Here is a 115343-nt window from a genome sequence, read left to right as displayed (position 1 = left end):
TTGTGGCAGCTGTCGCAGTGGCGAGTAAACTCGATGCCTTTCGTACGAATCAGGATGTTGACACTGTTGCGATAAAACGGAGTGCGAAATGAATTGGAATGCAGCGCCTGGCGCCATTGATGCCAGGCCTCCTGATGACAGTGCGCGCAATAGCTCGCGTTGGGGAACGCGCCCGGCTGGATAAATTCATCGCCCACAACTTTGGCACTTCCGGGGATAAACGGCTTGTCTTTGCCAAAACGGAAATTATAGGCATCGCTGATTTTTTCGGAGTAGTCTTTGCGATCCCCCTCCGGCTGAGCGCTGCTGGACGGGGCTTTGCCGTATGCATCCGGCTGCGCATTGCCGGATGAGGCTTTGCCATATGCATCCTGCTGAGGGCTACCGGATGAGGCGGAATATGCGGGTCCGCATACACACAGCGCACCGCCAATCATGAGAACCGCTGCAATCTTTTTCATGCACCTACCCTGGTGTCGTCGTTCATACCGGGAAAACAGCACTCCCTCACTGCGGCTATTTCTGCGAGCTGAGCTTTGCGGAGGTTTGGGCACGGCCAGCGGCTATCGCATCGTAGACGCTGGGCACCAGACCCTTTCCCTCCTCGATCATGAAATAGCGATCCACGCCGGAGAGCGAAACATGCTCCACTTTGCCATCCGGCCAGTTAATCTCAGCGTCGTTTACCGACGTGGCCTCACCCAGTCCGAAGTGAAGGCGCTGGTCGTTTGACGATTCATAGCTTCCGCCGCTCATCACGTCTGCGCGCTGACGAATTCCGCCTGCCGTGACGAATACTTTTGCACCGATGGCATCCCGTGGCCCTTTTGCTCCGCCCACAAGCGCGATCCCGATCCAGTGGTTTGTATCCGCGTCCACATTGCGCAGCAGGACCGGCGTGTGGTCGATGCAGTTAATGACCACATCGATCTTTCCATCGTTAAACAAATCGCCAAAGGCCGCGCCGCGCGCAGGAATGACATCGGCAAGCCCGGTTCCTTCTACCGCGGGAACAACCTCAAACTTTTTCCCGTGGTTGATGTTATGAAACAGCATAGGACGCTCGGCAAACGTGGTGCCCCAGTCATGCTGGTCCACCTGCGGGTATACGTGGCCGCTCACCGACATGATGTCCTTCCATCCATCATTGTCGTAATCGATAAACTCCGTGGCCCAGCTCAGGAACGGATACGTGACCTCGGCTATCCCCATCTGGGGCGAGATCTCTGAAAAATTGCCGTCCCCGTCGTTATGGAAGAGGGTCTTGTAGTCGTCGGAAAATGTCGTGGTGTAGATATCGACTCGCCCGTTGTTGAGATAGTCTCCCACGCCTACGCCCATGTTGGCCGTCTCACGCGCATCCTGATTCAGCGCAAAGCCCGAGGCATAACTATCGTCTTCAAATGTTCCATCGCCTTTATTGATGTAGAGATAATTCGGCGATGAGTCATCGGCGACAATAAGGTCCAGTTTCCCATCGCCATTGACATCCACAAACGTCGAGGAGAATCCGTAGCGGCCTTCCTTATCGCTGACTCCGGCCTTTTCGCTTACATCCGTGAACGTCCCATCGCCATTGTTATGAAAAAGGTGGTCGGGCTCGCCCTCCAGTCCGCGCGGGCCGCACATCACCTGCACGCCGCGGAACGCACAGAAGGTTCCGCCGACGGCGGGCGAACCGGACACCGGCGGATGCTGCATGTCGTAATGAACATATCCGGGAACAAACAGATCGAGCCGCCCGTCCCCGTCATAGTCGCCGAAGCTCGCTCCCGTGGACCAGTTTCCGAGCGTGACTCCTGCCTTTTCGGCAACATCGGTGAAGGTGCCGTTGCCGTTATTGTGGAAGAGGCGGTTTTTCCCGTAATTCGTCACATAAAGATCAGGCCAGCCGTCGTTGTCGTAATCGCCTACGGCGCATCCATATCCCCATCGGCCATTGGTTACACCGGCGCTTTCCGAAACATCGGTGAAGGTGCCGTCGTGATTGTTATGAAAAAGAGCCGCGTGCGGCGGTTCCGCTTTTCCTTCCTGCGCTTCGTACGTCGACCCGTTCACCAGATAGATGTCCAGCCAGCCATCATGGTCGTAATCGAGCAGGCAAACGCCCGATCCGGTCGTTTCAATGATGAAGGGCTTTTGCGGAGTGCCCATTTTGTGATGCCAGCCTGTCAGGCCTGCTTTCGCCGACACGTCCTCGAAAACGACCGGGCCAGTCTTGACGAATCCACCGGCGGTGATCGGGCGCTTCTCTGAATCGAGAATGGGGGCAAAGACACCTGCCGTCGCCGAGCCTCCCTGCTGACTTGTCTCTGCTCCGCCACCATAGAGCGGGGGCGTGGTCGGTTGTTGCCCGTACGCCTCGAAGGCCGCGCAGGAGGAGAACATCACGAGCAACGCAGCGACATAGTATTCAGGGAACTTCCGAAGCGAACGTAAAGGCATGAAGACACAATCCACAAAACTAAAATTGGTTACGGGCGCCAATTATCTCTGGCTCACGGCTCATTGTCTTCAGCCCTAAGGTGGATAAAAATATCAGTCCTACCGAAGCCGATGGCTTCGCTTCTCGAATCCTGCATGCGGGAATCCAATGATGACTGCGCCGGAGAAGTCGCTACTTATCCACGCGCTGGTAGCCCAGAGATTCAAGATCGGGCAGTGACGCCTTCGCTCCTGCGAGAGTCGCGTAGCGATCTCGCTCAAAGATCTCTTTCATCGCAGCCAGCTCATCTCCGGAAATGCCGGAACGAAAAAGACGCCGTATGCAGAGGACGCACTTCGACCAGGAACCGTGTCCCTCATAAACAGCGGGAACACCCTCCGTAGCCACGACCAGCATCCGCACGTTCTGCCGGCGCTGCAAACCAGACATCCCAATGAGATGGATACGAAATGTGAATTCGGAGGAATTACATCGATGATTCATCGTCAATAGAGTGAAGTCAGCGTGAACGCTCTACTGCGAAAACAATACCCGGCAAACTGCCCGCAGACGACCCACACAGTAATGTCATGATGCGCGTTGCGGGATGCTCTGAAAGCAGAAAGCTGCACGAGATCAGGCGAAGCATTCAGTACCGCCTCAGGGCGTGCGTGCAGAAAGTATACTTTTTAAGCCGTCGACAGCGGATCAATCAAAAGATTGAAAATTATACCCATCCTGCCGGCTATGGATCGTATGCGTGTCGAATATCGTTGCTGATTCAATCTTCAACCAGCAGTTTCGATGCAGAATTAGCTCGGCAAGCAGACTTATGCTGACATCGAGGCATCGCAGGAAGGCATCTTTTAATGAGTAAGAGGAGGCCCATCCGATGCCGGAACAGAAAACCATCAGACACGTCGAGCAGGGTCTCGGAGAGAGCAAGTCCCCGTCAACAGCCGCACAGGGCTGGCATGAGGCATCAGCGAGGGCTGCGGGAACCCGAGCCAGACACAAAGCCGCATGAACAGAAAGAGGCCTGCCTTGCCAGCGACGATCCTCACTCTCAATCCGGGCGGTAATTCTCTCAAGGCGGAGTTTGTGGAATGCCGCGCGAGCCAGCAGTACGCCTTCGAGGGCCGGACACTTCTCAGCGTAAGCATTGAGGGTATCGGTAAGGCGTCCGAAATTTCGATCTTAAAGGGAAAAGAGAAAACATCCACAGAGGCCATTTCGGCGGGGAGCTACGAACAGGCAGCGTCGAGCTTTCTGAAATGGTGCGACAATCGATCCCATTCCGGTGAGCATGCAGAACTCTCCGATGTCGGAGCCGTGGCCATTCGCGTGGTGCATGGCGGGCGCGACTTTGTGGAGCCCGCCCTCATGGATCAGCACGTCATCGACAGGATCACTCAATTCGAGAAGCTCTCACCTTTGCACAACCAGAGCTCGATTGAAGTGCTGGCGCCGGTGTGCTGCCAGTTTCCCGGCGTGCCGGTGTATGCGGTCTTCGACACCGCCTTTCACCACACGATGCCGGATCACGCCTCGTTATACGCAATTCCACCTGACCTTGCAGAGCGGCACCAGATTCGACGCTATGGGTTTCACGGCATATCTCACCGTTATCTTCTGGAACGGTATGCGCATCTCGCGGGTAAGGTTCCGGAGGAGTGCAGCATTGTTTCGACTCACCTTGAGAGCGGCTGTTCGCTGACAGCGATTGAGAAGGGTCGATCAGTCGACAATACGATGGGCCTTACACCGCTCGAAGGGATGATGATGGGCACTCGTTCCGGAGACATTGACCCGTCGATCGTAGCTCTGCTGATGCGCGAAGAACATATGGCAGTGGATGACGTCATGACGCTCCTTAACAGGAAGTCAGGCCTTCTTGGAGTTTCAGGTGACTCACTGGACACAAGAATCCTTATGAAGGAGTACGAATCGAATCCGAGGGCAAAGCTGGCGATGGATATGTTCGCCTATCGCGTGCGTAAGGCGGCAGGCTCTTTCGTCGCCGCGCTGGGCTCCGTCGATGCGATCGTCTTCGGAGGAGGCATTGCGGAGAACGGCCCATTCCTGCGAAGGGTAGTGTGCGAAGGCCTGTCAGGCTTCGGTCTCAAGCTGGACCATAAAGCGAATGAAGAGTTGATCGATCAGGAAGGTCTTCTGTCGACTTCCGGCTCACCGCTTAAGGCGTGGGTGATTCCGACGCAGGAAGGACTGCAGATGGCGCATGAGTGCGTCCGGAAGATGAGCATGAAGGATCAGTGAGATATGTGAATGTGAGCCTTCCCGATCCTGCATCGTCTTCGATCGCAAGAGACAGCGCGCTATCGGTGCTCATTCGGGAAGCTTCCGAAAGCGTTGATGCTGTTTCGCTCCCCTCTATTCGCATCCAAGAGATTGTATGGATTAGACATGGAGGGAAACAAAATGCGGCCGATCCTGAATGTGGTGATTACAGGGGCTTCAGCCGGGCTTGGACGGGCCATCGCTCACGAATTTGGAAAGACCGGCGCCCGGGTAGGCCTGATCTCGCGCGATCTGCCGGCGCTCGATGCGACAGCAGCAGAAGTGGAGCGTTTGGGAGGAACAGCAGCGACCTATGCGGCCGATGTCAGCGATGACCAAGCAGTAGAAGCGGCTGCAGCTTCCTTTGAAGAACGACTCGGCCCAATCGACATCTGGGTCAACAATGCTATGGTCTCCGTGTTCTCGCCGATCAAAGAGATGGAGGCTGCAGAGTTCAGACGCGTCACAGAAGTGAATTACCTTGGCTACGTGCATGGCACGCTCGCCGCGCTGCGCCGGATGCTGCCACGGAATCGCGGTCGAATCATCCAGATTGGTTCGGCTCTGGCTGTCAGAAGCATTCCTCTGCAATCCGCTTACTGCGCAACGAAGCATGCGATCGTCGGCTTCACGGATTCGCTGCGGTGTGAGCTTTATCATGACAGCAGCGACGTAAAGGCGATCGTTGTTCATATGCCGGCGATGAATACCCCACAGTTCACCTGGGTGAAGAGCCGGCTTCCGAATCTGCCTCAGCCTGTGCCTCCGATCTATAAGCCGGAAGTGGGCGCCCGGGTTGTCGTTCATGCTGCATTCGCGTCCATGCCGAGAAGAGAGTATTGGGTCGGAGGGTCGACGGTGAAAGCCATCGTGGGCCAGAAATTCATTCCTGGCCTGCTGGACTTTTATCTGGGCAAGACCGGCTACAAAGCGCAGCAGAGTCCGGAGCCCGATTCTCCGGATCGGCCGAACAACGTCTGGCACTCGGTTTCGACGGACCTCGGCGCGGATGGACCGTTTGACAGAAAGTCCAGGTCATTCAGTCTTGAAGCCGAAGTGTCGAAGCATCGCGGGTGGTTTGTCTTCGGATGCGGGCTGATAGGAGCTGCCTTTTGCGCAAGGAAGATTCTTGCCCGCTAGGCGATGCGCGGATTTCCCTTGAAGTGTGTGTAAGGCGGGCTCAGGTCATATCGGATTCCCGGTTCTTCCTGATCGCGTCGACTGGAGTAGAAGATCGTATCGCCCTGCCGGATCAGATAATCCGCGGTACGCGCGGCCAGGGCCTGGATGGTAAGGCCCGGATTCGCAGACCCCTGGGTCGGGAGGATACTGCCATCACAGATGAATAAGTTTGGAACATCATGGGTGCGGCCGAACTTGTCGACGACAGAAGTCGAAGGGTCGCTCCCCATACGAGCAGCGCCCACCAGATGAGCGTAGCGCGACTCCTGCACCACCTGTTTCGCTCCGGCGGCCCACATAATCTCCATCACCTTGTTCCTGCCAAATTCGATGAGCTTTTTGTCGTTGTCGTGAAGGTTGAAGGTGACCTTCGCAACCGGCAGGCCGTGCTGATCTTTCTCTTCGGCCAGCTCGACCCGGTTATCCTCCCACGGCAGAATCTCGCCGAGGACGCCAAGCGTCGCCCAGTGGTTGTAGTCCATCATCACGCGGCGCATTCCCCATCCCCATGCGCCCATGGCCACAGCCATCTGCTTCGCAAACGCGACAGGAAGCGGCCCTACTGTCTGCACGGCGAAGCCACGCGCGAAGCCGCGGCGTGGATCGGTCTCGTAAAACTCTTCCGTCAAAGCATGCGCCGGCGGCGCTTTGTAGAGACGAATAAGCTCATCAAATCGTCCTGCTACAACATTGCCGGCCTGGGCCATTAAGTACTTGCCAAGCGTTCCGCTGGAATTCGCCAGGCCATGCCGATGACCCGGGCATGCGGAATTGAGCAGCAGGCGCGGCGTCTCAATGGCGTAACCGGAGACGATGACGGCGCGGGCGCGCTGGAAGTGCTCCTTTCCTTCGCGGTCTATATAGATGACGCCATCCACCCGGCCGTCTCCGCGCAGACTGATGCGAGCCGCCATGGAATGCGCGCGGATATCGGCTCCGTGCGTAATGGCATCCGGTACATGGGTGATGAGAGTGCTTGCCTTTGCTCCAACCTTGCACCCCTGCAGGCAGAACCCGCGATAGATGCAGTGCGGCCTGTCTCCATGGGAGGCTGAGAGGATGGCGACAGGCCCGCCGGCAACAGAACGAAGGCCCAGCTTTGTGCAGCCGCGAACCAGCACATCGCCGACACCGCCGAGCGGATGCGGCCCATAAGGATGACCATGCGGATCGCCCCAGGGAAACCACACCGGACCGGCAACGGGAATCTCCCGTTCCAGCAATTCGTAGTAAGGCTTCAGATCCCAATAAGACATCGGCCAGTCGGCGCCCACGCCATCTTCGGAGTAAATGCGGAAATCAGAGGGATGAAAGCGCGGCGCGAAGGCTGCCCAGTGAACAGAGCCTCCACCCACTCCCTTGCCGCTGTTGTTTGCGCCCAGGGCCAGCGGATGCGTTCCTCCGGTGATGCGCAGATCATTCCAGTAAAGCTCGTGCGAGCCTTTTTCATCGCTGACCCAGTCTTTTTCCGTGTCCCAGAACGGCCCGGCTTCGAGTCCGACTACGCGGAATCCTGCCCGCGCCAGGCGCTGCACCAGCACTCCGCCTGCACTTCCTACGCCGACGACGCAGTAGTCGACAGTCTCATGGTCGGCAAACCGTCGCACAGGCGAAGGAAGGACCTGCATCGGACCAAGGCGATGCGGCATCAGTGACTGTCCTCTAACTGTGAAAGTGAATCGATGGGCTCATTCCACTCATAGCGCTGTTCGTCTTTCTCCCAGGGCTCAGGCAGGCCGTTCTCAAGCCGCATGTATCCACGAGGATATGCAGGGCCGCCAAAGCCGATCTCGTCCCATGCCCAGGGGTGCGAATAATACGCCGTCGCGCAGTCTTCCATGAGGAGCGCCCAGAATCGATGCAGCGGCATCCTGTGCCAGACGGCGTTGTCGGGCTCAGGCTTTCCGTCGTGCAGCGATTTCAGAATCAGCTCCTGCCGGTGAACGGTGAGGTCAGTGAAAGATTCTTTGAAACGTGACTGAGCCATCTCATCGATGGCCCGGATGGCAAGCCTATAGGCCTCCTGATCCGGCGGCATATCCTCATAGCGAAACCCGTTCAGGGAATTTTTGTAGAGCCGCTCGTCGATGACAGAAAGAACAGGTATGGTGCGGTCTTCGGCACGGTCATCCTGCGGCATGACTCTGTCGACGACCGCGCCAAGCAGTGCGGCCTCTTCCTGTGAGAAGAAGCGAATCGGCGCAGTCTTCTCAACACGCTCGGTGACAGTCTTTCTCGTGGCTTCTTCCCAGCTCTTCTTCTGGGCAAGCGTGCTGTAGCCGGGGTAATAGCCCGGCTGTTCGAGATCCCGCAGCTCGCCGCCGGTTGCGCGGCAGGGAAACGACCTTCGACTCATTTTTTCTCTCTCCGAAGAAGGCTGGCTACAAGCCCGAGAAATCCACATGCGGCGAAAAGGAGCGGGGCAAAGACAGGCGGTCCATAGAGGATGTTGTACAGAGGCTTCTTTATGCCTCCCGGCCTGCGCACGATACCGCGTGCGTGGTAGCAGAAACCGGCAGCCCCGTCAGCGAGCGCCAGCGCGGCGACAGCCGGAAGCGCGGTGTTGGCGATCCGGCGGCTCTTCATTGCGCCAACGCCTGCCGCCATCAAAAGCGGTGTCAGCAGGACCGGCGTCCACTGCGCCTTGTAGCGAAAGTTTGTTTTGTAATGCGAGTAGAGCGCTTCGACACCGCTGAAAAATGCCCACAGGACAGTCACTGCGGAGAGATGTTTCTGGAACCTTCCATGCCGGAGGTTCATTCGCCAGTCGGAGCTTTGCGGCTCGAACCATTCTGTGAGGTGCTGCGCCGGCCGATCCAGATCCTCTTCGCGGCGCAGATACGAGGCCATCAACCCCAGATATGCGCTCGTGCCGAAGAGCAGCGGCGCGAAGATCGGCGGACCCATAACAATGTTCGTGACGGGAAGACCCCATCCGCCGGGCTTTCGAGCGATTCCGCGCACGTGGAAGAAAAAGCCGATGACTCCGTCCACGAGAGTGATCACACTCACCCAGCGGAGAAGCGTGCGAGCCGCGAGACGGCTCAACATTCCCGACAGTCCCGCGGCGGCGAGAGCTCCGCTCAGAACGACCGGCGTATACATGACCGGATTGCTGTAGCTCCCTTTGTAGTGCTCATATCCAACTTCGAGGCCGCTGGCGATGCTGGTGGCGGCGACAATAAGACAGAGGCTCCGCTGAAAACAGCCTTCGCGCAGATGCTCGAGCGCCGTGACCACGGCTGAGGACAACGGCGCAGGCAGATTACGATCCGCGCTCCGTTCCAGCGCCGTCGTAAGAGTGAACGTCATTTGTTTCTCCACACGAGGAACCGTTCCGCATCGCGGTGCCGGAAGATGAGGCCCATACCGGGCCGCGACCGGTCCGGTCTTAGCTGCCCATCTGTGGGTGGGATGAACCCATCGAAGAGCATCTCTTCGATGCGCGCGTGATCGTGGAAGTATTCGACGTGGCGAAACTGTGGAACCGCACATCCGACGTGCATGTGCAGTGACGGAGCACAGTGCGCAGAGACGGGGCACCCGAAGCTGGCCGCGATGGCTGCTGCTTCCAGAAAGCCGGTGAATCCTTTACAGCGCGTCGCATCCAGCTGCAGAACATCGACCGATTCCGCTTCAAGCATCCGTCGAAAATACAGGGAGTCGTATCCATACTCGCCTGCTGCGATCTCCATAGCGTCGGGAGCCCGGTCACGCACCCGCCGCAGACCGTCGAGATCGTCGGAGCTGACGGGCTCTTCAAACCATGTAACGCTGAACTGCTCAAAGCTGTTTGCGAAAGCGATGGCCCGCCGCGCGTCGTAAGCGCCATTCGCGTCCACAAACAGGTTTACGGAGGGCCCGATCGCCTCCCGCGCCGTGCGAACCCTCTCCAGATCCGCAGCCGGTTCCGCGCCGATCTTCATCTTGACGCTTTTCAGACCGTCCGCTGCCCAGCCGGAGAGCTGTGCAGCCAGTTGCGTGTTGCTGTAGGTGGTGAACCCTCCGCTCCCGTAAGCCATCACGCCGGCATGCGCGGCGCCGAGCAGATCGGCAAGGGAGCAACCGAGCAGCTTCGCTTTGAGGTCCCAGAGAGCTACGTCCAGCGCTGAGATTCCCATCGATGCAATGCCGCGGCTTCCATCATTGCGGACCTGGGCCACCATCGATGCATGAAGGCCGGGAATATCGAGCGCCGGCTTGTGCAGCAGGCATTTCCCGGCCAGGTGATCCGCTATCCATGCCGTTGCTTTGCTGCCGTAGGTGTACCCGAGCCCGATGTGGTTCGCTGCATGAATCTCGGAGACGATAAGGGTCGTCGAATCCCATTGCAGCGTGCCATCGCCTTCCGGTGCGTCGGTCGGTATCGTATAGGCGGAAACCTCCACCTTCTCTACCGAGTTGGCCGGCAGCTTCATGCTCAGGGTGCTCCTCATCGAATGGGTTATATGAGCTCGCGGACAGTATCATGCGCATTGGTCAGCGCGATCTTCATACGGTTCGGCTCGCCGCGCACAAGAGCCTCAGCCAGTTTGAGAGCCTGCGAGGCCTTGATCTTCGCCGGCATCGGAGGCGTGAACTGATCGACGACTGCCTCGATGAGTACGGGACCGGGACGTCCAACGATGCTCTCCAGCTGCGCTCCGCAGGCCGCCGGGTCTTCGATCCGAATACTCTCGATGCCCGCGCCTCTGGCGATCGTCACAAAGTCAGCGGGGTAGAGGTCACATGCGTATTCCGGATTTCCCAGGAAGACCATCTGCTCCCATTTGATCTGCCCAAGCGTATTGTTCTTGATCACGACGATTTTGATATTGAGCTTGTATGCGGCAACCGTGATCAATTCGCCCAGAAGCATGCTCAGGCCGCCGTCTCCGATAATGCAGCAGACGGGCCGGTCAGGATAGGCGACGGCTGCTGCAATCGCATAAGGCAGGCCGCATGCCATCGTGGCGAGATTTCCTGAGCAGCTATGTTTCTGTCCGCGCAGCGCGGGCACATAACGCGCCCACCAGGTGGTGATCGTTCCTGAATCGGAAGTGACGATTGCGTTCGACGGTATGCGCTTACCGAGCTCCCAGCCCACGACCTGGGGCTTCATCGGCTTATCCGCGCGCGTGCCACGCTCCTCCATCAGCTTCTGCCATTCTGCTTTGGCCTTTTGCGCCTTATCGAGAAAGCCTTTCCCATGTTTTTCGAGCAGAGGAAGCAGGGCGCGGATCGTGTTCTTCGTGTCTCCGACCAGGCCGACATCGGCCGGATGACGAAGGCTGATCCGCTGCGGATCGATATCGATCTGCACACACTTGACCGAGCCGGGCTCGGGAAGGAATTCGATGTATGGAAACGATGTTCCCGCCATCAGAAGCGTGTCGCAGCCTTCCAGCGCGTCCTGCGAAGGCTCGGTCCCCAGCAGGCCGATCCCGCCTGTCGTATAAGGGCTGTCATCCGGCACGGCGGCTTTGCCCAGCAAAGCCTTGACGATCGGCGCGCCCAGCGTCTCCGCCAGCTCTTCGAGCTCCTGAGTCGCATGCAGCGCTCCCTGACCGGCCAGGATCGCGATCTTCTTTCCGCGATTGAGAATATCCGCCGCATGCTCCAGCTCGATTTGCGCGGGAACCTGATCGAAGTACGCCGGAATGGCCGAAGTGTGATGAATGGGATTTCGCTCGGAGCGCCCCTTTTTGATCTCCTGCACCTGCACATCGACCGGAATCGTAATATGAGCGACACCACGGGAAGAGAGAGCGCTGCGGATCGCCAGATCGGCCACGCTTTCCATGTGGGCGCCGCTCATGATCCGCTCGTTGTATACGGCAACGTCGATAAAGAGCTTGTCGAGCGCCACATCCTGCTGTGTGAAGGTGCCAACCAGATCGCTGTGCTGCATGCCTGTTATCGCAAGAACAGGCGCGTGATCCATCTTCGCGTCATAGAGGCCGTTCAGAAGATGAATGCCTCCCGGTCCGGAGGTTGCAATGCATACCCCCAGCCTGCCGGTGAACTTCGCGTAGGCGCACGCCATGAAGGCCGCGGCCTCTTCATGCCGTACGTGGATGAAGCGTATCCGCTCCTGCTGCTTGCGAAGCGCCTCGAAGACGCCGTTGATGCCGTCTCCCGGCAGACCGAATATCGTGTCGACGCCCCATGCGAGGAGCCGCTCAACGAGTACATCTGACGCGTTGCTCATGACTGTCTCCGGAAAACGGTGGGATGGTCTTTCCTGACTGGATACTGGTTAGGACGCGCATTTGTTCGCACGGGTTTGATCGCGGAGTGCAGGCTGCAAAACATCTCCGGAGAGTATGTCCGGAAGCGCAGCGAATCACGGAGCCGTCTCTTCGCAGCCGGCCTTATGGCGCCACAGGAATCTGCGCAGCGCCGGTCATAATGCGCTGCGAAGAATGCGCCGGGCAAATTCGGTGGTCAGTCCATAGACGAGATGCGCCGAGAGGTGCGTTGCAAGCTCCGCTTTCGGCTGCTCTGCGGGAGGCGGTCCAAGCTGCAGCACAGGCACGCCGATCAGATCGGCTCCGGTAAACAGCGCGCTTCCGAAGGTTGTGCCGAAACCGGATCGCACTCCCGGCCAGTATTCGGCCAGCGCTCCATAAAAGGCGCCCATCAGGGAGCCGAAGGCATAGTGCACGACGGGGCCTGCTTTCTCCCTGGCCTCCCAGGAGAGATGCAGTCCGCCGGTTGCTGTGCTGACCACCGTGTCAGCCACTTTCATGGTGGCATCCTGCTTCGGCATCTCGTCCGCTTTTTGATCCTGCTGGTTCTGCCCGGCATACTGGACAGCCTGCTCCAGCTTCTTTCCGGGCCCGGCAATAAAGCTGTTCATGATCCAGGAGGCCAGCATGCCGCCTGCGGCGCCGGCGATGGCTCCCCGCAGAAGATGTCTCCGTTTGTCCATATTCCATCACCTCCAGGATTGTGGTACTGTTCCTGAGTTCTGAGATGCAATGCGGGCAGAGGAGTGGAAGGGTTCTTATGTGTCGTTATCGTCCTGTCCAGAGACGCGTAGAGAGTTTTTCCTCCGGAAGCGCGTTTCCGACCCGGATGAATTCGCCTTCGACGGTCATGTGGAAGTCAGGAGGAGCAATATAGACTGTGCCCTTCTTCACCGGGGTATGATCGGCCGGATGCTGGTGAAGAACTGTGGCGAGCTCTCGCATCTGCGGCGGCCACCTGTCCCGGAGGCATCTCTGCCTTCTGCGGAATGGCCGGAGGATCGCTGACGGATTTTGCCTGGGCGCGAATCTCCTTCAACATCACAGAGCCGGAAAAGAGCGGATCTCCCGCCAGGCGAAGCATGTCTTTGAGCTGGGCTGCCTTGCTGCACAGCCTGTTGTCCTCGGTTCCGGACAGGGAAGCATGTCCTTTTTTGCTGAGGATCGTTTCATACGCATGGCGCGCCAGCCCGCGATAATGCAGGCACTCTCTGGTATCCAGGGCATTGCGCGCCGCCAGCGCAAAGGTCATGCCGATATCCGCTTCAATAAACAGGTGACCGGAGAAGGCGGCCTTCACCTCCGACCAGACTACCAGGCAGTCCCTCATCGAAGTTCCGGGAACGCCGGGCCGAAGGAAAGGCCAGCATGCTGCCGGTCAGCGTTCACGCAGGTGAAAAGGGCAGTCATGCAGTTGAATCTGTGGCGTTAGATGCAGAGAGCAGGGAATCGGTGGCTCCGGTACGCAGACACTCTCGCATTTCCATCGGCCCCGGCATAAAAGCGGGAGCGGGATATTTCTGTCGTGGGCCAGTTTGAATGGTTTTGGGAAGGGTACGGCTTCACAGTTTGCGGAAAAATTCATGATTTCCGGGATGCGGGTGCGGTCCGTAGTTTGGGTAAGCGGTCTTTGTGGGCTTTTGAGTGCCGGACACATTACGGCTGCGTCATGGCCCCTGCGAACCCCTGGAAACCACAAAATTCATGCAGAGGGAATACAGGCTCAGGAATGCCCGCCGCCCCCAAACCCTCCCCGGAACCCAAATCTGCGAATTTCTTGCTGTTCCGTATATGAACTTTGTATATCGCTAATGATAAAGTGTTTGCCGGGTCGATTCTCCGTATTCCGCCGCACGCAATCTGCGCGGTGTCGGAAAATGGCTAACACACCGTGAGAAGGGAAAAGAGTTCATGAAGGTATCGAGGCGGGCATTTTCAAAGGGCATCGTCTTTGCGGCATCCGGTCTTGCCATCGGAGAAACGACCACGCGGGTGTGGGCGCAGGTTCAGGGCGAGCACATCCAGACATCGAGCGGGCATCCGGTCCCTGCCATTCAGGACACCGAGACGCCGGAGCAGAAAAATGCGCGCCTGCACTGGTTCCGCGAGGCGCGCTTCGGCATGTTCATTCACTGGGGTCTGTATTCCATCCCCGCCGGCCGCTGGGACGGCAAAGAAGTTCCCGGCATCGGCGAGTGGATCATGAATCACGCCTCCATCCCCGTCGCCGACTACAAGGCGCTCGCGCCGAAGTTCAATCCCACGAAGTTCAGCGCGGCAGAGATCGTGGGCCTCGCCAAATCCGCCGGCATGAAGTACATCGTCATCACCTCCAAGCATCACGACGGCTTCGCCATGTTCGACTCGAAGGCCGACCCCTTCAACATCGTCCAGGCCACGCCCTTCAAACGCGACCCGCTGAAGGAGCTCGCCGCCGAATGCCGCAGGCAGCACATCAGGCTCGGCTTCTACTACTCGCAGGACCAGGACTGGACCGCGCCCGGCGGCGCTGCCTACAAAACCGGCGACCATCAGCCCCCCACCTTCCACTGGGACCCCGCGCAGAACGGCAGCTTCTCTGAATATCTGCACAAAAAAGCCATCCCGCAGATTCGCGAGCTTCTCTCCAACTATGGCGAATATCCCGCCATCGTCTGGTTCGACACGCCGACCAAAGACATGACGCCCGAGCTCGCCGGCGAGATCGTCAAAGTGCTCAACACCGATCCCCGCCTTATCTGGAACAACCGCCTCGGCGGCGGCTACAGCGGCGATACCGAGACGCCCGAGCAGTACATCCCCGCCCAGGGCTACCCCGGCCGCGACTGGGAATCCTGCATGACCATGAACGACACCTGGGGATACAAGCAGGACGACCTCAACTTCAAGAGCACCGAAACCCTCGTGCGCAACCTCATCGACATCGCCAGCAAGGGCGGCAACTATCTGCTCAACATCGGCCCCATGGCCACCGGCGAAGTCCCCGCTCCCGAGGTCGAGCGCCTGCAGCAGGTAGGCAAGTGGCTCGCCGTCAATGGCGAAGCCATCTATGCCACGCAGCCCACGCTCTTCGGCCCCGAAGCCGGGTCCTTTTCACCGACAGAGACCGGCAAAGACGGCAAGCCAAAGTTCATCCCCAGCTGGAAGTGGCGGTCGACCACCACGGCCGACCGGATCTACCTCCACATCTTCGAGTGGCCCGGCAGCACCTTCCACCTCGACAACGTGCCGCGCAACGTGACCGGAGCATATCTGCTCGCCGGTAAAAAGCGTCTGAAGGTCACAAAGACCGGCAGCGGCATCGACATCGCTCTGCCCGAACAGGCGATCGATCCCATCGCCACCGTGGTGGTGCTGAAGACGGCATAATGGTTCCAGCCTCCGTCGGCCAGGCTGTTGCATCGCAGTGACAGTCTGGCTCGAGAGAAAGCCGTCCTGGCGCGGACCGCCGCAGTGTCTCTCGCTGCCGCTTCTGCGCCGGGCATTCGCCGTGCGGCATAATGGCTGCGCGAAGGAGCACAGACATCTTCATGGCATCCGATCATCCCCGGTCTCCCTCTCTTCCCGACACACAGTCCATCGCGATGCCGCGTCCGAAGCAGCTTCGGCCCATCATCGTCATCGGCGCCGGCGGCATCGTGCGCGCCGCTCATCTGCCCGCCTACGCAAAGGGAGGCTACTCCGTCATCGGCATCATGGACGAGGTGCCGGAGCGCGCCGAGTCTCTGGCCGCCGAGCGCGGCATTCCCCGCGCCTTCCGCACCCTCGACGAGGCCATCCGCTTCGCTCCGCCCGATACCGTCTTCGACGTCGCCGTTCCCGCCTCGCAGCTCGTCCACATCCTTCCGCACTTCCGCGACGGATCGGCCATCCTCATGCAGAAGCCCATGGGCGACAACCTCGCGCAGGCCGAGACCATCCGCGATCTCTGCCGCAGCAAACACCTCACCGCGTCCGTCAATTTTTCGCTGCGCTACTCGCCCAACAATCTCGCCGTCCGCGCCCTCGCCGCCGCCGGCCTGCTCGGCGAGATCCACGACATCGAGGTGCAGACCAGCACCTACACGCCCTGGCAGCTCTGGACCTTTCTCGCCGTCGCGCCGCGTCTCGAAATCCTTTACCACAGCATCCATTACTTCGATCTCATCCGCTCCTGGCTCGGCAATCCCCGCGCCGTCTCCGCAAAGACCGTCAAAAGCCCGCAGACCCCGAACCTCGCGCCCACCAAAACCGTCGCCATCCTCGACTATGGCGACTCCACGCGCGTCTTCGTCGCCACCAACCACAGCCACAACTTCGGAACCGCGCACCAGCACAGCTTCGTGCAGTGGGAGGGCCTGAACGGCGCGGCCCGCATGACCATGGGCCTCAACCTCGACTACCAGTCCGCAAAGCCTGACTCCGCCGAATACGCGCCCCGCGGCTACAGCGATCCCGCCTGGATTCCGGTCCCCATCAGCGGCAACAATTTCCCCGACGGCTTCATCGGCACCATGGGTGAGCTGCAGGCTTACGTCGAAGGCTCCGTCTCCACGCTGCCCACGCACTTTGACGACGCATACCAGACTATGGCCCTGATCGAAGCGCTCTATCAGTCCAGCGAAAACGGCGCGGCATGGGTTTCGCTCAAAGGCTGATCGCACCGGCCCTTACAACATCGACCCGGATCGCGGCTCATATCAGGACCATCCGGTCCGGCACTTTCCCGGAGGAAGCACAATGAAGCGATATGGAATGGTCATCCGCCTGCGGCCCGAGCACGAAGAGGCTTACCGGGTCTCGCACGCCGCCGTCCCGGAGGGTGTTCTTCGCACCATCCACGCATGCAACATCCGCAACTACTCCATCTTTCTCCGCAATTCGGTGCTCTACGGCTACTTCGAATACATTGGTTCCGACTACGCCGCCGACATGGCCAAAATGGCCGCCGACCCCGCAACTCAGGACTGGTGGGCCATCATGGAGCCTATGCAGGAGCCTTATCCCGACCGCGACCACGGCACCTGGTGGGCTTTAATGGACGAGGTCTTCCACACCGACTGAGCAGTGTCTGACGAATCGGTTTCCGGTAAAGTTTTGTATCAGGGCACGACTTCAGTCGTGCCGTAATGAATTCTGGAAAAGACAGGGGCTTCAGCCCCTGCATCTCGCGCCAGCGAGACCGGTAGAAGCCCCCGGCTTTAGCCGGGGGAATAGGAGGCACAAAAAAGAAATGGGGCTTCAGCCCCGGCGAATGCTCCATATCCGCTTTGTCCGGGTGCCGGGTGCCGGGTGCCCCATCCTTTGCGCCAATTCTGGCGCAAAGGGTGGGAATGCAGAACTTCCGATAAGAAGTTTTTGCTTTGTATCAGGGCACGGCTTCAGCCGTGCCGTAACCGTCCCCAAAAGACCGGGCTTCAGCCCTGTGCTTTCCTCAGCCGGAAGCAATGGCTCAGGCGCTGCGCCAGGGGTGCCCCACCTTCGCCGCTTATTGTTGGCGGCTAAGGTGGGAGAGAAACAAACCTGAACCCTGCAGCCCGCCGGACCGTTGACATGATCCTCTGGAAAGCTACTCCCCGCCGATCTCCTTCGAAATCTCGAGGCACGCCCGCTGCAGATGGAAGCGCACATCCTTCGCCGTCGTCGGATCTTTGATCCGCTTCAGAAAGGGAACGGAGAGCGCGGCGATCGCAAATCCCTGATCGTCAAAGATTGGATAGCTGATATTGATTACGCCGTTTACCTGATAGCTGGCGCGCTCCTCGAAGCCTCTCTGCCGAATCCGGATCAGATGCTTGTGCAGATCCGGCGGCACCTCTTCGTTCGTGTCGCGCTGCCATTCGAGAATCGCCCGGTTGCAGATCTCCGGCCGCTGGTGCGCCAGAATCACATGCCCCGTCGCCGCTTCCATCAGGTCCACGCTCGATCCCGCCTTGACGTAAAAGCCCGTGCTCGTCGGCGCGTCCACCTGCGCCAGAATGATCACCTGCCCGCCGTCCAGCACGCCAAGATGGCACGACTGGTTGATCTTGTGCGTCACGTCATGCATCACCGGCAGCGCCTTCGCCGTAAGCCGCTTCACCGGCGGATGCTCCTGCGCCAGCTTGAACAGTTTCAGTGTCAGCCGCAGCCGGTCCTCTTCCGGCGACTGCGCGATATAGCCGCGCTGTTCGAGGCAGACCAGCATGCGGAAGATCTCCGAAACCGTCCGTCCCAGCCGTCGCGCGACCTCGCGTTTTGTCAGCTCATCTGACGTGGAAGCAAACAATTCAAGAATATCCAGCCCTTTTTCAAGGGCCGGAGTAGTGTATCGAGCAGCCGTTTCAGCTTTGCCTCTTCTGGCCACCAGGCGAACTCTCCTCATTGCACGGTTGTGGGGCAGATGTGATGAGCATTTTACGGCATTTCCCGAAGACCGCGGCATTTTCAGCCGCGCAGCCCTCTGCAGATCGCCCAATATGCCTGGCAAAATCTTCCTCATCTCTGCCACACCTTCCGGTGAGAGCCCTCCGCTTACACCGGCAACTCCATCTTTCGCGCAGCGAAGGGTGGGAAGGCAAGCTTTGTATCAGGGCACGGCTTCAGCCGTGCCGAAACTGGACTAAAAAGAAAGGGGCTTCAGCCCCTGTTCTGTATAAATCCCAAAATTTCTCCGCTTCGGCCCTTTTTCAAAGCACAAGCCCACTCACCGCGCGATGGCATTCTGAAACGCGGCCGGATCGTTATACTTCGCTGTCTGCAGGTGCTCGCAGTAAAGCACCAGCTCGCCTGGATGTTTGAATACCTCGTACGACACGCGCACCAGCCCCATATCCGGATACTTCGGCGCCTTTTCCAGGTTGGTGCGAATCGTATAGATCGTGTCTCCGATAAATACCGGTTTGATAAACCGCAGCCGGTCGTACCCGTAGCTGAAGGTGTGCACGCAGTTGTGCGCCATCAGCCCCAGCCCCAGGCTGAAGACAAACGCTCCCGCCACGATCCGCCGCCCGAAGATGCCCTCCTCCGTCGCAAACACCTCATCGGCGACATACGGATGCATGTCCATCACCAGCGCGTTGAACGCCATGCTCTCGCCCTCTGAGATCGTGCGCCGGATCGACCGCATCCGCTCGCCGATGACGAAATCCTCAAAGTGCCAGTCCTCCGTGTGAAAGAGCGGAATCTCCTTATGCTTTGCCGGGTCGGGATTCGGATTCTTCATCGCTGTCTGTCCTTCGCTGTTGCTCGTTTCCTGTCGCCGTGTTGTGCCTCTGCGCCGCCGCCCGCTACTCGCCAAAGGGCGGATGCCCGATCAGGCTCGCATCGTACGTATCCAGCGCCGGATGCTTCTGCTCCGGCACAAATGCATCCCACTTTGTCACCGGCTCGGGCTCGGCCACGCTCGTGCTCGTCTCAAAGTGCAGCGTCACAATCTGCTGCGGACGCACCGGAAAGCTGTACCGTGAGGATTTGCCTCCGCTCGATATCTTCCGTCCCGCCAGGTCCGTGAATGTGACGCCGTTGTGCGGCAGCAGCAGCCTTACCTCCGCCTCGCCCGCCACGCCAAAGCACTCTGCCAGCCGAACCTCGATGTGATCGCCCTCGCGGCGCATCGCCTCCACCACCACATTGCCCGACGTGGTCAGATACGACTTCGGCTCCATCTTCGCCCGTCCCGCAATCACCACCGGCTCGCGGTTATACTCCCACGCCGCCTGCGGAATCGCCGCCTGCTCCCATCCCTCCTGGTGGGGAAGCAGCGCATACGGCATAAGATGTCGTCCCCTGCCGCTCAGCCACGCATTCTCATAGCCCCAGTACTTGTCTTCCGCATTGATCAGGTAAATCGCCGCGGTCCGCTCATCCAGCTCGCGTCCGCTCAGCCCGCGGTCGAAGAGCGCAATCCCGCCTCCACCCGTCAGCGAATAATCGGTCCACCGTACCGCCGGCACAATCCCCTTCGTCCATCCATGCCGCTCCGGGTTCGGAGCCGACCACGCCCCGTGCGAAAACCCATACGGAATCCCGCGCCTCACCTCCGGAATATCCTCCGCGAGAGGGAACTGCGCGAACACCACCGTGTAATTCGGAATATCGTTCAGCTCCGTCTCGAAATCGATCCGCGGATGATCGTGGTAAAGCCGTATCGAGCGCCGCAGCGTGCCGCCGCCATAAAACTTTCCCGACACCACAATCGTCGTCGCCACTGCGCCCTTCATCACCTGAATACTCGACGGACCCTCCGCCGAAGTCGCCAGCCGCTCCTGCTCCGGAATCGGCGGCATGTGATCGCCCGCATCGTCCGGCTTCTTTCTCGGCCGCTCGGCGAGAATGCGATTCGCCGCGCCCGCCAGCAGCTCGCGCCCCGTCGCCTTCAGCTTCAGGCTCGCCACATCGCCCGTCGCCGCATCCATCTTCACTACGTAGTATTTCGTCTCGATCGTCTCCGCCACCTCAGCCGGTACTGCTGCTGCAGGAGCCTTGTCCGAGAGCCGCCATCCTCCCACGCTCACCGATGGCATATCGACCTGGCACAGCACCGACCCATCTTCGAGCGCCTCACATGCCACCCCTTCCAGGCTCTTACCCTGCGGCAGCCGCAGCGCCACCGGATCGTTCCGCCTCCAGTTCAGCGGATTGAACAGACCCACATTGCTGCCCTCTTTCACCAGGCTCGCGCCCGCCGACTCGAAGGCATCACCGGTGGTCTTCTTCACCCACATCATGCGGTCCTGCACATCCCACGACTGCTCGCTCACAAAGACCATCCCGCCTGCCGAGCCCCAGATCGTGTTCCGGTCCATGTTCAGACACATCAGCACCCACGCATCGTTGAGCGCCTGCGCGGGATACACATGCTTCGCCGTCAGGCTGGCAATCGTCGCCAGCGCCTCCGCCGCCTGCAGCGCCTGCTCGTCGCGGCGATACCAGCTCTTCACCGTCTGATTCTCGATCCAGAACGCGTCGAAGTCGTACGCCGTGCCGCCATGAAATACCGGAATCGAAATCCGTCCCGCATCGATCTCCGGCCGGATCACATCGACATATTTGCTCAGCGTCGTAAAGCGAACCTTTCGTCCCGGCTCTGCCTCCCGCCACTGCTGCAGAAATTTGCTCGGATACTCCTTCACCGTCGGCGCCAGCGAATAATCCTGGCTGCCGCCCAGCACCATCACCGGAGCACCCGCGGGCGTAATGCCGTCCTTCTTCTCGAAGAACGTCTCCAGCTCATGCAACTGCGCGCCCGTCAGCGGCGTCTTCGTCGAGAAGATACTTCCCGCATCCGTATAACTCCCCGGACACAGCGTCAGAATCTTCGAGCCATCCGGCGCCACGCTCCAGTAAAGGCTCCTCCCCGTCGGATTCCTGCGCGTATAAATCATCGCCTCCAGACCCAGCCCCGAGGCGATCTGCGGCATCTGGTCGTGGATGCCGCACGTATCGATATTCCACGCGAATCGCGGCGTCAGCCCGAACATCTTCCGGTACCAGCGCTGCCCCATCACGCCCAGCCGCACCAGCGCCTCGCCGCCCGACAGATTCACTCCCGATTCGAGAAAGAAGGCGTTCACCAGCTCCACGCGCTTCTCCGCGACCCTCTGCTTCAGCTCCGGAATCCTCTGCGGCTGAAAGTTCATGATCGCGATGATGTTGTTGATCTCCGAGAGCACAAACTCGTAATTCGGATCGTCCCGCACCCGATCCAGATGGCTCAGGTAGCTGTTCGCGCAGTAAATCCGCTCCTTCGAGAAGGTCGTCAGCCAGCCGCAGCTCGCCGGATGAAAGTTCGGAACGATATACACATCGCGCTGCGTCCCCGAAGGCAGCGCCAGCGACTCGCCCCGCGCCATCGTCGCGGCTGCAATCGTCGCCATCGCAGTTACAAATTCGCGGCGGTTCCATATCAGGGAGTTTTCCCGGTTCAACATTTCCCCGTTCGGCATTTCGCTCTCCTTCATCCGTGCGTCCGTGATCCGGCAATAAATTTACATGTAAACAAATATTTTGTGTATAAAAAATACAGAACTACGGCTTCTTCCTCCCGCCTCACCGGGTGCGATCATCGAAAAAGGAGAACTCCATGCCCCGTCACTTCCTCCGCGTCCTCTTGTCCGCCTTCGTCCTCCTGCCCCTCTTTACCGTTCCCGCCATCGGCCGAAGCGAAAGAATGGTCGCCGAAAAGATCGAATGGACCTGGGAGGTCACGCCCGATCATCCCCAGGCCGATCTGCCCAGCGTCCTGCTCGTCGGCGACTCCATCACCCGCAATTACTATCCCGCTGTCGCCGAGGACCTCGCCGGCAAAGCGAACGTCTATCTCTTCTCCTCCTCCATCTCCATCGGAGATCCCCGCCTCGTCGCCGAGCTGAAGCAGTTCTTCGTCATGGAGCACACCCGCTTCCGCGTCATCCACTTCAACAACGGAATGCACGGCTGGGGCTTCTCCGAGGCCGAGTACAAAGCCGGCTTCCCGGCGCTCGTTCGGGAGCTGCGCCGCGCGCAGCCCGCGGCAAAGCTCATCTGGGCCAACACCACCCCCGTCCGAAAAGACAATCCCGACGGCGCCACCAACGCCCGCGTCACCGCGCGCAATGAAATCGCTGATGCAATCGTGAAGCAGGACCGCATCCCCCTCGACGATCAGTACGCCGTCATCCATCAGCATCCGGATATGTACAACGACGACGTGCATCCGAATGAAAAGGCCAGCGCCATCCAGGCCCGCCAGGCAGCCGACATGATCGCGAAGCTGCTGTAACCTCGTCCGCGGCACAGCCCGTGTGGTCCTGGCGGAAAGGCACGATTTCAGCCTGTGCCGTCACAAGCCGCCATAAAATTACTGGGTGCCGGATGCCTGGGTGCCCCATCTTCGCCGCCCGTAGTTGGCGGCTAAGGTGGGAGCCCGATCTTTTGTTCGGCCGGCACAGTCGTCTCTTCGTGCGAAACATCGCCCGGATCGCCGATCTTTCCCGGCACCTGTTTAGAATCGGAAACCATGCGGCAGCGAATCCTGCATTTGTGCGTGAAGCAGCTGAGACGGTGGAGCCTTCCCCTCATCCTGATTCTGTGGATCGCCTCCACCTCCCGCCCTCTGCCTCCTGTTCGAGCCGCGCAGACAGCGCCGCGAGCCGCACAGGCGCAGCCGCCCTCTGCGCAGAGCAGTCAGCTCGCGATGCCCTCGCAATCCGCCGCCACCTGGCTCGGCTCTGACGCATGTGCCGTCTGCCACCGCCAGATCTACGACGAATTCAAGCAGACCAGCATGGGCCGCTCCATCGTTCCGGTCACACCCGCTCTGCTGCAGACCATGCATCTGCCGGTCAGCTACGACGATCAGAAGCTGAACCGGCATTTTTCCGTCTACGCGCAGAACGGCACGCTCTATCAGAGCGAGTCGCAAATCGACGCCTCCGGGCACGAGGTCTTCCGCGACATACATCCGCTGCAGTGGAAGATCGGCGCCGGAGAAAATGGTTTCGGGCTTCTCACCACGCGCGATCACTATCTCTTCCAGGCGCCGCTCTCTTTTTATGCGAAGCCGATGAGCTGGGGGCCCTCTCCCGGATACGAATTCGCCGACTACGGCTTCAACCGCCCTATCCTCGCCGGATGCATCATCTGTCACAGCAGCAGACCGAACCCCGTGCCCGCCGCCAACGGCCGCTATGAAGATCCTCCATTTACCGAGGCGGCCATCGGCTGCGAGCGTTGCCACGGCCCCGGCTCCACGCACGTCCAGGCTATGGAGGGCCGCATCAGCCGTCCCGCGGGCGAGGACTTCATCGTGAACCCCGCGCATCTCACTCCCTACCTCGCCAATAACATCTGCATGTACTGCCATCAGACCGGAGACGTCAGAATCCTCCAGCCCGGCAAACACTTCAGCGACTTCCACCCCGGCATGCCGCTCGACGATGTCCTCGCGATTCTCAAAGTGCCGCCCACCCGCGAATCGCCGCCCGACGACGATCACGTCGAGCACTACTACTCCATGACGCTCAGCAAGTGCTACCGCGCCAGCGGTGAACGCCTTCGCTGCATCACCTGTCACGATCCGCACATCGAGCCCACCGCGCAGGAAGCCCCCGCGTTCTACAACAAGAAGTGCCTCACCTGTCACACCACGCACAGCTGCACTCTGCCCGCCGCGGCGCGCCGGCGCAGCACGCCTGCCGACAACTGCATCGGCTGCCACATGCCGAAGCGCGACATCCAGGCCATCTCGCACTCCAGCGCCACCAATCACCGCATCGTGCGCCGTCCCGGCGAGCCTTTCCCTGACGTCACCTTTCAGCAGACCAGCGCCGGGCTGCCCGACCTCATCCATCTCGACCCCGCTCCCGGAAAGCCCGCCTCCGCGCTTCCACCGCTCACGCTTCTGCAGGCCTACGGCGAGCTCGCGGAGAACAAGCCGCAATATCTCGCGCCCTATCTCAAGGTCCTCGATCAGCTCAGCCAAAGCCAGCCTGACAGTGCACTCGTGCAGGCCGCGCTCGGCCGCAAAGCGCTGAAGGATGGAGACACTCTTCAGGCCGCCGATCATCTTCGCCGCTCTCTCCAGCTCGATCCCGCGCAGCCCGCCGTTGCCGGAGACATGGCCGATGCGCTGCAGAAGCTCGGCCATACGGACGAAGCCGCCGCGCTCCTTCGTAAAGCCGTAGATCAGGACCCCTTCAATCCCGTTCTGCATAAGAAGCTCATCGTGAGTTACATCGCACTGCATCGGTACCCGGAGGCGAAGGCTGCGATCGAAACCTATCTCAATATCTTTCCGCAGGATTCCTTCATGCGGCAGATGCTCGCCCGCGTGCAGGGCGCGTCCACAGCCCGGTGACCCATTGCCGGGTCGTGCCTGGGCTTGCATTTGCTTTGTATCAGGGCACGACTTCAGTCGTGCCGGAACTGGCGAAAGGTAAGCCGGGCTTCAGCCCCTGAAGCACTCCATTATCAAACTGAGACATCACCCATCGCCGGTCTGCTTTGCCGCCGGCGCGCCGGAGCCGTATGATACGGGCTCAGCATGAGTCTGTCTGAAACGGGTCAGGAGAAGCATCGCCGCATCGCCGCAGGCCGTTGTGTGAATGCGGCGCTCTTCGCACTGCTGGCATTGTGCCTTGCGTCATCCGCCGCCTTCGCGCAAAACCCCTCCGGCTGCAGCGGCTCGGCCGATCTCGAACACGCTGTCGCCGCGCATCCATCGGCCTCTGCGTGGAACGCCCTCGGCGCATGGTTCGGCAGCCGGAATCAGCTCACCTGCGCCATCGGCTCCTTCGAATCCGCGCTGCGTCTCGCGCCCGATTCCTGGGAGAGCCATTACGATCTCGCCCTTGCGCTTCTGAATCAGGGCAACGCCGCGCGTGCCGTGCAGCAGCTGCGCCGGGCATCGCAGCTCAGGCCTGCATCGCTGCAGATCCACGCCGCCCTTGGCGTCGCGCTCAGCCGCACCGGCCAGAACGACGCCGCCATCCCTGAGTTCCGAATCGTTCTCCGCTCCGATCCATCCTCTCTCGCCGCTCTCGACGGCATCGCCAAAGCCCTCACCGCTCAGAAAAAATACGCCGAGGCCATCGCCGCACTGCGCAGCGCGCCGCACGATGAGTCGCATCATGATGAGCCGCTGCAGCTCGATCTCGCCGCCGCGTATTCCGGAGAAGGCGACACCGCCTCCGCCATTCGCATTCTCTCCGCCCTGCTCGCAGGCAATCCCTCGAACCTTCAGGCGCAGGTCAATCTGGGACTCGTCTTCGCCTCTGCATCGCGTTATGGCGAAGCCGAGGATGCACTCCGCAAAGCCGACGCGCTCAGCCCCGATAATCCAGCCGTGCTCACGCCGCTGGCCATGGTCCTCTCCCGCCTCGATCAGAAAGATCAGGCCATCGACGTTCTCCGCAAAGTCTGTGTCATCGAGCCTTCGTCTCCCGAGGCGCATCTGAATCTCGGCATCGCCCTCGCCGACGAAGTGCAGCTCAGCAATGCGCTCGCCGAGTTCACCCAGGCCGTCCGCCTCGCGCCCGGCAGCGCCGCGGCCCATTACAACCTCGGCCGTCTCCTGCTCGACATGCAGCGCAACAGTGAAGCGAAGCCCGAGCTCGAGGCCAGCGTGCATCTCGATCCGGCACTCTCCGGGTCGTGGTATCTGCTCGGTCTCATCGCCATGCACTCTTCAAACGACAGCGAAGCCATCGCCGACTTTCAGAAAGTCGCCGCTCTCGATCCGCATAACCCCGAGGCCCACTACATGCTGGGCCGCGAAATGCTCAACAAAGACGACCGCGCGGGAGCCATCGCCGAATGGCGCAAAACCATCGCTATCCAGCCGAACTACGGTGAGGCGCTCTACAACCTCGCGCGCCTGCTGGCCAAATCCGATCCGCAGGAATCGAAGCTGCTCGAATCCCGTTTCCAGAACATGCAGCAGCAGCAGCACATCACCGACCGCGCCCACCTGCTCGGCAACTTCGCGCTCGCCTCCGCCGGCGCGCATGACTGGCCGCAGGCCATTTCACAGATGAAGCAGGCTCTCGCCATCTGCGGCGCCTGCTCCGACCTGCCGCAGCTCCACAAAGACCTCGGCCTCATCTATTGCCACTCCGGCGATTTTGAGCACGGCCGTGAAGAGCTTCTCGCCGCGCAGAAGCTCTCGCCCAGCGACGAAGACATCCGGAAATCCCTGCAAATACTGGCAAAGCAATAACGTAGCGGCCTTTCGCTGTGCTCTCTCCTGTGCCTTCTGCCCATCGGCAGGGAATCCCCGCGATACATCCCAAAAAAATTGCCATTGACAATCCTTTTTGCGCTCAGCTATTTTTTCGGCGTTTGACAAGCAAACTAATTGTTTGACATGTAAAACAAACTGCCACACCCGTATGGCGCCGAATTTCGATGTAACCGTGTACTTTCGTCAGCCGTCGGACCACCGGAGCGAACCAGCTCGCGAACAGAAAGAACGCATTTGAGGCTTGTTTACAGGGAGAGAGGGACGCACATGAGATCACATTCACGCGCATGGGGAAAGCTGCGACGGAGCGTATGGCTGTTCGGCCTGCTCGCCGGCTTCTTCCTGATGACGACGAACGGCTTTTCCCAGATATCCACTGCATCGCTGAACGGTGTCGTAAAAGACCCCACCGGCGCGGCGATCCCCAACGCCACGGTGACCCTGCGCAACCTGGACACGAACGTCGCGCGCACCGCCGTTTCGAACGGCGACGGTCTCTACGCCATCGTCAGCATCCTGCCCGGCAGGTACACGCTGGAGGCTTCGGCAAACGGCTTCGGCGCGCAGAAGATCGCTTCCTTCACCCTCGCCGTCGGCCAGACCGCGACCTATGACTTTGCTCTCAGCGTCGGCGTTCAGAACACCGTAGTGACCGTGCAGGGAGCCGCGCCGCAGCTCGACGTGACCAGCTCCAACCTTGGCACCGTCATGGCCACGAAGCAGGTCAACGATCTGCCGCTCAACGGACGCAACTTCACCCAGCTCCTGCAGCTCACGCCCGGCGTCGTGCCCATCAACACCGGCCAGAGCAATGGCAATGGCGGCGGATTCGCCGGCCCGGCCACCGTGCAGGGCTCCTCGTTCACCTTTCCTGCCATCAACGGACAGACCAACCGCAGCAACTTCTACTTCACTGACGGTCTGATGAACTACGGCAGCCTGCTCAGCACCTATGCTGTGCCGCCCATCATCGATGCCATCCAGGAATTCAAGATCGTCTCGCACACCGATGACGCATCGACCGGCTCCGTGCTCGGCGGTGTCGTCAACGTCGTTTCCAAGTCCGGAACCAACTCGCTGCATGGCGCCCTGTGGGAGTACATCCGCAACAACGCCTTTGATGCGCAGGAAGACTTCACGTCCGTTCCGGCCTTCCGTCAGAATCAGTTCGGTGTCGCCGGCGGCGGCCCGGTCTTCTTCCCGAAGCTCTACAACGGCAAAAACAAAACGTTCTTCTACGGCGCGTATCAGGGTCTGCGCTATACCCGCCAGAACGACACAGGCATTTTGGTTCCCACGGCTGCTCAGCTTGCCGGCGACGAAAGCAGTTTTGGCTCGCAAATCTATAACCCCTTTTCCACGACGCCCGATCCGGCCCACCCCGGCGAATATCTGCGCCAGCCGTTTCAGGGAAATCAGATTCCTTCGAACCTGATCGATCAGCGAATGGTGGCCTGGGCGCAGTTCGTCTTCCCGCAGGCCGGAGCCAAAAATCCGGTGAACGGAGACAACGCGATTGATCCCACTCCCGTCGCGCAGACGCAGAATGAGTGGACCGCCCGCATCGATCAGACCATCGGCTCCAACAGCTCGGCGTGGTTCCGTTACAGCGAGATTCATTCGACGACCACGCAGTCCGGTGGCGTCCCGGGGCTTGTGACCTCAACCACCACGCCCGGCACCAACTGGGGCGGCAGCTTTGTCTATACCTTCAATCCCAGCCTCATCGTCCAGGTTGAGGCGGGCCACACCAACGTGCAGCACAACGGAGAAACCCGCTGGGGCAAATCCATCGCCGGAATCTTCAGCCAGGTGGGCTTCTCGAGCGACTTCGCCGGCAATTTCAATGCGAATAACGGCGGCAATCTTTTGCCCTCTCCGGGAATTTCGGGATACGCGAATGGCGGAGAGAGCGTCCAGAATCAGCCCAAGGTGACCGACAGCACCCAGGTCAGTGGAACCGTCACCAAAATCATCGGCGATCATGAGCTCCATATCGGCGGAGGCTATATCTCCAACTCCTTCGCCACGCCGATCGGATATGCCAGCCTCGGATTTTTCGCTGAACAAACAGGCGATCCCGAAGACTTCACCACATCGCCCGGCGATCCGCTTTCTTCTTTCATCCTCAACGTCCCGAACCAGGCCAATCGCCGCAATGTCAACGAGACCACGCGGCCCGGCGGTGTGCTCAGCGGATATGTTCAGGACACCTGGAAGGCGCTGCCGAAACTTACCCTGAACATCGGTCTTCGATACGATGTCACCTTGATTCCCGCCTACGGCACAAATGCCACCATCGGTGAAAATGGCGGCATCGAGACCGGAGACATGGATCTCGACAACGGCACATACATCCTGCAGAAAGTACCGCCGCCGTGCAGTGTCCGCGGTCATGCGCCCTGCATCCCGGGAGACGGCACGCTTCCTGCTCACGTTGTTGTCGACCCGCGCGGCAAGATCGCGCACAACGATTACGACAACTTCGGACCCCGTCTTGGCTTTGCCTATCGTTACGACGACAAGACAGTGGTACGCGGCGGCTTCGGCATCGTCTATGACAACTGGGCAGCCGTCAGCCAGATGGCGCAGAACATCGAAGGCTCCTGGCCGGACATCGGTCAGCTCATCAACAACAGTCTGAATATTCCCAGCACCACTTCGGCCACTCCGAACGCGACGGCGCAGGACCCGTTTGCCGGCAGCACCGCCGGACTCTTTCCCGCGGCAACGCCCTTCCAGCAGGTGCAGTGGTTCTACGATCCCCATATCAAGAACGCTTACTCTGAGCAATGGACGCTCGGCGTCGAGCGCCAGCTCAGCACTTCGACCACCGTTGGCCTCAACTACGTCGGCTCAGTCGGACGCAGAAACGATGTCGGCGGCTATTACAACACGGCGCTCACTCCCGGACCGGGCGACGCTCAGTCGCGCGCTCTGTACCCCTACATCGCGCCGACGTTCTATGACCGCAGCATCGGATCGTCGTCCTATCATGCGGCACAGTTCATGCTCAACCGGCGCATGAGCAATGGCCTCTCGTATCAGGTGGCGTATACCTGGTCGAAATCGATGAACGTCGGCGGCGACGGCTGGTTCGGCGTCGAAGGCACAGTTCCGCAGGACCCCTACAACGTCGCTGGTTTTGGAAGCTACGCCGTATCGGGAACCGATCTCAGAAACGTGCTCTCTGTGAATACGCTCTATGAGATTCCTGTGGGCAAGGGCAGACAGTTCTCAACCGGAAACCATCTCTTCGATTACGCCCTCGGCAACTGGCAGTTCAACAATATCTTTACCGCCCGCTCCGGCCAGGTCTATACGCCTGATACCAGCACCGATGTGGCCAACACCGGAAACGGATTCACTTACGAAACCCTCGATGTCGTCGGCAATCCGAACAAGAGTAAGCGAACGCCCGCGGAGTGGTTCAATACCGCGGCCTACGCCACTCCTCAGAACTATACGTACGGCTCCGCCGGACGAAATTCATTGCGGTCGAACGGCTTCTGGAATCTGGATACATCGGTCTTCCGGCAGTTCCCGATCCACGACAACCTTACCTTTGAGTTCCGCGCAGAGGCATTCAACATCTTCAACCATCCTGTCTTCGCGCCGCCGGATGCAAATATCAACGATGCAACCTACGGCAGCGTGGTCTGGTCTAACTACCCGACCGGCACCGTCAGCACCTCGCGTGAGCTGCAGTTCGCTGGAAGAATCACCTTCTGAGGTGGCTCATCCCTCAACCCCACGGCCTCTCCTGCAACCGGACCGGCCGTGGGCTTTATGCAGAGAAACAAAAGCCGCAGGATTGTAATCCTGCGGCTTCGCTTTGCGATACGAATCGGCCTTACGCCGGCTTCTACAGCGTTCTCAGTTCGAGCACGCTCACGTTGGCATCCGGAGCCTGTGCCGGCAGATCGATCTGCACTCCGGTCTCCGACTGCCGGAACGTCAGCGTCTGTCCGGTCGCGAGCAGATGGGCCGAGATCACCTTCCTGTCCAGCCCCGGGACAGTGAGCGTTGCCGATGGCCAGTCGAAGATATGAACAAAGATGCTCTCTCGCTTTGCTGTCGTCCGAATCCCGTTCACTCCCTGAACCGGTCCGTACGTCGTGCCGTAAATCGAGTCGCTGTTGACCGTCATCCAGTTGCCGATCGCGCGCAGCCGCTCCTGAAACTCCGGCTGAATCACCCCATCCGGCTGCGGCCCCACGTTCAGCAGAAAATTCCCGCCGCGGCTCGCCACTTCCACCAGCGCCCGAATCAGAAACTGCGCCGATTTGTAATCGTGATCGTGCATGTTACAGGCCCACGTGTTGTTAATCGTCATGCACGTCTCCCACAGCTGAAAATCCTCCGGACGCGGCACGCCCGGCTTCAGCTCTTTCTGAATGCTCGCATCCGCGCCGCGGAAGTGGACCTGCTTCGTCGGAATCTCCTTCGGAATAAACTGCTCCGGCGTAACATAATCGCCCGGCACGCCGATGCGGTCATTCACCAGTGTCCCAGGCTGCAGCGAGTGGATCAGCTTCAGAAAGCGCTCGCCGTCATACTTCTCCTGGTGAAACAATCCGTCGAACCAGATCAGCGCCACCGGACCATACTTCGTCAGCAGCTCGGAAAGCTGCAGCTGCATGTACTGCAGATACATCGGCCATTCCGGCCGCTCCGGCTGTCCATTCCAGTTCTCGCTCGCCGGCTTCGACGTGTCGCGAAAGTCGGGATGGTGCATATCCGGCGGCGAGTAATAAAAGCCCAGCCGCATATCTCTCGCATCACAGGCATCGGAGAGCTGCTTCACGATGTCCTTTCCGTACGGCGTGTTCGTGATCTTGTAATCCGTGAACGACGAATCGAACATGCAGAAGCCGTCATGGTGCTTCGTCGTAAAGACCATGTACTCCTGCCCCGCTGTGCGCGCCAGATCGATCCACGCATTCGGATCGAACTTCGTCGGATTGAACCGCTGCGGCAGCGCCCGGTACTCCGCCTCTGTGATCCCGCCCGGCTTCGGCCGCATGATCGGCCACGAAGCCTCCACGCTGGCCAGCGAATACGGACCCCAGTGAATAAACATCCCGAACTTTGCCCGGCGATACCACGCCGTCCGTTCGTCTTCCCGGTCGTTCTGAAGAGTCGATCCGAACCCGGGCACTGGAAAAAGCGAAAGCGAGGACGCGGCAAGCGCGAGCTGCAGGAAGGTACGGCGGCTGGTAGTTTGAGCGCTCATATCATCAAAAACGTTAGTGCCCGTAAAAGATGGATGTCAAGCAGTATTCGATGAAATAACCGCACTCTTTCGAGTGATTACCGCGTCACTTCTTGAATGGTCGAGCGATTTTGCTTCTGCCATTCAAGCGCTTATTTGTATAATCGTCAGAACTGCGATCGGCGCATTTTTTGAGACAGGGAAGAGCATGTTCATCAGGGAAGTCACCACACGCGATACGCGGTTTCAGTTAGAGCCCGGCGAAGGCTCCGATGCCGTCCACTCCACGCCGCAGTACTCCTTTGCCGTAACGCAGATCGCCCTCGACACCGGACTCCAGGGCACCGGCCTCGTGCTCACCATGGGCACCGGCAACGACCTCGTCTGCAGCGCCATTGAAATGCTCGCGCCCTCCCTTATCGGTGCCGACCTCGAAGAGCTCATGGCCGGCTTCGGCGCAAAGTTCCGCGAGATGGCCGACGATCCCCATCTGCGCTGGCTAGGCCCGCATAAGGGAGTCGTTCATCTCGCCCTCGCTTCCATCACTAACGCCTGTTTCGATCTGTGGGCCAGAGCCCGCCGCGAGCCGCTCTGGAAGCTGCTTCTCGGCCTCTCCCCCGAGGCCTTCGTCGCTCTGCTCGATCTCAGCTATCTCGAAGATGTGCTCGACCGCGAAACAGCCCTGCGCATGCTGCGCGAAGAAGAGCCCGGCCGCGTCGGCCGCTCCTCTGTGCTCGATCGCGGCTATCCCGGTTACGACACCAGCGTCGGCTGGTACCACTACGACGATGCGCAGATTCGCGAAAACGTGCAGCGCAGCCTCGACCAGGGCTTCGGAGCGTTCAAGCTCAAAGTCGGTGGCTCACTCGACCGCGATCTGCAGCGTGCCCAGGGACTGCGCCGCCTCGTCGGCCCTTCCGCGAACATCATGCTCGACGCCAATCAGCAATGGTCTCTTCCCGCCGCCATCGTTGCCTGCCGCGACCTCGGCAGCATCAATCCTTACTGGATCGAAGAGCCCACGCACCCCGACGACATCCACGCGCACCGCCAGCTCGCTCAGGCCATCGCTCCGCTTTCGCTCGCCCTCGGTGAGCACGTCCCCAACCGCGTCGTCTTCAAAAATTATCTTGAGGCCGGATGCGTCGCCTTTCTGCAGCCCGACTGCACGCGCCTCGGCGGCGTCAGCGAGTTCCTCACCGTCAGCCTGCTCGCCCGCAAATACAACGTGCCCGTCGTGCCGCATGTCGGCGATATGGGCCAGATCCATCAGCATCTCGTCCTCGTCAATCACATCGCCATGGGCCATCCCGAGACCTTTCTCGAGCACATCCCTCACCTCAGCCGCTACTTCGTCCATCCCGTGCAGCTCGCCGCGGGCCACTACCGCACACCGCAGGAGCCGGGTAGCAGCTCGGAGCTTTTATGAGCAGCAGCCTCACCGGTATCCTGCTCGCTCTGCTCGGCGGCGTCTGCGTCGGCAACTGCATGCTGCCGCTCCGGCGCATCCGCAAGTGGCCGTGGGAGTGCACCTGGCTCGTCTTCAGCCTCGTCTCGCTCGTCGTCGTGCCGTGGCTCATTGCCGTGCTCGTCATTCCCGGCTGGCCGGGACTTTATCTGTCGCTCGCTCCTGCCGTATGGCTGCCCTCGTTTCTGCTGGGTTTTGGATGGGGCATCGCGCAGGTCCTCTTCGGTATTTCCGTCGTGCGCCTCGGCATGTCGCTGGCCTTCACGATCATCATCGGTCTGGGCACAATCTTCGGAACCCTCGTTCCACTTGTGGCGCTGCATCGAAGCCAGTTGTTCAGCGGCAGCTCCGGAATCCTCATCGCAGGCTGCGCCCTTATGGTCTTCGGCGTCATGCTCTCCGGCATCGCCGGCAGGCTGCGCGAACAGCGTGCCGCTTCGCCCGCATCCGCATCGCAGGCAGACACCGCATACCTCACCGGACTCGGCATTGCCATCCTCTCCGGCGTGCTGTCGTCCATGCTCAACCTCTCGCTCGCCTTTGGAGAGCCGATCGCACAGGCCTCCGTGCATGGCGGCGCCGCTGCTTCCAACGCCGCATTTGCCGTCTGGCCCGTAGCTCTCCTCGGCGGCCTCATTCCCAATCTCGCCTACACCCTCTGGCTGCTCTCGAGAAACCGCACCTGGAAATTCCTCTCTCACACCTGGCAGGACGCATCACTCAGCCTGCTCATGGGCCTGCTCTGGATCGGCGCCGTCGCCATCTATGGCGTCTCCACGCGCTACCTCGGCACACTCGGCGACTCCGCCGGATGGGCCATCTTTCAGATCGTCATGGTGGTCACGGCAAACGTTGCCGGTCTGGTCTCCGGTGAATGGAAACAGGCTCCGCGCCGGTCTCTGGTTGTGCTCGCATGCGGCGTGCTGGTGCTCGTCTTTGCCACCGTCACCACGGCATTTTCCACACGGTAAGCTCTGGCTCTCCCACACGCTGAGCGGTCGCGGGTCTGTTTGAATTGTTTTGTATCAGGGCACGGCTTCAGCCGTGCCGTAACCCGTCAGAATGAATGAACGGGGGCTTCAGCCCCTGCGGAGAAAACGGACCCAGGACCACTCAGCCCCGCACATTTCACAAAAGCACGCAGCTCGCTATATACCTGAACACAATCCGATTTATCTATCTGCCCCATGCCGCATACCAAAAACTCGCTTCACGAAGAAGCATCGCCGCTCGTCAAGCAGAGCCTTGCCGCAAAGCTGCGCGAAGAGATCATTCAGGGCCATCTCGCGCCCGGCCAGCGCATCATCGAAGGCTACTGGGCGCGAAGATTCGGTGTCGCACAAACCTCTGTGCGCGAAGCCATCAACCTCCTCATCGGGGAAGGCTTCGTCACCAAGGCCTCCGGACGCAGCGCGCGCGTCACCTCATACACCGAGTCCGACCTCGCCGAGATCTATGAGCTGCGCGGAGCGCTCGAAGGGTTCGCCGCGCATCTCGCCGCGCAGCGCCGTGCCGACCTCACTCCTCTTGAAGAAGTTCTGAAAGAGATGCGCCGCGCCACAAAACAGGGCGATGTCCGCAGCCTCATCGAGGCCGACCTCGCCTTTCACCTCACGCTCTGCGAGCTCAGCGGCAATCACTTTCTCAGCGCGCAGATCCGCACGCTGCTCGTGCCGCTCTTCGCCTTCGTCTCCATGCGTGTCGCGCAGGTCCATCAGACGGCAAAGGCGTGGGAGTCCGATCTCGACCGCCACAAGCGCATGATCGAGCTCATCCGTGAGGGCGACCCCGCCGCCGCCGAGTTCACCGTCCGCGCCACGCTCCGGCACTTCGCCGCACGAGCGCACGGCATCTGGCAGGAAGCTCGCTGATCGCATTTTCCTGGTAAAAAAACCGCCCGCGCAGCGCGTCGTCACTGAAAGCGAATCTTCTTCGCCAGCGACTGCTGCTGCGCCCGCTGCAGAATCGACGCCGAGGGCTCATCGCTCTCGAGCGCAGCTTCGACAACGCCGTTCACAACCTCTGCAAACTCCGGCAGACCGGACGTGCGTGGCAATCTCCGCGCTCCCATCGAGATCGCTTCAATCTCCCGAAAGGCCGGAACCATTCGCTGCACCTCCGCATCGCGCCATGTTGAAAGCCGCACGCCCACCGCGCCATGCCGCACCACTTCGCGATCCATCTCCGGCCGCGCCAGGAAGCGCAGAAAGTCGTACGCCGCTTCTTTGTTCCGCGAGCCGCTGCCGATGCCCATCGTCCAGAAGACAGAGAGCGACGCCGGTGTCAGCCCCGGACTGCAGGGAATCGCCGCCAGCGCGACCTTTCCCTCCAGCGCGCCGCCCGCGCATCCGCTCTGCGATGCGAACCCAAACCAGTTCACCATCATCGCGACCGAGCCCGACAGAAACGCATCGCCCGACTGCACTGAATCGAAGCCCGTCGATCCAGGATGACAGAGCGTCGCATCGCGCACCACACGCCGGTAGAAATCGAGCGCCGCCTCTGCCTCCGCGCTCATCAGCAGCGGCAGCCCTGCGCCATCCTGCAGCTCGCCGCCGCGGCTCCATACCTGCAGCGCAAAGTCGTACAGCGTATTGTGCCCATCCGGAAAGCACGCGAAGACCGTACCGAAGAGTCCTTCCTCCGGCCGCGTAAAAAAGCGTGCCGCATCTTCAAACTGCTGCCACGTTTGCGGAGGTGCGAGGTCATATCCATACGCCGCGCGAAAGTTTTGCTGTTCCTGCGCAGACGAAAAAAGGTCGCTGCGATAGATCAGACACTCCGGCCCGTCATGATACGGAATGCAGTAAACATCGCCGTTGAAATCGAGCGGCTCCACCAGCGAACGCGCCCATCCCTGCGGCCACTCCGGCAGCGGCGCCGCCTTCATATAGGGAGTCAGATTTTCGAGCCGTCCCTCCTCCACCGCGCCGGCCAGCCAGTCCGTCACCACCATTCCCAGATCCCACTTGCCCAGGCGCAGACCCTCCTCGGCAAACAGCTCTCTGTAAAGCTGTTCGAGATGCAGCGAGACCGTTTCGATCTCCACGCCCGGCCGCTCCGCGCAGTACAGCTTCGTCTGCGCAGCCAAAGCCTTTTCAAAGCCGGAGAACTCACGATAAGCGATCCGCAGTCTGGTCATGAATGACAGTCCTTTACTTCTGCGCTCTGGGCAGCGGCGCCGTAAGCCCCAGCGCCGTCGTAATCCGCTCCGCGCACTGCTGAATCACCGGGATCAGCTTGCGCTCCCTGCCGTCGTTGGCCGAACCCGGCAGAAACGGCACGCCCAGCGCCGCCATCACGTTCACACGCGGATTGCCGACCAGGCACGAAGCATCGAGACCCGTGCGCCGCGTGCTCGTTGCCATCAGGTAGCCGTCTCTGCGAATCTGTTTCAGCTCCGCCGCCGCCTCCGCGCACTCCTTCTTCGTCATCGCCATGTAGGTTGCATCGTTCAGAAGAAAGCGCTCCTGCTCCGCATCCTCCAGAAACGCCGTCAGCACGCGCCCTGAGACCGTGCGCAGCGGCAGCACGCGATCGCCCACCTCCACCGACAGCCGCACCGGCTCCGGACTCTCCGCCTGCGCCACCACCACCAGCATCGCTCCACTCAGCACGCACAAATGGCACGACTCGCGAATCGTCTCCGCCAGCTCGCGCATGGGAATCGTCGCCGCCTTCAATAGCTGATCGACCGGCGAGTGTGTGTGCGCCAGCTCATACAGCCGCAGCGTCAGGTGATATCCATCCGACACCGGATCGCGCGCAATATATGCGCGCCGCTCCAGCGCATCCAGCATCCGGAACAGCTCGCTCGGCGTGCGCTCCAGCCGCCGCGCCATCTCCGTCAGCGACTGCGGAGACTGCGCCGACGCCAGGCTCTCCAGAATATCCAGCCCCTTCTCCAGCGCCGGTACTGAATATCTGCTCTTCTTTTCCACCTTCATCGCTTTCATGCCCGCACAGAATACAGCACCTGCGTCCTCCCGCCCGCCATCGTCTGCTATGGAAGCCCGAACTCTCTGCGCAGCGCCTCCGTGTCCTCGCCCAGCCGCGGAGCGCCGCGCTCGCTCTTCAGCAGCTCTTCGTCAATCCGAATCGGACAGCGCGTCGTCGTCATCTTCACGCGCTCATCGCGTCCCACCGTCTGCAGCATATCCAGCGCATCGAAGGCCGCATGCTCCATCAGCCGCGGCCATGTGAAAACATCGGCGCACCAGTAGCCCGCCGGCTCCAGCCGCTCCAGCCAGTATGCGGTCGTCTGCCTCCGCAGATGCTCCGCCAGCATCGCCTTGATCTCGTCGCGCTGATCGAACGCATCCGGAGCGCTGTACAGCTTCAGCGCCGGGCAGTCCAGAATCGCCGCAAGCTGCAGCAGCGAGCCCATCGCCAGCGCAAGATAACCATCCTGCGTTGCATATATCCCATACGGAGCGCCCAAGTACGCATGCGCATTGTTGTGACGGCTGCGCTGCGGCACTTTGCCTCCGTCATTCAGATAGGTCGTGAGCACTTCGAACTGCAGATCCAGCACCGACTCCAGCAGGCTCACCTCCACGCGTCCACCGCGTCCCGTAATGCCGCGCCGCACCAGACACGCCAGCACACCCTGGCACAGATGCGCGCCCGCATACAGATCCGCGACCGCCAGACCAAACGGCACCGGAGGCTGCTCCGCATCGCCGTTCAGCCACGCCAGCCCGGACAGCGACTGCACCAGCAGATCCTGTCCCGGCTTCTTCGCCCACGGCCCGCTGCGTCCGTATCCGCTGATCTCTCCGTACACCACCCGCGGCCGCCGCGCGCTCACCGTTTCATAATCCAGCCCCAGCTTCTCGATCACTCCAGGCCGAAAGTTATGCAGCACCACATCTGCCCGGTCGATCAGCGCCAGCACCGCCGCGCGACCCGCATCGTCCTTCAGGTCCGCCGCAAAGCTCTCCTTGTTCCGGTTGATCGAGTGGAACAGCGTGCTGTCTCCATCCAGCTCGAGGTTCGAGATATACAGATCGCGGCACAGATCGCCCGTCTCCGGCTTCTCGATCTTGATCACCCGCGCGCCCATGTCCGCCATGCGCAGCGATGCCGACGGCCCGGAAAGAAACTGGCTCAGGTCGATCACCAGCAACCCCTCCAGCGGCCTCAACGCGCACCTCCTCTGTGCGCTTCCTGCAGCATCTCGTTCATCGCTTCCATCACCGGACCCTCCGCGCCGCCCTCGCGCAGATACGCATGCAGGCGCTCTCCCGCGCGGCTCTGAAACGTCAGATATCCATCGAACCGCGGTCTCACCCACGCTCTGTCCAGCACCGGCAGCGTCTTCTCGAAAAACCCATTCGATCTCCGGTTTACCTCCGCGTCCAGCCACGCCGCGCGATGCCCCGGCTGCCCGCCCGCATCGAAGTACAGCGTCTTCTGGCACCGCTCCGACGCCACATATTGCGCGTATGCGGCAGCCGTCGCCACATCGCTGCAGCGTGCGGAGATCGCGAGCCCCGCTCCGCCCAGCGTCGATCGAAGTACTGTGCCGTCCAGCGTCACCAGTTCGCCCGCCTCCACAACATGCTCCGCATAGGCGCGCCTGCTGTAATTCGAATACCCATACGCGAAAGGGCAATACGCCGCGCTGTCGCTCGTCGAGAGCACATTCCATATCGCAATCGGGTTGGCGTGCAGGCATCCCTTTGGACACAGCAGCAGCAATTCGCGCAGCCGCCGCATCGCCTCTCTTCCCACCGCATCGCTCGCAACGCGCCCGTCTGTTGTGAACGGCTCCTCGCCCAGCGCCTGGCACAGCATAAAAAAGTGCATCAGGCTGTCGATCGCCAGCCCCGCCGCCGCCACCAGACCCTTCCGCGCCAGTCCCATCAGCTCCTCCCACGTGTGCGGAGCAGCCTCGCCCGCCCGCTCCAGCAGATCCGTGCGGCGCAGGCTCACCGGTGTCGCCGCGTCAATCGGCAGCGCCCACACATGTCCCTCGTACACATAGCTGGCATAGCTCTCGCCCACCGAGTGCTTCGCCTGGTCCTCCAGCACGGCAGCCGCCATTACCTCATCGAGCGGTCGCAGAAAGCCTCCGCTCGCCGCTCGCCCGCATGAAGGATGATCGATCACCATCAGGTCATAGCGTTCAGCCAGCACCTCCAGCGGCTCATCCGCAAATGACTGCAGCGACCGCGTCTCCCACGTAATGCTCAGGCCCGCATGCATCTCTTCAAAACGCTGCGCCGTCGCCAGCATCGGCATCAGGCCGCGTGTATGCTTCCAGGTAATTCCGCGCAGGCAGTGCGCTGCGGAAGTGGTCATTGTCTCCGTCTTTCCTGAGTGATATATTGACCCGCGCGGCGATTTTATCAGCAAAAAAAGATTTCACATAAGGATTTTGATCGATCCCTCCCGCACCACGCAAAGGCAAACCATGAACTTCCAGGACGTGTTTTTCGAGGAGTACGAAATCGGCCAGCGCCGCACCACCACCGGCCGCACCATCACCGAGGCCGACATCGTGCTGCACGCCGGGCAGACCGGCGACTTCTACCCTCATCACATGGACGAAGCCTGGTGCCGCACCCAGCCCTTCGGCCGCCGCATCGCCCACGGCACGCTCATCCTCAGCATCGCCATCGGTATGACCGCAGGCGACATCAATCCCCGCGCCATGTCCTATGGATACGACCGCGTCCGCTTCATCCGCCCCGTCTTTCTCGGCGACACCATCCATGTCACCGCCGCCATCCGCGAAAAACGCGAAGACCCCAAACGCCCCGCCCACGGCATCGTGGTCGAAGCGGTCGAGGTCCGCAACCAGGATCAGCACACCGTGCTGGCCTGCGAGCACCTCTATCTGGTCGAAAAGCGAAAGCTCTAGCGCCGCTCAGTACCAGAACCGGATGCCGAAGACGAAGCGCGGGTCGCTGCTCGTCTCACCGCGCTGCCGCGCATAGCTCACCGTGCCGCCGAATTTCCCGTCCCACGCGAAGCCGAGATACGGAGCGAACTTCCGGCTCACCTCATACCGCACCCGAATTCCCGTGTCCATCTCCGACAGTCCCGACCCGATCCCGCGCGGCGCATCGTCTTTGCTGTAGAAGTTCAGCTCCGCCTCCGGCTCCGCAATCCACCGCTGCGTCAGCAGCAGATCGTACGATCCCTCCAGCCGTCCCGCCACGCGCCCATCGTTGCGGATATACAGCGTCGGTGCAAATGCAAAAAAGTACGGAGCCAGCCCCTCCACGCCGATCGCCGCCCATGCCCGCGCCGGGCCTGAATCAAGGTCCGCGCGTATGCCGGCCTGCGCATCGAAATAGCGCAGCCGTGGAATCGGCCGCCCATACAGTGCCTCGTGGTCGCCATCGCTCACGCCGCCGCCGTCGCCGTATGCCTCCGACTTCACCCGCAGCCGGTTCATATCCGTGCCCAGCCATCCTTCGCCATCCCAGCGCAGCTCGTTGTCCGCGCCGTTCGTGCGGCCCTCAAACTGGCTGAACATTGCATGGCCTATCAGCCCATGCCCCATCGCCTCGCCGTCTGAGCCCTGCATGCCGCTCATGGTGTTTCCGGACACAGTGCTCATCGGTCTCGGACTCTGCGCCGTTTGCTGCGCCCGCATGCTCGTTCCGCAGAGCAGCACAGCCACAAGCCCTGTCAGCGCCGCATGCGCGGCAACACATCTGTGGCTTCTCGTGGGAAGGCGCTTCATATCACCTCCATCACGCGGAACATCCCCGCTTCCATGTGATAGAGCAGGTGGCAGTGGTACGCCCATCGCCCCGGTGTGTCCGCGCTCACCAGATAGCTCAGACGCTCCGCCGGCTTCACCGTCACCGTGTGTTTATAAGGATTGAACGCGCCATTCCCGTTCTCCAGCTCGCTCCACAATCCATGCAGGTGAATCGGATGCTCCATCATCGTGTCGTTCACCAGCACAATGCGCAGCCGTTCGCCCAGCTTCATCCGTATCGGTTCCGTATCGGCAAACTTCCTGCCGTTGAATCCCCAGATGTAGCGCTCCATATTGCCCGAAAGGTGCAGCTCGATCTCCTGCGTCGGCGGCCTTCGATCCACGCCGCTGTATCGCGCGCGCAGATCGGCATACGTCAGCACCCGTCTTCCGTTGTTGCTCAGCCCGTCACCAGGATCGTTCAGCCGCTCTGTTGCGCGCATCGCCACGTTATCCACTTGCGGACCCGTGTGCATGGGCACCGGTTCGCTCCGCACCACTGGCGGCGCCACTCCCGTCTCGCACATCGCCATCACGGGGTGCGTATCCGGACCAGGCTGCGGAAAGGGAACTGTCCCTGCGCCGCCGCTTCCTGTCCTCTGTCCCGGCATATCCATCGCACCCATCGCGCCGTGTCTGCCCGCATCGTGCATCTCTCCCATCGGCATCGCGGCAGCAGCATCGCTCTGCATCGGCATGTCGTCTTTGCGCATGCCGTCCATGCCCGCCATATTCATGTTCATGCCGGCCATTTTCATCCCGCGCATGTCCATGCCCATGTCCACCATCGTGCGCACCGGCCGCGGGTCCATCTCCGGAACCGCCGCCGTCATCCCTTCCACCGGAGCCAGCGTTCCCCGCGCATAGCCTGTACGATCCTCCGCCTGCGCAAAGATCGTGTAAGCCTCCGCCGTCTTCGGCTGCACGATCACGTCATAGACCTCGGCGATGCCGATGCGAAACTCATCCACCTCCACCGGCTGCACATCGTTGCCGTCCGCCTGAACCACCGTCATCGCCAGCCCCGGAATCCGCACATCGAAAAACGTCATCGACGATCCGTTGATCACCCGCAGCCGAATCCGCTCGCCCGCGCGAAACACGCCCGTCCAGTTCGCCGCCGGAGCATTCCCGTTCAGCAGGTAGGTATAGGTCGCGCCCGACACATCCGCGATATCTCCCTCGCTCATGTTCATGCGCCCCCACATGCTCCGCTTCGCCAGCGTCGCGCGCAGTCCGTTCTTTCTCGCCTCCGACAGAAAATCGCCCAGCGTGTGCCGGTGATAGTTGTAGTAATCGCTCTGCTCTTTCAGGTTGCGGTAGATCGTCTCCGGATTCGCATCCGTCCAGTCCGACAGCAGCACTACATACTCGCGCTCGTACGCGACCGACTCGCTCTCTTTGCGATCATCTTTCCGATCGATGATCAGCGCGCCAAGCAGCCCCGTCTGTTCCTGAAAGCGGCTGTGGCTGTGGTACCAGTATGTGCCGTTCTGCAGCACCGGAAAGCGATACACAAACCGCTCGCCCGGAGCGATGCCCGCAAAGCTCAGCCCCGGCACGCCGTCCATGTCCGACGGCAGCCGTATCCCATGCCAGTGAATCGACGTCGCCTCCTTCAGCCGGTTCGTCACCGCAATCGTCACCGTGTCGCCCTCTCGCATGCGCAGCACCGGCCCCGGAGACGTCCCGTTCACCGCCGTCGCTCTCGACCTGCGCCCTGTGAAATTCACCGGCAGGGAATCGACCGTCAGCTCAAAATGTGTTCCTGTCAGCGTTGCCTGCTTCTGTACCGCCGTTCCCGCAAACGCAGTCCAGCCGCCCGGGCCCATCGCCGCTATCGCCGCCATTCCCTGAACAAAGCGGCGGCGGCTCACCACAGCGGTCTTCGCTCTCTCTGTCTTCTTTTGCTGCATTGACATTCCTCAAACAGGTTGCTTCCCGGTCCATCTCATATCCACAACATCGTGCCGGCGCATCCGTCGACATATCTATAGATATGGGTGTGCGCCTGCCGATACAGCCGTGCCTCTGCCGAACGAGGCCGTCAGCAGGGAAGCCGCTCTAGACGCGGAGTGAGGAAGTCAGAGGATCGTATTGCGCCGTGGCAGGGTCTCCGCGCTCAGGAGCGGAGCGCAGCAGGCGTGCGTCCCTCGAGGCTGGAGTACCGAAGTACCGGGATAAGGCGTCCTGATAAAAAACCGGGGCCGAGGACCGGGTCACCGCCACCGTTTGCTTCTGCAGCAGCTCCATCTCGCCGCGGCAGACCATGCTCCGGCAGCATGCCGGTGCATGCACGGCGCGTCCCGTGCCGAAGGAAGAGGACGTCATCGCATGGCAATGCTCCATGCCGCTCATCGGGCCGTGTGCAGCGGCTCCGGCCATCGCATCGCACTGCACCGCGCACACACCTGCCGCTGTCTGCATGCTCATCAGCAGCAACAGAAGCACCGGCCATGCAAATCTGCGAAGCATCCGATGTTTAATCTACCTTTCCTCGTCCGGAGAAGCAAAACCGCGGCAGGCAAAAGCCGCACTGCGCCATCTGCGAAGTGCTTACTTACCGGCAGGCGTGTCATTTTTCTCCCATTATGGGAAATTTTTTTCTGAAAAGTCACAAAAGCTGTACCGGAGTTGCTCCGTGGAGCTAATATGGTGTGCGGCGTAATTGGCAATGTAGATTGCGTATTACGCAAATACCAAACCCCCTGAGCCCAGCGGCCGAAAGAGGTTTTTTCATGAAGTTCAGGCTCTTATGCTTGGTTGGTGCATCCTGTCTGCTCCTGTCGGCCTCTCCCGGCTTCGCGCAAACGCCCAGCTTTTCTCCGGATAAGTCCTTTCAGGGCTCCAGCCTCGATGGCTGGCATACGATGGGCAGCGCAAAGTGGCAGGCGGAGAACGGCACCATCGACGGTGACGGACGCGCCGCGAATGCTCCAGGCTGGCTTGTGCTCGACCACCCCTATCAGGACACCGGCGTCTACGCCTCGTTTAAGTGCGAAGGCCCCTGCGACACCGGCATTCTGCTGCGTGCCGTAAAGACCGGTAACTACATTCAGGGCGTCTTTCTCTCCATCAAACAGAACGACCTCGCCGCCTACCGCGTCACGCTCGACGCCTCCGGTAACGAGATCGAGCGCACGAAGCTGCGCAACGCCGGCGGCCTCATCCGCTTCGCGCCGCCGCTGCCCAGCCCGGCTGAAGGTCCCGAGCCGCCTCTTCGCAGACCTGTCGTCCCCGCGCCTGCCGGCGAGACCATGCCTCTGCAGCTGCCCGCGCGCGGCCTGAAGATGGGCGACTGGAACGAAGTGGAAGTTCTCCTCGACGCCGACATCATCCGCGCCTTCTTCAATGACGGTGGTGCGCAGGTCAGCACCGCGACCGAAGGCATGGACGCCTACGGCCCCTTCGCTCTTTACGTCGGCGCCGGTACTGAGGTCCACTTCCACAACATCGCCTGGAAAGACCTCGCCTTCAAAAATGTCCCAGTAGAGAAGGTGTCGCCGCGCTTCCATGAGCAGCGGCTCAGCCCCTTTTATTATGGATGGTCCGCCGCCGCCGCCGACTTCGACCGCGACGGAAACCTCGACATCGTATCCGGCCCCTTCATCTACTACGGGCCTGACTACACGCGCTACCGAGAGATCTATCCCGCGCAGGGCTATAACAGCTCCACGGAGTTCTCTTCGAACGACTGGGTCGAGCACGCCTACGACTTCACCGGCGACGGATGGCCCGACGTGCTGACCACCAGCCACGCCGGCGGCGGTCTCGTCGGCGCCGTTCTTTACGTTAATCCAAAGGGCGAATCGCGCCGCTGGAAGAGCTCCATCGTCGTCTCTCCCATCAACAGCGAAGAGACCATCCTGGCCGACGTTGACGGCGACGGCAAGCCCGAGCTGGTCTACATGGGCGACGACTACATGTGCTACGCCAAGCCTGATCCAAAAGACCCGACCAAACCCTGGATCGTGCACCGCATTTCAGAGAAGGGCCCCTGGCCCGCGCACGGCATCGGAGCCGGCGACATCAACGGTGACGGCAGGGTCGACATCGTCGGCGCCTATGGATGGTGGGAGCAGCCCGCCTCCGATACCGGAGCGCCCTGGAAGTATCACCCGGAGCCCTTCGGCCGCTGGGGCAGAACCTCCGCGGGCGGCTCAGAAATCGGTGTCTATGATGTGAACGGCGACGGCCTCAATGACGTAGTAACCGTCATGCAGGCGCATGGCTGGGGTATCGACTGGTTCGAGCAGAAGCGTTCCGCCGACGGCCAGATCTCCTTCGTCAAACACGTCATCATGGGCAAAACGCCCGAAGAGAGCGCCGGCGGCGTGGTCTTCACCGAGCCGCACGGCAGCACCATCGCCGATGTCGATGGCGACGGCATCCCCGATTTCATCGTCGGCAAGCGGCTCTGGTCGCACCTCGACGACTACTACGATCCGGACCCTTATGGAGCCCCCGTCCTCTACTGGTTCCGGACCGTTCGCGATCCCAAAGCTCCCGGCGGCGCTCGCTTCGAGCCGGAGCTGATCGATAACCGTTCCGGTGCCGGATCGGATGTCCTGGCCGTCGACCTGAATAAGGATGGCGCCATCGACATCGTGACCTCCGTGCGCAGCGGAACCTACATCTTCTGGGGCACTCCCGGGAAGCAGGCTTCGCACAAGTAATGGAGTTTGTTTTCCTGTCGAAGAAATCCGGTTTCGAGCGGCCTGATACAGCGCCGCCGGAATCGGATTTCATGCCGCCACAAAACGGAATCAACGGTGCACGGTGCCTGTCTGTGCCGCGGGACGCTTCCTTATGGAGCGCCTGCCTCGTGACAGGGAACCGGCACGGCAGTCTGCTCAGCCCGATCGCGGGCAGCGCCGTGAAATGCAGCAATCCCGTTGCTGACCCCGAAGCCCCGGGCCGTTTCGCGCACGTTTCCGGCCGGTCCGGGTTCAACCTGAACACTCTCGATTGTCATTGGATTCGGGCTCGAATCCGCACCCGTTTGAGCTCCGTCCGCCACCTGTCACAGATCGTTTTCAAAATGCGAAACAGCCTGATTCCATGCGTGTTTTCGCAACAGTTATCCCTGGAAATTGCTGTCTCATCACAGCTTAAATTGTGTACTTGACTTTTGTTAAATGCGGGTGCTACCTTTTCGACCGTTGCATCTTATTGTTGCATAATACGCAAAAATAGTTGCATATAATGTTTTCCACTAAAACTTACGGAGGCGCAATGCGAATCCAAAGGCCCTTTCTTTACGGCATTACCATACTGGCTGCCGGGTTTTTCTTATTGATTTCCTCAGCCAGCGCACAAAATATTTTCGGCTCGATCGTTGGAACGGTTTCCGATTCCACCGGCGCAGCTCTGTCCGGTGCCACGGTGACCGTCACGAATGGCGGGACCGGTGAAAAAAGAAACATCACTACAGATGGTTCCGGTAACTATCAGGCCCTGTCTCTCGTCCCGGGCCAATACAGCGTGGACGTTGACAGTGCGGGCTTCAAGCACTTCAGCCGCACCGGCATCGACGTCGTCGTCGATCAGGCAGCCCGCGTCAACGTGGCCATGTCCGTCGGTGAGCAGACCCAGCAGATCACGGTAACCTCCGCCGCTCCGATCATGCAGACGGAAAATGCCTCGCTTGGACAGGTCGTTCAGGGCAAGGCCGTCACCAACATCCCGCTGAACGGACGCAACGTGCTCGCACTGGTTGCGCTCGTCCCCGGCGTCGTTCCGCAGGGCAGCTCTTCCGGCAACCTCACCGGCCAGAACGTCTTCGCGGCCGGTAACTATCAGATCGGCGGCGGCAACGCGAACCAGGGTTCGGTGCTCCTCGACGGAGCTCCGGTCAACACCTCCTACGGCAACACTGTGGAGCTCGTGCCCGATCAGGACGTCATCCAGGAGTTCCGCGTTCAGACCAACAACAACACGGCTGAGTTCGGCATGTATACCGGCGGCGTCATCAACATGGCCACCAAGTCCGGCAGCAACGCCTTCCACGGCACGGCGTACGAATTCCTCCGCAACACCAACCTCGACGCGAACGACTTCTTCGCCAAGCGCTCCGGCGCCGGCAGAGAGGCCTTCCACCAGAACCAGTTCGGTGGCAACATCGGTGGCCCCATCAAGAAGGATAAGTACTTTTTCTTTGGCGACTATCAGGGCTTCCGCCAGAGCTACGGCCATCTTTACCTGGTGAACGTCCCCACTCCCGCTGAGCTGAACGGTGATTTCAGCGCTGAGACTGTGGACCCGATCTATGACCCGCTCACTACCTGCAGTTCGCAAAAAAATCCCATACCTGGCAATCCTGCCTGTACACCGGCCCAGTTGACCGGCAACGCTCCCATGCGGCAGCAGTTCTCCTACAATGGTGTCCCGAACGTGATCGATCCCGCCCGCTTCAGCTCGGTGGCGAAGAACCTCGTCGCTTTTCCTGACTGGGCGGCACAGAATCAGACCGGGCAGTCTTCGGTCTACGGCCCCATCAACAACTTCTCGAAGTTCGGCACAACTGGCGGCAACAACGATCAGTACACCATCCGCGGCGATCAGACCCTCAGCGAGAAGCAGCGTCTCTTCGAGCGCTACACCCACTGGAAGTCCAGCAACACGCCGTCCAATCCTTACGGCAACGGTCTGATCACCGGCGACCCCATCTCGCCGGAAGCCTTCACCACGCAGCAGGGCGTCGTTGGAGACACCTATATCTTCAACCCCACCACCATTGCTGACATTCACGTTTCGTATCTGCGCTGGAACTACCAGAGAACCCCTGGCCTTCTCGGTTACGATGAGACCAAGCTCGGCTGGCCCTCCTACATGGGGCAGATCAGCGCGCTGAACGATCTGACAAACTCCACCACACCGCCCAAGATCAGCCTCGCAAGCCCCACGCTGACCACCGGCGGAACGGGATACATCTTCTCGATCAACAACAACTACGTCATCGCGCCCACGTTCACGAAGATCATCGGCAATCACACTATCAAAGCCGGTGCCGATCTTCGTCGTCTGGAGATGAACTACTTCCAGAACAACTCGCCCGGTGGCGTCTTCACCTTCGACAACATCTTTACCTCTGCCAATCCTTCAAACACCACGCTCATACCACAGGGATCGACAACACCATTACTGCAGGCATCCGGCAACTCATTTGCTTCGTTCCTGCTCGGTTATGTAGCCCAGAACGCTTCACAGACCGTCCAGATCGCTCCTCCCACCTACCAGACCCTTTACTACCAGGGTTATTACGTGCAGGACACCTGGAATGCTACCCCCAAGCTCACGTTGACCCTCGGACTTCGCTATGAAATCCCTGGTGTCTATGTCGAGCGGCACAATAACGCAGATACCTTCAACCCCACCGAGATCAACCCTGTCGTCGGTGTACCCGGTGCCTTCGATCTGGTCGCCAGCCCCCAGCACCCGGCGCGCGGGGTCCGCAACGAGCACTTCAACAACTTCTCCCCGCGTATCGGCGTCGCCTATCGTCTCGACGACAAGACCGTTCTCCGTACCGGATGGGGAAAATTCGTCATTCCCTCCGATCTGCAGTTCCCGGAAGCTCCGCTGCAGGCAGGCGTCAATTTCCTGAACAACATCATGGTGCAGTCCACCAACGGCAACCTGACTCCGGCCAACACGTTTGATAACCCCTACCCAGGTGGCCTTCTCGGTGCGCCGCACCGCAATCCGGACTACCAGCAGACCCTTCTCGGCGGCAATGCGCAGGCTCTGTACGCCAATGAGCCGAACGGCGCCACCTACCAGTGGAACGTCGCCGTCCAGCGCGAGCTTCCGTATGGAATCGCTCTGGAAGCCGCCTACGCCGGTCTGCACGGCTCGAATCTGCCGGTCAGCGTTCCCATCAATCAGGTGCCTGATAAGTATCTCTATCAGGCGGCTGCCGATCCTACCTGCGAGGCAAGCGCTCCAAACTGCTTCCTGAACCAGCAGGCCACGAATAACTTCTACGGAAAGGTCTCTCAGGGAGTTCTGCAGAAGCCAACCGTCCTGTATAGCCAGACGGTGAGGCCGTTCCCGCAGTACGGCAGCATCTCCAATAGCGGTCATTATGCGGGCGTCAGCAATTACAACGCGCTCGAGCTGAAGCTTGAGAAGCGCTTTGCCTCCGGCGGCACGCTGCTGGGTGCTTACACCTTCTCCAAGCTCCTCACCAATGCCGAGTACCTCACCAGCTGGCTCGACTCCACCACCACCGCCGGCTTCCAGGACTACAACACCTGGCAGACCAGTGAGTACTCGCTCTCCAGCTTCGATTCGCGTCAGCGTCTCGTCGTCAGCTATGTGTATGGACTGCCCATCGGCAAAGGCGGTAAATTCCTCGCTAATGCCTCGGCACCGGTCAATGCCATCGTCAGCGGCTGGGGAGTCAACGGCGTAACCACCTTCCAGGAAGGTTACCCGCTGGGCCTGACCATGGCGACGAATAACATCGGAAACTATGTCTATGGCGGGAGCACCAGACCGAACGTCGTATCGGGCATGAAGAAAAAGTACAGTGGCTCGATCTACAACCGTTTGGGAGGAAAGCTCTCCCAAAATACATACTTCAACGTCGGAGCCTTTGCCGCTCCTGCGGTCTTCCAGTACGGAGACGAATCCCGTACAGACAATGCGCTGCGGACTCCGGGCATTGCGAACTACGACATGGCCCTCTACAAGAACACGCCGATCCACGAGAACGTCAACTTCGAGCTTCGCGTGGAAGCCTTCAACCTCTTCAACCGCGTTCAGTTCGGTAGCCCGAACAGCGTGATCGGCAGCGGCACAACCGGTCAGATCACGACAGATCTGAACCAGCCTCGTCTGTTGCAGATCGGTGGCCGGTTCAACTTCTGATGCATCCTCGTGAGGCTGCGGACCGAACCTGGTCCGCGGCCTCATTTTTCTTCCGCCCCCATATCGCCTCCGTCCACACAAGACAGGTAGCATAGCTGGGACGAACGGCAATGGCGCGCAGCGGTTTCAGATCTCCTTCCTTCTTTCAGGCTCACCGGTGGCAGCTCGCCGCACTCGGCGTCGCCGTCATTCTTCTCGCCGCCGCTCTCCTTTTCGTTCTGCATCGCCGCAGCGCCTCGCGCTCCACCGCCGCGCAATCCGGATACGTCGATCCCGCCGTATGCGCCCGCTGTCATGGCGATGTTGTCGCCACCTACAGCAAAACCGGCATGGGCCGATCGTTCTCGCACCCTTCGTCGCAGACCATGCAGGGTGACTTCACCACCCACAACACCCTCTGCAATCAGGCCTCCGGTCTCTGCTACACCATGTTCGAGCGCGACGGCCAGTACTACGAGCGCCGCTACGAGATCGGATTCGACGGCCATCCCGCCAACATCGTCGAAGAGCGCGTCGACTACATCATCGGATCGGGCAATCACGCCCGCACGTTCCTGCATCGCAACACCGCCGGAAACCTCATCGAGCTTCCCGTCAGCTGGTACAGCGAAAAATCCGGCTATTGGGCCATGAGCCCCGGCTACGATCGCGCCGATCAGGAAGACTTCCGCCGCGCCATTCCGCAGGAGTGCATGTTTTGCCACAATGCCTACCCCGCGGCCGGCGAAACGCCTGCGCAGATCGACGGTGAAAAGGCCGTCTTCGGTCCGCATCTTCCCGAAGGCATCGACTGCCAGCGCTGTCACGGTCCGGGAGCCGCGCACGTTGCCGCCGCCGATTCGCCCGACTCCACCCTCGCAAAAATTCGCGCTGCCATCGTCAATCCCGCTCACCTCAGTCGCGACCGCCAGCTCGAGGTCTGCATGCAGTGCCACCTCGAGACCAGCAGCCGCAATATGCCGAACGAGCTTCGCCTCTTTGGCCGCAGCGTTTTCTCCTATCGCCCCGGCCAGCCGCTCAGCGATTACAAGCTCTACTTCCATCAGGTTCCGTCCAGCAAATCCGGAGAGGTCTTCGAGATTGCGCATCAGGCCTACCGCCTGCGCATGTCCGCCTGCTTCCGCAACAGCCAGATGACCTGCCTTACCTGTCACAATCCGCACAACGTCACGCACGGTGAAGAAGCCGCAGAGCACTACCAGAAGATCTGCCTCGGCTGTCATCAGAATGTCGCGCACAAAGTGTCGCTTCCGGCCGCCAGCCACTGCGTCGACTGCCACATGCCGAAGCGCCGCACCGAAGACGCCGTGCACGTCGTCATGACCGACCACTACATCCAGCGCCTTCTTCCCAAAGGCGATCTGCTCGCGCCTCTGCCCGAACAGATCGACACATACGTCCCCGGATCGAAGGTCGCGCTCTACTATCCGCCGCAGCTTCCGCAAACGCCGCAGAACGATCTGCTGCTGGCCACCGCGAAGATCAGCTCACCCCATCCCGCGCCCTCTGATATAGCAGACCTCGAAGCTCTCCTCGACCGCAGCCCGTCCGCGCAGCCCGAGCCCTGGCTTGAGCTCGGCCGCGCCTACGCAAAGATCGGCAATCATCAGGACGCCATCCGCTGCTTCGACCACCTCCTCCAGCAGAACCCCGACTACCTGCCCGCTCTGCAGGAGCTCACCGTCGCCCTCTTCGCCACCGGCCAGCAGCAGCGCGCCGCCGATCTGCTCGAGAAGGCCGTCGCGCGTCATCCCTCCAACGCGCTCCTTCTCACCAATCTCGGTAACGCCAGCCTGCAGCTCGGCGACATTCCCCGCGCGCAGCAGCTCCTCACGCGGGCGCTCCAGCTCGATCCCGAAAATGCCGAAGCCGAAAACCTTCTCGGCCTGGCATCGCTGCGCAGCGGCGACCGTACTCAGGCGGAGAAGTCCTTCCGCGAAGCCATCCGCTTTAACCCGCGCGATGCCGGCGCGCAGAACAATCTCGGCAATCTCCTCACCTCGCCGCAAAATCTCACCGAGGCCGAATACCACTTCCAGCGCGCCATCGCCATCGATCCCGCTTACTCTGAGGCGCATCACGGCTACGGGCTGCTCCTCATCTTTGCCCACAAATATCCCCAGGCCCTCGACCAGCTGCAGACCGCCGTGCGTCTCGATCCACACAGCACCTCCGCGCTCAGCGATCTGGGCGATCTCCTCTCCGCGCAGGGACGTCTCCCCGAAGCCGCCGCCATCTACCGCCAGCTCCTCGCCCTCGCTCCCGATCAGCTTGAAGCGCGTCTCGGTCTCGGCCTCGCTCTTCTCCGCGAAAACAAACCCTCCCAGGCCCTCCCCGAGCTCGAGCGCGCCGCCTCCAGCTCCGACCCCGCCGTCGCCGGAGCCGCCGTCAGCGCTCTGCGCCAGATGGCGCGATAAGTTTTGCCCACGATTACGGAACCAGCCCGGTGGCGGATTACAGGGCAGAGCCAGGTACCGGGTGCCCCATGTCCGTGTGTTCGGACAAGGGAATAAAAACTCCTTTCTTGTCGCCCGAATCTTCACATGTCACCCCGATACCCTCCTTTGTCATCCCGAGCGAAGCTGAGGGATCTGCATTTGCTTTTTGTGAGGTGAGTATTCGCAGTATCCGGGTGCCCCACCTTCGCGAACCGGGGTCCCCGGCGCGCGGTGTTCGTGCGCTGGGGTGGAGAACCGGGGTCCCCGGCGCACGTGATGTTCGTGCGCTGGGGTGGAGAAGCTAAGGTGGGAATGAAAACTCTTTCTCCATGTCGTCCAGACTTCCCCTTTGTCATCCCGACCGAAGCGCGCAGCGCGAAGTGGAGGGGTCTGTATTTCCATCTCGCGCCAGCGAGACCCGGTAGAAGCACCGGGCTTCAGCCTGGTGAATAAAGCCTTGCTCCTCGCCCTGCAGCGAGAAAAACCGCCTGTCTCCCACACAGAACCGCCGTCTTTGCCGAGCGTCATCTTCGCCTGCATGAGTTGCTTGACTTTGATATTTTGCGCTTGCTACCATTCCTCGTCTTCTAAATACGCAATAATAATTGCGAATTATGCAATGACGGCCCGTGGTTCTCTACGCATTTCTGCACAAAGGGGCAAGCCTTAGCACCATGCAAAACATTCTGTGGAAAGCATCCGCATTTTCCGTCGCGCTGACCGGCGCCGTCGGGTTGTTCCTCGTTCACGGGAGCGGCTCGAAGGCCAGCGCGGCCGATGCAAAGGGAAGTGCGCCATACACCCAGTGGCGTGAATACGGGGGCAGCCCCGACGACGCGCAGTATTCTGCCCTGAAGCAGATCAACCGGTCCAACGTCACCCAGCTCAAACAGGTCTGGTTCTATCCCGCCGGCCGCAACGGCTTCCGTTTCGGATCGAACCCCATCATCATCGACAACGTGGTCTACGTCATCGGGCTCGACAACAGCATTGCCGCCCTCGATGCCACCACCGGAAAGCAGATCTGGATTCACCAGACCGAGCGCCCGCAGAACATCACCAACCGCGGTCTCAACTACTGGGAGAGCAAAGATCGCTCCGAACGACGCATTCTCTTTTCCATCAACAACAAGCTCACCGCGCTCGATGCCCGCACCGGAGAGACCATCGACTCCTTCGGCGATCACGGCCTCGTCGATCTGCGCGAGGGCCTCGGCCGCGATCCCAACTCCATCCGTCAGATCCGCTCCGGCACGCCCGGCAAAATCTTCGACGATCTCATCATCCTCGGCTCTGCCACCGGCGAGGAGTACGAGTCGCCTCCGGGCGACCTGCGCGCCTACAACGTCGTCACCGGCAAGCTTGCGTGGCAGTTCCACACCGTCCCTCATCCCGGCGACATCGGCTATGACACATGGCCCAAAGGCGCATGGAAGTACATCGGCGGCACCAACACCTGGGGCGAAATCTCCATCGACGAGAAGCGGGGCATCGCGTATTTCCCCACCGGCTCGCCGACCTATGACTTCTATGGAGCCGATCGCCACGGTGCCGACCTCTACTCCGACTGCCTCATCGCGCTCGATGCCCGCACCGGAAAATATCTCTGGCACTTCCAGACCACCCATCACGATCTCTGGGACTACGATCTCGAGGCCGGGCCCAAGCTGCTGACCGTCAACCACGACGGCAAAAAGATCGACGTCATCGCCGAGGCCGGCAAGAACGGCTTCGTCTGGGTGCTCGATCGCGTCACCGGCAAGCCCATCTGGCCCGTCGAAGAGCGCCCCGTGCCGAAGTCGCCCATGCCTGGTGAAGAGTCCTGGCCCACGCAGCCTTTCCCCACGGTCATTCCGCCCTTCGCGCGGCAGAAGTTCACCGCCGATGAGGTCGACCCCTACATCGCCGATCCGAAGGAGCGCGAGTCTATCCGTCAGGAAATCCTCGCCGCCCGCAACGAGGGTCTCTACACGCCGCCCAGCACCGATCCCACTCTGGAGACGCCCGGCAATAACGGCGGCGCCAACTGGGGATCGACTGCCATCGATCCCTCCACCAGCACCTTCTATGTCCTCTCGAAGGACGCGCCCTCGATGCTGAAGCTTGAGCCCAAGCCGCCGCACTTCGAGATGCGTGGTTCGCCGGAGACGCAGGGGCAGGTCATCTACGTCCAGAACTGCGCCCTCTGCCACACCGCGACGCTGCAGGGACAGCCTCCGGGCGTTCCCTCGCTGATCGGCATCGTGCAGAAGGTCGGCGCAGATCGCGTGAAGAGCACCGTGCAGAACGGCCTGTCGCCGATGCCGGCCTTCCCCGATCTCTCCGATGCGGATATCGGCAACCTCATCGCGTATCTCTCGCACCCTGCAGACGCGCATGTTCCGCCCGATATCCTCACGCGCCTCGAGCATCCGCCGGCGCCTCGTCCGAGTCTTGAGCCCGGCGTCACCACCCGCTACTGGACCGGCTACGGCTATATGAATTCGAGCGACGGTCTGCCCGCCATCGGGCCGCCGTGGTCCACGCTCACCGCCTACAATCTGAACACCGGCAAAATCAAGTGGCAGATTCCCTTTGGCGGCGTCACCAGGCTGGAAGAGAAGGGCATTACCAACACCGGCAGCTACTGGCCGCGTGGAGGTGTCGTTGTCACTGCCGGCGGACTCATCTTCGGCGGCAGCAAGTCCGACTCCACCTTCCGCGCCTATGACAAGGACACCGGAAAGGTCCTTTGGGAAGTCAAGCTCCCCGCCGGACCCGAAGGCATTCCCGCCGTCTACGAAATCGCCGGCAGGGAATACGTCATCATCAGCGCGCGTCCGGATTCCGACAAGGTCGTCTCCGCGGGAGGAGTCGCTCCCAAAGAAGAGGATGAATCCGCGGGCGCAAATACAACGCAGGAGACTCAGGGCTATTACGTATTCGCCCTTCCGGAATAAGTCGATAAAACAGACGTATCCTCCATCTATGCGGGCATGAGCTGCAGCTCATGCCCTTTTTCTTTCCCCAGCTCCCCTCCCTTGTCATCCCGACCGAAGCGGAACGCAGTGAAGCGCAGTGGAGGGATCTGCATTTCCTCCTTCTGCGCGGAATCGGGGTGCCCCACCTTCGCGACTGGGGTCCCCGGCGCACGTGGTGTTCGTGCACTGGGGTGGAGAAGCTAAGGTGGGAAGGCGTCATCGCTTTGTATCAGGGCACGGCTTCAGCCGTGCCGAACCGGCCCCAAAGGACCGGGCTTCAGCCCCTGTACAACATAACCACGAAGCGCATCTCGTCTCGCACAGCGAGACCCGGTAGAAGCCCCCGGCTTTAGCCGGGGGAATGAAGATGTGGGAAAGAGGGCTTCAGCCCCGGTGACTGAGTCCCCGGAACAAAGCCATCGCCGAAAGGCGATCACCTTGCTGCCGCAGGCCCGGCGAGCACAGGAGCAACAAAAAAGGCTGCGAAATACATCGCTGTATCCCGCAGCCGCAGAGCACTCGGAGAATAGAAGAATGAAAACGGAAAAGGTTACTTGCCCTGCCAGCCGCCATCCACGTAGAAGGACTGGCCGGTAACATAGCGTGCTTCTTCTGAGGCGAGGAACGCGGCGACCGAGCCGATCTCGCACGGCTGTCCCGGGCGTCCCATCGAGATCTGCGCCAGCACCATCGGCAGCAGATCCGGACTCTTCATCACCCAGTCGATCATCGGCGTCTCGATCAGGCCCGGATGAATGCAGTTCACGCGAATCCCCAGCGGCGCCATCTCCGCCGACACATTGCGTGTCAGCGCTTCGATCGCCAGCTTGCTCGGCGCGTAGTGCGTGCGTCCCGGCAGCACCTTCGCTGCCTGGATCGATCCGATGTTCACGATCGCTCCCTGGCGCTTCGCCGCCACCGCTCTGCGGCAGAAGATCTGCGAGCACAGCCAGCCGCTCTTCAGGTTCACCGTCGTCACGTCCGACCATTGCTCGTCCGTCAGTTCCAGGAACGGAATGATCGTCTCAATCCCTGCGTTGTTCACCAGTATGTCGATCGATCCCAGTTCGTCCCAGCCGCGCTCGACCATCGCTTCCACTTCGTCGCGTTTGGTCACGTCTGCCTGTACCACAATGGCCCGTCGGCCCTGCTGCCGAATCCAGTCCGCCAGCTCGTCTGTCTTCTCCGAGCACCGGACGTCATTGATGATGACATCCGCTCCCTCGGCGGCAAACGTCTGTGCAATGCCTTTTCCAATTCCCTGAGCGGCGCCGGTTACCAGCGCGACTTTGTTTGCGAGCTTCATGTCATCATCCTGTCAGTTGAAACCGTGTTATGCAGCGTTGCAGCGTCTTTCTGCGTGCGCGGGCCCGGCGCACGGCCTAGTGAATCGTCCAGCCGCCGTCGACCATCAGCACATGCCCCACCACCATATCGGCGAAGTCGCTCGACAGGAAAAGTACGGCTCCCACAAGATCTTCCGGCTGGTTCCAGCGTCCCCGCGGAATCATCTCCTGCGTCGCCCACTCCTTATAGCCGGGACGCTCAAGAATATTTTTGCGTGACTCTGTCTCCGTGATGCACGGCGCCACCACATTGACCAGAACGCCCTCATGCGCCCACTCCAGCGACAGCGCGCGCGACAGATGATGCACGCCCGCCTTGGCCGCCGCGTATACCGAGCGCTTTTTGAAGGCGATCTCTCCGAAGTTCGAACCGATATTGATGATCCGGCCGCGGCCCTGCGGAATCATGATCCGCGCCGCCGCCTGCGAGGCGAAGAACACGCTCTTCAGCGTGGCCGTCATCGTCTTGTCATACTCTTCTTCGGTTACATCCAGAGCCAGGGTGGTCCCCGTCCATCCTGCGTTATTTACCAGAATGTCAACGCGGCCGAACTCCGCCTTCGTCTTTTCCATCAGCGCCTGCACCTGGGCCACGTCGTTCACATCGGCCAGCACAATCAGCGCCTTCCGGCCCAGAGCTTCTATCTCCGCCTTAACTTTCTGGATATCTTCCATCTCCCCGTGGGGATACTTGGCCAGAACTACGTGTGCGCCTGCCTGGGCAAGACCCAGTGCGATTGCGCGTCCAATGCCCTGCGAGGCGCCGGTCACCACCGCGATCCTGTCTTTCAGCCCAAAACTCGAATAATCCATCGAACGGACTCCCTTCATTCCGAACGCTCGTCAGCTGCGGAGGGTATCGTTTCCACCCCTCCGCTCCTCGTCTGAATTGATTGCAATAATTGATATTTTAATTGCGTATCGTGCAAACACCGTGAATCTTATCTTCCGCTACAAACGTCGTCAAGCCCGTTTCGGAAACCCCTTCCCGCCGGAAACAACCCACCCTTCCGGTGCTTGACAACCGTATAAGTAAGGATGCAGAGTTGTTGCATAAAACGCAATGCTGTATGCGTAAAACGAATTAAATGGAAGAGAGCAGCGCCATCGCGGGACCCTGTTTCCATCCCCTGTCGCTTCGCTCCTTCCCCGGCTGACCGGATGCGATATCAGGAGGAACAGTTGTTGAACAGCAAAATGACCCGCCGCACCTTTACCACTCGGCTGGCGGCCAGCGCCGTCGCCGCGGCTACGCTTCCAGAAACCCTCTTTGCCGCCACTCACCGCAACATTCACATCGGTCACACCGGCATCACCTGGCTCAACTCGCAGGTCGAGCAGGCGATTCAGGATGTCGCAAAGCTCGGCTTCTATGGCTTTGAGACCTTCGGCGAGGTGCTCGCCGCCGAGGAGGCCAAAGGCGGCATCGGACGCGTTCTCGAACAGAACAAAATCCCGCTCATCTCCGGCTACTGCACCCTCAACCTCACCGACCCTGAAAAGCGCAGGGACGAGATGGCCAAAGCCGTCGCCTGGTGCAAGCTCATTAAGAAGTACAACGGTCGCATCTTCGTTCTCGGACCCAATCAGGTGCACCGCGATACCTATGTCTATGCGGATCACAAGGCCAACATCGTCAGCACCCTCAATGAGGCGGCCAAAGTCGTGCAGGATCAGGGCCTGACCCCGGTTCTGCATCAGCACACCGGCACCTGCGTCATGACGCGCGACGAAACCTACGCCACCCTCGATGCCGTCGATACCCACGTCCTCAAGTTCGGACCCGACGTAGGCCAGCTCACCAAGGGCGGTGTCAACGCCGTGCAGGTGGTGAAAGATTATCTGCCGCTCGTCCAGCACATGCATCTCAAGGACTACAACGGCAAGGATGACCATCTTCTCGGCTACTGCCCGCTCGGCCAGGGGCAGGTCGATGTCCCGGCGATCCTTGATTTGCTGAAGGGCAGAAAGCTTAGTGGTATGGTGATGACGGAGCTCGATAACGACCCGAGAAACCTGTCGCCGACCCCGCCAATTGAGCTTGTTGAGCAGAGTAAGACGTATCTGAAGAAAATTGGGGTAAAATTCAGAACATAATTTAAAGCTGTGTATGCCGCCCAGGAAGAGTCCACAAGTTCCGTTCATTCAAAGTCTTGATCGTGGTTTGACGATCCTCAGATCCGTCGCGCTCTCGCCGCAGCCTGTATCGCTCGGCGAGATCGCGGATCTGCTGGATATCGACCGGAGCAGCGCCTTCCGCCTCGCGCACACCCTGCGCCGGCGCGGTTTCCTCGCCTGTCCGCCTGGTCGAAAAGACTATGTGCTCGGCTCGTCCATGTGGACACTTTCCCACCAGTACGACTGGAGCAACATGCTCGTGAAGGTGGCGCACCCCGAGCTCAAGCTCCTCGCCACCCAGATCAATGAGACCGCTCACCTCGCCATCCGCGAAGGCAAGAACGCTCTCTTCATCGATTCCGCACACGCCACCCACGTCATCGCCGTCGCCGGCCAGACCGGTGAGCTCGTGCCCCTCTACTGCACCGCTCACGGCAAGGCTCTGCTCGCCGATGCCGACGAGCGCGAGCTGCGCGCCCAGTTCGGCGCCGGCCCGCTGCAGAAGTACACCAAGAACACCATCACCAGCATCAAGGCCCTTGCCAAAGAGTGCGATCAGATCAAGCAGCGCGGCTTCGCCACCGACGAGTCCGAGTACGGCTCCGAGATGCGCTGCGTCGCTGCTCCCATTCGCCTCGGCAACGAGCTCATCGTCGGCTCCATCGGCATCTCAGCTCCCGCGCTGCGCTTCGGAAGAGAGCTTTACCCCGATTACGCCGCCAAAGTCTGCCAGGTCGCCGACCGCATCGGTCAGTACCTCAGCGGTGCCGAAACCAAGCCGTAGCGGTCTCCGGTATCTCTGCATCTTCTATGGCCGGCCCTGCGCCGGCCATGTGATTTTTCGGCAATTTCCCGATCTTCTCTCGCGAGTCCTCATTTCCCCGTGATAGCATTGCAATGCGAATTGCATCATACGCAATACTCGCGTGAGACGAATTCCGGCGCATGACTGGTTTCTCTCGCCGCGATTCAGGGGAAGAATGACAAATCCGGTTCTCGACTTCGGCATTGATAAATCCTCTCTTCAATATGTGGGCAGCGGTCTGCAGCGCCCCGAATGCATCCTTGCGGAGCGCGACGGCTCTTTGTGGTCCGCCGACGCGCGCGGCGGTGTCGTCCATCTCACCCCCGACGGGCAGCAGCAGATCATCACGCAGAAAATCTCCGGCCACTTCGAAGGGGTAAGGAGCGAGGCCTCGCGTTACCTTGAGGGCACGCTTCCCAACGGTCTGGCCTTCGCCCGCAACGGCGACATCCTCATCTCCAACTTCGGCACCGACCGCCTCGAGGTCATGACCCGCACCGGTGACTCCCGCGTCCTCGCCGACAGCATCGACGGCGAGCCCATCGGCAAGGTCAACTTCGTCCTCCGCGACTCGAAGGACCGCATCTGGATCACCATCTCCACCAAAATCAAGAACTGGATGCACGCCCTGCGCCCCGATCTGCCCGACGGCTATATCGCGCGCTACATCGACGGCAAGTTCCGCATCGTCGCCTCCGGCTTCCACTTCACCAACGAGATCCGCATGGACGCCCGCGAGGAGTACATATACGTCGCCGAAACCACCGGCGGCTGCATCAGCCGTCTCCGCGTTCATGAGGACGGAACCCTCGGCGAGCGCGAGGTCTTCGGACCCTCCAGCCTCGGCAAGGGCGCCTGGCCCGACGGCATCGCCTTCGACAGCTTCGGCAATCTCTGGGGCACCATGGTTTACTCCGACAAGCTCTTCGTCCTCACGCCGCAGGGCGATATGCGCCTCCTCCTCGATGAAGGAGATCCGCAGAAGGTCGAAGCGCTCGAGAAGGCCTTCTTCAAAAACGAGGTGAACGAGCAGGTGCTCTTCGCCACCGGGCAGGGAATCGCTCCCTGGATGGCCAGCGTCACCTTCGGCGGAGCCGATCTGCAGACCCTCTATATTGGATCGCTTAAGGGCAGCCGGATTCCGTTCTTCCGCGCGCCCGTTCCCGGCCATCCCATGGTGCACTGGAACGACTGACGGACTCATTCAGGCGGAATCGTCCGCCACAACGAAGCGCGGACAGTCATCGGCGCCGGCCAGGCTGAAAGACGCGCACATTACGGACCGGGCCGGCGGGCAGGAATGGAGAATTCGCAATGACACAGACAGCAACGACTGAAGCAACGTATATCGGCGGCGTATGGGAAGAAAGCAAAGCATCGGCCTACTCTGAGATCGTCAATCCGGCGACCGGCGAAGTCATCGCCCGCATTCCGCTGGCCGACGAGTCCGTGGTCGGACGCGCCGTGGAAGCCGCGGCGAAGGCGTATCCCGCGTGGCGCAGAACCCCTCCGCAGGACCGCATCCAGTACCTCTTCCGCTTCCGTGAGCTGCTCCTCAAGCGCATCGACGACATCGCCCGCACCGTCACCCTCGAGAACGGCAAGACCCTCGCCGAAGCGAAGGCCGAGACCCAGCGCGGTATCGAGAACGTCGAAGTCGCCTGCGGCATTCCCACGCTCATGCAGGGGTACAACCTCGAAGACATCGCCAGCGGCATCGACGAGATCATGATCCGCCAGCCCCTCGGCGTCACCGCGGCCATCACACCCTTCAACTTTCCCTCGATGATCCCGCTCTGGTTCCTGCCCTACGCCATCGCGACCGGAAACACCTTCATCCTCAAGCCCTCCGAGCGCGTCCCGCTGACCGCCATCCTGCTCACGCAGCTCCTTGAAGAGGCCGGGCTGCCTGCTGGCGTGATGAACCTGGTCGTCGGCGCCAAGCCCTCGGTCGATGCGCTGCTGCATCATCCTGACGTGCGCGCCATCAGCTTCGTCGGCTCCACGCCGGTCGCGAAGTACATCTACTCCGAAGGCTCCGCGCACGGCAAGCGTGTGCAGTGCCAGGGCGGCGCCAAGAACTACGTCGTCGTCATGCCCGATGCCGATCTCGATATGACCGCGAAGATCGTCAGCGACAGCGCCTTCGGCTGCGCCGGTCAGCGCTGCCTCGCCGTCTCCGTCGCCGTCACCGTCGGCGATGTGAAGCAGAAGTTCACTGACGCCATCGTCGAAAGGGCTTCCTCCATCCGCACCGGCAACGGTCTCGACAAGGATGTGCAGATGGGTCCCGTCATTACCGCGCAGAGCAAATCCCGCATCCTGCAGAGCGTCGAAAAGGGGCTGAAAGAGGGCGGCAGGGTCGCGCTCGACGGCCGCGCCGGAATCAACGGCAACGCGCCGCACGGCAACTTCATTGCGCCGACCATCCTTACCGACATCGACGCCTCGAACCCGCTCACCTCGACCGAGATCTTCGGACCCGTGCTCACCGTCAACAGCACCAATACGCTCGATGACGCGATCGAGGTGCTCTCGAAGAGCGCCTTCGGCAACTCCTCCGCCATCTTCACCTCCAGCGGAGCCGCCGCCCGCAAGTTCCGCTATGAGGTGCCCACCGGCAACGTCGGCGTCAACATCGGCGTCGCCGCGCCGATGGCTTATTTCCCCTTCAGTGGCTGGAAGGACAGCTTCATGGGTGTCCTCCACGGCCAGGGCAAAGACGCCATCGAGTTCTACACCGACAAGAAGGTGGTCATTGAGCGCTGGCCCAAAGAATGGTCGCGTAAGTTCTAGTTCTTCGCCGGTGCCGCCGGCCGGCATCGGCGCATCCGTTTGCAGCGCCTCCTTAAACCCCGGGGAAAGGCAACACTCTCCCCGGGGATTTTCTTTTCTGCGGCACTGCTTTACAGATCAGCGCTGGATGATCGTTAGAAAATCTTTACCAGGTCGTATCGACATATAGGCGAGCCGCTGATCTGTTGATTCAGGGAACAAATTTGAATTGTCATCCCGAGCGAAGCGCATCGGGGTCCCCGGCGCGCGTGGTGTTCGTGCGCTGGGGTGAGAAGCGGAGTCGAGGGATCTGCATTTCTTCTCTCCCAGCCTGAAGTCTGACCGCGAATCCATTCGTTTCCTCCGCCTGCTGTTCCCTATGTCGCGCTACACGATCGCCCCGTTTTCGATCAGCCAGCTCACCGCTTCCTGCACCGCCTCGAGCGAGCTGTACCCCGGCTCATATCCCAGCAGCCTCCGCGCCTTTTCGATGCTGCACTGCGGCGAGTGGCGAATGTGGTCTTCGGTTACCGCGGCATCCCGGCCCGTCTGCTCCTGCTTCCACTCTTCCCACGGCAAAAACGCGATCCGCGCCCTCTTTCCGAACCACTCCGCCATGCTCTCCGCATAGCCGCGCAGCGTCACCGCTGCCGCCGACACCACATGAAAGCTCTCGCCCAGCGCCGCCTCGCGCCGCTCCATCGCCCGCAGAAATGCCCAGGCCACGTCCTTCGCGTGTACGTGATGCACCGTCTCCAGTCCGAAGTGAGGAAGCCGAATCTCCTCGCCGCGCTTCAGCGCCGCAAAGACATTCGTATTGAAGTTTCCCGCCGGATTGATCGGAGCCCATCCCGGCCCCACCAGATGCCCCGGGTGCAGCACCGTCACCGGCAGGCCGTTCTCCTTCGCCTCGCGCAGCAGATACGCTTCGATCGCCGCCTTGTGCACGCCGTAGTCGCCGAAGGGCTGCCGCGGCTCATCCTCCGTCGTGGGACGCCTCACGCCATGCCCATGCACCCAGATCGTGCCGCAGTGCAGCAGATGCCGCACCCGGCCCCGCAGACCCTCCACCAGCATCTCCGCGCTCTTCGGCTGATAGCAGGTCAGGTCCACCACCACTTCGGCCTCGATCCGTGCGATCCGCTCGCCAAAGCTGCCCGCGTTCTCCTCCGCCGTCCGGTCCAGCCGCACATGCGTCACCGCCGCCCACGCCGGATGCGCCTGGTACGGCTTCTTCGTTCCTCTGCTCACACACACAACATCGTGCCCGGCCTCATACAGCAGCGGAGTCAGATAACTGCCGATATGCCCCGTCCCGCCAATCACCGCAATGCGCATCATCAGACAACCTGCCTTTCCCATGCGGGTTTTTAGCCCCGAGAGTCGTTCCCATTTGAACTTTCAACAATTTGTTGTTCTTTTATCACTATCACGATCCGGCCTTCCACTCACCCGTTCCGGCTCAGATCTTCATGCTTCCGCGTCCCGCTGAATACCGGCTTATCCGTTAAACTGCAGGATCATGCGAACTTCCGCTCCCGTGCGAAAACCGCCGCCGAAACCCGTCCCCGGTTTCCTTGACTGTGCCACTTTCGGCTGCTTATACTTGGGTTCATTTATGCAATAACGATTGCATAATACGCATCATAATCCGATATCGCAATGGCGAAATCAATTTCGCCGCCGGCACGCAGACGAACAAGGACATAAGAATGAAAAACGCAGGCACCAGCATTGCTTCCCATCGCTCCCTGGACCGGGATCTCTTTCTTCACCGTGACTACCTGCTTCGCCAGGGCATTCTCCGCCTGCTTGCCATCAAGGACTCCGACATCCGGCTCCTCACCCTCGATCAGAGCCGTGACGCCATCGATAACGGACTCCACTCCGGCGGCGCCTTTTCCGCCACCATTCCGCTCGTCGCTCTCTTCTACGGCGGTTATCTCCGCCTCGATATCGAGGACCCCACCCGCCGCGGCCAGGACATGTTCACCCTCAGCAAGGGCCATGCCGTCGCCGCTCTGGCCTCCATCTACGCCGACCTCGGCTACTTCGACGAGAAGATCCTCCACCACTCCCGCTCCAGCGAGAGCATCCTCAACGGCCATCCCGGCCCAGTTCTCCCCGGCGTTCAGATCGCCACCGGCCCCATGGGGCAGGGAATCGGCGTCGCGCAGGGCTTTGCCATCGCCGGCCGCCTCAACCCGTCCTTCGATTCCTACTGCATGGTCGGTGACGGCGAGCTGCAGGAGGGCTCCTGCTGGGAGACCATCATGTACGCCGGCCAGCACCACCTCGATAACTTCTGCGTCCTCGTCGACCGCAACAACGGCCAGCTCGACATCGCCAACCGCATGATCTTCCCCATGCCCGAGCTCGAGGCCGTCTTCCACTCCTATGGGTGGGAGGCATACAACGTCGACTCCACGCAGCACGACGGCGTCCTCGCCGCCCTCGACCGCTTCCGCTTCGGCGCCCGCAACGGCAGGCCCACCGCCATCATCTGCAACAGCACCAAGGGCTACGGCGCCTTCTCCGACTTCATGAACAAGCACAAGGTCACGGTCAGCAGCAGCCTTGGCGCCCAGGAGATCGAGCTGCAGAAGGAGCGCCGCAGCCAGCGCGTCGACGAGGCCCTCCGCTTCCTCGACCAGCTCGAAGCCTCCTCCGAAGGTGCCGCCGTCCGCCGGCTTCTCCTCGACGCCGCCCATGACATGCACCTGAAGATCGACAGCGCCTCCATTGCCTCCGTTCCCGGCCCCGCGCTCACCCGCCGCGTGCCCGTCCGCGACAAGCACATCCGCTGGGACGAGGCCGCTCTGCCGAAGCTTGATCCCAAAAAGTCTTACGCCGCGTCCGACATCGTCACCTCCGCGATGAAGGTCTTCGCGCGCGACGGCCGTGTCGTCTCCATCGACTCCGATCTGGCCTCCACCAGCGGGCTTGAGGCCGGCATCGCCTCCGTCGATCAGCGCCGCGCCCTCAACACCGGCGTGGCCGAAGCCAACATGATGCTCATCGGCGAGGCCTTCGCCGCCCTCGGCAGCAACACCTGGGTCAGCACCTTCTGCCCCTTCTTCAACTGGCAGGTGCTGCGCCGCGTCGCCGTCGGTCATCAGGAGCGCCTCGAGGCCATCGAGGCCGAAGACGGCTGGCTCAGCGAAGGTCACGGCCTCGACCTCACCTTCCTCGCCACCGCCGCCAACTTCGAGACGCGCACCAACGGCGCCACCCACATGGGCAACGACGACATCACCACCTTCGACGCCGTCGGCCATCTCAAAATCATCGATGTCTCCTGCCCGCAGCAGATGCTCTCCATCATGAAATGGATCATGGAAGGCAATCGCGGCCTCATCTATCTCCGCGTCATGCGCACCGGCTCCGCCGTGCTCTACGGCGGCGACTACGCTTTCACCTTCGGCAGGGGCTATCGCCTGCGCCAGAGCGCCGAAGACAAGGCCGTCATCATCAGCAGCGGCCGCGGCGTGCACGAGGCCATCAGCGCCGCCGAGGCCTGCGCGCAGCGCGGCTTCAGCGTCGGCGTCGTCGACATGCCCTCCGTCGATGAAGAGCTGCTCCTTGAGCTCTACGCCTCCGGCCAGCTCCTCGTCTTCGCCGAGCAGAACAACGGCTATCTCTGGCAGAATTTCCTGAAGGTGCTCTATCGCAACCGCGACCGGGCCGGCCTGAAGAGTCTGAAGAACGTGCTTACCATCAACACGCTGAACGCGAACGGCCGTCCGCAGTTCATTCACTCCGCGACCTACGATGAGCTGGTCGCCGAGTTCGGCCTCACGCCCGGCGCCATCGCGGACGCGATCGAGAGCGGCCTCGCAGCCGCGCGATAGCATAAACAAGTGGGCCGGTTTGCATTTGTTTTGTATCAGGGCACGACTTCAGAGCTTGCGGAAGCACGGCTCCAGAGCTTGTGGAAAAGCCGTTGTTTTGAAGGGGCACGGCTTCAGCCGTGCCGCAAGACCAGCAGTATCGGTGCGGCTTTAGCCGTTGAGGGCCGGTTTGCTCTCTCTGTATGGCAGACTGGCCAGCAATCAGGTCGTGGGCCGGTTTGCATTTGTTTTGTATCAGGGCACGACTTCAGTCGTGCCGAAAGTGGCTGCAAATAAGTCCGGGCTTTAGCCCCTGTGAGACGGGTTCTTTCAGGCGAACCCACCATCAATACAGGTTCAGCAGGAGTACAGTATGAAGCTTCCAATCGTCGACGAAACCACCGTGGAAGAGCTCGACCTTCCCGGGCGCGGACTGCGCTGGGTGGTGACCAATGAAAACACCAATGCGCAGCACTGCACCATGTGCGTCATCAGGGTCGCGCCCGGCCAGGCCGTGCGTCCCGCGCACTCTCATCCCAACGGAGAAGAGGTCATCTACATCCTCAGCAGCTCCGGCCGCGTCATGATCGACGGCGTGGTCGAGCCGGTGAAGGCGGGCTGCGCCGTTCTCTTCCCGCAGGGAAGCATCCACATGCTCCAGAATCTCGGTAACGAGGAGATGAAGGTCGCCTGCTTCTTCGCGCCGCCCTCCGACCTCAGCACCTACAAATTTTTTGAAGACATTACGTTTCCGGACTGAGCCCGCTTTCCTCTCCGTCCATCTTTGCATCTCATCAGCAGTCGCCGCCGGAATACCGCGCAGACTACAGCGCCTTCCGGCGGCCGGCTCCACTCGGAAATCACGCCCGTTCCCTGCATTTCCGGCATAACCGCTTGACTCCCGCAAAGGGGCAGTCATAAAGTGGTAACAGGTTAAAACGCAATGAAAATTGCATAATACGCAATAATTTCAAATATGAAACAGTACCCCATCGCACATCGTTCCTCGCCGGCGTCGCTCGTCCGCCAGTCTGTGGTGGCCGCTATTGCAATCGCGGCCTTTTCCGCAGCGGGCTTTGCGGCGTTGTCCGCCACTCCGCCTCCCGTGGCCAGTGCTCATGCAAAGCAGGGAGACGCCATCTTTCACAAGCGCTGCATTGTCTGCCACAGCAAGCAGCCCGGCGACATGTCGCCCTTTGGTCCGCCCAATCTTCACGGCGTGTTTGATCCCGGCTCTCAGTTGAAGATCACGCCCGCCGACGCCGTCAACATCATTACTCACGGCAGGGGGCACATGCCCTCGTTCGCAGGCACCCTGTCAAAAAGCGAGATTGAAAGTGTTGTCGCGTATCTGAAGACTCAGTGACAGCCCGGCTGTTCACTGAACCACCTCCCTCGGAACAGTTCACGGGTTGAAAAAAATTCCGGGAGGAGCGATTTGACTGAGCCTGTTCTTTTCTCAGTCCCGTTCCCTGACAGACAGCCGCCTGCACTTTCGGTGAAAACCAGCACCGAAGCTGCAGGCGGTTTGTTCTCTCTGCACAGAGCCAATCAGAACCACTCGGCAGAAGACCGGCGCTTCAGCCCCTGCGAATGAAAATCTGAAAGAGATCGGGTGCCCCATGTCCGTCTTTTCGGACATGGGAATAAAAATCCTTCCCTTGTCATCCCAAATCCTCCCTTTTGTCATCCCGAGCGAAGTCGAGGGATCTGCATTTGCTTTTCATGAGGTTGGGTGTTCGCAGAATCCGGGTGCCCCACCTTCGCGAACCGGGGTCCCCTGCGCACGTGGTGTTCGTGCGCTGGGGTGGAGAAGCTAAGGTGGGAAGGCGATATTGAATCTGGGTGCCCCATGTCCGGATTTTCGGACGTGGGAATAAAACTCCCTCCCTGTCACCCGAATATTCCCATGTCATCCCGACACCTTCCCTCTGTCATCCCGAGCGAAGCCGAGGGATCTGCTTTTCGTCTCGCGTCAGCGAGACCCGGGTGAACAGGCGGACAAAAGAATCCCGCTGCGCCAGGCCCAGGTCCGTTTGCATCCACCGCATTGCGAGCGATACTCTGTGGAGCGAACCCATCCGTTACTCCTTCACGCATCACCACACACCCTATGCAATGAAAGCGGGGATTGGACCATGCTCTCCATGAATCGCCGGGACCTGATGGCCGGCATGATGGCAACTGCTCTCGCAGCCCCTTCGGCCGGAGCGCGCTCCTTTACCGGTTCCTCTTCGTCTTCCTCGCCCGCGCAAAGCGGCGGCGGCTCGCCGCTCAAAATCACCGCCGTCGAGCTGCTTGAGCTCCACGGCCACTATCAGGACGAAGCCGGCGTCAACCGCCAGCAGCAGGTCAATCCCCTCGACATCTACGACGATCTCCGCCCCGATCCCCACGCCGACAAGCCCTCCGGCACGAAGGACTTCTCCACCGAAGCCATCTACGTCCGCATCAAAACCGATGCCGGCATCGAAGGCCTCTACGGCCCCATCGAGCGCGATGCCGCCTACGTCGTGCACACCGACCTCGCGCCCTTCCTCCTCGGCAAAGATGCGCTCGCCGGCGAAGCCCTCTGGGACCAGATGTACCGCTCCAACCGCCACTCCCGCGCCGGCTTCTTCATGATGGCCATCAGCGCCGTCGACAACACCCTATGGGACATCCGCGGCCGCTGCTACAACGTGCCCGTCTACCGCCTCCTCGGCGGCCCCACCCGCGAGTCCGTCGAGATGTACGCAAGCTGCCTCGGCTTCTCCCTTGAGCCCGACGCCGTGCGCGCCCGCTGCCTCGCCGTGCAAAAGGAAGGCTACCGCTACCAGAAGTGGTTCATGGGCTACGGCCCCGGCTCAGGCGCCGACGGCATGAAGAAGAACATCGAGCTCGTCCGCATCCTGCGCGAAACCCTCGGCAACGACACCGAGCTCATGTTCGACGCCTACAGCGGCTGGGACCAGACCTACACCCTCGAATGGGCCCATCAGGTCGAGCAGTACCGCCCCCGCTGGATCGAGGAAGCCACGCACCCCGAGAAGGTCGACAGCTTCGCTCTCATGCACCGCAGCACTACCATCCCCATCGCCGCCGGCGAGCACCTCTACGGTCGGTGGGAGGTGCACCGCTACCTCGAAGCCAACGCGCTCTCCGTCGTTCAGGCCGACCCCGAGTGGTGCGGCGGCGTCTCCGAGCTGCTCAAAATCGGCACTGTCGCTTCCATCTACGACCTGCCCGTCATCCCTCATGGACACAGCCTCCGCGCCGCCATCCACGTCATCGCCAGCCAGTCGCCCATGACCTTCCCCATCGGCGAGTACCTCATCAACAAAATGCGCCACTACTACCACTTCGAGAGCAACCCCCTCGTCCCCGTGCGCGCCCACATCGCTCTGCCCACCGGCCCCGGATTCAACGTCCAGCTCAACCCGGCCCGCATCGACTCGCAGCGCATCCTCACCTTCTGATTCCCAAAGAAGAAAGGCTCCGCCATCTTCGCCGGAGCCTTTCTTCTTTAATACCCTGTCATCCCGAGCGAAGCCGAGGGATCTGCGGTTGCTTTTCGTCTCGCGTCAGCGAGACCCGGTAGAAGCACCGGGCTTTAGCCCGGTGAATGAATGCTCAAAGAAGAAAGGGGCTTCAGCCCCGGCCTCGGTACGGAAAACCGCCCTTACATCGTCGGCTCGATCACCTTCATGCCCGACGCATCATCCGGACGCCGCTCCAGTGGTGTCGGATACGCCGTCACAAATACCTCAAGCGTCGGGTTCACATTCGCTTCGAAGATATGGCCGCCAATCGTGCTTCCGTCATGCCGCGCAAACACCGCGTGCATGTGGATCATCGGCTTTCCCTGATACGTCGAGATATCCCCCACCATCGAAAGCACCTCCACCTGCTCGGGAATCGAGATGCGGTGATACTTTTTGATCGAGAGATCCAGCCACGCCACCGTTGCGCTGCTCACCGCCCCGATCGCTGTAAAGTGCCCATCGACGACGTGGTACTTCTTCGCAAAATCGGTCAGCCCGCTCAGCGCTTCATCGCCCTTGCTGAAGACGATCGAATAGACCTTCTCCTGCGGCGTATCCATCACCAGCTTCACCTTCATGCTGGGAGCCAGCCCGCTGGTCACCGGTCGCGACGGTGAAATATACGGTCCATCGAAGGGCTGCCGCGTTCCTGTCTGTGCTGCCACCGACACGGCCGTCAGCACCGTCATCGTTGCGGCAAGCAAACGAATCCTGTTCATCCTCTGTCCTTTCGGAGTTGATCTCGCTCAGATTGTGCGTTGGTCCGCCGGCGAAGCAGCGGGGAAGGGAAAAGGGGGGAGTGCAACCGATGGGTATTAAGAAAGATCGGTTGCACGATATGCACAATATCCTAAACGCGGGGATGCGGGATAGTCCAGTAAAAATCGCTTTTCCTGTGCATTCCAGGCGGGAGCGCGATCCCCCTGCGGAGAGAGATCTGGATCTGCTTTTCCTTCTCCTGCGAAAATCCCGGGTGCCCCATCTTTGCGCAGCAAAGGTGGGAAGGAAGAATCCAGGCTGCTGCGAAATTCGCGACCTCATATCGCTCCCGACAATCACAGACGAGAAGCTGACTTATCGGTACTGATCGTGATGACGTGAATCGGCGATCTGACGCCAAACTATTTATGTCGCTTGCTCGCAGATGTACGTTCGCCGTATCTTTCTGTGAAGTCTGACTTACTAATTTTTCTGGGCTTGAAGGAGAGCCGTACCTTAACTATGGCTGAAAACGAAGAAAAAGCAACCTCTCCACAAGATTCGCAGCCGCAAAGCATCAAGAAGGCTGCAACAAAAAAGGCCAAGAAGAAGCGTGCAAAAAAGACTGCCAAACCAACAGCAAGTAAGGCTGATACCTCAAAACCGAGGGGTTCTCGGAATTTTCCTGCCTCTACATTCCAGGACGCTTTGGTGGTTGCTGAAGCCTTTCAGAAATACGCCGCTGGCCAGACACGCGTGCGCAAACTTACACTTTTCGACAAGATGGGGAAAAGCCCAGACAGCGGACCTAGCCGCCAGTTGATTACTAATTCATCACGCTATGGGCTAACGAAAGGCGGATATCAAGCTGATTTTCTAGAGTTAACCGCGGAGGGAGCTCTCGCAACTGGAGATGATGTTCCGCCTCCGAAGAAGCTGCAGGCTCGGTTCGATCTTGCTATTAAGAACATTGAACCGTTCAATTTTCTCTATGAGCGTTGCAAAGGCCAGAAGCTACCGAGTAAGGAATTCTTGATCGACGCTCTTAGAGAATCTGAGCCTAGCGAGACATCTCTTTCGGAATGTGTGGACACATTCATCCTGAATGCGACGTTTTTAGGGCTGCTGCGAACTATTGCGGGCTCCGAGCGTCTGATTACCATCGAACACGGGCTTGAGGAGACGGGGAAGATAGCTGGCTCGTCCGCAGCTGTTCCAACTCGCCTAGAGACGCAGGATGCCTCGCTACAAGCAATTTCTCAACTCGATGGCTATGAGTCAATCTGCTTCTACATCACTCCAATCGGAGGAGATGACTCTGAGCAACGGAAGCATTCAGACTTTTTTATGGAATTCGTGATCACGCCAGCACTGAAGGAGTTTGATCTACGCTTGGTTCGCGCTGATCAGATCGGAAAACCCGGTATGATCGGCAAGCAAGTGTTAGAGCACATCCTTAATGCACGCCTCGTGATAGCAGACCTTTCTTTTCACAATCCGAACGTATTCTACGAATTGTGTTTGCGGCATGCGACGCGACAGCCGACCGTGCAAGTGATTCGTGCGTCAGAGGCTATCCCTTTCGACATAGATCAATACCGAACCGTCAAAATCGATACTGGTGATATTTACGGACTTTTACCTAAACTGCAAACTTATATATCTGAAATCGCGAATCAGGTTCGAATGGCGCTCAAAGATCCAGACTCCGTAGATAGCCCTGTATCGATGTATTACCCGCTCCTTAAGTTGACGTGGAAGGCTTAAGCATATACCCCGAGTTTTGCGGGCAATCAAAGGATTTCGGCATTCGTCCGATGCTGACAAACCGCTGCGCTTATTTAAGACCTCGCTCGGCGATTACTCCTCATAAGCGCTGCTCCAGGAAGCCGGGGTGCAGAAGCTTCGCAGGGATGTCATACAACCTGAAGCTTATGGCAAGCGCTTACGGAGCTGTTCAGCTCACAGAAGTGCTCCACAGGAGCGAATCAAACGAACCATCGCGCTCAGGAGCGAATCAAACGAACCATCGCGCTGTTGAAAATTGTCCGGCGCGAGTTCCGCCGAACTTAAATCGAGTTATGTAACGACCTGGAATCCAGCCTCTGCAACATGGCCTTGAAATACATCCTGTCTCGCGTCAGCAAGACCCGGTAGAAGCCCCCGGCAATCGGGGCCCCCGGCGAACAATGTTCGCTGGGGTGATCTTTAGCCGGGGGAATGAAGATGTGAGAAAGGCGGGCTTCAGCCCCGGGCCTGTCTTATCGGACACAGATTCGCATCCTGACCGGCAGACCGAAAAGAAAAGCCTGCCGAGCCCTACCCGCCTCTGAGACCCGCCGCAGTGGTATCGTTAACTCCCGTGGAAACCTGCGGTATCGATACCATGCGCCGAATCGTCCTCTCCCTCATCGCCATCGTCCTTCTCGTCGGCTCCGCCTCCGCCGCCCACGCCGCCGGCCATACCGTCGTCTTCTGGCAGTCCGGCTTTCCCTCCGCCGATGCGCCCGCACCCTCCGAGTCCGCCCTGCGCTCCGCCTTTGCCGCTGCCGATTTCCGCAACGCCGCCAGCCTTGCCCCGGCCCTCGACAGCGCCGATACCGACCTCCTCGTCCTGCCCTACGGCTCCGCGTATCCTGAGGCCGCCTGGCCGGCCATCCTCCGCTACCTCGACCGCGGCGGCAACCTCATCGTCCTCGGCGGCAAAGCCTTTACCCGCGCCGCGTATCAGGACGCCTCCGGCTGGCACCTCCGCGCTCCCTCCGTTGCCCAGTCGCTCGAGCTCTTCATCCACGACTACCAGCAGACCCCCGGCTCCGCCGGCCTGACCTTCACGCCCAATGAGGATGTCACCCCGCAGCTCCCCTCCTTTTCATGGAGCCGCGCCTTCAGCCCCGTCCTGCGCCTCTCCGTCGTCGAAAAGTACCACCGCGACGGCTCTACCGGAGACGAAGACGCCGACCTCACCACCCTCGCCTGGGGTGAGCGCGACGGCCACAAGCTCGCCGCTCCTGTCTACGAAATCGACCACAATACGTACCGCTTCATCGGAGGCCGCTGGCTCTTCGTCGCCTGCGATCCCGATGCGTCCTTCTTCAGCAACACGCAGCTTCTCGCCGAGCTCGGCGCGCTCGCCACGCGCCGCTCCGACCGCTTCACCTTCCGCCCGCGCCTGCCGCTCTTTCTCCCCGGCGAGGCCCTCGAGTTCCGCTTCACGCCCTCCGATCCGCTCACCCCGCAGCCCTCGGGCGATCAGCTCCGCATCCGCGTCACCGCCGAGCAGGGAGGCACCCCGTACGAAGCCACCCTCCCCGCCGATTCCGCGCATCCCGTCACCCTCCCGCAGAGCGCCGAGAGCGGCAGCGGCCTCCACACCGTCGTCGCCACCCTCCTCCGCGACGGCAAACCCCTCCGCACCGACCGCTCCGCCTTCTGGATTCGCGACTGGAGCTACCTGCTCTCCGGCCCGAAGCTCACCGTCGGCCCCGACTACTTCCAGCTCGACGGCAAGCCTCTGCCCGTCGTCGGCACCACCTACATGTCGAGCGATGTGCAGCGTCTCTACCTCATGCGTCCCAACGCGTACGTCTGGGACCACGATATGGCGCAGATCCGCGCCGCCGGCCTCGACATGATCCGCAGCGGCCTCTGGAGCGCCTGGGACCCCGAGCTCGCCGCCAACGGCCAGGTCAGCGAAGACGCCCTGCGCACCATCGAGGCCTTCCTCATGTGCGCCCGCCACAACCATCTGCCCGTGCAGTTCAACCTCTTCGCCTTCCTGCCGGAAAACCTCGGCGGCCTCAACGCCTACCTCGACCCCACCGCCCTCCGCGCCCAGTCGCTTTACGTCAGCTCGCTCGCCCGCCGCTTCCACGACGTGCCTTTCCTGGCCTGGGATCTCATCAACGAGCCCAGCGCCAACAGCAATCTCTGGAAGACTCAGCCTGTCGGCGACCCCTTCGAGCAGGCCGCCTGGCGCGCCTGGCTGAAGCAGCGCTACCCCGATCCGGCCACCCTCTTCGACGCCTGGGCTGAGCCTTCTTACGGCATGGGCCGCCAGCTTCAGCCGCAGACCGGGAGCATTCCACCCGAGACCGCGGCCGCCGATCCCTACGCCCTCCCGAAGGCCGGAGCCTTCGGTTTCGACAGCGTCCGCACCGGCTATAATCCGCTCAAAGTCTATGATTATTACCTGTTTACACAGGATATCTTCGCTGACTGGGTGAGAAAGATGCGCAATCTGATTGAATCCACAGGATCAACACAACTTATCACCGTTGGCCAGGAAGAAAACGGCGTCGGAAATCGCCTCTCCCCGGCTTATTTCTCGCAGCTCATCGACTTCACCGCCGACCACACCTGGTGGGACTTCGACGGCTCGCTCTGGGCCTCTCTCGCCGCCAAATTCCCCGGCAAGCCCATGCTCATTCAGGAGACCGGCGAGCAGCAGCGCCTCTTTGAAGACTCGCACCTCCGCCTCACCGCCCAGGAAGAGGGCTGGCAGCTCGAGCGCAAAATCGCCATGGCCTTCGCCCAGGGAACCGGCGCGCTCGAGTGGGTCTGGAACGTGAACAGCTACATGGCCAACGACAATGAGATCCCTATCGGAGCCGTCCGTCCCGACGGGACCGAAAAGCCGGAGGCCGAAGTCCTCTCCGCGTATGCCGCCTTCATCGCGAAAAGCCCCGGCAGCTTCACCCGCATCACCCTGCCCCAGGTCACCCTGGTCACCTCGCAGGCCATCCAATATAGCAACATGAACCCCCAGGCTCAGGACGTGCAGAAGAAAGCACTCCGCGCCCTCGCCTACTACGACCACACCCCGGCGCGCATGCTTCCGGAAAACCGTCTGGCCGAGCTGGGCTCACCAAAGCTCGTCATCCTGCCCGCCGCCCAGGCCCTCACCGACCGCGCCTGGCAGCAGCTCCTCGACTACGCCGCCGCCGGAGGCACCCTCCTCGTCAGCGGTCCTGTCGCCTGGAACGAGCACTGGCAGACCGTCAACCGCCTCGCCTCGCTCCACGCCGATGCCCCTGGCCTCGAAGCAAAGATCCTGCCCCTCGATGTCCGCCAGTCCACCCTCGATCTCCCCGGCGAAAAACCCATCGACGTCAGCTTTCCGACCATCATTCAGCAGTTGCCGCTCCAGGTCCTGCGCTTCGCCGACGGCAAATCCGTCGAGTCCATCCCTCACGGCAAAGGCCGCATCCTCTGGGCACGCGATCCCGTCGAGTTCGCCGAGGGCTACGACGCCACCGCCGCGCTCTACCGCTACGCACTCGCCCAGGCCGCAGCCGCCGCGCCCTTCCGGCAGGTCACCCCGCTCTCGCCCGGTGTCCTCGCCTTTCCCACCGTGCTCGACGACGCCGTTCTCTACAGCTTCAGCAATGAGTCGCTCGACGCGCAGCCCATCGACCTGACCGATGCGCTCACCGGAGACCGCATCCGCTTCACCCTCGCCGCCCAGCGCGGAGCCATGCTCCTCCTCGATCGCCGCAGCGGAGCCGTTCTCGCCGCGTACGGACCCGCTGCCGCAACCCCCGCCACAATCAAAGCCAGGCTGGGAGAAGGAAAGCCCGACACGCACCCCAGCCGCCACCGCCCCGCCGCATAACGCAGACCTCCGGATACCGCGTGTCCCGTATCCGTCTTTCCGGACATGGGGCCGGAAACTCTTCCTTTCATCCAGAATCCCGCCACGCCATCCCAACTTCCTCTTTGTCATCCCGAATCCTTACTGTTGTCATCCCGAGCGAAGTCGAAGGATCTGCGGTTGTTGATGAAGTGGCTGTTCGCAGGGATCAGGGTGCCCCATCTTCGCCGCCCGTTGTTGGCGGCTAAGGTGGGAAGCCTTACCACTTCCCAGGCATCCCGGATGCCATGTCCTGTGTGCGTTTTGTATCAGGGCACGGCTTCAGCCGTGCCGAAAAAGATATCTGAAAGAGGGGCTTCAGCCCCTGTGCGACATAGCCACGGAACACATATCCTCTCGCGTCAGCGAGACCCGGTAGAAGCACCGGGCTTTAGCCCGGTGAATCAGGGTACGGGAAGAAAGGGGCTTCAGCACCGGCTCCCCAAAACATGAACCCGGGTGCCGGATTGCCCCATGTCCGGATCTTCGGATATGGGGGCAGAATCCCCACTCTTGTCATCCCGAGCGCAGCCGAGGGATGACAGTGAGACCGGCGAGCAAAAGAAAAACCCCGGTCCATGTTCTGGCCGGGGTGGAGGTAGGTGATACCTAAGAGACTCTCTCAGACTAGGTTCCCGTCTGACATCTGTCATGAGAGCGGCGATGGGTTTTTATGTCCAACCTAAGGTGGACATTTTCCGGCTATCAGCCGCCTCCTTCATTTGTCCGCCAGCGTACACTGCCGTTCGTTTATGGACAGCATCACGCGCCGCCGCCACCGGCATACCCTGCAAAATCAAACATTTTGCTGCAAATCTGCACCATTCCGAATGGCTGTCCGTCTGCATTCTGTACAAGTGGCTCTCTGGCTTCTGCTCCGAGCCAGCCCACGGGAACGAGGTACGCCGTGCAGAATCTGCTCCAGCACCTTCGCTTTGCTCTGCGCATGCTGCGCAAGCATCCGGGAATGACCATCACCGTCCTGCTCACCCTGGCCCTCGGCATCGGAGCCAACACCGCTATCTTTACCGTCGATTACGCCACGCTGCTCGCGCCACTGCCTTATCCGCAGCCCGACCAGCTGGTCATGGTCTGGTCGAAGATTCAGACCTACCACAACAGCGTCTCCGCCGGAGACTTCACCGACTGGAAGCGCCAGGCCACCTCCTTTCAGGATCTGAACGCCTGGACCGGCGGCCAGTTCAATATCTCCACAAAGAATCAGCCCGAGTACGTTGAGGGAACGAAGGTCACCGTCGGCATGCTTCAGATGACCGGCAATCCCTTCTTCATGGGCCGCGGATTTCTCCCCGAAGAAGGCCAGGAAGGGAAGGACCACGTCGTCGTGCTCACCCACAAGCTCTGGGCGCGGCTCGGAGCCAACCCGAACATCCTCGGTACCACCCTCAGTCTCGACGGAGCGCCCTACACCGTAGTCGGTGTCGAGGCTCCCGGAATGGCTGATCGCTCCGACGCGCAGCTCACCGTTCCGCTTGTCTTTAAGCCGGAACAGTTAAACCATGACTTTCACTTTCTTCTGGTCATGGGGCGTCTCAAGCCCGGCGTCACCATCAAACAGGCCCAGCAGGACATGAATGCCGTCACCACCCATATCGCTCAGCAGTACCCGAAGAGCGACAAAGGGTGGGGCTCCTTCGTCGAGCCGCTGAAGAACGACTTTCTTCCCAGTGACCGCAAGATGACCCTCTGGCTCCTCCTCGGCGCCGTCGGCTTCGTGCTCCTCATCGCCTGCGTCAATGTGGCCAACCTGCTCCTTGCCCGCAGCATGACCCGGCAAAAGGAGCTGGCTGTGCGCAGCGCCATCGGTGCCTCTCCCGGCACTATCTTCGCGCAGCTCCTCACCGAAAGCCTGCTTCTCGCCTTCATGGGCGGCATTCTCGGCATCGGAGTCGGCTATGCCATGCTGCACGGCCTTATCGCCGTCATGCCCAACGGAACCCTCCCCACCGAGGCCGACCTGCGCCTCAATCTGCCCGTGCTCCTCTTCACCCTGGGAGCCACCACCCTCGCCGGTCTGCTCTTCGGATGCGTGCCCGCTCTGCTCGCCGCCCGTGTCGATCCCGCCGAAGCTCTCAAGGAGGGCGGCCGCAGCGGCACCAGCCGTGAGCGCCACCGCCTGCGCCGCATCCTGGTCGTCGGCGAGTTCACCCTTGCGCTCACCCTGCTCGCCGGAGCCGGCATGGTCATCCACAGCTTCTGGAACCTCACCCGCGTCGACCTCGGCGTCACCATCGATCACGTGCTCACCTTCGGCCTGCCCGTCCCCGACAGCCGCTCCAACGACCCGGCCTCGATCGTTGCCTACTACCACCGCATTCTCGGCGCCATCGACGCCGTTCCCGGAGTCTCCCACGCCGCCGTCATGACCGGTATGCCCCTCGAAGGCACCTACTTCGGCATGCCCTTTACCCTCGCCGGAAAGCCCGCCTACTCCGACCTCTCGCAGCGTCCCAACGCCGGCTTTGAGATGGTGACGCCCGACTACCTCAAGACCTTCGACATCCGCCTCATCCGAGGCCGTGCCTTCACCGATCAGGACACCGCATCGAGCGTGAAGGTCGCCATGGTCAACGAGGACTTCGTGAAGGAGTTCCTCAAAGGCGTCGACCCGCTCCAGCAGCGTGTCGTCGTCGAGCAGCTCATCCCAGGTGTGACAAAGCTCGGACCTCCCGTCGAATGGCAGATCGTCGGCGTCATCCACAACGTGCGCAGCAACGGCTTCCGCAAAGACTATCCGGAGATCGATATCCCGTTCTGGCAGATCCCCTGGCCCTCCGCCTCCATCGGCGTGCGCACCGCCGAAGACCCCGCCTCGATGACGAAAAGCATCGCCGCCGCCATTCATGCCGTCGATTCGCAGATTGCGCTCGCGCAGCCTCAGACCCTCGAGCAGGTCCGTGACACCGTGCTCTCCAATGACCGCTTCACCGTCGTCCTCTTCGTCACCTTCGCCGCTATCGCCCTGCTGCTCGCGGCCCTCGGCATCTACGGCGTCATGGCCTTCGCCGTCCTCCAGCGCTCGCATGAGATCGCTCTGCGCATGGCTCTCGGAGCCACCCAGGGCGGCGTCATCGGCCTCGTGCTGCGCGAGGGCTTGCTGCTCGCCTGCGGCGGTCTGGGACTCGGCCTGATCGGCGCCTTCTTCGTCGGCCGCGCGCTCAAAAGCACCCTCTTCGGCGTAGGTGCGCTCGATCTCTCGGCCTTCGCCGCCGTCGGCTTCATTCTGCTTGCCGCCGCGCTCTTTGCCTGCTACTTTCCGGCCCGCCGCGCCGCTTCGGTCGATCCCATGCGCGTCCTCCGCACGGAATAAACAACAAGGCCTGTCTCCGCAGCAGGGAAGACATAGCGCCGGAGCTTTCTCTGCCGCGATTTCCGTGCATGCGAAAACCGCTCTGCCAGGAAGCATTCCGATGCCTGGCGGCCGTGCCATGTGCTCGACATAAGAGGCTGCCGGACAATGCTTTACCGCAGTCTTCGGGCTCTCCTATAATCCGCTGATGTTCACCCTCAGCGAAATAGCTCCGGAGACCTACAGAATCTCTGTCTTCGTCCCGCAGATCAATCTGGCATTCAACCATTTTTTAGTGAACGACGATGAGCCGCTGCTCTTTCACGCCGGACTGCGGGGCATGTTCCCACTGCTCCGGGAGGCGGTCGCCAGGGTGATCGATCCAGCCGCACTTCGATACATCGGCTTCAGCCACTTTGAGTCGGATGAGGTAGGCGGCCTCAATGAATGGCTTCAGATCGCCCCCCAGGCTGAGGCCGTCTGCGGCCTGGTCGGAGCGATGGTTAGCGTCAACGACTATGCGATCCGGACGCCGAAAGCGCTCGCGCCGGAAGAAACGCTGAGCACCGGCAGACACCGCTTCCGGTTTTTGCCGACGCCCCATCTTCCGCACGGATGGGATGCCGGGCTGCTCTTCGAAGAAACGAACCGGACGCTGTTCTGCTCCGACCTGTGCGTCCAGGGGGGTGACCGGGAGCCCCTCGCGACCTCCGGATTTATCGAGCGCTGCCGCGAAGACCTGATCGCCGGAGAAGGCGGCCCGTTTGCCGGAGCCACACCCTATACGCATCGGACGGGAGACATTCTGAGGAATCTGGCCGGCCATCAGCCGCAAACGCTGGCCGTGATGCATGGCTCCAGTTATTCCGGCAATGGAGGACAGGTACTGACTGAGCTTGCGACCGTCCTGCGAGAGGTCCTCGGCCCCGCCGAATCCTGAGGGATGTCCCCACCGGCCGGTACCCCATGTCCGGATTTTCGGACATGGGAATGAACACTCTTCTCCCACGTCATCCCAGCCTCCCCTTGTCATCCCGAGCGAAGCCGAGGGATCTGCAGTCGGTGGAGTGTTCGCAGAGTCCCGGGTGCCCCATCTTCGCGAACCGGGGTCCCCGGCGTACGCGGTGTTCGTGCGCTGGGGCGGAGAAGCCAGGATGGGAAGCGAAAGGTGTGAAGCCTTACCGCTTTGTATCAGGGCACGGCTTCAGCCGTGCCGAACCAGCCTCAAAAACCAAAGGGCTTCAGCCCCTGCGCAACATAGTCACGGAATATATCCCATCTCGCGCCAGCGGGACCCGGTAGAAGCCCCCGGCAATCGGGGCCCCCGGCGAACAATGTTCGCTGGGGTGATCTTTAGCCGGGGGAATTGATCGCCCAAAGAAAGAGGGGCTTCAGCCCCGGACCGCTACTCGGCCACCGTCATCGTTGCATGCAGCGGCGGCTCCGCCGACGAAGGACCGGCGAGAATCCTGTACTCGCCCGGCAGCAGCTCGAAGCTGTTTTTGTCCGTGTTGAAGATCGACAGATACAGCGGGTCCACCTTCAGCGTCACTGTCTTCGACTCGCCCGGATCGAGTGCCACGCGCTGCCACGCTACCAGCCGTTTGAACGGCTCATCGGCCTTCGCCGGAAGCTCCGCGTACACCTCGGCAATCTCCGTGCCCGCCACGCTGCCCGTGTTCTTCACCTCGAAGCTCACCGAGCGCTCCTGCGCGTTGGCCTTCAGGTTTGAATACGCATAGGTCGTGTACGAGAGCCCGTAGCCGAACGGAAACAGCGGCGTCCTGTGCTCCGACTCATACCACTTGTAGCCCACCCGCGCGCCTTCCGTGTTGTAATCGGCATCGAAGCGCGGCAGCTCTTTATGGTCAGGGTTTCCCGGAACCGCCTTCTCTTTCAGCCCGATCCCCGGAACCTCCGGATGCGGAAGCTGATCGTCGCTCTTCGCAAACGTGACAGGCAGCTTGCCCGATGGATTCACCTGTCCGAAGAGCAGGTTCGCCAGCGACTGCGCCCCGCCAATGCCCGGATACCACGCCTCCACAATCCCCGCCACGCGATCCGCCCACGGCATCGTCACAGGTCCGCCTGTCTCCAGCACCACAATCGTGTGTGGATTCGCCGCCGTCACCGCCTCCACCAGCGCATCCTGGTCATCCGGCAGCGAGAGCGTCTTCGCGTCTTTTCCTTCGATCATCGGCTGATTCACAAACACAATCGCCACCTGCGACTGCTTCGCCAGCGCCGCCGCCGCGGCCACATCGGTGCCCGCGTTAAACTCCACCGCCGCATGCGGAGCCTGTCTGCGAATCTCCTTCAGCGGCGAGGAAGGGAAGTACACCGCCTCACCCCACTTCATCGTTCCCGGCTGCGGATCGGCCGCATTGCCCCCCGGCGCGTCCACCTGCGCCGAGCCGCCGCCCGACAGCACGCCCACGTCCGCATGCGATCCGATCAGCGCAATCGACTTCACGCCGCCATCGAGGGGCAGAAGATGCTCCGCATTCTTCAGCAGCACAATGCTCTCGTTCGCAATGCGCTCGGCATCGTCGCGTCCGCGGAACGGGTCCACCACCCTGCGCGGAAACGGCGGATGATCGATCACGCCCGCCGCGAACATGCTGCGCAGCACGCGGTGATCCATGTCCTCCAGGCGCGACATCGGCACCTGGCCGTTCTGCACCGCCGCCTTCAGCGGCGCGGCAAACCACGCATCGTTGTCGTCATGCTCCTGATCGTCCGGATGGTTCGGCCCCGGCTCCTCGTTATCCAGCCCCGCCAGCGCCGCCTTCACCGTGCTGTGCGTGCCCATCCAGTCCGAGACCACAAAGCCCTTAAAGTCCCAGTCCTTCTTCAGCACCTGGTTCAGCAGGTAGTCGTTCTCGCACGAGTAGTCGCCGTTCACGCGGTTGTACGAGCACATCACCGCCGAAGGCGTCGCAATCCCGATCGCAATCTGAAAGGCCAGCAGGTCCGACTCGCGCATCGCCCGCTTGCCCAGAACGGCATTCACGATCGTGCGGCCCGTCTCCTGGTCGTTCAGGGCATAGTGCTTGATGTCGTTCATCACCTTCTCATCCAGCACGCCCTTTTCCACGTTGCCGACCATCGTGCCCGCCAGCACCGGGTCCTCGCCCGCATACTCGAAGTTGCGCCCGTTGCGCGGCTCGCGCGTAATGTCCACGCCGCCGCCGATCGACATGTTGTATCCCTGGTCGCGCAGCTCGCGCCCAATCACCGAGCCGTACAGATGCGCCGCCTCCGGGTCCCAGCTGCTCGCCGCGCCCAGCACCGAGGGCAGCAGCGTCGCATAGCGGCTCTCTCTCGCCGCCAGCCGCACGCCCACCGCCGAGTCCGCCATGTTGATCCCCGGAATCCCCAGCCGCGGAATCCCCTGCACATAGCCCGCTCCCTCATTCGACCCCTCGGCAATCGGAGATCCGTCCTTGAGCGCGCCCCATCCCGTGCCGTGCACCAGATCGAGCTTCTCATCGAGCGTCATCGCTTTGATCACCAGATCCGCGCGCTGGTCGGGAGTCAGAGATGTATTCATCCACGGCCGGTCCGCAGCCGCGGTGGACGCGGTCTGAGCAGGGCTCTGCGCTGTCGCGGCAGGAAGAGAAAGCAGGCCCGCGGCAGCAAGCGGACAAAAGGCAGTAAGGATCGAGCGGCGAAGTCGCATGAAGCTCCAGTCGTTAGGGTTGCCGTCCCATGCTATTGACCGCACTCAGTGCCAGTCAAGCTCAAACGATTTAGCAGGCATCTGCAACTGCTCCACCACGTACTGCTTCACCACTTCAGATCAGCCCCGGGCCCTGGGTGCCCCATGTCCGGATTTTCGGACATGGGAATGAATACTCTTTCCCTCGTCATGCCTTCCTCCTTGTCATCCCGAATCCTTACTGTTGTCATCCCGAGCGAAATCGAGGGATCTGCATTTGCCTCTCATGAATGGGCTGTTCGCAGAATCGGGCGCCCACCTTCGTGAACTGGGGTGGAGAACGCAGTGAAACACAGCGGAGGGATCTGTTTTTCTTACACTTGCGAAGAATCGGGTGCCCCACCTTCGCGAACCGGGGTCCCCGGCGCACGCGGTGTTCGTGCGCTGGGGTGGAGAACCGGGTCCCCGGCGAACAAAGTTCGCTGGGGTGGAGAAGCTAAGGTGGGAAACGAAGCGAAAGATGAAAGGCTTCACTGCTTTGTATCAGGGCACGGCTTTAGCCGTGCCGAACCAGCCTCAAAAACTAAAGGGCTTCAGCCCCTGTGCGACATAGCCACGGAACACTTCTCGTCTCGCGTCAGCGAGACCCGGTAGAAGCACCGGGCTTTAGCCCGGTGACAAAAGCATCAAAGAAAAGAGTGGCTTCAGCCCCGGAAAGCCGCGTTTACGACTGCTTCGCTTCGAGCTCCGCCCACCGCGCAAACAGCGTATCCACCGCCTGCTGCGCCGCTTCTGCCTCCGCCAGCGCCGTCTGCAGCTTTGCCGCATCCGTCACCACAGCGGAGTCCTCAAGCAAAGCGCGCTTCCCGCGCAGAATATCTTCCGCCTCGGCAATGCGCTCTTCGATCGCCGCCCACTCGCGCGCTTCCAGATACGAGAGCTTCTTCTTCGCCGTCTGCGCCGCCGCCCCGCCCGAATTCGTAACAGTGGATCTGTCATTTTCCGCGCGCAGGCTCTTCTTTGCGGCGGAAGCCTGTTCCGCCTGCCACGTCTCCCACTGAGAGTAGTCCGCAAAGGCCGCGGCCTCGCCGCGCCCGTCCAGCCCCAGCACCACATTCGCCACGCGATCCAGCATGTAGCGGTCGTGCGTCACCAGCAGCACCGAGCCCGGATACTCGAGCAAACTCTCTTCCAGAATCTCCAGCGTCGGAATATCAAGATCATTCGTCGGCTCGTCCAGAATCAGCAGGTCCGCCGGCTGCAGCATCAGCCGCGCAATCAGCACCCGCGCCCGCTCGCCGCCGCTCAGCCTTTCGACGGGCTGGTTGAGCTGCTCGCCCGTAAACAGAAACCGCGACGCCCACGACGCCACATGAATCACGCGATCCTGATACACAATCGCATCGCTGTCCGGAGCCAGCGCCCTCCGCAGCGTCTGGTTTCCATCCAGTCTCCGGTTCTGCTCGAAGTACGTCACGCGCAGCAGGTTCGCTCGCCGGATCGTGCCTTCTTCCGGCTCCAGCTCGCCCGCAATCAGCCGCAGCAGCGTCGTCTTGCCGCTGCCGTTCGCTCCCACCAGCCCCAGCCGCATCCCCGCCGTCACTGCAAAATTCAGATTCGAAAAAAGCGCCCGCCCGCCGGCCGAATACCCAACGCCTTCCAGCTCCACCAGCCGCTTCGTCTGCCGCTCCGTCGCCGTAAAGTCGATGCCTGCCGTCGCCGTGCGTCCCCGCGACTGCATCGCGGCGAGGTCGCCGATCAGCTCGTTGGCCTTGTCGATGCGTGCCTTCGATTTCGTGGTGCGCGCCTTCGGTCCGCGCCGCAGCCACTCCATCTCCACCTTCACGCGGTTTTCGAGCGCCTCCTGGCGCTTCGCCTGCGCCTCCAGAAACTCTTCCTTGCGCTCCAGAAACGTGCTGTATGTGCCCGCCGTCCGCAGCATCCCCGAAGGATACGCGCGGTCCAGCTCCGCCATGCCCGTCGCAAAATTCTCCAGGAAATAACGATCGTGGCTCACAATCACGCACGCAAAGCCCGACTGCCGGATCAGCTCCTCCAGCCACTCGATGCCCGCCAGATCCAGATGGTTCGTCGGCTCGTCCAGCAGCAGCAGGTCCGGCTGCTGCACCAGTCCCTGCGCAATCGCGAGGCGCTTTTTCCAGCCGCCCGAAAGTGTAACCGCCTCGGTATCAAATTCGATCAGGCCCGCTTTACCCAGCGTAATCCGCAGCCGCGACTCCCGGTACGCCTCCGCAACCCGCGCCCGCCGCAGCCCCTCTTCCACCACCGAGCGCACCGTCTCGCCCGGAGCGAACTGCGAATCCTGCTCGATGTACACCATCCGCGCGCCCGAGCGCAGCGTCACCGCGCCTTCGTCCGGCGGAATCTCTCCCGCCATCATCTTCAGCAGCGTCGATTTGCCCGACCCGTTCGGCCCGATCAGACCAATGTGATCGCCCTCGTTCACCGTGAACGAGATATCGCGGAAGAGCGGAGCGGCTCCAAAGGCCTTCGTCAGATTTTGCGCGTTGAGAATCAGCAAGCTGTCTTCACCATGCGGTCTTCGCCGGAGCAGGGAAGCCGCCTTCGTCCGTTTCGCACTTCACGCAGCCGAGCACGCTGCCCAGATGCTCTCTGCGTCCCTCTTCGCTCACTACCCAGGGCCGCAGCTCCCACGGAGGCCGGTGCCGCACATGCTGCGTATGCCCGCACGCCAGATCGGCCACCCAGTCGCCATGCTCGTCCTGGTGAAAGCCCGTAATCACCTGCGGCAGCCCGCGCATTCCGGCCATCGGTCCTAGCGCGCCGCCGCCGCAGCCTGCTGATACTCCTCGTACGGCCCCTTGAAGTCTTCGATCGCGCCGCCATCGAAGTGCCAGATGCGCGTGCCGACTTCATCGATCAGGTCGTGATCGTGCGTCACCAGCAGCACCGTGCCTTCATACTTCTGCAGCGCCACGTTCAGCGCGTTGATCGATTCCAGATCCAGGTGGTTCGTCGGCTCGTCGAAGATCAGCAGATTCGGCTTCTGCAGCATCAGCTTGCAGAACAGCAGCCTCGCAGCCTCGCCGCCCGACAGCGCCGCCGTCTGCTTCAGTCCCTCTTCGCCGCGAAACAGCATCTGCCCGAGAATGCCGCGAATCTCTTCCTTCGTCACCTTCGGGTCCCACTGGTGCAGCCAGTCGGAAACCGTCAGCCCATGCTCAATGATCCCCGTGTGATCCTGCGGGAAGTACCCGATCTGCACCTCGTGCCCCCACTTCACGCTTCCCGCGTCGAGCACGAAATCCTTCTCCGCAAAATCCGGCTGGCTCGCCAGCAGCGCCTTCAGCAGCGTTGTCTTGCCCTGCGCGTTGCGTCCCATCAGCGCGATCTTTTCGCCGCGCATCACGCTCGCGCCAAAGCCGTCAATCACCACCTGGTCGCCATACGTCTTGCGCAGACCTTCGAACTCCATCGCATGCTTGCCCGACGGCCTTACCTGGTCGAAGCGGATATACGGGCGCTGAATATTCGACCGCGCCAGCTCCGTCGTCTGCAGCCGCTCCACTTCCTTCTTGCGGCTCGTCACCTGGCTTGAGCGCGTTCCGGCGGCAAAGCGCGCGATGAACTCGTTCAGCTGCGCAATCTTCTTCTCGCGCTGCTCGTTCTGCGACTCCAGCCGTGAGCGAATCTGCGTCTTCGCCACCACCATCTCGTCATACCCGCCCGTGTAGGTAATGATCGTCTGGTAGTCGATATCCGCCGTGTGCGTCGTCACGCTGTTCAGAAAGTGCCGGTCGTGCGAAATCGTGATCAGCGTGCCTTCAAACCGGATCAGAAAATCCTGCAGCCAGTGGATCGAGTCCAGATCCAGGTGGTTCGTCGGCTCGTCCAGCAGCAGTGCCTGCGGCTTGCCGAACAGCGCCTGCGCCAGCAACACGCGCACCTTCTGTCCGCCCTGCAGCTCGCCCATCCTGCGCTCGTGCAGCTCATCGGAAATATCCAGCCCCTGCAGCAGAATCGCCGCATCGCTCTCCGCCGTGTAGCCGTCCTCTTCGCCGACAATGCCTTCCAGCTCGCCCAGCCGCATGCCGTCGTCGTCCGTCAGCTCGGCCTTCGAGTAGATCCGGTCGCGCTCTTCCATCGCCGCCCACAGCGGCTTGTTGCCCATGATCACGGTGTCGATCACGCGGTACTCGTCGAAGGCAAATTGATCCTGGCGCAGCACGCCCAGCTTCTTCGGCCGCACCACATTGCCTTTCTGCGCGTCCAGCTCGCCGGTCAGGACCTTCATGAACGTCGACTTGCCCGCTCCGTTCGGCCCCGTCAGCCCGTAGCGGCGGCCGGGAATGAAGGTTACGCTTACGTCCTCGAAGAGGATCTTCGCGCCGTAGCGCATGCTTATATTGCTGACGGAAATCATGGTTCTCTCTGTATGTTGCAGGGTGGCGCGCGGGTTCCGGCCCGCCCGCGATATTCAGACAGATACGCCGGGAAGGGGCCTCGCTCAGCCCCGACGGTAAACCGCTCCCAATATGCGTTGTCTTGTATAAGGATACCAGTTTGGAGCCAGGCAGGAAGACATCGCCCCGCACATGTCCGCATGAATCGCTTCGTATCAGGCATCCCCAGGGTGCCTATCCTTCGCGAACCGGGGTGCCCCATCTTCGCCGCCCGCCGTTGGCGGCTAAGGTGGGAAGCTAAACCCCATTTCGGCCGCACCATAAAATTCTGGATGCCCCATGTCCATCCCTTCGAACACGGGACTGAAAACTCTTTCCTTGTCATCCCAGATCCCTCCTTTGTCATCCCGAGCGAAGTCGAGGGATCTGCAGTTGCTTTTATGAGACTGGATGCTCGCAGGACCAGGGTGCCCCACCTTCGCGAAGCTAAGGTGGGCGGGCCAAATCTGCCGGGCTCGCAAAAAATCGTCCCCCCAAACTTTTCGCGGAACTTTTCCTGAACCAGCCCCGTACTCCTGTGGCACAACCACAGAGAGTTGCGTTACTCTCCTGTGGTTACCGCACAGGAGAGCTGCATGGGAGACTCCAAACTCGATCTGCTTCAGGGAACCCTCGACCTCATGGTGCTGCAGACCCTCTCCGCCATGGGCGAGCAGCACGGCTACGGCATCGCCCGCCGCATCGAAGAGGTCAGCGGCAACGAAGTCCTGCTCAATCAGGGAACCATCTATGCCTCGCTCGTCCGCCTGCAGCAGCGCGGCTGGATCTACGCCGCCTGGGGCACCTCCGACAACAATCGCAAAGCAAAGTTCTACTCCATCACCCGCGCCGGCCGGAAGCAGCTCGCCGAAGACACCTCCTACTGGCAGCGATTATCCGGAGTCATGGGCCGTGTGCTGGCCATGCAGAACGAAGGCGGAGCAAAATGAGCGGCCTCCTGCGCTGTTTGCTCCAGCGCACGCGTGCCTTCCTCGGCCGCAAGCCGCTCGACGACGATCTCGACGCCGAAATGGCCACCCACCTCGAATTCGCCGTGGAGGAGAATCTCCGCCGCGGCATGTCCGCAGAAGAAGCGCGCCGCCAGGCGCTCATCCGTTTTGGAGGCATCATGCAGGCAAAAGAGCAGCACCGCGAGACCCGCGGCCTTCCCTGGCTCGACATCCTCGGGCAGGACGTGCGCTACACCCTCCGCACCCTGCGCCGCGACAGCATCTTCACCATCGTTGCCGTGCTCATCCTCGCCCTCGGCATCGGAGCCAACATCGCCGTCTTCAGCGTCGTCAACGCCATCCTGCTCCGCCCGCTGCCCTTCCGCAATCCGGATCGGCTCGTCCGCATTCTCGAGAAAGATCCGAAGGGCGGCGAATCTTCGATGACCTATTCCGTCGACGCCACCCGCGAAATCCAGCAGCGCAATCACTCCTTCGCGTCCGTGACCGGCTACTTCGCCTTCACCGGCCCCGACAATTTCAAGCTCACCGGCCGCTCCGTGCCGCTGCCCGTCACCGGACTTCTGGTCATGACCAACTTCTTTCAGACCCTCGGCGTCGAGCCCGAGCTCGGGCGTCTCTTCACATCCGAAGAAGGCCTCCAGCACGCGCGCCCCGTCGTCCTGCTCAGCCACGCCTTCTGGAAGAGCCGCTTCGCCGCCAACCCCTCCATCATTGGACAGGCCGTCAGCTTCAACAACACGCCCGTGACCGTCATCGGTGTTCTGCCCGAGAGCTTCGACTTCGGTTCGGTCTTCGCGCCCGCCTCCAAAGTCGATATGTTCGTCCCCTACATCGAAGAAGATTTTCGCCATGATGGAAACGACCTCGCTCTCATCGCGCGCATGAAGCCCGGCGTCACCCTCGGCGCCGCGCAGGCCGAGGCCGATGAGCTCTTTCCCACCCTCGACTTCGATCTCACGCATCCCGAGTACAAGCCCGGCTACACCGGCCGCATCTACGGCCTGAAGGACTACGTCAGCGGCCGTATCCGCCGCTCGCTCATCGTGCTCTGGTGCGCCGTCGGCCTCATCCTGCTCATCGTCTGCGTCAACCTCTCCAGCCTTCTGCTCGCGCGCGCCGCCTCGCGCAGCAGGGAATTCGCCATGCGCACCGCGCTCGGCGCGGGCCGCGGACGGCTCGTCCGCCAGCTCCTCACCGAGAGCCTCATCCTCTCCTGCGCCGGCTCGCTCGCCGGCCTCGGTATCGCCTTCTCTCTCACCACCTGGCTCGCGCATCAGGGCTCCATCGCTCTGCCGCTGCTCAGCAGCGTGCGCGTCGATGGCCGCGCCCTTCTCTGGACGCTCTTCGTCGCCATCGCCGCCGCGACCCTCTTCGGCCTCGCCCCCGGTCTGCGCATCTCGCGCGTCAATCTGCAGGAGGCTCTCAAAGAGAGCGGCCCCAGCACCAGCGAAGGCCGTAAACGCGACCGCCTCCGCTCCGTGCTCGTCGTCTCTGAGGTGGCGCTCGCCTGCGTTCTTCTCATCGGTGCCGGTCTGCTGCTGCGCAGCTTCCTCCGCGTCCTTGATGTCGATTTAGGCTTCCAGCCCAGCCAGGCCGCCGCCATCAGCGTCGACTACGACGACGGCAACAGCGCCGACAAGCGCTCCGCCATCTGGCAGGAGGTCATCCGCCGCGTCTCCATGCTCCCCGGCGTCGAGACCGCCGGCATCTCCGACAATCTGCCCATGAGCCGCAACCGCAGCTGGGGCATCAGCGCCAAAGGCGTCCTCTATCACGAGGGCGAGCTGCAGGCGACCTTCGTCTACATCGTGTCCCCCGGCTATCTCCGCGCCATCGGCATGCGCCTCATCGAAGGCCGCGACATCAGCTGGGACGACAGCCCCAAAAGCCAGAAAGTCGTCATCATCAATGAGACCGTCGCCCACAGGCTCTGGCCCGGCCAGGACCCCATCGGACGCATCGCCAGCGTCTCCGGTACCGACGCCCGCGTCATCGGCGTCATCGCCGACGTGCATGAAAGCAGCGCGGAGAACAGCGCAGGCTGGCAGATGTACCTGCCCGCCACCCAGTTCGGTCCTGAAGGCGCACAGCTCGTCGTGCGCAGCAAGCTGCCGCCCTCATCGCTCGCGTCCGGCATCATGAGCACCCTGCGCTCCATCAATCCCGGCCAGCCCGCGACCGAATTCCGCCCCATCCAGGGCATCGTCGATCACGCCACCTCGCCGCGCCGCTTCTTCGTCCTTCTCGTCGGAGCCTTCGCCGCGCTCGGACTCATCCTCGCCTCGCTCGGCATCTACGGCGTCATCGCATATTCGGTTACGCGTCAGACGCAGGAGATCGGCATCCGCATGGCCCTCGGCGCCAGCCGCTCCCGCGTCCAGCTCGGCGTTATCCTGAAGACTCTGTGGCTGGCCCTCGCCGGCATCGCCGCCGGCACCGTCATCTCGCTTGCTCTCGCCCGCGCCATCGCCTCGCTGCTCTTCGGAACCGCGCCCACCGACCTGCTCACCTACGCCGGCATGGCTCTGCTGCTCGTCGCCGTGGCTCTGCTCGCCGGATACATCCCCGCCTTCCGCGCCTCGCGCATCAACCCGCTCGTCGCCCTGCGCGGAGAGTGAACCCAGCCGGGGAATCGGCTGCAGCTTCTCACGAGTGGGGCGTTCGCAGAATCCGGGTGCCCCATGTCCGGACTTCCGGACATGGGAATGAAAACTCTTTCCCCTTGTCACCCCGACCGAAGCGGAACGCAGTGAAGCGCAGTGGAGGGATCTGCATTTCCCCCTCCGTAGAATCAGGGTGCCCCACCTTCGCGAACCGGGGGTCCCCGGCGAACAAAGTTCGCTGGGGCAGGAAGCTAAGGTGGGAGGAAATATCCGAATCGGGTTTCCGTCTCGCGTCAGCGAGACCGGTAGAAGCCCCCGGCTTTAGCCGGGGGATAAAAGCGTGCAAAAAAAAGGGGCTTCAGCCCCGGCTCACGCCACCTGATTCTTCAGCGTGCCGATCCCTTCAATCGTGATGTGGATCGAATCCCCGTGCGCCAGCGTGAACGAGTCCGGAGGAACGATCCCCGTGCCTGTCATCAGAAAGCATCCCTTTGGAAAGCTGTTGTCGCGGAACAGATACTCCACCAGCGTCTTCGGATCGCGCTTCAGCTCCGTCAGCGCCGTCTCGCCCGCAAATGCGGCCCTGCCGGCGCGCAGAATCTCCACGCTGATCCGTGTCTCCCGCTTCGGCATCTCGCGGCTCAGCAGAACGCACGGACCCAGCGCCGCGCTGCCGTCATACACCTTCGCCTGCGGCAGATACAGCGGGTTCTCGCCTTCGATATCGCGCGAGCTCATATCGTTGCCGATCGTGTAGCCCACAATCTTTCCTGTCCGGCTCACCGCCAGCGCCAGCTCCGGCTCCGGAACCGACCACTTCGCGTCCGTGCGAATCCTCACTTTGCCGCCGTTGCCCACCACCGCCGGCCCATTCGCCTTGAAGAACAGCTCCGGCCGCTCCGCCGAATACACGCGGTCGTAAAAGCTGCCGCCGCCCGCGTCCTTCGACTCTTCCATGCGCGCATTGCGGCTGCGGTAGTAGGTCACTCCCGCCGCCCACACCGGCTGGTTCTCCACCGGAGCCAGCAGCGTCTCCTCGCCCGGCTCTGCCACGGCCGCGCCTGACTTCGCCGCCGCCAGACACACATCGTACACATCGTCGCGGGCAATCAGCTCATCCCACGAGCTGCCTTCCACGCGGTAAAACGCTCCCTCGGAAGCGACAAAATTGCCCTCACGGCTGCGATACAGTTTCATAGATCTCCGGCCTCTCCGTTTGTGTTTGTGTCCATCGCGTTCGCGGCAGCCAGCCGCGCCACAATCCGTTCCGTGTCGTACACACATCCGCCCCACACGCCGCCGCTCGCCTGGATCAGCGCCGCCCACAGCCGCGTATCGTCCGGCAGCCTCGGGTGCGGAGCCAGGTCCTCGCGCGGCCCTCGCAGCGCCAGCCGCCGCGCGCCCTCTTCCGCGCTGAAGCTCTCCTCGCCCTCGCCCACCAGATTCACCGTGCCCGTCATGCCTCTGCGGTCCACCACAATCTCGATCACATCGCCCTCGCGCACCCGTCCCACCGGACCGCCCGCCAGCGCCTCCGGCGACACATGCCCCAGGCACGCGCCCGTCGACACGCCGCTGAAGCGCGCATCCGTGATCACCGCAACATGCCTGCAGAAGGGAAGCTGCTTCAGCGCCGACGTGACCTGATAGATCTCCTCCATCCCCGCCCCCATCGGTCCGCCGCAGATCAGCACCATCACATCGCCGTGCCCCACCGCTCCGTTCTTCAGCGCCTGAATCGCCGCCGCCTCCGACACAAACACCCTTGCCGGTCCTGTATGGCGGTACACCTCATCCGCATCCACCAGTGACGCATCGATCGCCGTGCTCTTGATCACCGAGCCCTCCGGCGCCAGGTTCCCCGCCGGGAAGCACACCGTCGCCGTCAGCCCGCGCTCTCTCGCCCGGTCCGGAGACATAATCACGTCGTCCGCGTCGATCCCGTCCTGCTCGCGCAGCTCCTGCTTCAGCCGCCTCCGCCGCTCGCTCTGCTCCCACCAGTCCAGATTCTGATCCAGCGTCTGTCCCGTCACCGTCAGCACGCTCGTGTCCAGCAGCCCCGCTGCCCGCAGATGCAGCATCACCTCCGCCACGCCGCCGGCCAGAAACACCTGCACCGTCGCAAACCCCCGCGGCCCGTTCGGCAGCGCATCCACCAGCCGCGGAATCTCCCGGTTGATCCGCGTCCAGTCCGCGACCGTCGGCCGCCGCAGCCCGGCTGAGTACGCAATCGCCGGCGTGTGCAGCAGCAGGTTCGTCGATCCGCCGAAGGCCGCGTGCAGCACCATCGCATTCTCGATCGCCGCATCTGTCAGCACGTCGCGCATGCCCACGCCCGTCTGGTGCATCCGCAGCAGCGCCCGCGCCGACCGCGCCGCCGCATCCAGCCAGATCGGCTGGCCCGAAGGAGCCAGCGCCGAGTGCGGCAGCGCCATCCCCAGCGCCTCCGCCACCACCTGCGACGTCGCCGCCGTGCCCAGAAACTGGCAGCCTCCGCCCGGCGACGCGCACGCCCTGCATCCCATCTCCGCCGCATACTCCAGCGTGATCTGCTGCTGCGCATAGCGCGCGCCGATCGTCTGTACCTTGCCCGCGTCCTCGCCGTTCTCCGGCAGCAGCGTCGTGCCGCCCGGAACCAGAATCGCCGGCCGCTCGCCCGACGACGCCAGCGCCATCATCATCGCCGGCAGGCCCTTGTCGCAGGTCGCCACGCCCATCACGCCTTTGCGTGTCGGCAGCGAGCGCATCAGCCGCCGCAGCACCGTCGCCGCATCGTTGCGGTAGGGCAGGGAATCCAGCATCCCGTCCGTGCCCTGCGATCTTCCGTCGCACGGGTCCGTGCACGCGCCGGCAAAGGGAATCGCCTGCAGCGACCGCAGCTCCTGCGCCGCCTTCTCCACCAGCAGCCCCACCTCCCAGTGGCCGGTGTGAAAGCCCAGAGCAATCGGAGTCCCGTCCGCTGCCCGCACGCCGCCATGCGTGCTCAGAATCAGAAACTCCGGGTCCAGCAGCCGCTCTGCGCTCCAGCCCATCCCCGCATTCTGGCTCAGGCCGAAGAGATTCCCCGAAGGCTGCGTCAGCAGCATCTGCGGCGTCAGCGGCAGCAGCCCGCCCGGTCCCGGCGCATGCGTCCGCACCGTGACCGCATCGGCCCCGGAGCTCTCCAGCACGCTCACAATCGAAAGTGGTTCGACCTTCATATCTCCTCTGAAAATCCCTGACAGCAGCGCTTCATATTCCCGAGGTACGTGACCCCACGTTCATATTTCCGGCCATGGACATGAAACATCTTTCCCGGAAAACGAAACCTCTTCCCTTTGTCATCCCGGCCGGACCAGAATTCTCCGGGTTTGTCATCCGATCCGAAGGTGAGATAAGAGTTTTCGCTTTGTATCAGGGCACGGCTTCAGCCGTGCCGTATCGGTCTTAAATCTGGACGGGCTTCAGCCCCTGTTTGCCCGGATACTCCTATCTGCATTTTTCCTTACCTAAGAACGAAACCTCTTTCCCTTTGTCATCCCGGCCGAAGCGCGAAGGGTGGGAATGAAAAACCGGGAACCCAGCCTTTCAGTGCAGCTCCGCAAGCTGCGCGGAAGAGAGCCCGTCATCCAGCGGCTTCTTCCGCGGCAGCAGCAGAATCAGCATGCCTGAGAGCACGAGCGAGACCGACATCAGCAGAAACCCGTCCCGCGGACTTCCCGTCTTCGCCTGCAGCAGACCCACCAGCCAGCTCCCCACAAACGCGCCCAGCGCGCCCGAGCTGTTCACCGCCGCGACCACCTCGGCCGCGACGTTCTTCGGAACGATCTCCGGAATAATCGCGAAAAAAGGCCCATACGGCGCATACATCATGCCGCCCGCCACCACCAGCCCGCAGTACGCCAGCCAGAAATCGTGTCCCGACAGCAAATACGAGCTCAGCAGCGCAATCCCCGACAGCACCAGCGCCGGCCAGATCAGCCCCGCCCGCCGCAGCGTCCGGTCCGACAGCCACGACACCGCAATCATCAGCAGAATCGCCAGCAGGTATGGCACCGCGCTCAGCAGCCCCGTCGCCTCAATGCCGACCGAGGCGCCCATCCGGATCGTCTCCGGCAGCCACAGCACAAACCCGTACACGCCCACGCTCCAGCAGAAGTACTGCAGCGACAGCAGCAGCACCTCCGGCCGCACCAGCGCCGCGCCCACATTGGCAATCTTCGGCAGCGCCGTCTGCTCCTGCGCCAGCCGCTCTTCGAGCGAGCGCGCCGCCGCGCTCGTCAGCCACGGAGCATCCGCCGGCCGGTCGCGCGCCGTCGCCAGCCATATAAACGCCCAGACAATCGACGGCACGCCCTCCAGAATGAAGGTCATCTGCCATCCGAAGGCATGAATCAGATAGCCCGTAATCGCCGACATCCACAGCACCGTCACCGGATTGCCCAGGATCAGCAGCGTATTCGCCCGCGACCGCTCCTCGCGCGTGAACCAGTGCGTCAGCAGCGTGATCATCGCCGGCAGAATCAGGCTCTCCGCCACGCCCAGCAGCAGCCGGTCCGCCGCCAGCAGCCAGAAGTTGCGGATCACGCCCGTCAGCGAAGCGAACAGCCCCCAGCTGATCAGGCTGAAGCACACCAGCCGCGTCGCGCTCCGCCGCCGCGCATACGAAGCTCCCGGAATCTGAAACAGGAAGTAGCCCAGAAAGAACAGCGAGCCCAGCAGCGCCGTCTGCGATCCGGTAATGTGCAGCGTATCCGCCAGCCCCGCCGCCGCTCCGAAGCCGTAATTGGCCCGGTCGACATACGCCAGACTGTAGGTGATGAAGACCGCCGGCATCAGAAGGACCCAGCGTCTGCGAAGCGTGCTCTTCTCCGCTTCGTTGCTTCCGGCAATGGTACGTTGCAAAGCTGGCTCCCCGAGTGTCCCGTCGCGCGGGCGGTCCCACCGTCAGCGCGGGACAATTCTACAGGCGCGATTTCTCAATATGCAATTCGGATTGCGCATCCGGCAGCACATCCGCGCCCTTGTATCGCTCCGGAATCCGGCCTGCGTTCAGCATAGCCGAAACCCGCGCCGCCGCGCCGCGCCCGTACCCGGTAGCGGGAAAACCCCATGTTTCCCGCTCTGCAGCCGGGTGCTCCGCCGCCGGGGTGCCCCACCTTCGCGAACCGGGGTCCCCGGCGCACGCGGTATTCGTGCGCTGGGGCGGGAAGCCAAGGTGGGAAAGTCATGCCGGGGTGCCCCATCTTCGCCGCCCGTCGTTGGCGGCTAAGGTGGGATAAGAATTTCGCTTTGTATCCGGGCACGGCTTCAAAGCCTGTCCTGAGCGAAGTCGAAGGGTGCCGTAAGAAGCTCAGAATAAGCGTTGGGTGCCGGGATGCGCCGTCTCCGCCGCCGTCGTCTCCGACAGGCTCTTCAGCCGCCACGCCAGAAACAGCATCTTTGCACCGATAAAGGCCGCATACGCGCCCAGCAGTCCCGTCGCCTCGCGGTCGCCGGTCTGCTGCAGCCGGATGAACACCACAACAAAGGCCAGCGACCCCAGCCCCGGAATCAGAATCGAAGCCCTCGCTCCGGCGGTGTGGCCCCGGTGAAAGAGATAAAACGCGCTCCACAGCACCATCGCCGCGGCATGCGCCGCCGCCATCAGCAGCATGATCCGCATCGTCCGGTCGGGAAACGTCGCGATGTAAAACCCCATCACCGCCAGCAGCGCCCCGGTCAGCATGTAGTAGATGATCTTGTGCAGCCGTGCCACCTCGGTCGCAAAGGCCGCGGCCCAGTCCGTCACCGCCGCTATCAGCAGCGACGCGGCGGAGAGAATCACCGCAATCAGAATCGCTGTCGTCTCGAAGAGCACCATCGTCATCGTGGCCCGCAGATAGATCAGCGCGATTCCCAGCAGCAGAAAGATCCCGCCATGGATCGCCAGCACATACCTTCGAATCTTCTGCTGCTCCGGCATCGGAAGGGCCACCTCGATATCCGCCCAGTATCGCACCGGCGCAGCCGGCAAAGCGCAGAAGGGGAGTCCCGACAGCGACGCTGAGGTCCCCATCGATGCAACGCCGCGGCTTCCATCGTTGCAGACCGGGGTCACCATGGATGCAGAGAGGCCTGGAATATCGGGCAATATGGAACCGTCCTGTATCAGGGCGCGGCTTCAGCCGTGCCGCAACCGGGAGAAAAATAGAGGGCTTCAGCCCCTGCGTTTGCCCCATGAACGGGCTCTCTGTCTCCGTCTTTTCGGACATGGGAATGAAAACTCTTCCTCTTGTCACCCCGACTTCCTCCCTTGTCATCCCGACCGAAGCGGAACAGAGTGAAGCCCAGCGAAGGGATCTGCTTTTCTTCTCCGCAGAATCCCGGGTGCCCCACCTTCGCAGCCTGTCGTTGGCGGCTAAGGTGGGGAAGCTATCGTCTCGTGCCAGCGAGACCCGTTGAGTAAAGATGTAAGAAGGAAAGGGGGCTTCAGCCCGGAGGGAGAAATTTCCGCAAACAGCCCTGGATACACCCCGCTTCCCCCTGCCCGTGAATTCAGATAGCATCGAAGGGAGTGGCCATTCGCAGACAGCCGGATCTGTTCTGCCACGCTCTCCCGGTTTTTCACCTCATTGCATGAAAATTCGTCGCTTCCGTCATCTACTTTCCCTCCACACTCGTCTCGTGAATCAGCAGCGGCAACCAGGCCCTGTATTCTCCGGAAAAGGCCCGTCTTTCGGAGCCGGATGGTGACAGTTTTGCCCACGACAGCTCGTATTGGCTGCAGCGTCCTTCTGCTCGCAGCCTGTTTCACCGCAGTTTCTGCCCAGGCCCTTTCTCCGGAGTACACGGCATCGTCCCCGGCCACAGACAGCCAGCCTGTTTCGCTTCCTGATTCCCCCGGCGCCCTTCTGCAACAGCAGCAGACCACGCCGCCCGCGTCGTCTTCCTCTTCTTCCGCCCAGACCCAGACACAGACCCAGACACAGCCGCAGAATCAGAAATCAGGCACCCCTGCCGACACCAAACAGCAGCAGCGCGACCAGGCCCAGCAGCAGCTCAAGCAGCAGGAGCAGCAGCGCGTCATGGGCGTCATGGCCACCTTCAACACCACCACCAATCGCGACGCTCTCCCTCTCACGCCTGGACAGAAGTTTCAGCTCTTCTTCAAAAGCGCCACCGATCCCTGGCCCTTCGTGCTCACCGGCTTCAGCGCCGGCATCGACCAGGCCCAGGGCGCTTTTCCTGAATATGGGGGAGGCATCGGCGGCTTCGCCAAGCGCTACGGCGCCGACTACGCGACCTACTTCGCCGGCAACTTCTTCGGCAACGCCGTGCTGCCCAGCCTCTGGCACGAAGATCCGCGTTACTTCCAGAAGGGAACCGGCAGCTACACCGGCCGCGCGCTGTGGGCCGCTGCCAGCACCGTCTGGTGCCGCCGCGACAATGGCACCTGGGGACCGAACTACGCCAACGTCATCGGCAACCTGATGGGCGCTGCCTTCTCGAACCTCTATTTCCCCGACTCCGACCGTACCGTCGGCGACACCCTCGAGCGCGGAGTCACCGTCAGCGCCGAAGGCATCGTGGGCGCCGAGGTCATCGAGTTCTGGCCCGACATCGCTCGCCGCTACAAACGCAAACACGCCGAAAAGCTCGCCCGCCAGGCCGCGCAAAAGGACGCACAATCCTCCGGCGTCCCCGCTCCACCTCCGGCCCCGCAACCCTGAAGACTGCTGTTCCCGTCTCGCCGGGTGCCCCATCTTCGCCGCCCGCCGTTGGCGGCTAAGGTGGGGAAGGCTATACCCATTTAGCCGCCCATAAAATCCCCCAGGGGAAGGGTGCTCCCTGTCATCCCGAGCGAAGCCGAGGGATCTGCTGTTCCCGTCTCGCGTCAGCGAGACCCGGTAGAAGCCCCCGGCTTCAGCCGGGGGAATAAAGATGTGAGAAAAGAGGGGCTTCAGCCCCGCCCACTCAAACACGGTCGGGATGCCGATCTCCCGGAACCGCTCCGCGCTACGGGAAAATTTACGAGAGCGAGAACCCTTCGCCCAGGTACACGCGCCGCACTTCAGGATCGTTGCCCAGTTCCTCCGGCGTGCCGTGCCGAAAGATCCGTCCTTCATTGATGATGTACGCGCGATCGGTCACCGAGAGCGTCTCCCGCACGTTGTGATCCGTGATCAGCACGCCGATGCCGCTCGCCTTCAGGTCGTAGATGATCTCCTGCAGATCCAGCACCGCGATCGGATCGATCCCCGAAAACGGCTCGTCCAGCAGGATGAACGCCGGCTGAATGCACAGGCACCGCGCAATCTCCACGCGCCGCCGCTCGCCGCCTGAGAGCGCATAGCCGAGCGTGCGCCGGATGTGTCCGAGGTTCAGCTGATCGATCAGCTTTTCCGTGCGCGCCCGCCGCATCTCCTGCGAGATCGGCTGTACCTCCAGCACGGCAAGAATATTCTCCTCGACCGTCAGCCGCCGGAAGACCGAAGGCTCCTGCGGCAGATAGCTGATGCCGTACTGGCGGGCCCGCAGGTACATCGGAACGCGGGTAATGTCTTCCTCATCGGCGAGGATGCGTCCCCCATCGGGCTGAATGAGCCCGACAATCATGTAGAAGCTCGTGGTTTTTCCTGCGCCGTTCGGGCCCAGCAATCCGACGACTTCGCCCTGCGTCACCTGTACGCTGACGCCGCGAACCACCTGGCGGCCTTTGTATGATTTCCCGATCTCGTCGGTCGACAGCCTGCGCATCTACTTCTTCGGAGTACGGGTATCCGTCACCGCTCCAAAGCTCCCCCCGCTCACTTCGACGCTATCATCCTGACTATTGAAAATCAATGCATTCCCGGTCGTCTTTCCGTGTACCTGGTCGACGAGATACGGCAGCGCCTGCGGCCCTCCCGTCAGCACATACCGTCCGTCCGCCGCCGTGTACACCAGCCGCGTCCCCTCGCCCTTCCGCCCCGTCTGCGTCAGCAGCACATGGCCGGTCGCAATCATGCGGTCGACCTGGCTCTCTCGCCCCGCCATCCCTCCGGCCGCATGATCCGATGCAGCGTGATCCACCGCTGCATGCTCCGTCTTCCCGGCTGAAGGCTTCGGAGCCGGTTTCAGATACACCACCGCATGATCGGCGCGGACCGTGCCGTCCGCATCGTCGGCCACCACCGAGCCGTCGAAGTCTCCCTGCCGCGCCTTGTCCGAATACACCAGCGTCACGCTGTGAATCCGTATCACGCTCGGCTGATGCTTCGCCCCCATCTCTGAGGTAAAGTTCGTGTTCACCACCGCCGCCGGGCCCGTATCCTGCCCGTACGCCTTCAGCACCCCATCGGCGCGGTGCAGCTCGATCACCGGAGCCCATACCGAGTTATCCTGCTGCCACATGCGCGCAGGCGCAAGCGCCGTTCCGTAGAAAAATCCAGTGCCCGAGCTGCGCCGCAGATCGGCGCGATCCGCCAGCACATGCACCGGCGCGCTGCTGCCTCCTCCAAAGACCGAAGGCGCAGCAAATCCGTTTCCAGCCCCGTTTGCCGCTGCGCTCTCCGCCGCACCCGTCCTGCCGCTGCCCGAAGCATGGCTGTCCGAGCTCCCGTTCTGCGGCGGCTGCACATACGTCGCCCTGATCTCGCCCTTCGCCGCCATATCGCCCGAGTCGCGGTGATAGTCGATCGTCCGCGCCGCAAGCTGCAGCGACTGGCCGTCATAGATGCGTGGGCTGCCCGTCAGGTGCAGCACCTGGCTGCTTTCCAGATACTCGGCGTGATCCGCCCAGGCCGTCAGCGTCGCTGGCGCCGCCGCCGCGCCCGGCTTCTTCGCCGGCGTCTGCGTCATCACCACATGGCCGTCCTGCACCGCCGTCTCAATCTGCGCCGGAGCCGCATGGCGGCCGCCCGAAGCATGATTTCCCCGGCTGTTGCCCTCGTCCCTCTTCGCCTCGGCAAGGTCAGCGCCGCCATCCACGCGCGCGGCAGAATGCTGTGCCACGGCGGGATGCTGTGCCATGGCAGAACGCGGCGCAGCGGGCACGAACGTCACATGCAGCGTGTCGCCCGTGCTGGTGTTCACCGATCCATCGGAAGCCTCGCTCACAATCCGCGTGTGTCCCGTGCCGTCCAGCAGACGAAGCGTATTGCCGTCCGCAAGCGTGGCCAGCAGGCTGTCGCCGCGAATCGTGGTCGTCTGCGGCGCACCCTTCGCCGAAGCCTGCAGCAGCGTCGCCACCGGCTCGCCCGTTGCCAGCGCCGTCTGCGCCAGACTCTTCCTGCCGCCCGGCGCGGGAGCAAACGCAATATCTACCTTCGCGGCCTGCAGCCGCCGCGTCGCTGCCGGCTTCGTCCTGTCTTTGACCGTGAACTGGCTGTCGGTAAAGTCGACCGCCTCGCGCATCTGCGCATGCTGCAGCAGGGAATTGGCCCCGAAGGTCAGCGTCCCCTCGCGCGCCACGCCATGCATGCGGTCGATATTGCCCGACGCGTTGCGCTTCGCATCGCCGCTGCCGGAGTCGAACGTCACGCCGCCCGCCAGCTCCGCCGAAAGCGGCTGGCTCTTCTCGTTCAGCACCACATGCGCCGTCTGCGATGTAACCGTGTCGCCGCTGTCCGTCACCAGCCGCACATGCCCCTGCGAATCGATCTGCCGCGCCGAGCCGTCATGCCGGAACCACACCACCGCCTGGTCCGCCGAGCTCTGCTCGCTCTCGTACTCGCTCGTCGCGTCCACCAGAAGCGCCTGCTCCGTCTGCCGCAGCAGCGTCGCATGGCTTGCATGCACCACGGTCGAGTGCCCGTTGCTGCTGCTCACCAGGTTCACCTGGTTGTCGAGAACCAGAATGCCGTCCTTCGAGTTGTAGCTCGCTCCCACCGACGAGCCCGCCGCCCGCGGAAACTGAAACTCCACCGCCTGCGCCGTGCTCGCGTCTCCCGTCTTCTGGCTGAAGATAAGACCCGTGGTGCGAATGTGGATCGTGCTTCCGCCCGGCTGCGCCTCCTCAGCCGCGACCGAAGACCCGCCCGTCTGCGCAGAAGATGTACCGGCTGCAGTCGCTGTATTCCCGGCCTGCGCCGCCGTCGCAGCCGAACCCGACGCCGTACCTGCAACCGAAGCCCCGGCAGGCGCTGCCACCGGCCCCGAGAGGTCGATGTTCACCTCGCCGTCCGCGCTCACCAGCCCGGCATTCTGGTCATAGGCAAAGCTCTCGCCCGAAATGCGGTCCTGGCGTCCCGAGCCCGGCGGCCCGTAAAGCGTAATCACCACATTGTGAAGCTGCGCGTGCCCCGCCTTGTACTGGATCAGCTTCGAGGCGTGAATGGTGTAAAGCGTATGCCCCTGGCTCGACTGCGAGTAGGTGAATTCGTTCGCCGTCTGCTGCACGTCGATGCCGAGACGCGCCGGCAGATCCTTGTCGATATGGCGGAAGCGGTAGCGGGACCATAAAAAGAAGCCGAGCAGCACCGCGATCAGCAGGCAGGCCAGAGCGACGATCCAGCGGCGCAGGCCGGCAATGGTTATCCGCATACAGTTTTCATCATCTCATCCGCGGCGCGCGATCGCGCTCACTCACAGAGACGAAAAACGGCGCCGCAAAGATCACGGCGCCGCGAGGTTATGAACGGAGGACAGGGGAAAAATCTCAGGACCGCCGGGTACCGGATGCCCCATGTCCATCTGTTCGAACATGGAAATGAAAACTCTTTCCCTTTGTCATCCCAAATCCCTCCCTTGTCATCCCGAGCGCAGCCGAGGGATCTGCATTTGCTTCTCGTCTCGCGTTAGCGAGACCCGGTAGAAGCACCGGGCAATCGGGGTCCCCGGCGAACAGAGTTCGCTGGGGTGATCTTTAGCCCGGTGACAAAACCATCAAAAGAAGAGGGGCTTCAGCCCCGGCTCCGTCAAAACACGAAATCACCCAGAGTGCCCCATCTTCGCCGCCCGTTGCTGGCGGCTAAGGTGGGAAGCCCTCACCAGCTTCCCAGGCATATATCAGGGCGCGGCGTCAGCCGTGCCGTAAGAGGATCAGGGGAGCCCCGGCTGCCACGGAGCCGTTTTGACGGGACGTAAACGCGTCTCTGTTTATTCGCTGCGCAGCGCGACGCTCGGCTCGATGCTCGCGGCCCGACGCGCCGGCAGCGCTGCGGAAAGAACCGCGACCACCGACACCAGCAGTGCTCCGCAAATATAGATCGTGGGGTCGGCCGTCGAAACACCGAAGAGCTGGCTCTTCAGAGTGCGCGTCACGAGCAGCGCCACCGGAATCGCGGCGATCAGGCTGATGCCCGCCAGCGTGAGAACATCGCGCAGAACCAGAACGACCACCCCGCGGCGATCCGCGCCGAGCGCCATGCGCACGCCGATCTCGCGCGTGCGCTGGGCCGTTGCGTACGCCAGCACGCCGTAGAGGCCGATCGCGGCCAGCAGTGTGGCCAGCACGCCGAAGCTGACAGCCAGCATCGCGATCATGCGCTCGTTGCTCAGGTCCAGATCGATCTGCCCGTCCATGGTGGTGAGGCTGTCGATCACCAGCTTCGAGTCGATACCGGCGATCGCATGCCGGATCGCCCCCATCGCCGCCTGCGGCGCGCCCCACGTGCGGACGTAGTAGTTCATCCCGCCAGGAGTTTTGTCCTGCGCGGCTGAGTGATACAGCGTCATCTTCACCGTGTCGCGCATATTGCGGTGAAGGTAGTCGCGCACCACGCCGACAATCTGTATCTCGTCTTTCTGTTTGCCGCTGGGGCCGGTGTAGGCCATGTGGCCGATGGCCTTTTCAGGCGTGCCGAAAAAGCGCTTCGCCAGCGTTTCGTTGACAATGGCCACCGCCGGATGAGTCATGTCGTCGGCTTCCGTAAAGTAGCGTCCAGCCAGCAGCGGAACCCTGAGCGTGGAGAGGTACTGCGCGGTCACGATGGGCTGCTCGGCGTTCATCGATTCGTCGTTGTGACGCTCATAGCCCTGAATGCTGATATTGCCGCCGTTGCCGTCGTCGGCAAGCTCGGGATCGGTGGTTGCGCCAACGCTGACCACTCCGGGCAGGACGGCGAGGGTCTGCAGAATGCGCCTGTGCAGCGGTCCGACGGAGTTCTCGGAGTATCCGGCAAGGTTCGGCTCGATACCGAAGGTGATGAGATGATCGGTGGCGAAGCCGACATTCACGCTGCGCAGGTTCCGCAGCGTGCGGACAAACAGGCCGGAGGCGACCAGCAGCAGAAGGCTCAGCCCGATCTGCAGGCCGACCGTGAGGCGGCGGAAGCCGAGATGGCCGCCGACGCTTCCCGCGCCCTGCTGCTTCATCTGGCCGGCGAGATCGGGCTTCCGGAGCTGCAGCGCCGGAGCAAGAGCGAACAGCAGACTCACGCAGAGGGCGATGGCGAAGTTGAAGGCCAGCACCTGCAGATCGATGCCGGTCGAAAACGGCGGCTGGCCGCTGCCGTTCGTAATGCGGCTGGCCAGCACCCGCACCACAGCGGGAGCAAGCGCGAAGCCCGCAACTCCGCCCGTGACCCCCAGCAGCAGCCCTTCGATGACAAGCTGGCGAACGATCTGCGCGCGGTTTGCGCCCAGCGCATAGCGCATCGAAAACTCGCGCGTGCGTCCGGCGGCACGCACCAGCACAAGGCTCGCGACGTTGACCGAGGCCATCAGGATGACGAGCGCGACCATCCCCATCATCACCAGCAGAGGCGTGCGAAGGCTGTTGCGGGAATACGAGAATCCCTTTGTGCCGTCGTGCACCTCCAGTTGACTGTGCGTGACAAAACGATCGAAGAAGCGCGGCGAGGTGTTCTCCATGACAGGAATCTCCGCAGCCCGCAGCGCATGCCACAGCGGAGCCATCGCCGCCTGCGCCTGAGCGCGGCTCTCGCCCGGTTTGAGCCGCCCGAGAATATTCAGCCAGCGCGAGTTGTGCAGATCCAGATCGTCCCAGGTCGGCGTTACCACAGGCTTCATCGTCATCGGGATGAAGAGATCCGCCGGCGAGCCCCAGATGGCGCTCGCAAAACCCGGAGCCGAGACGCCGATAATCTGAAAGGGATGGCCGTTGATGTCGAGTGTCTGACCCACGGCGTGCGGGTCGGCCCCCATGTGGTTCTTCCAGTAATCGAAGCCCAGCACGACGACCGGGCTTCCGTTCTTCACCACGTCGTCCGCCTGCACAAGCAACCGGCCCACCGCGGGACGCACGCCCAGAACATCGAAGTAATTGCCGCTCACCAGCTCCGCATTGTTCAGCGCGGAGTGCTTCTGCCACTCGACGCCGACCTGCGTCTGAAACATGGCGATGAGCCCGTCGAACGCCTGATTGCGGTCGCGCAGGTCTTTATACATCGGATAAGAAAAATAGGCGGTGTTATCGCCTCCGTTCGTCGTCGTGCCACCGTTCCACGCGTCGTAAGGAGTGGCTTCGAGCAGCACAAGCTGCTTTGGATCGCGTACCGGAAGAGAGCGCAGCAGCGCCTGGTCGAGCAGCGAAAAGATCGCCGTATTCGCGCCGATGCCGAGCGCGAGCGTCAGAATCGCTGTAAGCATGAATGCCGGCGACTTTCTCAGCTGGCGCAGGGCATATCGGATGTCGGTAAGCATATTTGTCGCCTTCTCCGTTACATATTCAGTGCGCGGCTCAATGTCTTCGGTCGAGCCGCTTTCTTCCTGCGTCTATTCGCTGCGCAGCGCGTCCACCGGGTCCACCGCCGCCGCCCGTCGCGCCGGAATCCACGCCGCCAGCATGGCCAGCGCCAGCATCAGCACCGGAACCAGGCAGTACGTCACCGGATCGAGCGCGCTCACTCCGTAAAGAAATCGCTCGAGCAGCCGCGTGGCTGCGGCCGCCGCCGCCAGTCCCACCACCGAGCCGGTCAGTGCCAGCAGCACGCTCTGCCGCATGATGGCCTTCACAATCTGCCAGCGCCGCGCGCCCAGCGCCAGCCGTATCCCGATCTCGCGCGTCCGCCAGCTCACAATGTACGCAATCAGGCTGTAGACGCCGATCAGCCCGATCAGCACCGCCAGCGATCCGAAGCACAGCAGCAGAATCGTCAGCGACCGCGGCGCCGAGACCGATGCCGAGATCACCTCGTTCAGCGTGCGCACCCGCGTCACCGGCGCAAACGGATCGATCCCCGCAACCGCTCTGCGAATCGCCGCCGCCGCCTCCGGCGTCGTCAGCCGCGTCCGCAGCAGCACATACATCACCGGAGCCTCCGTCGCCGGAGTCAGCGGCAGCCACACCTCATCGCCGAACCGCCCCGCCAGGCTGTCTTCGTGCGTATTCGCCGCCACGCCCACAATCACCGGCGCATCGTTCACGCTCCAGACCGCCGGAACCTTCTCATCGGCGACTTCGATAATGTGTTTGCCGATCGGGTTCTGCTGCGGCCACAGCCGCGCCGCCATGTGCTGATTGATGATCACCGCGCGGCTCGCGCCCGATGCATCCTGCTCTGAAAACAGCCGCCCCTCCAGCAAATGCATTCCCAGCGTGTCGAAGTAGCTCGGCGTCACCACGCGTCCGGTCGCCAGCGCCGCTCCCTCGTGCGGATCGCGCGGATGTCCCTCCGCGTCGTACACATAGCTCCCCGAAGGCCCGCTCATCGGCAGCGCATTCGCCAGCGAGGCGCTCCCCGTTCCCGGAATCCCGCGCAGCGCATCGGTCAGCGTTGCGAAAAACTCCTGGCACCGTCCCTTCTCTTTGCACGCGCCCGCATCGAGCGAAACCTCGGCCGTCACAATGCGGTCCGCGCGAAAGCCGGGATCGACCTGCGAAAGCCTGTACAGGCTGTGCAGCATCAGCCCCGCCGCCGTAATCACCACAACCGACAGACCGATCTGTCCCACCACCAGCAGCATCGACGTGCGAAACTGCGATGCATGTCCCGCCACACTGCGGCTGCCCGAGCGCAGCGTCCCCTGCAGGTTCGGCGAGGCCATGCGCAGCGCCGGAATCAGCCCGAACAACAGCCCCGTCAGCACGGAAACGGCGGCGGCAAACAAAAAGACGGGCCAGTGCAGCCCCAGCCCCGCAAGGCGCGGCGTATCGGCAGGCAGCAGACTCACCAGCGCGCGCAGGCCAGCAGCGGCGACGATCACTCCGGCCGCTCCGGCCAGCACGGCGAGCAGCACGCTCTCCGCAAGCAGCTGCCGCATCAGCCGCCATCCGGAAGCGCCCAGCGCTCCGCGAATCGCCATCTCGCGCTCGCGTCCCGCCGCGCGCGCCAGCATCAGGTTGGCCACGTTGGCGCAGGCAATCAGCAGAATCAGCCCCACCGCTCCAAACAGCAGCAGCAGCCGCGGCCGCGTCGCGCCCACCTCCGCTTCCAGCAGCGGCACCACCGTCATATCGCCCGCCCACAGATCGGGCATCCTCCACGGAAACAGCGGCAGCAGCACATTGTGCAGCCGGCGCATCTCCGCCTGCGCCTGAAGCGGCGTCGCGCCATTCTTCAGACGCCCAAAGGCCAGCAGGCTGAAGTTGTTCCAGGGATCGATCGCATCGCCGCCCTTAAACGCCACCGGAATCACAAACTGCGTATCGGCATACGGAAAGTGAACGCCCGCCGGCATCACGCCGATAATCCGCCGCGGCACGCCGTCGATGCGCAGCGTTGTTCCAACCGCAGCAGGACTCGCCGCAAAGTGCTGCCGCCAGTATCCGTAGCTCAGCACCACTTCCTGATCGTGCCCGGTTACCGCATCGTCCGCCGTGAAGAACCGTCCGATCGCAGGATGAATGCCCAGCGTATCGAAGCCGTTCACCATCATCTGCGCGCCGAACACGCGGTCCGAGGTGTCGGCCTGCGCAATGTTGAACTCCGTATCGGCGCCGAAGCCGCTCAGGGATTCGAGCGCCGTCGCGTGCTCGCCCAGAGCGCGAATCCAGCCCTTCGGAAAATAGCTCAGCTCGTCACCCGTGATGCGGATCAGCCTGTCCTGCTGCGCAAAGGGAAGAGGACGCAGCAGAATCGAGTCGACCAGCGAGAAGATCGCCGTATTCGCTCCAATGCCCAGAGCCAGCGTCAGTACTGCGGTCACAGCGAACGCGGGCGAGCGGCGCAGCTGCCGGAATGCGAATTTAAAGTCAGCCATCATAATGTGTCACATTCTCTGTTACGTATTTTTGTTGAAGGCTCCGGCTGCCGGGTGCCCCGCGTCCGTCTGTTCGGACGTGGGAATGTACACTCTCAAACTTTGTCATCGCCGGGTGCCCACCTTCGCGAACCGGGTGTTCCACCTTTGCGAAGCGGGTGCCCCATCTTCGCCGCCCGTTGTTGGCGGCTAAGGTGGGAAGAAGCCCCCACGCATCTCATTCCGTCCGCAGCGCCTCCATCGGCTCCACGCTGGCTGCGCGCCGCGCCGGCAGCAGACACGCCACGCACCCCGTTGCCGCCAGAATGCAGATCGCTCCCGTCGTAACCGCCGGGTTGTACGGGCTCACCTCGAAGAGCAGGCTGCTCACCAGGCGAGCAGAGACAAATGCGATGGCAATGCCTGCCGCCGCGCCCATCAGCACCGGCATCATGCCGTCGCGCAGCACCATGCCATAAATATCCGCATGCTGCGCGCCCAGCGCCAGCCGCAGACCGATCTCCCGCCGCCGCTGCATCACGGAATAGGTCACGACGCCATACACGCCCAGTCCCGCCAGCAGCAGCGCGCTTACCGCAAACAGCATCAGCAGATCCATCTCGAAGCGCCGCGCCGCCACCGAATCGGCAACGATGCCGTCCAGCGTGCGCACCGTCGGAACCGGAACCGACGCATCGACGCTCCAGATCGCTCGCCGGATCGAGTCGGCCATCGCCGCCGGGTCCTGGCTGGTGTGGATCACCAGCCCGCCCCCCATATCGGTGCGATACCAGTACGGCACATACACCATCATCGGGTCCGCGCTCGCCAGCGAAATCGTTCGCGCATCCGCCGCAACGCCAATCACCGTCAGAGGCTTGTTGCCCGGCTCGGTGATATCGCCTCTCCGGAACTGCTGGCCCACGGCATTCTTTCCCGGCCACAGCGTTCGCGCCGTCTGCTCCGAGACGATAGCAACATTCTTCCCCGCATCATCGGCACTGAGTGCGCGCCCTGCGATCAGCGGCAGGTGCAGCGCCTCGAAATATCCCGGACTGATCCAGCGAAAGTGCTCCACTGGTATCTGCGATATCGGCCGCGTGTCGCCTGGCAGGCGCACCATGTCGCCCCACCCGTCGCCGCCCAGCGGCAGCACGCTCGTCACCGCCGCATACTGCACTCCGGGCAGACGTCTCAGCCGCTCGAGGGCCTTCTGATAAAAGGCCGCGCGGTCTTCATCTTTCTGATAGCCCATCGACGGCAGATCGATCGTCGCCGTCAGCGTGTGGCTCGTCTCGAAGCCGCGGTCGATATGCATCAGCCGGAACAGGCTCGCCGTCAGCAGCCCCGTCACCAGCACCAGCGCCACGCTCACCGCCACCTCGGCCGACACCAGCACTCTGCGCAGCCGCCTGCTGCTGCGCGGCTCGCTCGCCAGCCGCGATTCGCTGTGCAGCACCTCCTGCGGCGCCATCCGCCAGCTCAGCCAGGTAGGAGCAGCCCCCGCCAGCAGTGTGGCCAGCATCACCAGCAGCACCGCGCACCCCGCTCCCGCCCAGTCCAGGCGCAGCGCGCCGCGAAAGTCGAGCGTCGGAGGCAGAAAGTGCTGCATCATCGGCACCGTCATCGCCGCCAGCAGCACGCCCAGCGCTCCGCCCCCCACCGCCAGCGCCGTCGACTCCCGCATCGCCGCGCGCAGCATATCGCCGCGGCTCGCGCCCAGCGCCGACGCAATCGCCATCTCCTGCCGCCGGCTCACCGCACGCGCCAGCAGCAGATTCGTGATGTTGATGCAGCCCACCAGCAGCAGCCCCGCCACCGCGGCCAGCAGAATCAGCAGCGGCCTGCGATTATCTCCCACCAGATCTTTCTGAAAAGGGGTCAGCACCGCATAGAGCGTCGCCTTTTCATCCGCAGGAACCCCCGCCGCAATCGTGTGGTCCATCGCATTGATCTCGGCATTGGCCTGCGCCGCTGAGACGCCCGGCTTCAGCCGCCCCAGCCCGAAGTAGTCGAAGTCCGACATCGGCTCCTCGAGCCGTTCTTTGGTCAGCGCAATCGGTACAATCGCCTCCGCCGGCTCCGGTGTCGCCATCATCGCCGCCGCGGTGCTCAGCAGGCTGGGCAGGTGAAACGACGGCGCCATCACCCCGATCACCGTATACGGATAGCCGTTGAGCGTAATCGTCTTTCCCAGGATCGCCGGGTCCGCGTGGAACTGCCCGCGCCACAGCCCGTCCATCAGCACCGCCACGTGCTCATGCCCCGGCTGGTCTTCCTGAACGGTAAACACCCGCCCCATCTGCGGAGCTGCCGCCAGCACCGCGAAGATCCCCGGCGTCGAGCGCAGCACGCTCATCTGCAGCGGATGCTCCCCGCCGCCCAGCGGAAGCGTGTCCTGCCGCATCAGCGCCATCGACTGAAAGCTGTGACTGTGCTCCTGCCAGAAGACGAAGTGGTTCGCATTCATCGGCAGCGTGGGATAGCTGTCCCGCATCTCCGCCACCTGCTCTTCCATCACCGTCAGTTGTTCGGGATGCGCATACGGCAGCGGCCGCAGCAGCACGTCATACACCAGCGAAAAGATCGCCGTCGTGGCTCCGATCCCCACCGCCAGCGTCAGCACCACCACCAGCGTGAACCCCGGAGACTTCTTCAGACGGCGCAGCGCGTAACGGATATCGGTCAGCATACAGTTGTCCTTCGTGCATGCGCCGTACCACCGCCGGCCCGAAGATAACCCGCCCTGAATCAGCCCTTTATCAATATGAAGAACTGCCGCGCACTGTCCACGCCCGAAAGCCGCTGTTCAGAAATGAACACGCCACCCGAACGCCGCCAGCGAGACCCGGTAGAAGCACCGGGCTTTAGCCCGGTGAATGAAGGCAAAAAAAGGAAAGGGGCTTCAGCCCGGCTCCGCCAAAACACGAAATTACCAGGGTGCCCCATGTCCGGCTTTTCGGACATGGGACTGAAAACCCCTCCCTTTGTCATCCCGAGCGAAGTCGAGGGATCTGCATTTGCTTCTCATGAGGCACATATTCGCAGAATCCAGGTGCCCCACCTTCGCGACCGGGGTCCCCGGCGCACACGATGTTCGTTCGCTGGGGCGGGAAGCTAAGGTGGGAGGCTAGCTATTCCATTTTTCGCTTTGTATCAGGGCACGGCTTCAGCCGCGAAGGGACGGTCTTTCCGGATATCCCATCTCCCACTCAGTCATCCCGACACCCTCCTCCTTGTCATCCCGAGCGAAGTCGAGGGATCTGCATTTGCTTCTCATGAGGCACATATTCGCAGAATCCAGGTGCCCCACCTTCGCGACCGGGGTCCCCGGCGCACACGATGTTCGTTCGTTGGGGCGGGAAGCTAAGGTGGGAAGCTGGATGCTCCATTTTTCGCTTTGTATCAGGGCACGGCTTCAGCCGTGCCGAACCCATCCTCAAAAATCAAAGGGCTTTAGCCCCTGTGCGACATAGCCACGGAACACATCCCGTCTCGCGCCGGCGAGACCCGGTAGAAGCACCGGGCTTTAGCCCGGTGAATAAAGGGAAAAAAGGGTCTTTAGCCCCATCACCTCAGCAGCGCCGCCGCAATCTGCTCCCACTCCTCGTCGAACGTCATCTCCGGAAGCGGCCTGCCCGCCTGGCCATACCAGTACCCGGCATTCGACGTGTCGCCGTCTTTGCGGTGCAGATACGCATGCACCCACGCGCCATCGCGGCCAGGAACATCCTGGGCGATCTGGTGCGCGCGATCCCACTCCCCGTGCGCCTCCCGCCACAGCGCCTCCGCCAGCGGCGGCAGGCCCGCAGGAGGCTCGTTCTGGTCAAGAGTCCGGCGAAAATCCGAGGCATTCATGCCCGCTATTGTAGTGCGGCCGAGCGCTTCCGGAGCGGGAATCTCTTCCGTCAGCACCGTCCCCGGACAAACCAGGAGTAAATTGGTCGCAATTACGCTATGATGAAAAAGCGGACCAAAATGGACCGGGAATAAAGCCCCGGAAATGTACGGTGAATGACAAAAGTCCGCGGAGCACCAGGTGACTACTCTCAGCGAACTGGCAATCGGCAGAACCGGCATTGTGGAAAACATCGATCTGCCGAACGAGATCCAGCACCACCTGATGCACATGGGCTTTGTTCCGGAGGCACGCGTAGTCGTAGTGCGGCGGGCGCCTGCGGGCGATCCCACCGTCTTCGGCATTGACGGATTCGAAATTGCTCTGCGCCGCGATACAGCACGATACATCCGGGTGCGGGAACTGAATGAGAAATGAGCGACTGCTGCGGCACAGAAACGATTGAGATCAGGGCGGAACCGCGAGTCCCCGGAAAGATTCGCACCGTAGCGCTGGTCGGACCACCGAACTCCGGCAAGTCCACCCTCTTCAACCGCCTCACCGGGCTCCGCCAGAAGGTCGCCAACTATCCCGGCGTCACCGTCGAGCAGCATGTCGGCAAGCTCGCCGGCATCGGCCGCAGCGACCTCATCCTCATCGACCTGCCCGGCATCTACAGCCTCGATTCCTACTCCGAAGACGCCCGCGTTGCCGTCGATGTCCTCCACGGCCAGATGCCCGGAACCCCCGCGCCCGACGCCGTGCTCCTCGTCCTCGATTCGCTGCACCTCCGCCGCCAGCTCATGCTTGCCGCGCCCGTTCTCAGCCTCGGCCTGCCCACGCTCGTCCTGCTCAACATGAGCGATCTCATGGAGGCCCGCGGCGGCGAAGTCGACACCCTCGCCCTCGCGCAGGAGCTCGGCGTGCCCGTCGCAAAGATCAGCGCCTCGCGCGGCACCGGCCTCGACGCCATCACCCACTTCCTCAACCGCAAAGCCGAGCCCGTCGCCGCCGTCTCCACGCGCATCGAGCTGCCCGTCATGGGCAACGCCCGCTCCTACCGTCAGTGGGCCACCGGCATCAGCACGCGCACCAAATACAAGGCGCCGCTCTCCTCCGAGTGGACCCAGCGCCTCGACCGTCTCCTGCTCCATCGCATCGCCGGCCCGCTCATTTTTCTCGCCGTCGTCTTCGCCGTCTTCCAGGTCGTCTTCACCATCGGCCAGCCGCTCAGCGACGGCTTCGGCGCAATCCTGAACCGCGCCGGCGACCTCATCGGCCTCCTCATCGGCCACAACTGGGTCGAGTCGCTGCTCATCGACGGCGTATGGCGCGGGGTCGCCTCCGTGCTCGTCTTCCTGCCCCAGATCCTTCTGCTCTTCCTCTTCATCGGCGTGCTCGAAGACTCCGGCTATCTCGCCCGCGCCGCGCTCATCGCCGACCGCATGATGCGGTCGATCGGGCTCAACGGCAAGGCCTTCATCCCGCTGCTCTCCGCCTATGCCTGCGCCGTCCCCGCCATCATGGCCACGCGCACCATCGAGAACAAGCGCGACCGTTTCGCCACTATCCTCGTCACGCCGTTCATGACCTGCTCCGCCCGCCTGCCCATCTACATGCTCATGATCGCGGCCTTTATTCCGAACAAGCCGGTCATCGGCGATCTCCTCGGCCTCCGCGCGCTCGTCATGGTCTCCCTCTACCTGCTCGGATTCCTCGCCGCCCTCGGCACCGCGCGCCTGCTCAAGTCCTCGATTCTCAAAGCGTCCTCAGCGCCCTTCATCCTCGAGCTGCCCCAGTACCGCATGCCCACTCTGCGCTCGCTCGGACTGCGCCTCTACGACCGCGGCAGGGTCTTCACCAAACAGGCCGGAACCGTCATCCTCTGCGTCATGATCGGACTCTGGTTCCTTAGCCATGTCCCCTTCCATTCCACGCTGCCCGAGAGCGTAATCGGCCGCGTCGGTCAGTGGATCGAGCCCGTCATCCGCCCCCTCGGCTTCAACTGGAAGATCGGCATCGGCCTGCTCACCTCCGTCGTCGCGCGCGAGGTCATCGTCGGCACCCTCGGCACGCTCTACGGAGCCGACCCCGCCACCCAGTCTCTCGGCCTCCAGGCCGCGCTCCGCCACGACCTCACGCTCGGCGGAGCCATGGCGCTCGTCGTCTTCTTCGCCTTCGCCATGCAGTGCACCTCCACCCTCGCCATCGTGCGCCGCGAGACCAACAGCTGGAAGTGGCCCGCCCTCCAGTTCACGTACATGGGCATCCTGGCCTACCTCGCCGCCCTCGCCACCAACCAGATCATCCTTCACTTCATCCACTGATCCGCACCCTTGTCATCCCGAGCGAAGTCGAGGGATCTGCAGTTCTCGTCTCGCGCCAGCGAGACCCGGTAGAAGCACCGGGCTTTAGCCCGGTGAAAGAGGCAAAAGAAAAGGGGCTTTAGCCCCGGCGGGCCTGTCAACCCCTGCCTCTCGGCCCACCGCCGCACATGCCTCATTCTCCGCGACATACGCCCGCAACAAAGCTGGCATGAAATTTCACTCATCCTGCTACCTTGAATCCAGACAGGAAAAAGCCGACAGCGGCGGAAACAGTTCAACCTCAACCCTTTAGAATCATGAGTTTAGCCTGGAATAACCAAGGTAATCCCCACGTAAATTCATGAAAATAAAAGGCTTACCGGAGGGATAGGGTCTAAAAAACAACCTTCTTACTGCTTCGCTTCGCCGGGAAACGGCGCCGTCTGCTGTTCGATGATCTTCACCACCATCGCCCGGATCGTATCGTAGTCCGGATTGCCCGAAAACATCCGGTAGTCAAGATTGATGCTCGTTCCATGCCCGGTCAGCTGATACTGCCTCTGCCCCTCGGCCGCCTGCTTCGGATACGCCTTCGCCCACGAGGTCTCGTCGAAATCGTTGCTCTCCGCATCGATCGACCACACCCTCTTCCGCCCCTGGTCGCGGATCAGGAACCGGTAATAGATGTGCATCTTCTCGACCGGCCTGTAAAACTCCACCGCCTCCACGCGGTACTGCTTCACCGGGAAGATCTCCAGCAGAAAGCCGCTCGTCTGCTCCGCGTCCTTCGCCGTAGGATCGCTGTGATACTTCCGCAGCAGCATGCGCTCGGCGTCACGCTGCGGCCGCATCCCCGCCGCCGCATAGGCCGCCACCAGCGTGGTGTGAATCTTCCAGTCATTCGGATCGATTGCCCGCGCCTTCTCGGCATACTGCACCGCGACCGGTCCCTGATACAGGTTGAGCGCCGCATCCGCGGCCAG

The 115343-nt window shown here is 61.8% G+C and carries 75 protein-coding genes (2 of these 75 running past the window's edge); 35 read left to right on the top strand and 40 right to left on the bottom strand.

Features of this window, described 5'->3' with window-relative positions; all coding sequences use genetic code 11:
- From D0Y96_RS07345 to D0Y96_RS07335, 3 genes are all read right to left on the bottom strand, one after another.
- Positions 1–461: the beginning of a tetratricopeptide repeat protein gene (locus D0Y96_RS07345; protein ID WP_252263541.1), read on the bottom strand. 1879 nt of this gene lie to the left of the window's left edge; the window shows 461 of its 2340 coding nt (coding positions 1–461); the start codon lies at positions 459–461; its stop codon lies off the left edge, out of view.
- 55 nt (positions 462–516) lie between these two features.
- Positions 517–2445, bottom strand: a complete 1929-nt coding sequence (locus D0Y96_RS07340; RefSeq protein WP_252263540.1) for a CRTAC1 family protein — start codon at positions 2443–2445, stop codon at positions 517–519.
- A 172-nt stretch (positions 2446–2617) separates the two neighbouring features.
- A complete protein-coding gene (locus D0Y96_RS07335; RefSeq protein WP_117298655.1) occupies positions 2618–2842 on the bottom strand; it encodes a hypothetical protein in 225 nt (74 codons plus the stop codon).
- Between the two features lie 627 nt (positions 2843–3469).
- Between D0Y96_RS07335 and D0Y96_RS07330 the strand changes: the two genes are divergently transcribed.
- Together D0Y96_RS07330 and D0Y96_RS07325 are read left to right on the top strand one after the other, a co-directional pair.
- On the top strand, positions 3470–4702 hold the full coding sequence (locus tag D0Y96_RS07330) for an acetate/propionate family kinase (RefSeq protein WP_158562288.1): 1233 nt from the start codon (positions 3470–3472) through the stop codon (positions 4700–4702).
- A gap of 162 nt (positions 4703–4864) precedes the next feature.
- Positions 4865–5863 (top strand): SDR family oxidoreductase, encoded by a 999-nt coding sequence (locus D0Y96_RS07325; RefSeq protein WP_117298756.1) that lies wholly within the window; start codon positions 4865–4867, stop codon positions 5861–5863.
- Here D0Y96_RS07325 and D0Y96_RS07320 read toward each other — a convergent pair.
- The 7 genes from D0Y96_RS07320 to D0Y96_RS07290 form a co-directional block, all read right to left on the bottom strand.
- Positions 5860–7554: a GMC family oxidoreductase gene (locus D0Y96_RS07320; RefSeq protein ID WP_252263539.1), complete on the bottom strand. Its 1695-nt coding sequence runs from the start codon at positions 7552–7554 to the stop codon at positions 5860–5862. The genes D0Y96_RS07325 and D0Y96_RS07320 overlap by 4 nt on opposite strands.
- Positions 7554–8261 (bottom strand): gluconate 2-dehydrogenase subunit 3 family protein, encoded by a 708-nt coding sequence (locus D0Y96_RS07315; RefSeq protein WP_117298653.1) that lies wholly within the window; start codon positions 8259–8261, stop codon positions 7554–7556. Before D0Y96_RS07315 ends, D0Y96_RS07320 begins: the two co-directional genes overlap by 1 nt.
- Positions 8258–9217 (bottom strand): hypothetical protein, encoded by a 960-nt coding sequence (locus D0Y96_RS07310; RefSeq protein ID WP_252263538.1) that lies wholly within the window; start codon positions 9215–9217, stop codon positions 8258–8260. The genes D0Y96_RS07315 and D0Y96_RS07310 overlap by 4 nt, the downstream gene beginning before the upstream one ends.
- Positions 9214–10323, bottom strand: a complete 1110-nt coding sequence (locus D0Y96_RS07305; protein ID WP_117298652.1) for an enolase C-terminal domain-like protein — start codon at positions 10321–10323, stop codon at positions 9214–9216. Before D0Y96_RS07305 ends, D0Y96_RS07310 begins: the two co-directional genes overlap by 4 nt.
- 26 nt (positions 10324–10349) lie before the next feature.
- Entirely contained in the window at positions 10350–12095 is a 1746-nt protein-coding gene (locus tag D0Y96_RS07300) for a thiamine pyrophosphate-dependent enzyme (RefSeq protein WP_117298651.1), read from the bottom strand.
- A gap of 195 nt (positions 12096–12290) precedes the next feature.
- On the bottom strand, positions 12291–12818 hold the full coding sequence (locus D0Y96_RS07295; RefSeq protein ID WP_117298650.1) for a DUF1440 domain-containing protein: 528 nt from the start codon (positions 12816–12818) through the stop codon (positions 12291–12293).
- A 176-nt stretch (positions 12819–12994) separates the two neighbouring features.
- Positions 12995–13465 (bottom strand): hypothetical protein, encoded by a 471-nt coding sequence (locus tag D0Y96_RS07290; protein WP_147324966.1) that lies wholly within the window; start codon positions 13463–13465, stop codon positions 12995–12997.
- 581 nt (positions 13466–14046) lie between these two features.
- Between D0Y96_RS07290 and D0Y96_RS07285 the strand changes: the two genes are divergently transcribed.
- The 3 genes from D0Y96_RS07285 (at position 14047) to D0Y96_RS07275 (ending at position 17178) form a co-directional block, all read left to right on the top strand.
- Positions 14047–15504 (top strand): alpha-L-fucosidase, encoded by a 1458-nt coding sequence (locus tag D0Y96_RS07285; protein ID WP_117298648.1) that lies wholly within the window; start codon positions 14047–14049, stop codon positions 15502–15504.
- Between the two features lie 161 nt (positions 15505–15665).
- Complete coding sequence (locus D0Y96_RS07280) at positions 15666–16772, top strand: Gfo/Idh/MocA family protein (protein WP_117298647.1); 1107 nt, start codon at positions 15666–15668, stop codon at positions 16770–16772.
- A gap of 82 nt (positions 16773–16854) precedes the next feature.
- Positions 16855–17178, top strand: coding sequence for an L-rhamnose mutarotase (locus D0Y96_RS07275; protein ID WP_117298646.1), 324 nt, complete (start codon positions 16855–16857; stop codon positions 17176–17178).
- A gap of 505 nt (positions 17179–17683) precedes the next feature.
- Here the strand turns inward: D0Y96_RS07275 and D0Y96_RS07270 are convergent.
- From D0Y96_RS07270 to D0Y96_RS07260, 3 genes are all read right to left on the bottom strand, one after another.
- Positions 17684–18460 carry an IclR family transcriptional regulator gene (locus tag D0Y96_RS07270; RefSeq protein WP_350448997.1) on the bottom strand — a complete coding sequence of 259 codons (777 nt, stop codon included), beginning with the start codon at positions 18458–18460 and terminating at the stop codon, positions 17684–17686.
- A gap of 339 nt (positions 18461–18799) precedes the next feature.
- Entirely contained in the window at positions 18800–19318 is a 519-nt protein-coding gene (locus D0Y96_RS07265) for a MaoC family dehydratase (protein WP_117298645.1), read from the bottom strand.
- Positions 19319–19382: 64 nt separating this feature from the next.
- Positions 19383–22040 carry a glycoside hydrolase family 38 N-terminal domain-containing protein gene (locus tag D0Y96_RS07260; RefSeq protein WP_158562286.1) on the bottom strand — a complete coding sequence of 886 codons (2658 nt, stop codon included), beginning with the start codon at positions 22038–22040 and terminating at the stop codon, positions 19383–19385.
- Between the two features lie 137 nt (positions 22041–22177).
- Here D0Y96_RS07260 and D0Y96_RS07255 point away from each other — a divergent pair, with 137 nt between their 5' ends.
- The 4 genes from D0Y96_RS07255 (at position 22178) to D0Y96_RS07240 (ending at position 30547) form a co-directional block, all read left to right on the top strand.
- Positions 22178–22855 (top strand): SGNH/GDSL hydrolase family protein, encoded by a 678-nt coding sequence (locus D0Y96_RS07255; protein WP_147324965.1) that lies wholly within the window; start codon positions 22178–22180, stop codon positions 22853–22855.
- Between the two features lie 237 nt (positions 22856–23092).
- Positions 23093–24931 carry a cytochrome c3 family protein gene (locus D0Y96_RS07250; RefSeq protein ID WP_117298642.1) on the top strand — a complete coding sequence of 613 codons (1839 nt, stop codon included), beginning with the start codon at positions 23093–23095 and terminating at the stop codon, positions 24929–24931.
- Positions 24932–25117: 186 nt separating this feature from the next.
- The gene (locus tag D0Y96_RS07245) at positions 25118–26791 is read left to right on the top strand and encodes a tetratricopeptide repeat protein (protein ID WP_117298641.1); all 1674 of its coding nucleotides are present in this window, start codon (positions 25118–25120) and stop codon (positions 26789–26791) included.
- Between the two features lie 291 nt (positions 26792–27082).
- A complete protein-coding gene (locus D0Y96_RS07240) occupies positions 27083–30547 on the top strand; it encodes a TonB-dependent receptor (protein WP_199480201.1) in 3465 nt (1154 codons plus the stop codon).
- A gap of 133 nt (positions 30548–30680) precedes the next feature.
- Here D0Y96_RS07240 and D0Y96_RS07235 read toward each other — a convergent pair whose 3' ends face one another.
- Entirely contained in the window at positions 30681–32051 is a 1371-nt protein-coding gene (locus D0Y96_RS07235) for an alpha-L-fucosidase (RefSeq protein WP_117298640.1), read from the bottom strand.
- A gap of 187 nt (positions 32052–32238) precedes the next feature.
- On the opposite strand from D0Y96_RS07235, the gene D0Y96_RS07230 reads away from it, so the two are divergent.
- The 3 genes from D0Y96_RS07230 to D0Y96_RS07220 all read left to right on the top strand — a co-directional run bounded on the left by D0Y96_RS07230 (position 32239) and on the right by D0Y96_RS07220 (position 35369).
- Positions 32239–33459, top strand: coding sequence for an enolase C-terminal domain-like protein (locus D0Y96_RS07230; protein ID WP_117298639.1), 1221 nt, complete (start codon positions 32239–32241; stop codon positions 33457–33459).
- A complete protein-coding gene (locus D0Y96_RS07225; RefSeq protein ID WP_117298638.1) occupies positions 33456–34469 on the top strand; it encodes an L-rhamnose/proton symporter RhaT in 1014 nt (337 codons plus the stop codon). Before D0Y96_RS07230 ends, D0Y96_RS07225 begins: the two co-directional genes overlap by 4 nt.
- 216 nt (positions 34470–34685) lie before the next feature.
- Positions 34686–35369 (top strand): GntR family transcriptional regulator, encoded by a 684-nt coding sequence (locus D0Y96_RS07220; RefSeq protein WP_117298637.1) that lies wholly within the window; start codon positions 34686–34688, stop codon positions 35367–35369.
- 41 nt (positions 35370–35410) lie between these two features.
- Here D0Y96_RS07220 and D0Y96_RS07215 read toward each other — a convergent pair whose 3' ends face one another.
- From D0Y96_RS07215 to D0Y96_RS07200, 4 genes are read right to left on the bottom strand one after another with little or no spacing between them, the layout of a single operon-like run.
- Positions 35411–36640 carry an extracellular solute-binding protein gene (locus tag D0Y96_RS07215; protein ID WP_117298636.1) on the bottom strand — a complete coding sequence of 410 codons (1230 nt, stop codon included), beginning with the start codon at positions 36638–36640 and terminating at the stop codon, positions 35411–35413.
- A 13-nt stretch (positions 36641–36653) separates the two neighbouring features.
- The gene (locus D0Y96_RS07210; RefSeq protein ID WP_158562284.1) at positions 36654–37445 is read right to left on the bottom strand and encodes an IclR family transcriptional regulator; all 792 of its coding nucleotides are present in this window, start codon (positions 37443–37445) and stop codon (positions 36654–36656) included.
- A gap of 56 nt (positions 37446–37501) precedes the next feature.
- A complete protein-coding gene (locus D0Y96_RS07205) occupies positions 37502–38644 on the bottom strand; it encodes a CaiB/BaiF CoA transferase family protein (RefSeq protein WP_117298634.1) in 1143 nt (380 codons plus the stop codon).
- The gene (locus D0Y96_RS07200) at positions 38641–39804 is read right to left on the bottom strand and encodes an ABC transporter substrate-binding protein (protein ID WP_199480200.1); all 1164 of its coding nucleotides are present in this window, start codon (positions 39802–39804) and stop codon (positions 38641–38643) included. Before D0Y96_RS07200 ends, D0Y96_RS07205 begins: the two co-directional genes overlap by 4 nt.
- 76 nt (positions 39805–39880) lie before the next feature.
- Here D0Y96_RS07200 and D0Y96_RS07195 point away from each other — a divergent pair, with 76 nt between their 5' ends.
- Entirely contained in the window at positions 39881–40366 is a 486-nt protein-coding gene (locus D0Y96_RS07195; protein WP_199480199.1) for a MaoC family dehydratase, read from the top strand.
- A 6-nt stretch (positions 40367–40372) separates the two neighbouring features.
- Here the strand turns inward: D0Y96_RS07195 and D0Y96_RS07190 are convergent, their stop codons facing one another.
- From D0Y96_RS07190 to D0Y96_RS07180, 3 genes are all read right to left on the bottom strand, one after another.
- Positions 40373–41071 carry a copper resistance protein B gene (locus tag D0Y96_RS07190; protein ID WP_252263537.1) on the bottom strand — a complete coding sequence of 233 codons (699 nt, stop codon included), beginning with the start codon at positions 41069–41071 and terminating at the stop codon, positions 40373–40375.
- A 122-nt stretch (positions 41072–41193) separates the two neighbouring features.
- On the bottom strand, positions 41194–43140 hold the full coding sequence (locus D0Y96_RS07185; protein WP_252263536.1) for a copper resistance system multicopper oxidase: 1947 nt from the start codon (positions 43138–43140) through the stop codon (positions 41194–41196).
- Positions 43141–43282: 142 nt separating this feature from the next.
- Positions 43283–43693 carry a hypothetical protein gene (locus tag D0Y96_RS07180; protein ID WP_117298631.1) on the bottom strand — a complete coding sequence of 137 codons (411 nt, stop codon included), beginning with the start codon at positions 43691–43693 and terminating at the stop codon, positions 43283–43285.
- Between the two features lie 284 nt (positions 43694–43977).
- Here D0Y96_RS07180 and D0Y96_RS07175 point away from each other — a divergent pair, with 284 nt between their 5' ends.
- The 5 genes from D0Y96_RS07175 to D0Y96_RS07155 all read left to right on the top strand — a co-directional run bounded on the left by D0Y96_RS07175 (position 43978) and on the right by D0Y96_RS07155 (position 55469).
- The gene (locus D0Y96_RS07175) at positions 43978–45894 is read left to right on the top strand and encodes an FG-GAP-like repeat-containing protein (protein ID WP_158562283.1); all 1917 of its coding nucleotides are present in this window, start codon (positions 43978–43980) and stop codon (positions 45892–45894) included.
- Positions 45894–46346, top strand: a complete 453-nt coding sequence (locus D0Y96_RS07170; RefSeq protein WP_147324964.1) for a hypothetical protein — start codon at positions 45894–45896, stop codon at positions 46344–46346. Before D0Y96_RS07175 ends, D0Y96_RS07170 begins: the two co-directional genes overlap by 1 nt.
- A gap of 107 nt (positions 46347–46453) precedes the next feature.
- On the top strand, positions 46454–50092 hold the full coding sequence (locus tag D0Y96_RS07165) for a TonB-dependent receptor (RefSeq protein ID WP_158562281.1): 3639 nt from the start codon (positions 46454–46456) through the stop codon (positions 50090–50092).
- Between the two features lie 110 nt (positions 50093–50202).
- The gene (locus D0Y96_RS07160) at positions 50203–52509 is read left to right on the top strand and encodes a tetratricopeptide repeat protein (RefSeq protein ID WP_117298628.1); all 2307 of its coding nucleotides are present in this window, start codon (positions 50203–50205) and stop codon (positions 52507–52509) included.
- 695 nt (positions 52510–53204) lie between these two features.
- Entirely contained in the window at positions 53205–55469 is a 2265-nt protein-coding gene (locus D0Y96_RS07155; RefSeq protein WP_147324962.1) for an outer membrane protein assembly factor BamB family protein, read from the top strand.
- Between the two features lie 571 nt (positions 55470–56040).
- Here the strand turns inward: D0Y96_RS07155 and D0Y96_RS07150 are convergent.
- Positions 56041–56796, bottom strand: coding sequence for an SDR family NAD(P)-dependent oxidoreductase (locus tag D0Y96_RS07150; protein WP_117298626.1), 756 nt, complete (start codon positions 56794–56796; stop codon positions 56041–56043).
- Between the two features lie 76 nt (positions 56797–56872).
- Positions 56873–57649 (bottom strand): SDR family NAD(P)-dependent oxidoreductase, encoded by a 777-nt coding sequence (locus D0Y96_RS07145; protein ID WP_215601612.1) that lies wholly within the window; start codon positions 57647–57649, stop codon positions 56873–56875.
- A gap of 369 nt (positions 57650–58018) precedes the next feature.
- Between D0Y96_RS07145 and D0Y96_RS07140 the strand changes: the two genes are divergently transcribed.
- The 4 genes from D0Y96_RS07140 (at position 58019) to D0Y96_RS07125 (ending at position 62555) form a co-directional block, all read left to right on the top strand.
- Positions 58019–58933, top strand: a complete 915-nt coding sequence (locus tag D0Y96_RS07140; protein WP_158562279.1) for a sugar phosphate isomerase/epimerase family protein — start codon at positions 58019–58021, stop codon at positions 58931–58933.
- A gap of 13 nt (positions 58934–58946) precedes the next feature.
- A complete protein-coding gene (locus D0Y96_RS07135; protein ID WP_117298623.1) occupies positions 58947–59738 on the top strand; it encodes an IclR family transcriptional regulator in 792 nt (263 codons plus the stop codon).
- Positions 59739–59934: 196 nt separating this feature from the next.
- On the top strand, positions 59935–60954 hold the full coding sequence (locus tag D0Y96_RS07130; RefSeq protein ID WP_117298622.1) for an SMP-30/gluconolactonase/LRE family protein: 1020 nt from the start codon (positions 59935–59937) through the stop codon (positions 60952–60954).
- Between the two features lie 119 nt (positions 60955–61073).
- Complete coding sequence (locus D0Y96_RS07125; protein ID WP_117298621.1) at positions 61074–62555, top strand: CoA-acylating methylmalonate-semialdehyde dehydrogenase; 1482 nt, start codon at positions 61074–61076, stop codon at positions 62553–62555.
- 366 nt (positions 62556–62921) lie between these two features.
- On the opposite strand, the gene D0Y96_RS07120 is transcribed toward D0Y96_RS07125, so the two are convergent.
- Positions 62922–63875, bottom strand: coding sequence for an NAD-dependent epimerase/dehydratase family protein (locus D0Y96_RS07120; RefSeq protein WP_199480198.1), 954 nt, complete (start codon positions 63873–63875; stop codon positions 62922–62924).
- 371 nt (positions 63876–64246) lie between these two features.
- Here D0Y96_RS07120 and D0Y96_RS07115 point away from each other — a divergent pair, with 371 nt between their 5' ends.
- The 4 genes from D0Y96_RS07115 (at position 64247) to D0Y96_RS07100 (ending at position 69822) form a co-directional block, all read left to right on the top strand.
- Complete coding sequence (locus D0Y96_RS07115) at positions 64247–66385, top strand: thiamine pyrophosphate-binding protein (protein WP_117298620.1); 2139 nt, start codon at positions 64247–64249, stop codon at positions 66383–66385.
- Positions 66386–66737: 352 nt separating this feature from the next.
- Positions 66738–67124, top strand: a complete 387-nt coding sequence (locus tag D0Y96_RS07110) for a cupin domain-containing protein (RefSeq protein WP_117298619.1) — start codon at positions 66738–66740, stop codon at positions 67122–67124.
- 216 nt (positions 67125–67340) lie between these two features.
- Positions 67341–67730, top strand: coding sequence for a c-type cytochrome (locus D0Y96_RS07105; RefSeq protein WP_117298618.1), 390 nt, complete (start codon positions 67341–67343; stop codon positions 67728–67730).
- A 772-nt stretch (positions 67731–68502) separates the two neighbouring features.
- Positions 68503–69822 (top strand): enolase C-terminal domain-like protein, encoded by a 1320-nt coding sequence (locus D0Y96_RS07100; RefSeq protein ID WP_252263535.1) that lies wholly within the window; start codon positions 68503–68505, stop codon positions 69820–69822.
- A gap of 203 nt (positions 69823–70025) precedes the next feature.
- On the opposite strand, the gene D0Y96_RS07095 is transcribed toward D0Y96_RS07100, so the two are convergent.
- Positions 70026–70607, bottom strand: a complete 582-nt coding sequence (locus tag D0Y96_RS07095; RefSeq protein ID WP_252263534.1) for a PPC domain-containing DNA-binding protein — start codon at positions 70605–70607, stop codon at positions 70026–70028.
- 502 nt (positions 70608–71109) lie between these two features.
- Between D0Y96_RS07095 and D0Y96_RS07090 the strand changes: the two genes are divergently transcribed.
- From D0Y96_RS07090 to D0Y96_RS07075, 4 genes are all read left to right on the top strand, one after another.
- On the top strand, positions 71110–72354 hold the full coding sequence (locus D0Y96_RS07090) for a hypothetical protein (RefSeq protein WP_147324960.1): 1245 nt from the start codon (positions 71110–71112) through the stop codon (positions 72352–72354).
- Between the two features lie 619 nt (positions 72355–72973).
- Complete coding sequence (locus tag D0Y96_RS20595) at positions 72974–76201, top strand: type 1 glutamine amidotransferase family protein (protein ID WP_147324958.1); 3228 nt, start codon at positions 72974–72976, stop codon at positions 76199–76201.
- 925 nt (positions 76202–77126) lie between these two features.
- Complete coding sequence (locus D0Y96_RS07080) at positions 77127–79550, top strand: ABC transporter permease (protein ID WP_117298613.1); 2424 nt, start codon at positions 77127–77129, stop codon at positions 79548–79550.
- A 187-nt stretch (positions 79551–79737) separates the two neighbouring features.
- Entirely contained in the window at positions 79738–80469 is a 732-nt protein-coding gene (locus tag D0Y96_RS07075) for an oxygen-binding di-iron domain-containing protein (protein WP_117298612.1), read from the top strand.
- Positions 80470–80934: 465 nt separating this feature from the next.
- Here D0Y96_RS07075 and D0Y96_RS07070 read toward each other — a convergent pair whose 3' ends face one another.
- From D0Y96_RS07070 to D0Y96_RS07055, 4 genes are all read right to left on the bottom strand, one after another.
- Positions 80935–83211 (bottom strand): beta-glucosidase family protein, encoded by a 2277-nt coding sequence (locus D0Y96_RS07070; RefSeq protein WP_117298611.1) that lies wholly within the window; start codon positions 83209–83211, stop codon positions 80935–80937.
- A 703-nt stretch (positions 83212–83914) separates the two neighbouring features.
- Positions 83915–85732: an ABC-F family ATP-binding cassette domain-containing protein gene (locus D0Y96_RS07065; RefSeq protein ID WP_117298610.1), complete on the bottom strand. Its 1818-nt coding sequence runs from the start codon at positions 85730–85732 to the stop codon at positions 83915–83917.
- Positions 85733–85739: 7 nt separating this feature from the next.
- Entirely contained in the window at positions 85740–85982 is a 243-nt protein-coding gene (locus D0Y96_RS07060) for a DUF3565 domain-containing protein (RefSeq protein ID WP_252263533.1), read from the bottom strand.
- Between the two features lie 5 nt (positions 85983–85987).
- The gene (locus D0Y96_RS07055; RefSeq protein WP_117298609.1) at positions 85988–87595 is read right to left on the bottom strand and encodes an ABC-F family ATP-binding cassette domain-containing protein; all 1608 of its coding nucleotides are present in this window, start codon (positions 87593–87595) and stop codon (positions 85988–85990) included.
- Positions 87596–88210: 615 nt separating this feature from the next.
- Between D0Y96_RS07055 and D0Y96_RS07050 the strand changes: the two genes are divergently transcribed.
- Together D0Y96_RS07050 and D0Y96_RS07045 are read left to right on the top strand one after the other, a co-directional pair.
- The gene (locus D0Y96_RS07050; RefSeq protein ID WP_117298607.1) at positions 88211–88564 is read left to right on the top strand and encodes a PadR family transcriptional regulator; all 354 of its coding nucleotides are present in this window, start codon (positions 88211–88213) and stop codon (positions 88562–88564) included.
- On the top strand, positions 88561–91206 hold the full coding sequence (locus D0Y96_RS07045) for an ABC transporter permease (RefSeq protein ID WP_117298606.1): 2646 nt from the start codon (positions 88561–88563) through the stop codon (positions 91204–91206). The genes D0Y96_RS07050 and D0Y96_RS07045 overlap by 4 nt, the downstream gene beginning before the upstream one ends.
- Positions 91207–91560: 354 nt before the next feature.
- Here the strand turns inward: D0Y96_RS07045 and D0Y96_RS07040 are convergent, their stop codons facing one another.
- From D0Y96_RS07040 to D0Y96_RS07025, 4 genes are all read right to left on the bottom strand, one after another.
- Positions 91561–92388, bottom strand: coding sequence for a fumarylacetoacetate hydrolase family protein (locus D0Y96_RS07040; RefSeq protein WP_117298605.1), 828 nt, complete (start codon positions 92386–92388; stop codon positions 91561–91563).
- Positions 92385–94391: a YjhG/YagF family D-xylonate dehydratase gene (locus D0Y96_RS07035; RefSeq protein ID WP_117298604.1), complete on the bottom strand. Its 2007-nt coding sequence runs from the start codon at positions 94389–94391 to the stop codon at positions 92385–92387. The genes D0Y96_RS07040 and D0Y96_RS07035 overlap by 4 nt, the downstream gene beginning before the upstream one ends.
- A 367-nt stretch (positions 94392–94758) precedes the next feature.
- Positions 94759–96075: an MFS transporter gene (locus D0Y96_RS07030; RefSeq protein WP_252263532.1), complete on the bottom strand. Its 1317-nt coding sequence runs from the start codon at positions 96073–96075 to the stop codon at positions 94759–94761.
- Positions 96076–96523: 448 nt separating this feature from the next.
- The gene (locus tag D0Y96_RS07025; RefSeq protein ID WP_147324956.1) at positions 96524–97303 is read right to left on the bottom strand and encodes a hypothetical protein; all 780 of its coding nucleotides are present in this window, start codon (positions 97301–97303) and stop codon (positions 96524–96526) included.
- 607 nt (positions 97304–97910) lie between these two features.
- On the opposite strand from D0Y96_RS07025, the gene D0Y96_RS07020 reads away from it, so the two are divergent.
- Positions 97911–98882 carry a hypothetical protein gene (locus D0Y96_RS07020; RefSeq protein ID WP_117298601.1) on the top strand — a complete coding sequence of 324 codons (972 nt, stop codon included), beginning with the start codon at positions 97911–97913 and terminating at the stop codon, positions 98880–98882.
- Positions 98883–99180: 298 nt separating this feature from the next.
- On the opposite strand, the gene lptB is transcribed toward D0Y96_RS07020, so the two are convergent.
- The 6 genes from lptB to D0Y96_RS06990 all read right to left on the bottom strand — a co-directional run bounded on the left by lptB (position 99181) and on the right by D0Y96_RS06990 (position 112131).
- The gene (lptB, locus tag D0Y96_RS07015) at positions 99181–99909 is read right to left on the bottom strand and encodes an LPS export ABC transporter ATP-binding protein (RefSeq protein ID WP_117298600.1); all 729 of its coding nucleotides are present in this window, start codon (positions 99907–99909) and stop codon (positions 99181–99183) included.
- Positions 99910–102675 carry an LptA/OstA family protein gene (locus D0Y96_RS07010; RefSeq protein ID WP_117298599.1) on the bottom strand — a complete coding sequence of 922 codons (2766 nt, stop codon included), beginning with the start codon at positions 102673–102675 and terminating at the stop codon, positions 99910–99912.
- Positions 102676–103230: 555 nt separating this feature from the next.
- Positions 103231–105738: an ABC transporter permease gene (locus tag D0Y96_RS07005; RefSeq protein ID WP_117298598.1), complete on the bottom strand. Its 2508-nt coding sequence runs from the start codon at positions 105736–105738 to the stop codon at positions 103231–103233.
- A 72-nt stretch (positions 105739–105810) separates the two neighbouring features.
- Positions 105811–108237: an ABC transporter permease gene (locus D0Y96_RS07000; RefSeq protein ID WP_252263530.1), complete on the bottom strand. Its 2427-nt coding sequence runs from the start codon at positions 108235–108237 to the stop codon at positions 105811–105813.
- Between the two features lie 217 nt (positions 108238–108454).
- Positions 108455–110908, bottom strand: a complete 2454-nt coding sequence (locus D0Y96_RS06995) for an ABC transporter permease (RefSeq protein WP_117298596.1) — start codon at positions 110906–110908, stop codon at positions 108455–108457.
- A gap of 878 nt (positions 110909–111786) precedes the next feature.
- Positions 111787–112131, bottom strand: coding sequence for a hypothetical protein (locus D0Y96_RS06990; protein ID WP_350448995.1), 345 nt, complete (start codon positions 112129–112131; stop codon positions 111787–111789).
- A 124-nt stretch (positions 112132–112255) separates the two neighbouring features.
- On the opposite strand from D0Y96_RS06990, the gene D0Y96_RS06985 reads away from it, so the two are divergent.
- Positions 112256–112492, top strand: coding sequence for a FeoA family protein (locus D0Y96_RS06985; protein ID WP_117298594.1), 237 nt, complete (start codon positions 112256–112258; stop codon positions 112490–112492).
- Positions 112489–114381: a ferrous iron transport protein B gene (feoB, locus tag D0Y96_RS06980; RefSeq protein ID WP_117298593.1), complete on the top strand. Its 1893-nt coding sequence runs from the start codon at positions 112489–112491 to the stop codon at positions 114379–114381. Before D0Y96_RS06985 ends, feoB begins: the two co-directional genes overlap by 4 nt.
- A 389-nt stretch (positions 114382–114770) precedes the next feature.
- Here the strand turns inward: feoB and D0Y96_RS06975 are convergent, their stop codons facing one another.
- On the bottom strand, positions 114771–115343 hold the 3' portion of the coding sequence (locus tag D0Y96_RS06975; RefSeq protein WP_117298591.1) for a hypothetical protein. The gene runs 216 nt beyond the window's last position; the window shows 573 of its 789 coding nt (coding positions 217–789); the start codon falls outside the window, past its right edge; the stop codon is at positions 114771–114773.

The organism is Paracidobacterium acidisoli, from assembly GCF_003428625.2.
GTDB classification, from domain to species: domain Bacteria; phylum Acidobacteriota; class Terriglobia; order Terriglobales; family Acidobacteriaceae; genus Paracidobacterium; species Paracidobacterium acidisoli.
The sequence above is the reverse complement of the archived record's forward strand: the minus strand, read 5'-3'. Positions and strand labels throughout refer to the sequence as shown.

What these genes read in the sequence shown, in the direction of transcription:
- D0Y96_RS07340 (WP_252263540.1), bottom strand. Translation starts at nt 2,445, where the DNA reads ATGCCTTTACGTTCGCTTCGGAAGTTCCCTGAATACTATGTCGCTGCG.
- D0Y96_RS07335 (WP_117298655.1), bottom strand. Translation starts at nt 2,842, where the DNA reads ATGCTGGTCGTGGCTACGGAGGGTGTTCCCGCTGTTTATGAGGGACAC.
- D0Y96_RS07325 (WP_117298756.1), top strand. Translation starts at nt 4,865, where the DNA reads ATGCGGCCGATCCTGAATGTGGTGATTACAGGGGCTTCAGCCGGGCTT.
- D0Y96_RS07320 (WP_252263539.1), bottom strand. Translation starts at nt 7,554, where the DNA reads ATGCCGCATCGCCTTGGTCCGATGCAGGTCCTTCCTTCGCCTGTGCGA.
- D0Y96_RS07315 (WP_117298653.1), bottom strand. Translation starts at nt 8,261, where the DNA reads ATGAGTCGAAGGTCGTTTCCCTGCCGCGCAACCGGCGGCGAGCTGCGG.
- D0Y96_RS07310 (WP_252263538.1), bottom strand. Translation starts at nt 9,217, where the DNA reads ATGACGTTCACTCTTACGACGGCGCTGGAACGGAGCGCGGATCGTAAT.
- D0Y96_RS07305 (WP_117298652.1), bottom strand. Translation starts at nt 10,323, where the DNA reads ATGAAGCTGCCGGCCAACTCGGTAGAGAAGGTGGAGGTTTCCGCCTAT.
- D0Y96_RS07300 (WP_117298651.1), bottom strand. Translation starts at nt 12,095, where the DNA reads ATGAGCAACGCGTCAGATGTACTCGTTGAGCGGCTCCTCGCATGGGGC.
- D0Y96_RS07295 (WP_117298650.1), bottom strand. Translation starts at nt 12,818, where the DNA reads ATGGACAAACGGAGACATCTTCTGCGGGGAGCCATCGCCGGCGCCGCA.
- D0Y96_RS07290 (WP_147324966.1), bottom strand. Translation starts at nt 13,465, where the DNA reads ATGAGGGACTGCCTGGTAGTCTGGTCGGAGGTGAAGGCCGCCTTCTCC.
- D0Y96_RS07285 (WP_117298648.1), top strand. Translation starts at nt 14,047, where the DNA reads ATGAAGGTATCGAGGCGGGCATTTTCAAAGGGCATCGTCTTTGCGGCA.
- D0Y96_RS07280 (WP_117298647.1), top strand. Translation starts at nt 15,666, where the DNA reads ATGGCATCCGATCATCCCCGGTCTCCCTCTCTTCCCGACACACAGTCC.
- D0Y96_RS07275 (WP_117298646.1), top strand. Translation starts at nt 16,855, where the DNA reads ATGAAGCGATATGGAATGGTCATCCGCCTGCGGCCCGAGCACGAAGAG.
- D0Y96_RS07265 (WP_117298645.1), bottom strand. Translation starts at nt 19,318, where the DNA reads ATGAAGAATCCGAATCCCGACCCGGCAAAGCATAAGGAGATTCCGCTC.
- D0Y96_RS07260 (WP_158562286.1), bottom strand. Translation starts at nt 22,040, where the DNA reads ATGCCGAACGGGGAAATGTTGAACCGGGAAAACTCCCTGATATGGAAC.
- D0Y96_RS07255 (WP_147324965.1), top strand. Translation starts at nt 22,178, where the DNA reads ATGCCCCGTCACTTCCTCCGCGTCCTCTTGTCCGCCTTCGTCCTCCTG.
- D0Y96_RS07250 (WP_117298642.1), top strand. Translation starts at nt 23,093, where the DNA reads ATGCGGCAGCGAATCCTGCATTTGTGCGTGAAGCAGCTGAGACGGTGG.
- D0Y96_RS07245 (WP_117298641.1), top strand. Translation starts at nt 25,118, where the DNA reads ATGAGTCTGTCTGAAACGGGTCAGGAGAAGCATCGCCGCATCGCCGCA.
- D0Y96_RS07240 (WP_199480201.1), top strand. Translation starts at nt 27,083, where the DNA reads ATGAGATCACATTCACGCGCATGGGGAAAGCTGCGACGGAGCGTATGG.
- D0Y96_RS07235 (WP_117298640.1), bottom strand. Translation starts at nt 32,051, where the DNA reads ATGAGCGCTCAAACTACCAGCCGCCGTACCTTCCTGCAGCTCGCGCTT.
- D0Y96_RS07230 (WP_117298639.1), top strand. Translation starts at nt 32,239, where the DNA reads ATGTTCATCAGGGAAGTCACCACACGCGATACGCGGTTTCAGTTAGAG.
- D0Y96_RS07225 (WP_117298638.1), top strand. Translation starts at nt 33,456, where the DNA reads ATGAGCAGCAGCCTCACCGGTATCCTGCTCGCTCTGCTCGGCGGCGTC.
- D0Y96_RS07220 (WP_117298637.1), top strand. Translation starts at nt 34,686, where the DNA reads ATGCCGCATACCAAAAACTCGCTTCACGAAGAAGCATCGCCGCTCGTC.
- D0Y96_RS07215 (WP_117298636.1), bottom strand. Translation starts at nt 36,640, where the DNA reads ATGACCAGACTGCGGATCGCTTATCGTGAGTTCTCCGGCTTTGAAAAG.
- D0Y96_RS07210 (WP_158562284.1), bottom strand. Translation starts at nt 37,445, where the DNA reads ATGAAGGTGGAAAAGAAGAGCAGATATTCAGTACCGGCGCTGGAGAAG.
- D0Y96_RS07200 (WP_199480200.1), bottom strand. Translation starts at nt 39,804, where the DNA reads ATGACCACTTCCGCAGCGCACTGCCTGCGCGGAATTACCTGGAAGCAT.
- D0Y96_RS07190 (WP_252263537.1), bottom strand. Translation starts at nt 41,071, where the DNA reads ATGAGCACTGTGTCCGGAAACACCATGAGCGGCATGCAGGGCTCAGAC.
- D0Y96_RS07185 (WP_252263536.1), bottom strand. Translation starts at nt 43,140, where the DNA reads ATGTCAATGCAGCAAAAGAAGACAGAGAGAGCGAAGACCGCTGTGGTG.
- D0Y96_RS07180 (WP_117298631.1), bottom strand. Translation starts at nt 43,693, where the DNA reads ATGCTTCGCAGATTTGCATGGCCGGTGCTTCTGTTGCTGCTGATGAGC.
- D0Y96_RS07170 (WP_147324964.1), top strand. Translation starts at nt 45,894, where the DNA reads ATGGAGTTTGTTTTCCTGTCGAAGAAATCCGGTTTCGAGCGGCCTGAT.
- D0Y96_RS07165 (WP_158562281.1), top strand. Translation starts at nt 46,454, where the DNA reads ATGCGAATCCAAAGGCCCTTTCTTTACGGCATTACCATACTGGCTGCC.
- D0Y96_RS07160 (WP_117298628.1), top strand. Translation starts at nt 50,203, where the DNA reads ATGGCGCGCAGCGGTTTCAGATCTCCTTCCTTCTTTCAGGCTCACCGG.
- D0Y96_RS07155 (WP_147324962.1), top strand. Translation starts at nt 53,205, where the DNA reads ATGCAAAACATTCTGTGGAAAGCATCCGCATTTTCCGTCGCGCTGACC.
- D0Y96_RS07150 (WP_117298626.1), bottom strand. Translation starts at nt 56,796, where the DNA reads ATGAAGCTCGCAAACAAAGTCGCGCTGGTAACCGGCGCCGCTCAGGGA.
- D0Y96_RS07145 (WP_215601612.1), bottom strand. Translation starts at nt 57,649, where the DNA reads ATGGATTATTCGAGTTTTGGGCTGAAAGACAGGATCGCGGTGGTGACC.
- D0Y96_RS07135 (WP_117298623.1), top strand. Translation starts at nt 58,947, where the DNA reads ATGCCGCCCAGGAAGAGTCCACAAGTTCCGTTCATTCAAAGTCTTGAT.
- D0Y96_RS07130 (WP_117298622.1), top strand. Translation starts at nt 59,935, where the DNA reads ATGACAAATCCGGTTCTCGACTTCGGCATTGATAAATCCTCTCTTCAA.
- D0Y96_RS07125 (WP_117298621.1), top strand. Translation starts at nt 61,074, where the DNA reads ATGACACAGACAGCAACGACTGAAGCAACGTATATCGGCGGCGTATGG.
- D0Y96_RS07120 (WP_199480198.1), bottom strand. Translation starts at nt 63,875, where the DNA reads ATGATGCGCATTGCGGTGATTGGCGGGACGGGGCATATCGGCAGTTAT.
- D0Y96_RS07115 (WP_117298620.1), top strand. Translation starts at nt 64,247, where the DNA reads ATGAAAAACGCAGGCACCAGCATTGCTTCCCATCGCTCCCTGGACCGG.
- D0Y96_RS07110 (WP_117298619.1), top strand. Translation starts at nt 66,738, where the DNA reads ATGAAGCTTCCAATCGTCGACGAAACCACCGTGGAAGAGCTCGACCTT.
- D0Y96_RS07105 (WP_117298618.1), top strand. Translation starts at nt 67,341, where the DNA reads ATGAAACAGTACCCCATCGCACATCGTTCCTCGCCGGCGTCGCTCGTC.
- D0Y96_RS07100 (WP_252263535.1), top strand. Translation starts at nt 68,503, where the DNA reads ATGCTCTCCATGAATCGCCGGGACCTGATGGCCGGCATGATGGCAACT.
- D0Y96_RS07095 (WP_252263534.1), bottom strand. Translation starts at nt 70,607, where the DNA reads ATGAACAGGATTCGTTTGCTTGCCGCAACGATGACGGTGCTGACGGCC.
- D0Y96_RS07090 (WP_147324960.1), top strand. Translation starts at nt 71,110, where the DNA reads ATGGCTGAAAACGAAGAAAAAGCAACCTCTCCACAAGATTCGCAGCCG.
- D0Y96_RS20595 (WP_147324958.1), top strand. Translation starts at nt 72,974, where the DNA reads ATGCGCCGAATCGTCCTCTCCCTCATCGCCATCGTCCTTCTCGTCGGC.
- D0Y96_RS07075 (WP_117298612.1), top strand. Translation starts at nt 79,738, where the DNA reads ATGTTCACCCTCAGCGAAATAGCTCCGGAGACCTACAGAATCTCTGTC.
- D0Y96_RS07070 (WP_117298611.1), bottom strand. Translation starts at nt 83,211, where the DNA reads ATGCGACTTCGCCGCTCGATCCTTACTGCCTTTTGTCCGCTTGCTGCC.
- D0Y96_RS07060 (WP_252263533.1), bottom strand. Translation starts at nt 85,982, where the DNA reads ATGGCCGGAATGCGCGGGCTGCCGCAGGTGATTACGGGCTTTCACCAG.
- D0Y96_RS07055 (WP_117298609.1), bottom strand. Translation starts at nt 87,595, where the DNA reads ATGATTTCCGTCAGCAATATAAGCATGCGCTACGGCGCGAAGATCCTC.
- D0Y96_RS07050 (WP_117298607.1), top strand. Translation starts at nt 88,211, where the DNA reads ATGGGAGACTCCAAACTCGATCTGCTTCAGGGAACCCTCGACCTCATG.
- D0Y96_RS07045 (WP_117298606.1), top strand. Translation starts at nt 88,561, where the DNA reads ATGAGCGGCCTCCTGCGCTGTTTGCTCCAGCGCACGCGTGCCTTCCTC.
- D0Y96_RS07040 (WP_117298605.1), bottom strand. Translation starts at nt 92,388, where the DNA reads ATGAAACTGTATCGCAGCCGTGAGGGCAATTTTGTCGCTTCCGAGGGA.
- D0Y96_RS07035 (WP_117298604.1), bottom strand. Translation starts at nt 94,391, where the DNA reads ATGAAGGTCGAACCACTTTCGATTGTGAGCGTGCTGGAGAGCTCCGGG.
- lptB (WP_117298600.1), bottom strand. Translation starts at nt 99,909, where the DNA reads ATGCGCAGGCTGTCGACCGACGAGATCGGGAAATCATACAAAGGCCGC.
- D0Y96_RS07010 (WP_117298599.1), bottom strand. Translation starts at nt 102,675, where the DNA reads ATGCGGATAACCATTGCCGGCCTGCGCCGCTGGATCGTCGCTCTGGCC.
- D0Y96_RS07005 (WP_117298598.1), bottom strand. Translation starts at nt 105,738, where the DNA reads ATGCTTACCGACATCCGATATGCCCTGCGCCAGCTGAGAAAGTCGCCG.
- D0Y96_RS07000 (WP_252263530.1), bottom strand. Translation starts at nt 108,237, where the DNA reads ATGGCTGACTTTAAATTCGCATTCCGGCAGCTGCGCCGCTCGCCCGCG.
- D0Y96_RS06995 (WP_117298596.1), bottom strand. Translation starts at nt 110,908, where the DNA reads ATGCTGACCGATATCCGTTACGCGCTGCGCCGTCTGAAGAAGTCTCCG.
- feoB (WP_117298593.1), top strand. Translation starts at nt 112,489, where the DNA reads ATGAGCGACTGCTGCGGCACAGAAACGATTGAGATCAGGGCGGAACCG.